Source organism: Vibrio sp. 1401 (assembly GCF_033340295.1).
On sequence record NZ_JAWOWF010000002.1, the window covers coordinates 57,672 to 173,014 of the forward strand.

At 44.4% G+C, this 115,343-nt stretch carries 95 protein-coding genes and 1 pseudogene (2 of these 96 cut by a window edge); 52 read left to right on the forward strand and 44 right to left on the reverse strand.

Annotated features, from left to right (window positions below):
* Positions 1-744, forward strand: the 3' portion of a protein-coding gene (locus R7Z77_RS01585) for a phosphoribosylglycinamide formyltransferase (protein ID WP_025766820.1). 36 nt of this gene lie to the left of the window's left edge; the window shows 744 of its 780 coding nt (coding positions 37-780); its start codon lies off the left edge, out of view; its stop codon occupies positions 742-744.
* Positions 745-865: 121 nt separating this feature from the next.
* Here R7Z77_RS01585 and ihfA read toward each other — a convergent pair whose 3' ends face one another.
* A complete protein-coding gene (gene ihfA / locus R7Z77_RS01590; RefSeq protein WP_005377899.1) occupies positions 866-1,162 on the reverse strand; it encodes an integration host factor subunit alpha in 297 nt (98 codons plus the stop codon).
* A 534-nt stretch (positions 1,163-1,696) separates the two neighbouring features.
* Here ihfA and R7Z77_RS01595 point away from each other — a divergent pair.
* Entirely contained in the window at positions 1,697-2,578 is an 882-nt protein-coding gene (locus R7Z77_RS01595) for an AEC family transporter (RefSeq protein ID WP_005377901.1), read from the forward strand.
* Between the two features lie 214 nt (positions 2,579-2,792).
* On the opposite strand, the gene pheT is transcribed toward R7Z77_RS01595, so the two are convergent.
* From pheT to R7Z77_RS01625, 6 genes are all read right to left on the reverse strand, one after another.
* Positions 2,793-5,198, reverse strand: coding sequence for a phenylalanine--tRNA ligase subunit beta (gene pheT, locus R7Z77_RS01600; protein ID WP_213967395.1), 2,406 nt, complete (start codon positions 5,196-5,198; stop codon positions 2,793-2,795).
* A gap of 18 nt (positions 5,199-5,216) precedes the next feature.
* Positions 5,217-6,200 (reverse strand): phenylalanine--tRNA ligase subunit alpha, encoded by a 984-nt coding sequence (pheS, locus tag R7Z77_RS01605; protein ID WP_065645301.1) that lies wholly within the window; start codon positions 6,198-6,200, stop codon positions 5,217-5,219.
* 191 nt (positions 6,201-6,391) lie between these two features.
* Positions 6,392-7,567, reverse strand: a complete 1,176-nt coding sequence (locus tag R7Z77_RS01610) for a hypothetical protein (protein ID WP_170897135.1) — start codon at positions 7,565-7,567, stop codon at positions 6,392-6,394.
* A 10-nt stretch (positions 7,568-7,577) separates the two neighbouring features.
* Entirely contained in the window at positions 7,578-8,369 is a 792-nt protein-coding gene (locus tag R7Z77_RS01615; protein WP_213967394.1) for an outer membrane lipoprotein-sorting protein, read from the reverse strand.
* A gap of 18 nt (positions 8,370-8,387) precedes the next feature.
* Positions 8,388-10,766: an efflux RND transporter permease subunit gene (locus R7Z77_RS01620; protein ID WP_213967393.1), complete on the reverse strand. Its 2,379-nt coding sequence runs from the start codon at positions 10,764-10,766 to the stop codon at positions 8,388-8,390.
* Positions 10,767-11,015: 249 nt separating this feature from the next.
* Complete coding sequence (locus tag R7Z77_RS01625) at positions 11,016-11,804, reverse strand: TetR/AcrR family transcriptional regulator (protein WP_005377913.1); 789 nt, start codon at positions 11,802-11,804, stop codon at positions 11,016-11,018.
* A 270-nt stretch (positions 11,805-12,074) separates the two neighbouring features.
* Here R7Z77_RS01625 and R7Z77_RS01630 point away from each other — a divergent pair, with 270 nt between their 5' ends.
* Positions 12,075-12,260 (forward strand): hypothetical protein, encoded by a 186-nt coding sequence (locus tag R7Z77_RS01630; protein WP_005377915.1) that lies wholly within the window; start codon positions 12,075-12,077, stop codon positions 12,258-12,260.
* Here R7Z77_RS01630 and R7Z77_RS01635 read toward each other — a convergent pair.
* The 6 genes from R7Z77_RS01635 to thrS all read right to left on the reverse strand — a co-directional run bounded on the left by R7Z77_RS01635 (position 12,253) and on the right by thrS (position 17,128).
* Positions 12,253-13,062, reverse strand: coding sequence for a helix-turn-helix domain-containing protein (locus tag R7Z77_RS01635; RefSeq protein ID WP_005385480.1), 810 nt, complete (start codon positions 13,060-13,062; stop codon positions 12,253-12,255). The genes R7Z77_RS01630 and R7Z77_RS01635 overlap by 8 nt on opposite strands.
* 366 nt (positions 13,063-13,428) lie before the next feature.
* On the reverse strand, positions 13,429-13,746 hold the full coding sequence (locus R7Z77_RS01640) for a heavy metal-binding domain-containing protein (protein WP_005377919.1): 318 nt from the start codon (positions 13,744-13,746) through the stop codon (positions 13,429-13,431).
* A gap of 189 nt (positions 13,747-13,935) precedes the next feature.
* Positions 13,936-14,289, reverse strand: coding sequence for a 50S ribosomal protein L20 (gene rplT / locus R7Z77_RS01645; RefSeq protein WP_004727974.1), 354 nt, complete (start codon positions 14,287-14,289; stop codon positions 13,936-13,938).
* Between the two features lie 40 nt (positions 14,290-14,329).
* Positions 14,330-14,524 (reverse strand): 50S ribosomal protein L35, encoded by a 195-nt coding sequence (gene rpmI / locus R7Z77_RS01650; RefSeq protein WP_005377932.1) that lies wholly within the window; start codon positions 14,522-14,524, stop codon positions 14,330-14,332.
* A 120-nt stretch (positions 14,525-14,644) separates the two neighbouring features.
* Entirely contained in the window at positions 14,645-15,196 is a 552-nt protein-coding gene (gene infC, locus R7Z77_RS01655; protein WP_080276913.1) for a translation initiation factor IF-3, read from the reverse strand.
* 3 nt (positions 15,197-15,199) lie between these two features.
* Positions 15,200-17,128 (reverse strand): threonine--tRNA ligase, encoded by a 1,929-nt coding sequence (gene thrS / locus R7Z77_RS01660; RefSeq protein ID WP_213967392.1) that lies wholly within the window; start codon positions 17,126-17,128, stop codon positions 15,200-15,202.
* Positions 17,129-17,530: 402 nt separating this feature from the next.
* Between thrS and R7Z77_RS01665 the strand changes: the two genes are divergently transcribed.
* On the forward strand, positions 17,531-18,508 hold the full coding sequence (locus R7Z77_RS01665) for a DUF3187 family protein (RefSeq protein WP_213967391.1): 978 nt from the start codon (positions 17,531-17,533) through the stop codon (positions 18,506-18,508).
* Positions 18,509-18,514: 6 nt separating this feature from the next.
* On the opposite strand, the gene R7Z77_RS01670 is transcribed toward R7Z77_RS01665, so the two are convergent.
* The gene (locus R7Z77_RS01670) at positions 18,515-19,258 is read right to left on the reverse strand and encodes a sporulation protein (RefSeq protein WP_213967390.1); all 744 of its coding nucleotides are present in this window, start codon (positions 19,256-19,258) and stop codon (positions 18,515-18,517) included.
* A gap of 248 nt (positions 19,259-19,506) precedes the next feature.
* Between R7Z77_RS01670 and hutC the strand changes: the two genes are divergently transcribed.
* From hutC to R7Z77_RS01700, 6 genes are all read left to right on the forward strand, one after another.
* Positions 19,507-20,214: a histidine utilization repressor gene (hutC, locus tag R7Z77_RS01675; RefSeq protein ID WP_213895498.1), complete on the forward strand. Its 708-nt coding sequence runs from the start codon at positions 19,507-19,509 to the stop codon at positions 20,212-20,214.
* Positions 20,215-20,343: 129 nt separating this feature from the next.
* Positions 20,344-21,594, forward strand: coding sequence for an imidazolonepropionase (gene hutI, locus R7Z77_RS01680; RefSeq protein ID WP_213967389.1), 1,251 nt, complete (start codon positions 20,344-20,346; stop codon positions 21,592-21,594).
* A 1-nt stretch (position 21,595) separates the two neighbouring features.
* Positions 21,596-22,606, forward strand: a complete 1,011-nt coding sequence (hutG, locus tag R7Z77_RS01685; RefSeq protein ID WP_213892201.1) for a formimidoylglutamase — start codon at positions 21,596-21,598, stop codon at positions 22,604-22,606.
* 73 nt (positions 22,607-22,679) lie between these two features.
* The gene (hutU, locus tag R7Z77_RS01690; protein ID WP_054578031.1) at positions 22,680-24,377 is read left to right on the forward strand and encodes a urocanate hydratase; all 1,698 of its coding nucleotides are present in this window, start codon (positions 22,680-22,682) and stop codon (positions 24,375-24,377) included.
* Between the two features lie 11 nt (positions 24,378-24,388).
* A complete protein-coding gene (gene hutH / locus R7Z77_RS01695; protein WP_213967388.1) occupies positions 24,389-25,924 on the forward strand; it encodes a histidine ammonia-lyase in 1,536 nt (511 codons plus the stop codon).
* A 335-nt stretch (positions 25,925-26,259) separates the two neighbouring features.
* Positions 26,260-26,985 carry a DUF3581 domain-containing protein gene (locus R7Z77_RS01700; RefSeq protein ID WP_017821813.1) on the forward strand — a complete coding sequence of 242 codons (726 nt, stop codon included), beginning with the start codon at positions 26,260-26,262 and terminating at the stop codon, positions 26,983-26,985.
* Between the two features lie 110 nt (positions 26,986-27,095).
* On the opposite strand, the gene R7Z77_RS01705 is transcribed toward R7Z77_RS01700, so the two are convergent.
* Positions 27,096-27,557, reverse strand: coding sequence for a methyltransferase family protein (locus tag R7Z77_RS01705; protein WP_213967387.1), 462 nt, complete (start codon positions 27,555-27,557; stop codon positions 27,096-27,098).
* Between the two features lie 73 nt (positions 27,558-27,630).
* Complete coding sequence (locus tag R7Z77_RS01710; RefSeq protein WP_158173813.1) at positions 27,631-30,666, reverse strand: FAD-binding and (Fe-S)-binding domain-containing protein; 3,036 nt, start codon at positions 30,664-30,666, stop codon at positions 27,631-27,633.
* 262 nt (positions 30,667-30,928) lie between these two features.
* On the opposite strand from R7Z77_RS01710, the gene R7Z77_RS01715 reads away from it, so the two are divergent.
* The 7 genes from R7Z77_RS01715 to R7Z77_RS01745 all read left to right on the forward strand — a co-directional run bounded on the left by R7Z77_RS01715 (position 30,929) and on the right by R7Z77_RS01745 (position 36,912).
* Complete coding sequence (locus R7Z77_RS01715) at positions 30,929-31,609, forward strand: DUF3334 family protein (RefSeq protein ID WP_005388843.1); 681 nt, start codon at positions 30,929-30,931, stop codon at positions 31,607-31,609.
* 208 nt (positions 31,610-31,817) lie between these two features.
* On the forward strand, positions 31,818-32,513 hold the full coding sequence (locus tag R7Z77_RS01720) for a DUF2786 domain-containing protein (protein ID WP_005377954.1): 696 nt from the start codon (positions 31,818-31,820) through the stop codon (positions 32,511-32,513).
* A 217-nt stretch (positions 32,514-32,730) separates the two neighbouring features.
* Positions 32,731-33,390, forward strand: a complete 660-nt coding sequence (locus R7Z77_RS01725) for an OmpA family protein (RefSeq protein ID WP_318136590.1) — start codon at positions 32,731-32,733, stop codon at positions 33,388-33,390.
* Between the two features lie 76 nt (positions 33,391-33,466).
* A complete protein-coding gene (locus R7Z77_RS01730) occupies positions 33,467-34,441 on the forward strand; it encodes a J domain-containing protein (protein WP_318136584.1) in 975 nt (324 codons plus the stop codon).
* Between the two features lie 177 nt (positions 34,442-34,618).
* Positions 34,619-34,801 (forward strand): hypothetical protein, encoded by a 183-nt coding sequence (locus R7Z77_RS01735; RefSeq protein ID WP_213892209.1) that lies wholly within the window; start codon positions 34,619-34,621, stop codon positions 34,799-34,801.
* A 411-nt stretch (positions 34,802-35,212) separates the two neighbouring features.
* A complete protein-coding gene (locus R7Z77_RS01740; RefSeq protein WP_213967386.1) occupies positions 35,213-35,605 on the forward strand; it encodes a SulA-like leucine-rich domain-containing protein in 393 nt (130 codons plus the stop codon).
* 203 nt (positions 35,606-35,808) lie between these two features.
* Entirely contained in the window at positions 35,809-36,912 is a 1,104-nt protein-coding gene (locus R7Z77_RS01745; protein ID WP_005377963.1) for a phosphoribosylaminoimidazolesuccinocarboxamide synthase, read from the forward strand.
* Between the two features lie 78 nt (positions 36,913-36,990).
* Here R7Z77_RS01745 and R7Z77_RS01750 read toward each other — a convergent pair whose 3' ends face one another.
* The 4 genes and pseudogenes from R7Z77_RS01750 to R7Z77_RS28870 form a co-directional block, all read right to left on the reverse strand.
* Positions 36,991-38,664 (reverse strand): alkaline phosphatase D family protein, encoded by a 1,674-nt coding sequence (locus tag R7Z77_RS01750; protein ID WP_213967385.1) that lies wholly within the window; start codon positions 38,662-38,664, stop codon positions 36,991-36,993.
* A gap of 329 nt (positions 38,665-38,993) precedes the next feature.
* Entirely contained in the window at positions 38,994-39,371 is a 378-nt protein-coding gene (locus R7Z77_RS01755) for a hypothetical protein (RefSeq protein ID WP_005388859.1), read from the reverse strand.
* Positions 39,372-40,750: 1,379 nt separating this feature from the next.
* Complete coding sequence (locus R7Z77_RS28865) at positions 40,751-40,894, reverse strand: hypothetical protein (RefSeq protein ID WP_369334252.1); 144 nt, start codon at positions 40,892-40,894, stop codon at positions 40,751-40,753.
* A gap of 190 nt (positions 40,895-41,084) precedes the next feature.
* Positions 41,085-42,047: pseudogene (locus tag R7Z77_RS28870) on the reverse strand (helicase-related protein); the annotation flags it as partial.
* Between the two features lie 180 nt (positions 42,048-42,227).
* On the opposite strand from R7Z77_RS28870, the gene R7Z77_RS01765 reads away from it, so the two are divergent.
* The 3 genes from R7Z77_RS01765 (at position 42,228) to R7Z77_RS01775 (ending at position 46,395) form a co-directional block, all read left to right on the forward strand.
* The gene (locus R7Z77_RS01765; RefSeq protein WP_005377977.1) at positions 42,228-43,916 is read left to right on the forward strand and encodes an NAD-dependent malic enzyme; all 1,689 of its coding nucleotides are present in this window, start codon (positions 42,228-42,230) and stop codon (positions 43,914-43,916) included.
* Between the two features lie 154 nt (positions 43,917-44,070).
* On the forward strand, positions 44,071-44,805 hold the full coding sequence (locus R7Z77_RS01770) for a vancomycin high temperature exclusion protein (protein WP_047100722.1): 735 nt from the start codon (positions 44,071-44,073) through the stop codon (positions 44,803-44,805).
* A 219-nt stretch (positions 44,806-45,024) separates the two neighbouring features.
* Positions 45,025-46,395, forward strand: a complete 1,371-nt coding sequence (locus tag R7Z77_RS01775; RefSeq protein WP_017634863.1) for an SLC13 family permease — start codon at positions 45,025-45,027, stop codon at positions 46,393-46,395.
* A gap of 142 nt (positions 46,396-46,537) precedes the next feature.
* Here R7Z77_RS01775 and R7Z77_RS01780 read toward each other — a convergent pair whose 3' ends face one another.
* The gene (locus R7Z77_RS01780; protein WP_206957337.1) at positions 46,538-47,875 is read right to left on the reverse strand and encodes a GGDEF domain-containing protein; all 1,338 of its coding nucleotides are present in this window, start codon (positions 47,873-47,875) and stop codon (positions 46,538-46,540) included.
* Between the two features lie 334 nt (positions 47,876-48,209).
* On the opposite strand from R7Z77_RS01780, the gene R7Z77_RS01785 reads away from it, so the two are divergent.
* The gene (locus R7Z77_RS01785; RefSeq protein WP_053303179.1) at positions 48,210-49,034 is read left to right on the forward strand and encodes a DUF2797 domain-containing protein; all 825 of its coding nucleotides are present in this window, start codon (positions 48,210-48,212) and stop codon (positions 49,032-49,034) included.
* Positions 49,035-49,124: 90 nt separating this feature from the next.
* Here the strand turns inward: R7Z77_RS01785 and R7Z77_RS01790 are convergent, their stop codons facing one another.
* Together R7Z77_RS01790 and R7Z77_RS01795 are read right to left on the reverse strand one after the other, a co-directional pair.
* On the reverse strand, positions 49,125-50,360 hold the full coding sequence (locus tag R7Z77_RS01790) for a cysteine desulfurase-like protein (RefSeq protein ID WP_064353827.1): 1,236 nt from the start codon (positions 50,358-50,360) through the stop codon (positions 49,125-49,127).
* Positions 50,344-51,000, reverse strand: a complete 657-nt coding sequence (locus tag R7Z77_RS01795) for a 2OG-Fe dioxygenase family protein (RefSeq protein WP_005377989.1) — start codon at positions 50,998-51,000, stop codon at positions 50,344-50,346. The genes R7Z77_RS01790 and R7Z77_RS01795 overlap by 17 nt, the downstream gene beginning before the upstream one ends.
* 359 nt (positions 51,001-51,359) lie before the next feature.
* Between R7Z77_RS01795 and trxB the strand changes: the two genes are divergently transcribed.
* From trxB to cydC, 3 genes are all read left to right on the forward strand, one after another.
* Positions 51,360-52,319, forward strand: coding sequence for a thioredoxin-disulfide reductase (gene trxB / locus R7Z77_RS01800; RefSeq protein ID WP_213967382.1), 960 nt, complete (start codon positions 51,360-51,362; stop codon positions 52,317-52,319).
* Positions 52,320-52,422: 103 nt separating this feature from the next.
* Positions 52,423-54,210, forward strand: a complete 1,788-nt coding sequence (gene cydD / locus R7Z77_RS01805) for a heme ABC transporter permease/ATP-binding protein CydD (protein WP_213868396.1) — start codon at positions 52,423-52,425, stop codon at positions 54,208-54,210.
* On the forward strand, positions 54,203-55,924 hold the full coding sequence (gene cydC, locus R7Z77_RS01810) for a heme ABC transporter ATP-binding protein/permease CydC (RefSeq protein ID WP_213967381.1): 1,722 nt from the start codon (positions 54,203-54,205) through the stop codon (positions 55,922-55,924). Before cydD ends, cydC begins: the two co-directional genes overlap by 8 nt.
* Before the next feature lie 97 nt (positions 55,925-56,021).
* Here the strand turns inward: cydC and R7Z77_RS01815 are convergent, their stop codons facing one another.
* The 3 genes from R7Z77_RS01815 to R7Z77_RS01825 form a co-directional block, all read right to left on the reverse strand.
* Positions 56,022-57,353, reverse strand: a complete 1,332-nt coding sequence (locus R7Z77_RS01815; protein WP_318136586.1) for a D-serine ammonia-lyase — start codon at positions 57,351-57,353, stop codon at positions 56,022-56,024.
* A gap of 83 nt (positions 57,354-57,436) precedes the next feature.
* Entirely contained in the window at positions 57,437-58,531 is a 1,095-nt protein-coding gene (gene serC, locus R7Z77_RS01820) for a 3-phosphoserine/phosphohydroxythreonine transaminase (protein ID WP_318136587.1), read from the reverse strand.
* A 137-nt stretch (positions 58,532-58,668) separates the two neighbouring features.
* Positions 58,669-59,937 (reverse strand): DUF945 family protein, encoded by a 1,269-nt coding sequence (locus R7Z77_RS01825; RefSeq protein WP_042521988.1) that lies wholly within the window; start codon positions 59,935-59,937, stop codon positions 58,669-58,671.
* Positions 59,938-60,123: 186 nt separating this feature from the next.
* Between R7Z77_RS01825 and R7Z77_RS01830 the strand changes: the two genes are divergently transcribed.
* From R7Z77_RS01830 to R7Z77_RS01840, 3 genes are all read left to right on the forward strand, one after another.
* Entirely contained in the window at positions 60,124-62,064 is a 1,941-nt protein-coding gene (locus tag R7Z77_RS01830; protein ID WP_213967379.1) for an ATP-binding protein, read from the forward strand.
* Positions 62,061-62,558 (forward strand): response regulator, encoded by a 498-nt coding sequence (locus tag R7Z77_RS01835; protein ID WP_005378005.1) that lies wholly within the window; start codon positions 62,061-62,063, stop codon positions 62,556-62,558. The genes R7Z77_RS01830 and R7Z77_RS01835 overlap by 4 nt, the downstream gene beginning before the upstream one ends.
* A 291-nt stretch (positions 62,559-62,849) precedes the next feature.
* Positions 62,850-63,398: a hypothetical protein gene (locus tag R7Z77_RS01840; protein ID WP_005378006.1), complete on the forward strand. Its 549-nt coding sequence runs from the start codon at positions 62,850-62,852 to the stop codon at positions 63,396-63,398.
* A 193-nt stretch (positions 63,399-63,591) separates the two neighbouring features.
* On the opposite strand, the gene R7Z77_RS01845 is transcribed toward R7Z77_RS01840, so the two are convergent.
* Positions 63,592-64,179, reverse strand: a complete 588-nt coding sequence (locus R7Z77_RS01845; RefSeq protein ID WP_005378007.1) for a TfoX/Sxy family DNA transformation protein — start codon at positions 64,177-64,179, stop codon at positions 63,592-63,594.
* A 369-nt stretch (positions 64,180-64,548) separates the two neighbouring features.
* Here R7Z77_RS01845 and R7Z77_RS01850 point away from each other — a divergent pair, with 369 nt between their 5' ends.
* The 5 genes from R7Z77_RS01850 (at position 64,549) to R7Z77_RS01870 (ending at position 70,266) form a co-directional block, all read left to right on the forward strand.
* Complete coding sequence (locus R7Z77_RS01850; protein WP_025766846.1) at positions 64,549-65,469, forward strand: HDOD domain-containing protein; 921 nt, start codon at positions 64,549-64,551, stop codon at positions 65,467-65,469.
* Positions 65,470-65,615: 146 nt separating this feature from the next.
* Complete coding sequence (locus tag R7Z77_RS01855) at positions 65,616-66,521, forward strand: lysine exporter LysO family protein (protein ID WP_005378011.1); 906 nt, start codon at positions 65,616-65,618, stop codon at positions 66,519-66,521.
* A 208-nt stretch (positions 66,522-66,729) separates the two neighbouring features.
* Positions 66,730-67,242 carry a hypothetical protein gene (locus R7Z77_RS01860; RefSeq protein ID WP_017634875.1) on the forward strand — a complete coding sequence of 171 codons (513 nt, stop codon included), beginning with the start codon at positions 66,730-66,732 and terminating at the stop codon, positions 67,240-67,242.
* A gap of 211 nt (positions 67,243-67,453) precedes the next feature.
* A complete protein-coding gene (gene panP / locus R7Z77_RS01865; protein ID WP_005378019.1) occupies positions 67,454-69,100 on the forward strand; it encodes a pyridoxal-dependent aspartate 1-decarboxylase PanP in 1,647 nt (548 codons plus the stop codon).
* 311 nt (positions 69,101-69,411) lie between these two features.
* The gene (locus R7Z77_RS01870; RefSeq protein WP_005378021.1) at positions 69,412-70,266 is read left to right on the forward strand and encodes a MurR/RpiR family transcriptional regulator; all 855 of its coding nucleotides are present in this window, start codon (positions 69,412-69,414) and stop codon (positions 70,264-70,266) included.
* A 76-nt stretch (positions 70,267-70,342) separates the two neighbouring features.
* On the opposite strand, the gene R7Z77_RS01875 is transcribed toward R7Z77_RS01870, so the two are convergent.
* A complete protein-coding gene (locus R7Z77_RS01875; RefSeq protein ID WP_154204676.1) occupies positions 70,343-71,587 on the reverse strand; it encodes an iron-containing alcohol dehydrogenase in 1,245 nt (414 codons plus the stop codon).
* 377 nt (positions 71,588-71,964) lie between these two features.
* Between R7Z77_RS01875 and R7Z77_RS01880 the strand changes: the two genes are divergently transcribed.
* The gene (locus R7Z77_RS01880; RefSeq protein ID WP_005378026.1) at positions 71,965-72,231 is read left to right on the forward strand and encodes a GrxA family glutaredoxin; all 267 of its coding nucleotides are present in this window, start codon (positions 71,965-71,967) and stop codon (positions 72,229-72,231) included.
* Positions 72,232-72,407: 176 nt separating this feature from the next.
* Entirely contained in the window at positions 72,408-74,090 is a 1,683-nt protein-coding gene (locus tag R7Z77_RS01885; RefSeq protein WP_005378028.1) for an aspartate:alanine antiporter, read from the forward strand.
* Positions 74,091-74,168: 78 nt separating this feature from the next.
* Here R7Z77_RS01885 and fabV read toward each other — a convergent pair whose 3' ends face one another.
* The 8 genes from fabV to R7Z77_RS01925 all read right to left on the reverse strand — a co-directional run bounded on the left by fabV (position 74,169) and on the right by R7Z77_RS01925 (position 86,528).
* Positions 74,169-75,371, reverse strand: coding sequence for an enoyl-ACP reductase FabV (gene fabV, locus R7Z77_RS01890; RefSeq protein ID WP_005388648.1), 1,203 nt, complete (start codon positions 75,369-75,371; stop codon positions 74,169-74,171).
* Between the two features lie 174 nt (positions 75,372-75,545).
* A complete protein-coding gene (locus R7Z77_RS01895; protein WP_017634878.1) occupies positions 75,546-77,828 on the reverse strand; it encodes an acyl-CoA dehydrogenase in 2,283 nt (760 codons plus the stop codon).
* Between the two features lie 71 nt (positions 77,829-77,899).
* Positions 77,900-78,535 (reverse strand): TetR/AcrR family transcriptional regulator, encoded by a 636-nt coding sequence (locus tag R7Z77_RS01900; protein WP_053306960.1) that lies wholly within the window; start codon positions 78,533-78,535, stop codon positions 77,900-77,902.
* A gap of 717 nt (positions 78,536-79,252) precedes the next feature.
* Entirely contained in the window at positions 79,253-80,404 is a 1,152-nt protein-coding gene (nhaA, locus tag R7Z77_RS01905) for a Na+/H+ antiporter NhaA (RefSeq protein WP_005378034.1), read from the reverse strand.
* A 330-nt stretch (positions 80,405-80,734) separates the two neighbouring features.
* Positions 80,735-81,859 (reverse strand): lipocalin-like domain-containing protein, encoded by a 1,125-nt coding sequence (locus tag R7Z77_RS01910; RefSeq protein WP_042521997.1) that lies wholly within the window; start codon positions 81,857-81,859, stop codon positions 80,735-80,737.
* Positions 81,859-84,312: an ABC transporter permease gene (locus R7Z77_RS01915; RefSeq protein ID WP_213967378.1), complete on the reverse strand. Its 2,454-nt coding sequence runs from the start codon at positions 84,310-84,312 to the stop codon at positions 81,859-81,861. Before R7Z77_RS01915 ends, R7Z77_RS01910 begins: the two co-directional genes overlap by 1 nt.
* Positions 84,293-84,964: an ABC transporter ATP-binding protein gene (locus R7Z77_RS01920; RefSeq protein ID WP_005378040.1), complete on the reverse strand. Its 672-nt coding sequence runs from the start codon at positions 84,962-84,964 to the stop codon at positions 84,293-84,295. The genes R7Z77_RS01915 and R7Z77_RS01920 overlap by 20 nt, the downstream gene beginning before the upstream one ends.
* Positions 84,965-85,151: 187 nt before the next feature.
* Positions 85,152-86,528, reverse strand: a complete 1,377-nt coding sequence (locus R7Z77_RS01925) for an MATE family efflux transporter (RefSeq protein WP_213870495.1) — start codon at positions 86,526-86,528, stop codon at positions 85,152-85,154.
* 94 nt (positions 86,529-86,622) lie between these two features.
* On the opposite strand from R7Z77_RS01925, the gene R7Z77_RS01930 reads away from it, so the two are divergent.
* Complete coding sequence (locus R7Z77_RS01930; RefSeq protein WP_213967377.1) at positions 86,623-88,074, forward strand: DUF2867 domain-containing protein; 1,452 nt, start codon at positions 86,623-86,625, stop codon at positions 88,072-88,074.
* A 30-nt stretch (positions 88,075-88,104) separates the two neighbouring features.
* Here R7Z77_RS01930 and R7Z77_RS01935 read toward each other — a convergent pair whose 3' ends face one another.
* The 3 genes from R7Z77_RS01935 to rsuA all read right to left on the reverse strand — a co-directional run bounded on the left by R7Z77_RS01935 (position 88,105) and on the right by rsuA (position 91,108).
* Positions 88,105-88,767: a DUF2913 family protein gene (locus R7Z77_RS01935; protein WP_005378053.1), complete on the reverse strand. Its 663-nt coding sequence runs from the start codon at positions 88,765-88,767 to the stop codon at positions 88,105-88,107.
* Positions 88,767-89,969, reverse strand: coding sequence for a Bcr/CflA family multidrug efflux MFS transporter (locus R7Z77_RS01940; RefSeq protein ID WP_213967376.1), 1,203 nt, complete (start codon positions 89,967-89,969; stop codon positions 88,767-88,769). The genes R7Z77_RS01935 and R7Z77_RS01940 overlap by 1 nt, the downstream gene beginning before the upstream one ends.
* Before the next feature lie 437 nt (positions 89,970-90,406).
* Positions 90,407-91,108: a 16S rRNA pseudouridine(516) synthase RsuA gene (gene rsuA / locus R7Z77_RS01945; protein WP_005388670.1), complete on the reverse strand. Its 702-nt coding sequence runs from the start codon at positions 91,106-91,108 to the stop codon at positions 90,407-90,409.
* A gap of 121 nt (positions 91,109-91,229) precedes the next feature.
* Here rsuA and R7Z77_RS01950 point away from each other — a divergent pair, with 121 nt between their 5' ends.
* The 5 genes from R7Z77_RS01950 to rplY all read left to right on the forward strand — a co-directional run bounded on the left by R7Z77_RS01950 (position 91,230) and on the right by rplY (position 96,139).
* Positions 91,230-92,981, forward strand: a complete 1,752-nt coding sequence (locus R7Z77_RS01950) for a DEAD/DEAH box helicase (protein WP_021707635.1) — start codon at positions 91,230-91,232, stop codon at positions 92,979-92,981.
* A 155-nt stretch (positions 92,982-93,136) separates the two neighbouring features.
* A complete protein-coding gene (locus R7Z77_RS01955; RefSeq protein WP_372036143.1) occupies positions 93,137-93,502 on the forward strand; it encodes a PepSY domain-containing protein in 366 nt (121 codons plus the stop codon).
* Positions 93,503-93,578: 76 nt separating this feature from the next.
* Positions 93,579-94,238 (forward strand): response regulator transcription factor, encoded by a 660-nt coding sequence (locus R7Z77_RS01960; protein WP_005378073.1) that lies wholly within the window; start codon positions 93,579-93,581, stop codon positions 94,236-94,238.
* Positions 94,228-95,577: an ATP-binding protein gene (locus R7Z77_RS01965; RefSeq protein ID WP_005378071.1), complete on the forward strand. Its 1,350-nt coding sequence runs from the start codon at positions 94,228-94,230 to the stop codon at positions 95,575-95,577. Before R7Z77_RS01960 ends, R7Z77_RS01965 begins: the two co-directional genes overlap by 11 nt.
* A gap of 283 nt (positions 95,578-95,860) precedes the next feature.
* Positions 95,861-96,139: a 50S ribosomal protein L25 gene (rplY, locus tag R7Z77_RS01970; RefSeq protein WP_005378066.1), complete on the forward strand. Its 279-nt coding sequence runs from the start codon at positions 95,861-95,863 to the stop codon at positions 96,137-96,139.
* 147 nt (positions 96,140-96,286) lie between these two features.
* Here the strand turns inward: rplY and R7Z77_RS01975 are convergent, their stop codons facing one another.
* A complete protein-coding gene (locus R7Z77_RS01975; RefSeq protein ID WP_213967375.1) occupies positions 96,287-96,802 on the reverse strand; it encodes a GNAT family N-acetyltransferase in 516 nt (171 codons plus the stop codon).
* A 751-nt stretch (positions 96,803-97,553) separates the two neighbouring features.
* On the opposite strand from R7Z77_RS01975, the gene ushA reads away from it, so the two are divergent.
* The gene (ushA, locus tag R7Z77_RS01980) at positions 97,554-99,242 is read left to right on the forward strand and encodes a bifunctional UDP-sugar hydrolase/5'-nucleotidase UshA (protein ID WP_005378064.1); all 1,689 of its coding nucleotides are present in this window, start codon (positions 97,554-97,556) and stop codon (positions 99,240-99,242) included.
* 415 nt (positions 99,243-99,657) lie between these two features.
* Entirely contained in the window at positions 99,658-99,879 is a 222-nt protein-coding gene (locus R7Z77_RS01985) for a hypothetical protein (RefSeq protein ID WP_005386686.1), read from the forward strand.
* A 129-nt stretch (positions 99,880-100,008) separates the two neighbouring features.
* Here the strand turns inward: R7Z77_RS01985 and R7Z77_RS01990 are convergent, their stop codons facing one another.
* Positions 100,009-100,257, reverse strand: a complete 249-nt coding sequence (locus tag R7Z77_RS01990; protein ID WP_005378062.1) for a DUF1289 domain-containing protein — start codon at positions 100,255-100,257, stop codon at positions 100,009-100,011.
* A gap of 184 nt (positions 100,258-100,441) precedes the next feature.
* On the opposite strand from R7Z77_RS01990, the gene R7Z77_RS01995 reads away from it, so the two are divergent.
* The 9 genes from R7Z77_RS01995 (at position 100,442) to R7Z77_RS02035 (ending at position 110,728) form a co-directional block, all read left to right on the forward strand.
* Entirely contained in the window at positions 100,442-100,888 is a 447-nt protein-coding gene (locus R7Z77_RS01995) for an META domain-containing protein (RefSeq protein ID WP_017634889.1), read from the forward strand.
* Positions 100,889-101,323: 435 nt separating this feature from the next.
* On the forward strand, positions 101,324-102,484 hold the full coding sequence (locus R7Z77_RS02000) for an ABC transporter substrate-binding protein (protein WP_005378079.1): 1,161 nt from the start codon (positions 101,324-101,326) through the stop codon (positions 102,482-102,484).
* 9 nt (positions 102,485-102,493) lie between these two features.
* Entirely contained in the window at positions 102,494-104,203 is a 1,710-nt protein-coding gene (locus R7Z77_RS02005; RefSeq protein WP_053307431.1) for an ABC transporter permease, read from the forward strand.
* Positions 104,169-104,816 carry an ATP-binding cassette domain-containing protein gene (locus R7Z77_RS02010; protein ID WP_064353817.1) on the forward strand — a complete coding sequence of 216 codons (648 nt, stop codon included), beginning with the start codon at positions 104,169-104,171 and terminating at the stop codon, positions 104,814-104,816. The genes R7Z77_RS02005 and R7Z77_RS02010 overlap by 35 nt, the downstream gene beginning before the upstream one ends.
* Positions 104,809-105,420, forward strand: a complete 612-nt coding sequence (locus R7Z77_RS02015; RefSeq protein ID WP_213967374.1) for a CDP-alcohol phosphatidyltransferase family protein — start codon at positions 104,809-104,811, stop codon at positions 105,418-105,420. Before R7Z77_RS02010 ends, R7Z77_RS02015 begins: the two co-directional genes overlap by 8 nt.
* A 123-nt stretch (positions 105,421-105,543) precedes the next feature.
* Positions 105,544-106,023 (forward strand): glycine zipper 2TM domain-containing protein, encoded by a 480-nt coding sequence (locus tag R7Z77_RS02020; protein ID WP_005386695.1) that lies wholly within the window; start codon positions 105,544-105,546, stop codon positions 106,021-106,023.
* A 202-nt stretch (positions 106,024-106,225) separates the two neighbouring features.
* Positions 106,226-107,755 carry a nitric oxide reductase transcriptional regulator NorR gene (norR, locus tag R7Z77_RS02025; protein ID WP_213967373.1) on the forward strand — a complete coding sequence of 510 codons (1,530 nt, stop codon included), beginning with the start codon at positions 106,226-106,228 and terminating at the stop codon, positions 107,753-107,755.
* A gap of 174 nt (positions 107,756-107,929) precedes the next feature.
* The gene (hcp, locus tag R7Z77_RS02030) at positions 107,930-109,591 is read left to right on the forward strand and encodes a hydroxylamine reductase (RefSeq protein ID WP_262599289.1); all 1,662 of its coding nucleotides are present in this window, start codon (positions 107,930-107,932) and stop codon (positions 109,589-109,591) included.
* Between the two features lie 81 nt (positions 109,592-109,672).
* Complete coding sequence (locus tag R7Z77_RS02035; protein WP_213967371.1) at positions 109,673-110,728, forward strand: hybrid-cluster NAD(P)-dependent oxidoreductase; 1,056 nt, start codon at positions 109,673-109,675, stop codon at positions 110,726-110,728.
* Positions 110,729-110,818: 90 nt separating this feature from the next.
* On the opposite strand, the gene R7Z77_RS02040 is transcribed toward R7Z77_RS02035, so the two are convergent.
* The 3 genes from R7Z77_RS02040 to R7Z77_RS02050 all read right to left on the reverse strand — a co-directional run bounded on the left by R7Z77_RS02040 (position 110,819) and on the right by R7Z77_RS02050 (position 113,928).
* Positions 110,819-111,751, reverse strand: coding sequence for a class I SAM-dependent methyltransferase (locus R7Z77_RS02040; protein WP_213967370.1), 933 nt, complete (start codon positions 111,749-111,751; stop codon positions 110,819-110,821).
* Positions 111,752-111,782: 31 nt separating this feature from the next.
* Entirely contained in the window at positions 111,783-112,475 is a 693-nt protein-coding gene (locus R7Z77_RS02045) for a TIGR01621 family pseudouridine synthase (protein WP_033905107.1), read from the reverse strand.
* 82 nt (positions 112,476-112,557) lie between these two features.
* Positions 112,558-113,928, reverse strand: coding sequence for a sodium-dependent transporter (locus R7Z77_RS02050; protein ID WP_042522154.1), 1,371 nt, complete (start codon positions 113,926-113,928; stop codon positions 112,558-112,560).
* Between the two features lie 430 nt (positions 113,929-114,358).
* On the opposite strand from R7Z77_RS02050, the gene cls reads away from it, so the two are divergent.
* Positions 114,359-115,343, forward strand: partial view of a cardiolipin synthase gene (cls, locus tag R7Z77_RS02055; RefSeq protein ID WP_005378105.1) — the 5' portion only. The gene runs 470 nt beyond the window's last position; the window shows 985 of its 1,455 coding nt (coding positions 1-985); its start codon is at positions 114,359-114,361; its stop codon lies off the right edge, out of view.

Sequence of the window (115,343 nt, forward strand, 5' to 3'; positions counted from 1 at the left end):
TTGGTACTTAGCCGTGCACCGGCATTTGCCGCACTTCCAATTACCCCTGCGCCTAGTGGCGAACAAAATCGTTCAACCAGCCAAAACGAAGTTTGTTCGAAACTTTTTAAACACAGCCTTAGCGGTTTATATGGCATTCAGTCAATCGACACCACACCAACTCAGCCATATTCTGACTTCGACATCCTTTACAGCAAAGCTCACCAAGCACAATTTGAACTTGAAACTATCTGTAAGAGTACCGCACTTCTTAATGACGCTCAGCCATACTTCGCAGGCGTGAAATCCAAACAACGAGCAGAAGAAAAGATAGCTTTAGAGTTAGATGGGAAAGTTGAACGTATTACTGACCTAGCACGTGCAACGATTGTAGCTGAAGACGTCGCGAGCTTAGTCTCCATTTATGAAACGTTAGAGCGTGAAACAACTATTGTGAAAGTAAAAAATCGATTCAAAAAACCTGGCCCTTCAGGATATAGAGACTTGAACTTGCTCGTTCGTTTACCAAAAACAAACCTAGTAGCCGAAGTTCAACTGCACTTGAAAGCAATCGCAGATGTAAAAAGCGGTCCCGAACACGACCTATACGAAAAAATCCAGAAACTAGAACGTCAAGCGATGTTGGAAAAACGTGAGCTAAGCGAAATAGAGCTTGCCTCTATTCGCAACATGCGTACACAGTCTAAGAACTTGTACCAACAAGCATGGCAACCATACTTAACAACGCATCTAGAAGCGGCGTAACCGATATCATTAAGCGTCTCTCATAAACAGAAAAACCACCGCATTGCGGTGGTTTTCATTTGTATGCACACGAATTTTACGCAAAAAAAGACCACGCCTTAGCGTGATCCATTTATTCGGCTTACTGTACTTTCTTCAGGTTTTCTACACGAGCTTTTAACTTCTGACCCGGGCGAAAAGTCACTACACGTCGAGCAGTAATTGGAATATCTTCACCAGTTTTCGGGTTACGACCAGGTCGTTCATTCTTGTCACGAAGATCAAAGTTACCAAAACCTGACAGTTTTACCTGTTCGCCACTTTCCAGTGCCTTACGAATCTCTTCAAAGAACACTTCCACCGTTTCCTTGGCGTCCCGCTTACTAAATCCTAATTTATCAAACAGGTTTTCTGCCAGTTCGGCTTTTGTGAGCGCCATAAAACTTTCCTCAAAGCTATGTTAAACAATGCTACGTTAGTGTAGCGCCAGAGCAGTTTTACCCTACCAATTCAACAACATATCGGGGTTACATCAGGAAGTGTATGACAAGCTTATGATTTTCGCCAACTTTTTTCTTGGCGAACAAAAGGAATAGCACTACGTAAATTATTGTTAAACGCCAGAAATTTGATATTTTTGTTTTTGTTTCATCTTTATCAGGAAAAACATCCAGATTATAAAACTAAAAGTAGTTTAAATATCAACATTAAACACTATTTAATAAAAATATCAGATATTGGTTATTTAACAGACACTTGACATAGAACTTGTCGTAAATTCAGTGATTTGTATGTAACTCGATACGTAACAATTAGATTAAAAGGTATGACCACCTGTACTTTGCAACTGTGCTTTGAAAGCTTGATTAAACCCACGCTTCTCGCTGTTTAACGATGACGCCATATATAAAGATTGATAATGTGGAAGTTCGTGTATTTCCTCATTAGCTTCTTACACTGCTTCTAGGCGACCATGATTAATCAAATCATAAATATTCTTTTCCCTGTTTTTGCTCTTGTCGGAGTTGGCTATTTGGTCGGTCGTTACATCAAGCCTGACTTTCGCCCAATAAACCGCATTAATATTGAGGTTTTTACGCCAGCACTGGTATTTTCGTCACTCGTTAGCATGCCGCTCGATTCAAATCAGGGGCCGCTTCTTTTGGCGGCAATTGTTGCGGTTTTAATTCCCGCACTACTCATGATCCCGGTATGTCGATGGACGTCACTCTCGTTTAAAACCTGGGCGCCACCACATATGTTTCGGAATAGCGGAAATCTAGCTATTCCTTTGTTTACCTATACGTTTGGAGAAATTGCGCTGTCGTCAGCAGTGCTTTTATTTGTCGTGTCAGCATGCTTGCATATCAGCTTAGGCGTAATGCTGCTTAGTCATGGCAACCCTTTTAAGCAAATAGTCAAGATGCCAATCTTTTTAGCAGCGTCGTTGGCTCTGTTTCTCAACGTGTCAAATGTGGGTGCATGGGCGCCTTTATACGAAGCCACTGCTCTACTTGGGCAAGCGGCCGTACCCGTGATGCTTTTATCTCTGGGGGCACAAATGTGTCATTTACGGTTGGACGGTTTAAAGATTGGTGTGTTGTGTACCGTGCAGTCACTGGCAACTGGTGCTGTCGCTTTTGCACTTATTTATTGGTTAATTCCCCTTCCAACGATGCAATTGCAAATGATGGTGCTCTTCACAATGCTGCCGCCAGCCGTCATGAATTACCTATTTGCGGAAAGACTGAATATAGAACCCATGAAGGTGGCGTCAATGGTACTATTTGGCAACTTTTTCAGCATTCTTACGCTGCCTCTTCTGCTTAGCTATACCCTCTCACTCGCTGCCTAACCGCCAATAAGCTATCGTTAGCGTGTATTAGCTGAAAAACAATACGTTCCTAATCTCGGGTAAGGGCCATCCCTAGTTTGGTCTAGTATTTTAAAATAATGAGGGGTGGTGCGAGCAGTAAGGAACTTGAACAACGATAAGGTAATCCTAAAAATAAAAAAACCCTGCCAAACTGGCAGGGTTTTCATTTCTTAAGAAGATACGTTACGCGAGATTAGTCACGTAGAGACGCACCAAACTTCTCAGAAACGTGAGCAACGATAGCGTCAACCGCACCAGCGATATCTGCATCTTCAAGCGTACGCTCAAGTGACTGTAGAGTCAGAGCGATTGCTAGGCTCTTCTTACCTTCTTCAACGCCTTTACCTACGTAAACGTCGAACAGTTTTGCATCTTTAAGGAACTCGCCACCTTGCTCTAGACAAGCGTTAACAATGTCACCAGATGCAACAGCTTCATCCACTACTACCGCGATATCACGACGGTTTGAAGGGAATTTAGAAAGTGCTACCGCTTCTGGGATCACTTTGCTGTTAATTGCAGACCATTCGATTTCGAATACGATAGTACGACCGTTTAGACCGAACTTACGCTCAAGCTCAGGGTGAACGGTACCGATCACGCCCACTTCTTTGCCGTCTACGATGATTGCCGCAGATTGACCTGGGTGAAGTGCTGGGTTAGCTTTTTTGCTTTCAGGTGACAGTGCAGCGAAAGAGTACGCTTTTTCGTTCGCAGATAGCTCTAGAATCGCTTCTAGATCGCCCTTAAGGTCGAAGAAATCAACAGTGTTGGTTTCGATATCCCAGTGCTCTTCACCACGAGTACCAGCAATAACACCTGCAAGCATAGGCTCTTGACGCATGCCGTTTTCTGCAGATTCACATGGGATGAAACGTAGGCCATATTCGAATAGACGAACGCGTGGCTGTTGACGCTTCTGGTTGTGAACAACCGTGTTCAACAGACCTTGGATAAGACCAAGACGCATTGCTGACATGTCTGCAGAAATTGGGTTTGGAAGTACGAGAGGCTCAACACCAGGTACAACTAGCTTTTGCTGCTCAGGCTCAACGAAGCTGTATGTGATTGCTTCGTGATAACCACGGTCAACAAGAAGATCACGAACGCGTTTCAGTGGAAGATCCGCTTCAACGTGGTTGTGCATCTTAAGTGCTGCTGCTGGGTTTTGGTTAGGAATGTTGTCGTAACCGTAGATACGGCCAACTTCTTCAATCAGGTCTTGCTCGATAGCGATATCGAAACGCCATGTTGGCGCTACTGCCACCCAACCTTCTTCAGAAGCTTCAACAGTCAAACCTAGGCGCTCTAGGATTTCTACTACGTCAGCATCAGCGATGTGGTGACCTAGTAGGTTGTCTAGTTTAGTACGACGTAGAGCAACTTTGTTTGGCTTAGGTAGGTCTGCTTCAGACTCTACTGCAACAACAGGTGCTACTTCACCACCACAGATCTCAACTAGAAGCTGAGTTGCACGCTCCATTGTGCTCACTTGTAGTGCGTAATCCACACCACGCTCGAAACGCATTGAAGAATCAGTGTGCAGACCGTAGCTACGAGCGCGACCACGGATGTGGTCAGGTGCAAAGAATGCACACTCTAGTAAAACGTCTTTAGTCTCAGTTGTTACACCTGACTCTTCACCACCAAAGATACCTGCGATTGCAAGTGCTTTGTTGTGGTCCGCTACTACTAGTGTATCTGCGTTTAGTTCTGCTTCGCTGCCGTCAAGAAGTGTTAGCTTCTCACCTTGCTCAGCCATACGAACTACGATGCCACCTTCGATCTTCGCTAGATCGAATGCGTGCATTGGTTGGCCTTGCTCTAGAAGAACGTAGTTAGTGATATCTACCACAGGGTCGATAGAGCGAATACCACAACGACGCAGTTTCTCTTGCATCCATAGTGGTGTTTCAGCTTGAACGTTTACGTTCTTAATAACACGACCTAGGTAACGAGGACACGCAGCAGGCGCTTTCACTTCGATAGACACTTTATCGTCGATTGAAGGGGCAACTGCTTCTACTAATGGCTCTGTCACGTCAGCACGGTTTAGTACGCCAACTTCACGAGCTAGACCACGAATGCTGAAACAGTCAGCGCGGTTTGCCGTTAGGTCTACGTCTACTGTTACGTCGTCTAGACCTAGGAATTCACGGAAATCAGTACCGATTACTGCGTCTTCTGCTAGTTCCATGATGCCGTCTGACTCAACGTCGATACCTAGTTCAGTGAACGAACAAAGCATGCCGTGGGATGGCTGGCCACGTAGTTTCGCTTTTTTGATTTTGAAATCACCTGGAAGAACAGCACCAACTGTTGCGACTGCTACTTTCAGACCTTGGCGACAGTTAGGTGCGCCACAAACAATGTCTAGAAGCTCTTCTTCACCCACGTCAACTTTAGTTACGCGCAGTTTGTCTGCATCTGGGTGTTGGCCACATTCAACAACGTGACCGACTTTAACGCCAGTAAAAGAACCAGCAACAGGAAGAACGTCGTCTACCTCTAGGCCGGCCATTGTAATTTGGTGAGTTAGCTCGTCAGTAGTAACCGCAGGGTTTACCCACTCACGAAGCCATGATTCGCTGAATTTCATGTTGATGAACCCTCTGGATTACTTGAACTGTTTTAGGAAACGAAGATCGTTCTCGAAGAACGCACGTAGATCGTTCACGCCGTAACGAAGCATTGTTAGACGCTCAACACCCATACCGAATGCGAAACCAGAGTATTTTTCAGGATCGATACCTACGCTACGTAGCACGTTCGGGTGAACCATACCGCAGCCTAGTACTTCTAACCATTTACCGTTTTTGCCTTTCACGTCTACTTCAGCTGAAGGCTCAGTGAATGGGAAGTAAGATGGACGGAAACGTACTTCTACTTCTTCTTCGAAGAAGTTACATAGGAAATCGTGCAGGATGCCTTTCAGCTGAGCAAAGTTTACGTTCTCATCAACCAGCATGCCTTCCACTTGGTGGAACATTGGCGTGTGCGTTTGGTCGTAGTCGTTACGGTATACACGGCCTGGTGCGATGAAACGGAATGGTGGTTTACCATTTTCCATCGTACGGATCTGTACGCCTGACGTGTGAGTACGAAGCATCAAATCTGGGTTGAAGAAGAAAGTATCGTGGTCAGTACGCGCTGGGTGATCAGCTGCGATGTTTAGCGCATCAAAGTTGTGGAATGCATCTTCGATTTCTGGACCAGACTCTGTGTTAAAGCCAAGTTCGCCAAAGAACTTCTCAATACGCTCAACAGTACGAGTAACTGGGTGTAGACCACCGTTCTCGATACGACGACCTGGTAGTGTCACGTCGATCGTTTCTGCTGCTAGCTTCGCTTCTAGCTCTGCACGTTGTAGTGCATCTTTACGAGCTGCGATAGCTTGCTGAACTACGCCTTTCGCTTTGTTGATCTCTTGACCAGCTTCACGGCGTTCTTCTGGTGGTAGTTTGCCTAGGCTTTGAAGTTGAGCAGTTAGCTCACCTTTTTTACCCAGATACTGAACACGCACTTCATCAAGTGCGACTAGCGATTCGGCAGCTTCAATTGCAGTGCTCGCGCTAGCAATGATCTCTTCTAGATGTTGCATCGTTTCCTCATCTACCTGTAGGTAGTGTCCATAAGGGAGTGATTGGTTTTTTGATAGCTGTACATAGTAGCCAAACCGGGCACCAATGCCAAATTGAATTACGAAAAGAAGAGGTTATTGAATAAAAAGAGCACAAAAACGTCAAAAATGTCATCTTTAGTTAATCTGCCGTTTAGTTGTGCCCTTTTGTTTTAGAAATAGTATTGAATAGATAGCTCGATAAAATCGTCATCTCTAGCGAAGTAGAGCAAATCATTTGGTGTTTCATTTTTAAACAACCAAGCATCAATTTGCCACTTAACGTGATTCGATATTCGGCTCGATGCTTCTAACTTAGCATTGTAAACATCATCGTTATCTAAATCCTTCGTAATTCCCGTCAATACTTCCGTTCCGTCCTCATCATTGAGCGCCCAACGAATACCTGCAAACACATCATTTTGACCGATAGTTTGTGCGTTGTTCCCACGACTGTCATGGAGGTACTCACCAATAACCCCCACATCCCAAACCGTGTCAAATGCACCGACGAAGGTATACTCAAAACCCGTCACAAGACCGACATGATTATCAGCACTATCTCGATAAATACTTTCCAGTTTCCATAACCAATCGCCAACAATTCCTTGCACATCCAGACCGACATGACTCATCAGAGCGTAGTAAGGCTTTAATTCTCCGTATTCAAAACGAAAGTAAGGATCCCGGTTTGTTCCATATAAATAGCTCAGGCCTACGTCCCAATCGCCAAGCATTTTCGAATATCGAAAAGCCACATCTACGTGCTTCTCTTCTCTGCTTGATTCATAGATAGCATCATCAGAGACAACGGGTTCGGTTCGCAAGCGGCCATCTGTACCCGCAAACGTTCGTTCCCTAAAGTAAGGTAACAACATTGCGTGGACGGTACCCCAGTCTTTGAAAGAGGTAAAATGTAACATCGGCTGACCGAGCTTATCTTCACCATCGACGGCTTCAATAGAGTCTGTTTGGTTTACTACATCAACTAAATGGGCTGATTCAGTCACTCCCCAAAAGACCTTACTAATCCCAACTCGAAGCTCATAATCATCCCAATAAGTCAGATAAAGTGCCTCTCGTATGTCACCATGACTTCGCTCATCGTCTAGACCATCCAGACGATAGAAAGGTGTGAAAGTAAAGTTTGCATCACCATTTTGCATCTCCCAGTAAAATTCTGGCTGCAAAACCAATGACGTTTGCGCTTTGCTCTGACCCTGAGAGCCCGTTTTAAAAAACTGACGATGCTCAATATTGACTTGTCCTGCGAGCTCGACGGCAGTCAGAGGCATCGAGTAAAAAAAGGCTGCTGCACTAAGCAACAACCCAACATTTAATCGCTTCATTTTTCCTCCACTACCTCACTCGCTTCAACACATTCTTATGAAAGTCATTGTCTTGTAATCCAGTGTTAAAACGCATTTCGCTAGTCGTTAGCTCAGTACTTTTTCCTGTTTGATGGTTTGTCATCGCCATAGTGTGCGCTCGCCAATATTGGTTGAGATATTGCTTGTAATCGGAAAAAGAAAGCGTTTTTAACAAAGAGCCTTTGCGGTCGTAAAACTCAACTTTAAGTGGACGATAATGCGCTTTATCTAACCACACCGTTTGCTTGGTATAACCTGAGTTCTTATCGGTCGGAATTTGCTCTACGACGAAAACATCTTGCCCGTTTATGCTGTCATCTTTTAGGTAGTTGAAACGGTATTTTTCAATCTCAAAGGAACTGAGATCCTCATACGCGAATTCACTGCCCATAAAAGGGCCTGATTTGTTACGCGAGGAAATACGTTTCACACGTTTCAGTGCAGGAAGGTAAAGCCATTGGTCATCGGCACCCACCGTATGAGAATGGTTAAGAAACGCCGTGCCTTTTACATCTCTCGGTTCATCAAATATCGTGAGCCCTTTGTCTCCATCGCCATCAACTTCGAGTGATTGTAAGCGCATTAAACGTGTGCTGCTTTCTCCTTGCGCGTTTCGCAGAATCATTTGCATCGTAGCAACAGAATCCCCCCACCCTTCATCACGGGCTTTGCGCTCTTGGGCAATTTCTAGTCCTTTGGCTTCATCCGCCAACACCGCATGACTCATAATAAGCGAGACAGAAAGTACTGATACTTTTAAGACATTTTTTACTAAATTCATGTTCGATCCTTTAATTCGTTATGACTGAGTAACAGTCTTGGTTTGAGAGTCAGTTGATTTAAGCTTATTTCGGCGCTCCACCTCGTCGTAAACGCCTTTGTCAAACAACATCAGTAGAGTCGGTAGGAAGATGAAATCCACAACAAGGGCAATAAAGATGACAATGGCACTCAGCTGTCCCATATCGGCATTTAAACGGAAGCTCGACATCGCCAGAACAGAGAAACCAGCAACAAGCACGACCGTCGTAATCCAGAGTGCGCGCCCCACGGTACGAAAGGCGTAGCGAACCGCTTGCTCCGCACTGTGGCCATCTTTACGAGCGTGTTGATATTTAGAAAGAAAGTGAACGGCGTCATCGACAACAACACCAAGCGTTAATGTCACAACGACAGACAATCCCAAGTTAATCTCGCCAGAAACCAGCGCCCAAATACCAAAACCAATAAGCGCAGGAGCAATATTCGGGACAAGACTAATTAAGCCAAGCTTGAACGAACGCAAGGCAAAGATCAGTAATGCAGAGATTAAGACAAGAGTAATGGGCAAGGTTGACAGCATGCTGGCCATATTCGTTTCACCAATATGCGCAAACATCAATGAAGGACTAGACGCAACAACATCATATTGAGGCGCGTTTTCGTTAAACCATTGGTAAATGCGATTTTCCAAATCAACAAGCTCGACGCTGCCCAAGTTCTCCACGGTGAGAACCATCTTGATCGACGACTTATCTACATTGATTTGGTTGTTCAAATCTAAACCATACGGTAGTGACATTTCATAAAGCAGCAGATATTGAGCCGCTAATTCTCTGTCTTGAGGGAGCGAGTAATAAGCCTGATCATCTCCATGCATGTTCTTGTTTAGGCGCTTATAAACATCGCTCAAGGTCGCAACATGGTCCGTTTCTGGCTGCAACCTTAGCCAGTCAGTAAATTTACCCACGGAATTGAGAAAATTAGGATCGGCAATGCCCTGCGATTCGTTGGTTTTTATCGCGATACTGATGTTCGCCATGCCACTGATTCGCTCTTCCATAAAATCAGCCGCTCGGCGAAATTCATTGCTATGGCCAAAGTACTCGACGGATTCATCATTGACTTTGTTCAGCGGAATCAAGCTCGCACTCGCGACAATAACAAGCACCGACAACGGCAATAAAGCATGTCGCTTTGACACCACGAAATCTCCTAAATGATCCATAAAGTGCTTTCTTTCATCAGAAATATCCGACTTCACCGTAACCGGAAGGATATTAAGCAAGGCGGGAAGTAACGTGATGGAAAGGAAACAAGCAACCATGACGCCAAGGGCTGATAGGTTGCCGAAATCTCTCAGGATTGGAGAATCCGACATATTCATCATTAAAAAGCCGATCGCGGTGGTAATGGAGGTAATCAAGATAGGCATGAAATTGAGCGCAATACTTCGCTCAATAGAGTGGGCTTTACTAAAGCCGTTTTGCATAGACTGACGCATTGTCGCGATGATGTGTACACAGTCTGCGACGGCAAGCGTCATCACCAAGGTAGGCACATTAACGGTCGCCGTGCTTAAGAACATACCAGCCCATCCTGACAAGCCCATTGTCACCATAACCGAGCCGATAATAACGATGAGCGTCGCGATGACGCTAAGCAATGAGCGCAACATGATGGTCAGAAACACCAATATCACTAGTAACATAGTTGGCACTAATGTTGCGCTATCATCTTGGGCTGCGGTCATAAACGCGTAGTTCATTGCAATAATACCAGCCTTGTGGAATTCCGTGTCTGGGTACACTTGCTGATAACGCTCAATCATTCCGTTTATGTAAGCAACCACCTCTTGTACTTCAGCAGTTTTATCTATTTCAGGGAGTTGGACCGTAATGTTTACGACCGTGACATCTCCTTTTTCAGAAATCAGTGAACTTTTCAAAACCGGCTCACTCAACGCAATACTTTTGACTTTCTCTATTCGTTGAGGTGTCAATTCATATTCGCTATACAGTAAATCTTCGACAAGAAGATCATCTTCAAACGCTTCGGTATGCTGGTAGTTAGCGAGGGAATCAACGCGGGTGGAGTATGGAACTTGCCACGCCTCGTCAGTGATCTGCTGAATAAGAGATAATGTGCTAGGAGTAAAAACAGTGCCGCTCTTTGGCGCTATAACCAAAGCAAGACTGTCAGATTTTGCAAAGGTGGTTTGAATTTCATCAAACGCAAGTAACTGCTCATTTGTTCCATCAAAGAAGATGTCGTAATCTCCTCTAAAGTAAAGATTTTTTCCTCCAATAGTTGCTATGACTATCAATAAAACGGTAGCAAGCATCACCAATACACTGTAATTCGTTGGTAGCTTACCCCACCCTGAACGGGCGTATTGTTGAACGTTGTGATGTGGCATCACACTCTCCTTTTGTGACGTTTCGTCAAATTTAAAAACTAAAAAAACAGCAAATGCTGTAAATAACCAGACAAACTCGACATGCAAACTTTAGATCGAATGAATTTGGCTATATAAGTTAGTTTTTAGTAACTTCCTATGCTTCTCGTGATCATTGGCTGAACGCCAACCTTCGAGATTTAATGACGATTCGTCACAATAGTGCGATAAAAAAGCCAACCATAACGTCAGATTGGCCTTTCCAGTTTATTAGCGATTCACTGACTCTAAATAAGCAAGCTCTTCACTAAATAACTCCTGCTCCACTCGACGCCAGGTTTTACGGTAGTCCCATTCTGTAGATAAAGGCGACCAACCTAAACCATCAAGTAACATATTCGCGTTGTGCAGTACTGAGAATGGGTCCTGAATTCGCTGAATACATCGACTGTTCGATGCATTTTGCGCCAAAGCGTTTGAACCGAATGCAATAGACCAGTTGGCGAATACAATAGCATCAGAACCAATTGCGGGAGAAAACTTAAGATCACCACATTCTACCGCATTGTTCACCAGCGCATCAGCACCATCTATTACTTGTTCTTCCAAGTTATTCAGTTCATTCACACGTTTAGGCGAAGCCTTCTCTAGAACCCAAGGCGTCTTTGCAACAATCGCACAGGTTGATAGTACTGGCTCCATACGAGCGTAAATACGATAACCTACATGCATCGCAATGATTTTTTCTCTGGTATTGCCATTAAATTTGGCGGTACGTTCGAAAAATATTGCTTCGCTTTTCAGCGAATGAATACAAAGCGCAAGAATCACATCTTCTTTGCTGCAAAAATGATTGTAGATCGTCCCTTTAGAATAAGGGCTTGACGCTGTAAGCTTGTCCATCGTTAAGTTGGCAAAGCCTTGCTCTTGAACTAGTGACTTAGCCAATTGAATAAGCTCTATCTCACGATCAGCAATCGCCTGTTGCTTTTTTGTTAGCCCTGAAGACACACGACATCCGTCTTGCTTGCTATATTTTTTACAGCGAAAGTTAAACATAATCCTTTGATCCGTATACCAACACACTCCCAATAATTGTAACACGATTCTTTAATACAGGAACGCAACTAAAGTTGACGAACCGTCATAAATGACACTTCGTCATAATAGATCAAAAAACAAACATTTCAAGCATGGATTTATAATTAGAAGATAAATAGCTACCAATTATGCATACCCAAGTAGCTACAGGATGCTTGGTTCAACGAGAATGGTTTCTTTGTAGAGGAAGCGAGAGAGGCTTTGGGAGGAACAACGAAGGAAATCAGCATGTTAAAAATAACGAAAGTAGATGCTGAACAGGTATTATTCGAAATAAGCCCAAAACACTTTAAGTCTGAATTGAGAGCAAACACCGCTGAATGCCCTACTTACAAAGTATTTGCTGTCTTAGGCTTTTTCTTTTGCAACGCCCTTTCAGAAACTCTCTTCAAAAAAGGCTCAAAATCTATATAGATAGGCTTGGCTTATCACCTGCAGCTGCGATGGCATAACGAATATCATCAATAAATCGCCCCTCTGTCTCAATAATGCCGTCAGAGAATGTGACTGGCTGATGTGGCCCAGCAAGTAGAACGATATTAGTAAAATCAGAGACATTAAAGTTCTCTGCTACAACATTTTTGGAATGAAAATCGATGACGGTCTTTGCGACTTGATCTTCCAGTAACAAAAGCTGTTCTTCGGTAATTTTCATACGCGCCAAAGCAACGCGAACACACTTATCGTGGGTAGTCGTCTGCTCTTTTATGATTTCGGTATATTTGTCGTTGAGCTTGGAGTTCTCTGCATAGCTATAATATAAAGGTCCGTGCAGCGTTATATTTTTATCTTCATCAACGTAAACGAGATCCAACAACTCTAATGCTTTTAAGTAATCGGACATGCTCTGCTCAGACAAGTCATACTTTTTCTTTAAAATAGAATAGCCGTCTTTACCTCGTAACATTCTCAATTCACGATAAAAGTCGTAAAGGTGAGGGAATTGAAAGAATACTTCATCCTGTGTGCGACTAAAGTAATCCTCGTCTTCACCTTGCAATTGATTTGCGAGCTTTTGTAGTTCATCTAACGTGCAATCAACCGCTCTACAATATTCCAGCAACTTATCTAAAGCGAGATTCGTGCTTGTAAGATGTCTCTTAAAGGTAGATAGTGGCATACCCATTTTCTCAGATAGCTCTCGATATGTTAGCCCTTTTGTTTTAATCGCTTGGCGTAATGCGGCTAGCAAGTATTCGGGAGTCAGATCTCTCATCTACAATTCCTTTTGGCAATGTTACAGCTGTATAGTATTTGTAACAATTTAGAACCGCTTGGCAAGGTATAAGTTCATATTTTTATAAGAAAAACATGAATTAATATACTGAAAAGAGAATTCACACAACAAATGAAAAATTCAATATGAATTCAATTTCATTATAGATATAAAATAATATGCAAAATAAAAGTGAAGCAATTACTCTAAATCATCGTGATTAATTTTAATAGTAACGTAAAGTTGAGAATATAAACCTATTCTCTCTACAAAAATCTAGAATAATTAACCTAAAAGGAACAGAACGGTAAATGCATAATAATTCACCGCTCTCTATTAGCATTTTTGCAATGCTATTCAAGTAGACTAGTCCGCTAGTTTCACTGCAGTACCAAATGCCAAAATTTCCGAAGAACCATCTACGATTGAGCTTGTGGTAAATCGAATCCCTACTATTGCATCGGCACCTTTAGATTCAGCGTCCGCCACCATGCGCTGTATAGCAATATCACGCGCGTCGGTCATCATTTCCGTGTAACCACGAATTTCGCCGCCAACAATGCTCTTGATACCCGCCATGAGGTCACGGCCAATATGTTTTGATTGAACAACATTACCAGTTACAACCCCTCTGATTTCAGAGATCTGCTTGCCAGGAATGCTTTCGGTCGTTGTGTAGATCATTTTTAATCCCTTATAAACGTAAAAATTTATACCCAAGCTACCTTATAACTAACATAAGATGCTAACCAATAAATTGAGAAGACTGATAAACAATACTCTAAATAGCCAAGCTAAAAGTCATTTGGGTATAAATTTTAGCAATAAAAAAGGAGAGCTAATGCTCTCCTTCTCTTAATCCTAAACTGCTAATTAAAGAGCAGCTTTCGCTTTTTCAACTAGAACTGCAAATGCAGCTTTGTCGAATACTGCGATGTCCGCAAGGATCTTACGGTCGATCTCGATAGATGCTTTCTTCAGACCGTTGATGAAACGGCTGTAAGATAGACCATTTTGACGAGATGCCGCATTGATACGTGCAATCCATAGTTGACGGAATTGACGTTTCTTAGCGCGACGGTCACGGTAAGCGTATTGACCAGCTTTAGTAACTGCTTGGAAAGCTACGCGGTAAACACGTGAACGCGCACCGTAGTAACCTTTAGCTTGTTTTAGAACTTTCTTATGACGTGCACGAGCTTGTACACCACGTTTTACGCGAGGCATTATGCTTCTCCTAAACTAAACGATTGATAACTAAAAAGAATTAAGCGTATGGCAACATACGGATTACTGCAGCCACTTCACATTTTGGAAGGATTGCATTCGGACGTAGTTGACGCTTGTTCTTAGTAGTACGCTTAGTCAGGATGTGACGTTTTGTAGCGTGCTTGTACTTAATACCACCAGCAGTTTTCTTAAAACGCTTAGCAGCACCTTTGTTGGTTTTCATCTTAGGCATGATGAATAACTCCGCATTGAGTAGGTTTAATAAACAACGTAATTAGGGCGAACAAAACCCAGCCATATGCCTTTATATAAAGGAAAGCGGCTAGGTTTTAATTACTTGATGAGCCGTTAATTACTTCTTTTTAGGGGCTAGCACCATGATCATCTGGCGACCTTCAATCTTCTTAGGGAAAGATTCAACTACAGCAATTTCTGCAGTATCTTCCTTAAGACGATTTAGAACGTCAACACCGATGTCTTGGTGTGCCATCTCTCGGCCACGGAAGCGAATTGTTACTTTCACTTTGTTGCCTTCTTCAAGGAAACGCGTCAGGTTGCGTAGTTTTACCTGATAGTCTCCAATATCAGTTCCAGGACGGAATTTTACTTCCTTGATCTGGACCTGCTTTTGCTTCTTCTTCTGCTCTTTAGCAGTTTTGCTCTTCTCGAAGAGGAACTTACCATAGTCCATCACACGACAAACAGGTGGCTCGGCGTTAGGACTGATCTCAACGAGATCCATACCAGCTTCTTCAGCAGCTGCAATGGCTTCTTGAATCGATACAACACCAACTGATTCACCGTCAGCGCCTGTTAGTCGAACTTCACGAATACCACGAATTTCACCGTTGATACGGTGCGGGTTTTGTTTTACCGGCTGTTGGCCACGTCTTCCGCCTTTAATAGCTTATTCCTCCAGATTGAGCTTACGGCTAGAGATCTCGTCTTGGATGTATGCAATAAAATCATCCACTTTAAATTTACCAAGATCTTTACCTTTACGAGTACGCACTGCAATTTCGCCAGCTTCCATTTCTTGGTCACCAACAACAAGCATATACGGTACACGCTTCAAAGTATGTTCGCGGATTTTAAAGCCAATCTTCTCATTTCTCAAGTCCGCTTTAGCTCTAATTCCACTTTTTTGTAGTTTTTGTACTATTTCTTGAACATAACCTGACTGTTTATCAGTAATGTTCATAAGAACTGCTTGTTCTGGCGCCAACCAAGTTGGGAAGAAACCAGCATATTCTTCGATAAGGATACCGATGAAGCGCTCTAGTGAACCTAGAATCGCACGGTGAATCATTACCGGTACAAGACGTTCATTGTTTTCACCTACATAAGTTGCACCTAAGCGACCTGGTAGGTTGAAGTCTAGCTGGACAGTACCACACTGCCACGCACGGTCTAGACAATCGTATAGTGTGAATTCAATCTTAGGACCGTAGAACGCACCCTCGCCTTCTTGAATTTCGTATGGGATATCCATCGATTCAAGAGACTGCTTCAATGCTTCTTCAGATTGATCCCAGATTTCATCTGAACCTACACGTTTCTCTGGACGAGTAGACAGTTTCACTACGATGTTGTCGAAACCAAATGTTTGGTACGTATCGTACACCATCTTGATACAGTTTGTTACTTCTTCTTGAATTTGGCTCTCAGTACAGAAAATGTGAGCGTCATCCTGAGTAAAGCCACGTACACGCATAATACCGTGTAGTGCACCAGATGGTTCGTTACGGTGACATGAGCCAAACTCAGCCATACGTAGCGGTAGGTCGCGGTACGATTTTAGACCTTGGTTGAAGATCTGTACGTGACCTGGACAGTTCATTGGCTTAATCGCGTATTCACGGTTCTCAGAAGAAGTTGTGAACATTGCATCAGCGTATTTGTCCCAGTGCCCAGAGCGTTCCCAAAGAACACGGTCCATCATAAGTGGACCTTTCACTTCTTGGTAACCGTACTCATCTAGCTTAGCGCGGATGAATACTTCTAGATCACGGAAGATAGACCAACCATTGTGATGCCAGAACACCATACCCGGTGCTTCTTGCTGCATGTGGAATAGGTCTAGTTGCTTACCAATCTTACGGTGATCACGCTTCGCCGCTTCTTCTAGGCGAGTTAGGTGCGCTTTCAGTGCTTTCTTGTCGTGGAAAGCCGTACCGTAGATACGTTGAAGCATTTTGTTGTCGCTGTTACCACGCCAGTAAGCACCTGCAACATTCAGCAAAGTGAAGTGTTGACAGAAGCTCATGTTAGGAACGTGAGGACCACGACACATGTCGATGTATTCTTCATGGTGGTAAAGGCCTGGACGATCATCACGAGATACGTTTTCGTTTAGGATTTCCACTTTGTATGGTTCGCCACGTGATTCAAACGTATCACGCGCTTCCTGCCAGCTTACTTTTTTCTTAACCACTTCGTACTTGGTTTTCGCTAGCTCTTTCATACGCTTTTCAATCTTTTCAAGATCTTCTTGCGTTAGAGATTCGTCTAAGTCGATATCGTAGTAGAAGCCATTGTCGATGGTTGGACCGATCGCCATTTTAGCTTGAGGGTAAAGCTGCTTAAGAGCGTGACCAAGAAGGTGAGCACAAGAGTGACGAACGATTTCTAGACCGTCTACTTCATCTTTAACTGTGATGATTTCAAGGCTTGCGTCTTCTTCAATTAGATCACACGCATCAACGCGGTTACCGTTTACACGACCAGCGATAGTTGCTTTTGCAAGACCAGGACCGATCGATTGCGCAACTTCCATAGTAGAAACTGGGTTGTCAAATTGACGCTGACTGCCGTCAGGAAGAGTAATAATAGGCATGCTATGTCCTTTACAGTGGTGTTGCACACCAAGCAACACATGTTATTCAAATTAGAAGCTATTTGTTGAAAATAGTTGAGAGTCAATAAAGGCCTCTCGGTAACACGAATACCGGACCGTTATCGAAAATGGGATTGTACCTAGCTCACAATTAGAATGCAAAGCGCGATTTTGTTTTGTCATAAGAACTTAACCGCAGACCCGTCACGACAATCTGATCATGCTTTTTAAGAGACCGCATAACTTGTAAACGGAATTGCCCCCCAATGAACTTACACAACAAATTACAATATCGCCTATTACGTTTGAACCGATACAAAGCTTAACACGCTTGGCGAGAGCTCAACGTGCGATTTAGGTATATAGTTGTTTTATAGAGTAGTTTGTATGTAGGTATTCATCATGGTCTATTTCAAATCGCGCTTTATGGTGCTTCTAAGCACCTCGATATGTTCTTTGCAAGCCTTCGCATCAAATGACTTATATGGCCCGCTGCGTTCTTACGCACAATCCCCAATGCAAGTGGTTAGTCACACCAACATACTGCGTTCAGGACATAGTCTGCCCTATGGTTTTGTCGAAGCCTATGGTTCGGGAACCGTGGCAAGTGTTTGGGCTCATACTGATGAATACGCACTGGATTATTACCACAATCAAATCGAATTAGGCAGCAAATGGCAAGTCAGCAACCGTTGGCAGTGGGAGCTCAACTATCGATGGGTCTTTGCCGCTGACAACCATTTAGATGGACTGACGAAAAGCTTCCATAAACTTTTCGGTATCGGACAAAATGGGCGGGATAAAGTAGACAGAGATCGTTTTTACATTTCAATGCCGCAATATAATGTGCTTGAAGATGATTTCGAAGGACAAACACTAGCCAATAACCTATCTACTTACTTACAGTATCAAGTGTTCCAAAATGAACATCACGGCCTATCGATTGGCGGCAGTTTGTATTTTAACGATGTGGCTCACGGTACTTTTCAAGGTAGCAGTTTCGAGCAAGGCTTCCAATTAAACTACAGCTACTTAAGTGATGCTCATGCATTTTATTCGATGATTGGCATGACTTTTCGCTCGGATGACCGTGCCTTGCTCGATCTGCCCTATCGACATAATACGATTGCCATTGCGGGTGGGTACCGTTATGCCTTAGAAGATAACCATCACCTGATGTTGGAATATCATTGGTATCAAGGCTCAACAGAAGGGCCCACAGAGTTTGCTGATGCCTCTAATGAACTGGTATTAGGCTATCGATATCTAATGGAAAATTCAGCGCTTGAGTTTTTAGCCGTAGAGAACGCAAGAAATATGGATAACAGTACCGATATCGCTTTCACAATAGGATATCGGTACATATTTTCATCAAGTTGATGAGAGCTATAGATTTAGCGTTGGTGCAACTGCGGCAGCGACTTGAGCATCGGTTGCATTGATCGGCAACGTAAACGAGCGATATTGGTCACCAGCCAAGCTGAGCGAACGGTCAATCTCTGCCAAACAATGCATGGCCTGCCCTTCCAGAATAAAAGAGAGCTCAATTTCTTTTGATGAGATAAAGCCGCTGTTACGGAACTCTAGCTCTTGATAAATACCAGAGCGAGAGGCAAACGAGCCACCGCGCAAAAAGCCTTTTTCAACATCGGCTTTAACCATAGTGAAGCCAGCTTGCTCGATCGCTTGAATAACCCGAGATGCTACTGGTAGTGGTTTCACTTCAATATAGTCACGGTCACGCGGGTCAATCGCAAAATCAATATCTAACGTCGTCTCGACCCAAACATGACATTGATTCTTAAGTGCGCTAACCGCAGTAATTGGCGTTTCATCATGCAGTTTTAGCTCAAACGGAACCTGCTTTTCTTCATTAGGTTGAATCACAAAAGGGTCAACTGCTTTCAATTGATCAATAGTGAAGGTTTGGTAACTTACGCTATCATCCACTTCGACTTTCATTTCCGTGTTCAATTTAATCGTAATAGCATCAATTTGTTGTTCGACGTCTCCGCCTTTGATATGAACATGCCCTTTCAGCGTCGCTCCTTGAAACACGCTCATTTCGTCCAAAATGGTATCTACTTTTGCAGAGCCGATCCCCAGTGATGCTTTCAATTTTTTAAACATACTTTTCCTTTTTTAGCGATTTTTCTTCTAATAATCGTTTGTTTACACAATTGTTTTCTGCTGTGCAAGCAATAGACCACAAGAAAATGTTTGAATTCAATCATCAATACAAATAATACTCAGCAGCAAGAACCATTCAGATCTTCAATAGGATTGCTCGGTCACTAAGCGGTACATTCGTCGAGAAATGTTTGCAATTTGTACCTAAATTAAGCAGTATTTGTATAGTCAAATAAAGGGAAATCATTATGTCTGCACCACTCTACATTCAAATTAAACAATTTATCCTGGAAAAAATTGATGCTGGAGAGTGGGTAGTTGGTCATCGCATCGCCACCGAGATTGAGCTTACCGAGCAATTTGGTGTCAGTAGAATGACAGTGAACAAAGCAATTCGGGATTTAGTAAATGAGGGCCGATTACAACGTCGCCCACGCTTAGGCACGTTCGTGTGTGATCCTGGTGAAAAGTCAGAATCTCCCCTGCTAGACATTCGAAACATTGCCGAAGAAGTCAGCGATAGAGGGCGAAAGTATGGCAGTAAAGTGCTCAAACAGATTGCTATAAAAGCAGATGACAACATTGCGACAAAACTCGGCGTTATGCTAGGCACGACAGTGTTTTACAGTGAAATTATTCACTATGAAGACCAAACGCCGATTCAATTGGAGCTCCGCTGGGTGAATAGCCAATATGCCCCGAGTTATTTAAATCAAGACTTCACACAAATCACTCCAAATCAATACCTGTCAGATAATTGCCCACTCAGCGCGATAGAACATACTGTAGAGGCAATTGTGCCTGAAAGCCGTATTAAGCAAGACTTAAAAATGCAAGCCAATGAACCTTGCCTTCTCTTGAATCGCAGAACGTGGAGCCAAGATAAGTTAGTCAGTACCGCCCTACTTTATCACCCTGGTAACAAATATAAGCTGAGCTCAAAAGTGCTCATTTAAGGACAAGATTTGTCCTCTAGATCTACGTTTTGATCACATTTTAGCAACATCAATCTTGTCAGTGTTCTTATTTTGCTCTATTTATTTGTATATACATTTAATGATACAAATAAACACAGGGACACAAACATGGATTTGCTGATTGAAAACGTACGTCTAGTTACCATGCAATCGGGAGAATGCGGATACCTTCCAACGCCTCCAGCGCGCATTGGTATTCAATCTGGAAAAATCGTTGCGATCAGTACTTGTGCCATTGGTGAAGACGCACCGCAAACCGAGTCTCTGCTGTCTGCCCAACATTACGCTCAGAGTATCGACCTTCAAGGCAAGTTAGTTCTGCCAGGTTTGATCGACTGCCACACTCATCTTATTTACGCGGGCAATCGTGCCAACGAATTTGAAATGCGCTTAAACGGCGTGCCATATCAAGAAATTTCCAAACAAGGCGGTGGGATACTTTCAACGGTGCATGCGACGCGTTCAGCAACCGAAGCGCAATTAGTTGAGTTAGCGTTGCCACGTTTAGACGGGCTACTCGCGAGCGGCGTCACTTCTGTCGAAGTGAAATCAGGCTACGGATTGACACTGAATGATGAAGTAAAAATGCTCCGTGCAGCCAAAAGGCTTGAACAAGAGCGCAAAGTTAAAATCACGACTACACTTCTCGCCGCTCACACCATTCCGCCAGAGTTCCAAGGTCGTGCAGATGATTATATTGAGCACATTTGTCAGGACATAATCCCTGTTGTCGCAAAGGAAGAATTAGCTACGAGTGTCGATGTTTTTTGTGAATCGATTGGTTTCAATCTTGAACAAACAGAAAAAGTGTTTGTAGCTGCAAAACGCCACGGCTTAAAGGTTAAAGGGCATACTGAGCAACTTTCTAATCTCGGTGGTACAGCCCTCACTGCGCAATACAACGGTCTGTCAGCGGATCACATCGAGTTTTTAGATGAGCAAGGTGTTAAAGCACTTGCTCGATCAAACACCGTCTCCACTCTATTGCCTGGCGCTTTTTATTTTCTAAGAGAGACTCAGTTACCACCGATTGAGTTATTGAGAGAGCATAACGTGCCGATGGCAATTGCTACGGACGTCAACCCAGGTACATCACCATTTTCTGATCTCACACTCATGCTGAATATGGCGTGCACACTATTTCGCCTTACACCGCAAGAAGCACTGCGTGGTGTAACGCAACATGCAGCCAAAGCTCTGGGTTATCAAAACTCACGTGGCGAAATCAAAGTAGGGTTTGATGCGGACTTCTCTATCTGGGATATCGAAAGCCCTGCGGATTTAAGCTATCAAGTCGGAGCAAAACGTCTGGTAGGTCGTATAGTAAATGGTGAATACATTTCACACGGAGGCCAATAATATGTCTCAATTCGACCTACACTCTCCCCTATTTCATTGGCAAGGCCGTCATGATGCCGAGGACGGCAAGCTTGGTCAGCGAATTCATCACGTTGTTCAACGCCAAAAAGCAGATGAGTTGAGTGCCGTTGCGCATGGCGTCTCATTACTCGGTTTTGCTACCGACGCTGGCGTTGCGAGAAACAAAGGACGCATTGGCGCGAAAAAAGCGCCAGACTTAATCCGACGAGCACTCGCTAATTTAGCATGGCACCAAGACGCCCCACTATATGACTTAGGTACTGTGGTGTGTGAAGACGACTTACTGGAGGAGAGCCAAGCTCTATGTGCAGCAACCATTTCAAGCGCACTGCCCCATACGCCAGTCATCGTGCTGGGTGGTGGGCATGAGATTGCGTGGGCCTCGTTTTCCGGCTTAGCGGAATATTTTAAAGCGCACCATCCAGAGAAGAAGCCTAAAATCGGCATTATCAATTTCGATGCGCATTTCGATTTGCGCGCATTCGAGAGTAACCTCGTCGACATAAGACCGAGCTCTGGTACACCCTTCAACCAAATTCATCATTTTTGTCAACGTAACGATTGGGACTTTCATTACGCTTGTATTGGTGTAAGCCGCAGTAGCAACACTAAAGCGCTATTTGAAAAAGCAGATGCGTTAAATGTTTGGTATGTAGAGGACAATCAGCTCTGCTACTTAAACCACAGTTATCACTTAACTCAGCTTCAGCATTTTATTGACGACTGTGACTACCTCTATTTGACCATTGATCTGGATGTATTTCCTGCCGCAACCGCACCTGGAGTCAGCGCACCAGCAGCTCGGGGAGTGAGTTACGACACTATTGCACCCTTTTTAGATCGAATTCTTCATTACAAAAATAAGTTAATGCTGGCTGATATCGCCGAATACAACCCAAATTATGACGTCGATAGTCAAACAGCACGATTAGCTGCCCGTTTGTGTTGGGATATCGCCAACGCAATGGCGGAAAAACAGCACAAACCATAATGCATCCCAGATGCCACTGATTATTACGACCAAGCAAGTACTTGGTCATCACGAGAAACTAAAGGAGTCTGAAATGACACAGCGCCAGGGACAAGATCCACGACTTGATACAAGCAGAACAATTCGTGCACCTCACGGAGATAAACTGCGCGCAAAATCTTGGCTAACCGAAGCCCCTCTTCGTATGCTGATGAACAACCTTGATCCTGATGTTGCAGAACATCCACATTCACTGGTTGTATATGGCGGCATTGGCCGAGCAGCGCGAAACTGGGAATGTTACGACAAGATTGTTGAAGTACTTGAAAGACTCGAAGATGACCAAACGCTTTTAGTTCAATCAGGCAAGCCTGTTGGTGTTTTCCCTACTCATAAAAATGCTCCACGCGTGCTTATCGCAAACTCAAACCTTGTTCCGCATTGGGCAAACTGGGAACACTTCAACGAGCTCGATAAACAAGGCTTGATGATGTACGGCCAAATGACCGCTGGCAGCTGGATATACATTGGCTCGCAAGGTATCGTACAAGGCACATACGAAACGTTCGTATCTGTTGCAAAAAAACACTTTGACGGTGAAGCAAAGGGCCGTTGGATTCTAACAGGTGGTCTCGGTGGCATGGGTGGTGCTCAACCTCTCGCTGGTACAATGGCGGGCTTCTCCATGATTGCAGTAGAGTGTGATGAGTCACGTATCGATTACCGCCTACGTACAGGCTATGTCGATAAGAAAGCGACTTCTTTAGATGAAGCGCTAGCTATCATTAAAGAGTCAGACACACCAGTATCGGTTGGTCTACTAGGTAATGCAGCAGACGTTTTCTCTGAGCTGGTAGAACGTAATATCACGCCTGATGTCGTAACAGACCAAACGTCTGCACACGACCCGCTCAATGGCTATTTACCACAAGGCTGGAGCATGTCTCACGCAGCGGAAATGCGTTTGCAAGATGAAGCAATGGTCGTAAAAGCAGCGAAAAAATCCATGGCTGTGCAAGTTCAAGCGATGTTAGAGCTGCAAAATCGCGGCGCCGCAACACTCGACTACGGTAACAACATCCGCCAGATGGCCTTGGAAGAAGGCGTAGAAAACGCATTTGATTTCCCTGGCTTCGTTCCAGCCTACATTCGTCCTCTATTCTGTGAAGGTATCGGTCCTTTCCGTTGGGCTGCTCTCTCTGGCGATCCTGAGGACATTTATAAAACCGACCAAAAAGTAAAAGAGCTAATTCCAGATAATCCGCACTTACATAACTGGCTAGATATGGCTCGCGAACGCATCCAGTTCCAAGGTTTACCTGCGCGTATTTGCTGGGTTGGTCTTAAAGATCGTGAGCGTCTTGGTCAAGCATTCAACGAAATGGTGAAAAATGGCGAACTTAAAGCGCCCGTTGTCATTGGTCGAGATCACTTAGATTCTGGCTCTGTAGCAAGCCCGAACCGTGAAACCGAAGGTATGATGGACGGTTCTGACGCCGTATCAGACTGGCCATTATTAAACGCGCTACTCAACACGGCGGGCGGCGCAACTTGGGTTTCACTGCACCACGGTGGTGGCGTAGGTATGGGCTTCTCGCAACACTCAGGTATGGTTATCTGCTGTGACGGCAGTGAAGATGCCTCACAACGTATTGCCCGCGTGCTGCATAACGACCCAGCAACAGGCGTGATGCGTCATGCTGATGCGGGATACGATATCGCTAAACAATGTGCAGCAGAGCAAGGGCTAGATTTGCCAATGCTCAACGAAGAACTGAAGAAGCTCAAGTAAGGATGAAAGAGATGTTAAATTTAACGCTAAAGCCGGGTCATATTAGCTTAAACGAACTACGCCAAGTGAGCCGTTCACCAGTCAACCTTACTTTGGATCCTGAAGCCATTCCGGCCATTGAAGAAAGCACACAGGTCGTAGACCGAGTCATCGCGGAAGATCGAACGGTTTACGGAATTAACACTGGTTTTGGGCTATTGGCTAACACACGAATAGCACCAGAAGATTTAGAAACACTTCAACGCAGTATCGTTCTTTCTCATGCGGCAGGTATCGGTGAGTTTATGTCAGATGAAACGGTTCGTCTGATGATGGTATTAAAAATCAATAGTCTGTCTCGTGGCTTTTCTGGGATTCGCCTAAAAGTCATTAATATGCTGACCGACCTAGTCAACGCACAAGTTTACCCTTGCGTACCTAAAAAGGGCTCTGTTGGCGCATCAGGTGACTTAGCTCCTCTAGCCCATATGAGCACAGTATTACTGGGAGAAGGACAAGCTCGCCACAACGGTAATATCATTTCCGGGCAAGAAGCATTAAAAATCGCAGGTCTAGAGCCTATCACTCTGGCGCCAAAAGAAGGCTTAGCGCTACTAAATGGGACTCAGGCATCCACAGCGTTCGCATTGGAAGGCCTGTTTATCGCGGAAGACCTTTTCGCGTCAGCAACCGTTTGTGGTGCAATGTCTGTTGAAGCCGCTCTCGGCAGCCGACGTCCATTCGATCCGCGCATTCACCGTGTACGTGGTCATCGCAGCCAAATGGACGCAGCACTCGCATACCGTCATTTGTTGGACACATCGAGTGAAATAGGTGATTCGCACACTAACTGTGAAAAAGTACAAGACCCGTATTCTTTGCGCTGTCAGCCTCAAGTGATGGGTGCGTGTTTACAGCAAATCCGCAATGCGGCGGAAGTATTGCAAGTAGAAGCGAACTCCGTATCAGATAATCCGTTGGTGTTTGCTGAAGATGGTGACATCATCTCTGGCGGTAACTTCCACGCGGAGCCTGTTGCAATGGCAGCCGACAACCTAGCACTTGCGATTGCCGAGATCGGCAGCTTGTCTGAACGTCGTATGGCATTACTTATCGATAGCGCGCTATCAAAACTGCCACCGTTCTTAGTCGACAATGGTGGTGTGAACTCTGGTTTCATGATTGCTCAGGTTACCTCTGCTGCGTTAGCAAGTGAAAACAAAACGCTCGCTCACCCAGCGTCAGTAGACAGCTTGCCAACATCAGCAAACCAAGAAGATCACGTTTCAATGGCAACCTTCGCGGCTCGCAGATTGAAAGAAATGGGAGAAAACACTCGCGGCATTCTGGCGGTCGAATACCTCTCAGCAGCACAAGGCCTAGACTTTAGAGCACCAAACAAGTCTTCTGAGCGTATCGAGATTGCCAAACAAATGCTGCGTGACAGAGTATCGTTCTACGATAAAGATCGCTACTTTGCTCCAGACATTGAACAGGCAAACACTCTGCTTAAGCTGGCTATCCACAATACACTCATGCCAGAGAGCTTGTTACCAAGTGTTCGATAATTAAGCATAACTGGCATTTCACCGAATAACCAGATGATGACTTGAAGGCTCTACGTTCTGCGTGGAGCCTTTTTACATACGATTAAACATGTTGATGGCACTATTTATGAACGCCAGTCTACTTTGATGGCTATACTTTAAAAGATAGGCGAGCGAAAAGGTCGTTGTTTATTGTTTTCACAAATAAAAGCGTTGCTAAAGTATGCGTTTTTAACGGTTTATCCGCCGAAATAGTGTCTTATTGTTAGGATACGGTGAAGTTTTCACTGGATGGACCATTGCTACGCAGATATTCGCATATAATCCCACACAGTTTTGGTTACTACGTAAAAATTATGTTTCTAACACCTTATTTTTCAAACACTAATCACCAGTTTCAGTTCACTCGCGAACAAGCAAGCCACTTTGCAAAACGTGTCGCAGGTGACTACAACCCAATTCATGATGAAGACAACAAACGCTTTTGTGTCCCTGGAGATTTACTTTTCGCTGTGCTTCTTAGTAAAGAAGGCGTTAGCCAAAAGATGCGTTTTAACTTCTCTGGCATGGTAAACGATGGTGTAGCACTTCATATTGAAAATAAGTGTGACAAAGAAAGCGCTGTTGTTGACGAGGCAGGTAAAGAATACTTACACATGTCCCGTGAAGGTGAAACTAACCACGATCCGGCATTTATTGAGCATGTAGTGACAAATTACGTGCAATTTTCTGGTATGAACTTCCCTCACATCATGGTTCCTCTTATGGAAGAGAAGCAAATGATGATTAACTGCCAGCGTCCATTAGTTATTTATGAAAGCATGGAAGTCGAATTTTCACGCTTAGACCTTACGCATCCAGAGGTGGATTTCACTGGCGCAACATTCGACGTAGAAGGAAAACGAGGTGTAGTCACCTTAAACTTTGCGTTTAAAGAAGACGGTGAAGTCGTTGGTAAAGGTATTAAGCGCATGGTTGCCAGTGGCTTGAAGCCATATGACCAAGAAGCGGTTGATGACCTTGTACGCCGCTTTAATGAACGTAAGGATGCATTCCTAGCAAAGTTCGTTAAGGCAGCCTAGTCGACTGCCCTATCAGAAGCGCACAAAAAACGTGTTTACTAAAAGAAAGCCCAACGTCGACCGTTGGGCTTTCTTTTTATGTCTCATCCAAACAAAACTAAACGCAATGCTTAGAGCCAACGACGAACATGATTTTTATAATCCACATACTCCTCACCAAACAATCGCTCTAGAACGCGTTCCTCAGGCTTGATTTGAAACCGATTCATATAACTGACAAATATCACGCCACAAAGCACCACACTCAAGTGCGGCCACCACAAACCAGTTGCTATGATTAGAAGCAATAATGCCGTGTACATAGGGTTGCGTGAAAAGGCAAACACACCAGTTCTTACAACAGAAGATGCCGCTTCAGGTTTTACTGGGTTCACTGTGGTTTTTACTTTGCGAAATTCATACACGCCAGCAATGCCCATGTAGCCAGACAACAAAGTTAATACACCTACTACAAATTCAACAAAGGGTACTCGAATGTTCATGCTCGGCGTCAAAACTTTAAGTCCGTACATCAAAAGTATGACTAGCAAAAACACCACAACAGGTGGGACTTTGAGTTCAAGTTTTCTCAAGATTCATATCCTTTGAAAGGGTCTAAATACGGTTTCTAAAAAGCCCAGTAAAACTGGGCTTGATTTAGTCCGATTACAACAAAGTTAACAGCGCCTGAACGGGATGCTTGGGCTTCGTTCCTTCAAAGCGTTTAACTTGGCTGCGGCAAGAATAGCCTGTAATCAAACATCTCTCGTTATCCAACTTATCTAAGATTGGCTTCCAGCTTAAATTGTAAATATCTTTCGACATCGACAACTTATCAACCTCATGACCAAACGTACCCGCCATACCACAACAACCAACAGGTACCGTATTCAAAACTGCACCAAAGTGAGCAAAAATAGCGCCCCACTCTTTTTCCGCATTTGGCATTTTGGTTTTCTCAGTACAGTGAGCAAACAGATACCAAGGTTCTTGCGCCTTATGCTCTCCGCTTTCAAACGCTTCTAGTCTTGGGTAAAGCCATTCGTGGGCTGTTAGTACATCGAAATTACCTCGCTTACTGCCAAGCACTTCAGCGTATTCATCTCGATAACACAGCACCAAAGCAGGATCGACGCCAACTAATGGAATATCCAGATCCGCTACCATCGCCAAGAACTTCGCTGTGTCGGCTGCTGTGCCCTTAAACTGACGTAAAAACCCTTTAATGTGTTGTGCTTTACCATTCGGCTTAAACGGCAGAAGTACCGGATGCATACCCAGCTTTTTCAATAACTTAACGAAGTCTTCAACGACATCAGCGTCGTAGTAGCTAGTGAATGGGTCTTGAACAATTAAAACATGCTTGCTCTTTTCAGACGAAGACAAACCACTGAGCGCTTGCAGATCATAAGGCGTTGTCAGCGACTCTACTCGTTGTTTCAAGGTGGGTACTGATAACAACGGCGCATCGACATACCCGACCGTAGATGCCGTTAAACTTTTCACCCACGACTGCTTCAAAACACCATTTACGACACCTGGCGCTTTTGCCATCATCGGCAGCATAGTCTCAATGTTCGCAACCAGATAGTCTTTTGCAGGACGTTGATAACGAGAGTGATAGATGTTTAAAAAGCGTGAGCGAAAGCTCGGAACATCGACTTTAATCGGACACTGGCTCGCACATGCTTTACACGCCAAACAACCATTCATCGCTTCATACACTTCGTGGGAGAAATCGTATTCGTGACGACGATTGATAGAATGACGTACGCGGTCAATCATGGTTTTGATTGATGTTTTGTTTTCTAGTGTTTGCTTTTCTAAGTCAAGAATATCAATGCCTTGCTCAGTAAGCTGACGCAACCACTCACGAACCAAACCTGCACGACCTTTTGGTGAATGACGACGATCGGCTGTTACTTTCATCGATGGACACATTGGCGAGCTAGTATCGTAGTTAAAACACAAACCGTTACCGTTACATTCCATCGCTTGTTTAAAGCTGTCACGTACTTGAACGTCAATCTGACGGTCATAGTAACCACGTTTGGTATCGGTAACTTTGACAAGCTCTGCATCACTATCAAGCGGCGTACAGATTTTGCCCGGGTTCATTTTGTTGTGTGGATCGAATGCCGCCTTCACACGTCTCAGCTCAGTAAACAACTCATCACCGAAAAACTCAGGGCCATATTCTGAACGGAAACCTTTGCCGTGTTCACCCCACATCAAACCGCCGTATTTCGCCACCAGCTTAACCACTTCATCAGAAACTTCGTGCATCAATGCTTCTTGGTGCGGGTCACACAAATCCAACGCAGGACGTACGTGAAGCACCCCGGCATCGACGTGACCAAACATGCCGTAATTCAGAGACTTGCTGTCTAACAGCTCTCGAAACTCTACAATGAAGTCCGCCAGATTTTCTGGTGGCACACAGGTATCTTCAGCAAATGCGACCGGTTTAGCGCGGCCTTTTGCTGCGCCTAACAAACCCACCGCTTTTTTACGCATGTTGTAAATACGCCCGATACTCGCTACATCGTTACAGACTTGGTAACCGATGATGCCCGCTTCTTCTGTTTCCAGCATGGTATCGAGCTTGGCGGTCAGCGATGCAACCTGCGCTGCAACTTCTTCTTCGTCCTGACCTGCATATTCCACCATATTGATGCCAAGCATCTCTTTATTTGGAACATCGGTAAGCAAATCACTCACGGTGTGCCAGACGATATCTTGCTTCGCGAGATTAAGCACTTTCGAGTCAACGGTTTCTACAGACAGCGCTTTCGCTTCGACCATCAACGGTGCATTACGCAGTGCAGAATCAAAGCTGTTGTATTTAACGTTAACCAAAGTACGCGCTTTCGGAATTGGCGTCAGGTTAAGCTTCGCTTCGGTAATGAATGCCAATGAACCTTCAGCGCCGCACAGTACTCGTGTGATATCGAAACGGTCACCTTCTTCATTCAAGGCATTTTTTAAATCGTAGCCCGTTAAAAAGCGGTTAAGAGGAGGAAACTTATCTACGATCTGCTGGCGTTTTTCACGACATACGGATTCCGTTACACGTAGCGCCTTGGCAGCAAACTCGTCTTCTTTTGGGTAGCCGTTGGACAGGTCTGATTCTAGAACTGAGCCATCAGCAAACACCGCTTGTAGCGACAAAACATGATCGGATGTTTTTCCGTATTTCAGAGAACCTTGACCAGAAGCATCGGTGTTGACCATGCCGCCAATCGTTGCACGGTTACTGGTAGATAAGTCTGGAGAGAAGAAGTAGCCATAAGGGCGAACTGCGTCATTTAACTGGTCTTTCACTACACCAGTTTGTACACGAACCCAGCCTTCTTTCTCATTAATCTCAAGCACTTTGTTCATGTGGCGAGACATATCCACCACAATACCTTTGGTTAGCGACTGACCATTGGTCCCCGTGCCGCCACCACGAGGTGAAAAGGTAATTCGTTCGTACTTTTCTTTATTGCTCAGTTTCCCGAGGAGAGAAACATCTTCTGTCGTTTTGGGATGAACGACAGACTGAGGAAGTTGCTGGTAAACACTGTTGTCAGTGGCAACCGCTAGTCGACTTGAATATTGGCTTTCGATATCACCAGTGAATCCGGCGTGCTCAAGCTCTTTCAGAAAACTAAGAACAAGAGGATCGACATCAGTTTGCGAGTGTAATCTTGGTAACATTTGCTTCCTGCCCCTACGACGCTGATCCGATCAGCTGCGGGTTGTGTAATTATTTGCTCACTTCTCATACAAATTGGCGCTAAGCGAAAAAAACACCACAAAAGAGTTAGTGAAGTAATATTCTTTGAATTTCGTCACTTTACAACATTTAAAAAGACGAGCAAATCAGAATCTCGATACAATAATTAAACTTATGCTTTATTTTTTCACGCTTGATGCCTTACATTGGGGAACGAATCGCGTTTCTAGATGAGTTTTCAGAATGAAAAAAAATAAAATTGTGACCACTGAAGATATCCTTCTCAAACTTTGCCAGTCTGTTTCTGGCGTACTTACTTCGGCGACATCTTCTCAAGTAAATTATTCAGCAATGGTGCAAAAAATCCACAAGACTAGCCTCAAACCAGATTTTGGCTGTTTTGTTCTGTTTGATGGCGGATTTACCGGGCTAGTTGTGATTAATTTTACGGCAAAAGCCGCACTGGAGATCTACACCAACTACATGCGTAATATGGGCATGCCAGAAGAAGAACTGGCAATATCTCATACTTCTGACGAGGTAGGCGATGTTCTGGGTGAACTCATGAATCAACTGGTCGGAGACTTCACTAATAAAATTCGTAAAGACCTGCAAACGAACATCACACAAAACCAACCAAAAATGCTGGCGCTGAATAAGCAAGTTATCTTACAAGTTGATACCAACCTTGACCGCCCTCAAGCGCGCAGAGTGACGTTCTCCACCGAAAACAACAATATTTTCTATCTCGAGCTAGCAATGGATAAAACTGAGTTCATCCAACTGGAAGAGTTTGAAGTTGCTGAAGACGAAAACCCAGACGACATTTTAGAGGCAACACGTAAACAGTTGGCTGAGAAAGAATCTAAATCGTCGGGATCAAACGATGATGCCGATGACTTGCTCAACCAGCTCGGGTTGTAATTCTAACGAATCTTAATGAAGAATGGCTTCTTAGACACAAGTACGACTTCATACTGATTACGACGAACTAAAACGCCAGCCTCGCTTAATGCGAGGCTTCTTTTTATGTGCAGAAATTATCTTCAGTCCCACCTTGTATTTCGTTTTTATGTCAAAAAAGGTAATATGTCTGACTTCATAAATTTTCTGCTTTCGTTACTGGTTGTCGATGGATAAACAAAAAGCTCTGAAAAAAATCGCCAAGTGCTTAGAACTGGGCAATTCCGCTAATGTTAATGAGGCTGCCAATGCTATCAAAATGGCACATCGCCTCATGCTTAAATATGGTCTCGATAAAGACGATATTGAGTTCATCAGAATGGGAAAAACACAATCTTCTCATCTGCTACCAGCGAACATCAGTTCTACCATATTGCGAGTGATTCGCGGCATTAACACAAAATTCGGTGTCGAAGCAGTATTGTTGAATCACAAAGGGCTCAAACGTGTCGAATTTATCGGTGAAGCAGATCGCGCTATTTTTGCTGCATTTGCTTTCGATATTGTTTATCGCGAGATGAACGAAAGTACCGGACAATTCCGAAACAGCTTTGCTGGCACCGGCACCTCTTCTCAGGAAGTGACTCGCCGTGTGAACTCATTTGTATCTGGCTGGGTGGAAGGCGCGATTGAAAAATTGCCAATTATTTCTCCAGATGAAGAGTCGGCCAATAAAATTAATGACTATATTGATAAAGAATTCCAAAACATTGACCGCGAAACGTTCAAGAAGCAATTGAAAGAAGCGATGAAAAACCTAACTGAAGACTACGAAGTGGGCTTAAAGAAAGGTAGAAAGGTTTCAGTTAACCGTGGAGTGGGCGGCGAACAAGCACGCAAAATGTTGGGCGATTCATCGAAATAGCCAGAATAGTAAAGGATTCACATAAGCACCCATGACTTCGATGTCTATAGGGCTTACTTTGAGAGCTTTGGCAGTATTGATAGGAATTTTCTTACAGAAACTCTTATCAATCTTACTTTCTCATAACAAATATTAATGCTTGTTTATTCATAATTCGCATCCCATTATGAGGCATGGTTTCGCCTCAGTTTTATACGGAGATTTTCCCTTGAAAAAGATGCCTATTGCACTAGCTCTAGTGCTAGCTCTTACTGGCTGTCAAGCCACTCAACGCCAAAATGCAACAACGGGTGAATACGAAACTAACTCCACCACGCAAGGCGCGCTTATTGGTGCGATCGCTGGCGCAGCAATCGGCCTAGCAACGGGTGATGATGCTAAAGAACGTCGTCAGCATGCACTCATTGGTGCAGCCGCAGGCGGAGCGACTGGCGCTGGCGTTGGTTACTACTTTGACCAACAAGAAGCGGAATTACGTCGCGCTTTGCTAAACTCTGGCGTACAAGTTCAGCGTGTTGGTGAAAATCAGCTTTTACTGCGTATGGAAAACGGTATCGGCTTCTCTTCAAGCTCTTACCAGCTTGATGCTAGTATCCATAATACTCTACGCGGTGTTGCTCGCATCCTAGTTGAGTACCCAGATACCAGTCTCGTTATTGACGGTTACACGGATAGCACAGGTAGTGAGTCATACAACCAAACGTTGTCAGAGCGCCGTGCAGAGTCCGTACGTCAATTCCTAGTATCTCAAAACGTTGCATCTGGTCGTGCAATTGCACGCGGCTACGGCGAACGTAACCCAATTTGCTCAAACCAAACTTCTGAAGGTCGTGCGTGCAACCGTCGTGTTGAAATCCAGATCTTGCCACTGAAGTAATTTGGTTGCACCATAACGGTAATAATAAAAAATTACCGGAGCAGGCCTAACCATTATCGTTAGGCCTGACATATTGATGTCTGTCAAAACGTCTGCCCTACTCTGCTTATTTAGCCTCAGCTTTTCTGGTTACTCGCTTGCCTCTCAAGCTCCAAATGACCCCATCGAACAATACGAGTACGCACAACAATTATTGGCATCAAACGAAGCTGAAGCCTCACCAGAAACGCGCTACTGGCTAGAGCAATCCGCCAACCAAGGTTACCTCCCTGCACAAAAACAGCTCGCGAACGACTTTGCTAAAGGGATCAATGGTGAAAAAAATGAAACACAAGCGTTATATTGGCTAACCTCTATCGCACTCAATGACCCAACCGATCGTGGCTTTCTTCTCGCCGATTTTATTCAGCGCAATCCAGATAAGGTCACAACTTCTCAATTGACTGAAGCCTTGTATCAAATGGCTTCTCAGCATAATCCAGCAGCAGAAGAAGCTTATAATCAACTATTAGAGCAGCGCTTCAACCAACTGCGAGCTAAACAAGTCTCGCAAATAAAGTCGCTCGATAAAAAGGCTGAGCAAGCACAGGAAGAGAAAAGCACAGTTGCAAACCCCAAAGTAGAACACTCGCAGTTTTTATGGCTGATCTGGCTAGCGGCGATACTCATCATCAGCGGCTTAAGTTTTCTCGTAATCAAGAAACTTAAGCAGAATAGAAAAGCGCTTGAAGCCAAAGAGGAAAGCCAAAATCAACGAATGGCGAAAAAAATAAAAGAGCTAGAGTTTACGAACAAGCAACTGAAACGCCAGCTAGAGAAAGTATTCAAAGAATTTAAGAAATCCAAAACCCAGGCAGAGAACCATAAGCTAAGCGTCGCGTGTGCTATGTTTGGCTACACACCACAACACATCCCTGATTTACAAGCAATCAAGCTACGCTATAGACAGCTATCAAAGCTTTATCATCCTGACACAAGAGGCAGTGAAGAAGAAATGAAGCGACTCAATCATGCCTTTAAGCTCGTCTCACAAAATGTTACAAAACAGTAAAAATAGGTCAGGATACTTTGGCTAGCATGCTTTTAGACCTATATAATCAAGCGCCGCAATCGATCTCCCTCTCAAACAAATTAACAGACATTTAACTTAAGTCGCGCTTTTATGCCATAATGCCCGGCGCAAAATAACACCTAACGACTCAAATTAATCTAGGTGGGGAGAAAATCAATGTTCACTGAAGAAGGCACCTGTGATTGGTGTAAAAAACCTAGCCTTGTAACTCGTCACGATTATTTAGATGGCAAGCACCACTACTCATGTAAAGCTTGCTACGATATGGCGAAAATCGACGTGCGCCTATTTAACCTAGGCGAATTACAAATGCGCGAACGCTTGCAACGAGCGAGCTAAGCAAGACGGAATCAACGGAACTGATTTTCAAAGGCGCCTTTTAAGGCGCTTTTTTGATCGGCCAAGCCCTATTTCCAATCTCTATCTCGTATTCCCTCCTATCTTACATAGCACGTCGCATCGGTTATCAGCCCTCTCCCACTGTATACAAACCATTGTCCGTGAAAAACACCTGTATATACAGTAGTAAACCCCTGTATGTCTCTCATCCAACTTTCTACTCACCTCACATTTTTAAATTGATGTTAGACATATCAGAAATGAAAAATAAACAAATAAATTCAATTACTTAAAATAAAATCCTTTTATTTCCTTCTCAAAAAACCGCAAATAACTTTTGAGAAACTTGTTGATCAGGTCGCCAAAACAAACTACTGTATAGGCATACAGCATGTATAAAGGAACAGTAAGATGCAGTTACAAAGTCAATCTCATACATACTCTCGCTACAACGTATTAGCACAAGCAACTAAGCCCATGGCCGTTTCGGATCAGCTTCTATTTAAGCTGGCTGTTTTATCGCAGCAGAAACAATGGATTTTGTTTACAGCAGACTGCCCTCGTCCAGACTTTGAACAACTCACTGCTTCTAATATTTGCTGTAAAAACATCATTCAGATGAAGCCGTCTCAACAGCTTTCTGAAGTGGAAATCGTGATTAAAGCTATTCAGTCTGGTAACGCTAGCGCTGTCGTCGCATCGAACAAGATTGCCCTAATGAATCAATCAATGCTTCGCGATATTGCTCAACGTTATCAGTGTGAAGTCTTTTTCGTCGAAGGCAGAGTTAATAAGTACCACTAACAAGATCGACGTTATCCATCCTGCATCTCGCCTCCTTTTTAAGGGGGCTTTTTTTGTATTAAAGAAAACAGGCAAACGTTTGCTTTTTCTCTGGCGAGTTAAAATAGTTCTGGTATGATGCCCACATTCGATTTATTCAGCGCCCACATTTTGCTGAATATCTTCTCTTTCTGACGTTTGATTAAGATGATAGGAATGTCGCAATGAGCCTTGCTAATCAAGTACTTGCCGTCAATGACGACCTGCCAATTCGCACCCATAAACCCGTTCATAGTGGAAAAGTTCGTTCAGTTTACTGGTTAACTGAAGAAGACAGCGCCCGACTGATCAAAGAAAAAGGATACAATGTCGCTCCAGATGCGCCTTTGGCTATCATGGTAATTAGCGACCGAATCTCTGCATTCGATTGTATTTGGCATGCTGAAGGTGGTCTTAATGGTGTCCCGGGTAAAGGGGCTGCGCTTAATGCGATTTCTAATCACTGGTTCAAACTGTTCAAAGAAAATGGCTTAGCAGATAGCCATATTCTAGACATTCCTCACCCTTTTGTTTGGATTGTACAAAAAGCCAAACCGGTAAAAATCGAAGCCATCTGCCGCAAATACATCACGGGTTCGATGTGGCGCGCTTACGCAAATGGCGAGCGCGAGTTTTGTGGAATCCAACTTCCTGAAGGGTTAGGAAAAGACAAAGCACTGCCAGAGTTGCTAATGACCCCATCCACAAAAGGCATTCTAAAAGGCATTCCCGGTGTGCCAGAAGCGGATGACGTAAATATTACTCGTCAAAACATCGTAGACAACTACGAAGCATTTAACTTCTCAAGCGCTGACGATATCGCACTCTACGAAAAATTGCTGAAAGAAGGCTTTAACGTTATAAGCCAAGCGTTAGAAGAAATCGACCAAATCTTTGTCGATACCAAATTCGAATTTGGTTATGTTCATGATGCTGCTGGCAATGAAAAGCTGATTTACATGGATGAAGTGGGTACACCAGACTCGTCTCGTATATGGGATGCTAAAGAGTACCAAGCAGGTCACATCGTAGAGAACTCAAAAGAAGGTTTCCGCCAGTTCCTACTTAACCACTTCCCTGACCCAGATATCTTGCTAAATAAAGAACGTATGCCAGAGCGTGAAGCACTCGCTCGTGATAATGCTTTACCCGTCGAATCTTTGATGGCGATTTCGAGCACCTACATTGGTATTGCCGAGAAGATTACAGGCAAGCCGATTCATTTGAGTGAGAATCCGAAAGCGGAAATCATCGAAGTTCTGAGCAAAGAATACGGATTGATTGACTAGCACTGTCGCTAGATTGCTAAATGCTTTCCAATAAAAAGTCCGCACTAGCTTGCGGACTTTTTTCGTATTAGGCTCAGTTTAGCCGATATTTAACGTAGTGCCATCTGTTGTAGAGGCTGACTTGGTCGTCACCTGATATGTTTTGTCTTTAATCGTTGATACGAAATACCAGGTCGCCTCTGCCTTGTCGGGCGTAAAAGTAACGCGCATAAAGCCACGCTGTTTGATGTCTGCCCACTGTAATTCTGACACTAAGTGCGGCAGCGTGTATTCCATTTGAGTGATCGCAACAGGGTCTAACGCGAGGTAGGCTTCTAACCCAGGGGAACTCACAGAGCTAGTCGCAAACTCTACCCCGATAGGATGCTTAGATACGTCTTTAAGCTCACTTGCCCATGCATTGTGCGTATCTCCTGCCAAACAGACAAAGTTACCACTGCTGGCTTTGGCCAGTTGATAAACGTTCTCTCGCTCAACGTAGTAACCATCCCATGCATCTAGGTTATATGGCAAAGCAATGGTATCTAAACTTGGGTCAGAGAGATAACCCGTAATCGCAGAGTTTACCGCTAATAACGCCTCTGTTTTTTGTTCTTCAGTGGCAGTAAACAATTGAAACATCGCGGTCATAACCGAACTTGGCAACTCCATACGAGACATTAACACTTGTTGCCCTAGCACATTCCAAGTTGCGTCGTGCGTACTGAACGCATCCATCAGCCAAGCGAGTTGGTCACCGCCTAACAGCTCTCGGTCTTGACTGCGCGACTGGGCAACTAAACCGCCAATAGCTTCCATCGTTGGTGAGCTGAACGAGAAATAATCCAACGGTTTATCACGCCCCACAAGTCGCGTGTCGAGCATCATCAAATTGACTAAACTTCCAAACGAAAACTGACGGTAAATCAGCATGTTTGAGAAAGTGTTTTCACGAACGGGCAACCATTCTGTCCACGCGGCAGCCGCAGCTGCACGACGATCATTAAAGCGGCCTTCCTCTTCTTGATGGTTTTCCGCACCATTTTTCCAACTATCATTTGCAAGCTCATGGTCATCCCAGACTGCAATCATTGGTAGGCTCGCATGTAACGCTTGCAGATCAGCATCTTGGCGATATTGCGCATACCGTTTTCGGTAATCATCTAAGGTAATGCATTCAGTGCCTTTGCTTGGCTCTCGCCCTAGTGCCTCAGCATCTTCACTAGCGTAGCCACCAGCCCCATACTCATAAATGTAATCACCGAGATGAAGTACCACATCAAACGGTTCTTGCTCATGTTGATTTAAGATCTCTCGATACACATGGAAATAACCAGCAGGATAGTTTGCGCAAGAAACAACGGCCATGGATGCCTTTTCTACACCACCCTCTGGTAATGTTTGAGTTTGCCCGACTTCGCTAGTGACATCTCCAACCATGAATCGATAGTAGTAGCGAGAATTTGCGTTGAGGTTTTGAACATCAACTTTTACCGTGAAATCTCGGCTCGTGTCTGTGGCAAAAGTGCCACTTTGCACGATATCAGTAAAATTTTCGTTAGATGAAACTTGCCAGCTTACATCTGCGTAGCTCGCTGAGGTTGTAACACGAGTCCAAATGATTACTTGTGTTTGAGTAGGATCTCCACTCGCCACTCCGTGCTCAAAGGTAACCGCAACAGATTCACTAGCATCGCTACCACAGCCCACCAGCCCGGTAACAATCGCCGTTGAAGAGGCAGCTTTCATAAAGTCTCGACGAGACAAAGACATATTGACTTCCTTTCTTATTGTGTTTGTTTTTATGCCCAAATGACGTGGTGACTCAATCATCCTTGTGTGCCAATAAGGGACGTTAATTCGAACTTACAGTACCAACCACTTAGTCGGTAATTTGTCCTAAAAGCACAAAGTTAGAAGCTAGTTATGACAATTGCATTTCCAAACGTTACATTTTTGTTAATTTAAGTGCAAATACTCTATATTCATCACACTTCCAAGACCTGTGACAAAAACCTCAAAATAAAAAAGCGACCTACTTTGAGGTCGCTTTTCATTGCACTATTGTTAAGTGGTACATCGATGAAGTGGAAATGCTCAGCCTAAAACTTGATGTTAAGGACATCTTGTTCTGACGTATCCACCTTCAACTGACTGCGAGATTCTATGTACTCGATTTGCTGAACATCGAGCGAATATGGCATAACGACTCGCAATTCATTGATCCCTTCATGTTTAGCTAGCTGGGTTAAGCGGACCAAATTGGATTCATCACTTTTACGAGAAGACATCGATTTTAATGCGGCATCCCACAACCGATCTTCAGGCTTGCGCAATTCCGCAATGTTCTGTTTCCACATCAAACCGAAAATAGGCGCGATGGTGGCAAATGCCTCTAAAAAGGTCCATTTTTTACTACCTGTCGCTCCTAAAAAGCTAGTGTAGTCGAATTCAATGCACGTCTTTCCTTGTTGATCCATTCTATGCCCCCGACACTCGAAAATGAGATATACCAAATATCGTTCAACTGTTTTGATATAGCAATGGGATATAAAACATTCGTCTTTTATGCCCTAATTTACATACAAAAGGAAATATTAAAACCAGCTTTGTAACAACTGATGTACAGCTTCGCTATATATAAGCATTCAATTGATTAATATTTCAATTAAGAAACTAAAAACAACACGCAAGTAACGCTATCAATATGAAATTATTATAGATTCACCAAGAAAATATCAATTCTTGTCACAACGTCATCCGCCGATCTACTTTACATCAATCACTCGACTGGCCTTTTTATACTGTATCTTCCAACCCGCCCAACGTGGCAGCTCCCAACGCTTCGGGTCTCCCTTACGGTTTCCCTCTCGATAAACGACCTGTACCAGCTTGCGAGACGCGTAATACTCGACATCTAGTTGGAGTTCTGGCAGCGAAAGTTCTAAAGGGTACTGCTCCGTGAAATCGTCGTATTCCCATTCTGGAACACCGTTAAATGTTAAGTCTTCTGGTTCAAACAACGCCATATCATCGATGTTTTCAACGCCTAATGTTTCCAACTGATCCTTTAACCAGCTAGAAAATGTCAAGGAGCCCAAGTCGTTAACCTCTTCTCCTTCGACATTAAGGCCCAATGCGTTGTAGAGTTTCCAGTGTTGGATTTGCTGTTTTCTTTGAGAAGCAAAACCTGGTAACAGTGTCTCGTCTTCTATCATTTCGACAATAGACTGAACAGCAACATCACCTTTTAACGCTTGATGTTCAGTACAGATTGTTCGCCCGGCGTAGACCAAGTGCATTGTTGCTCTTGGCGTCTCTTCTTCATAATTCGTCTCACCTTGTTGCCACTCCCCTAGCTCAAGTTCGCGTAATAACGTCAGCGGGATAGGCATCATAACCGATGCGAGGTTTAGTGTTTGCTTAACACCTCGTCCTGGCACGCTATGGCTATCTAGCACGATGGCCGCTTCTTCTTTATCAGGAAAGCGGCTGTTACGCCCAACCAGCATCTCGACTACGCCATTTCCTAGAGCATCCCTTCGACGAGATCGTCGGACAAACACAAGCTCAGGGTGCAATGAGGCGATGGAGAAAAAGAGCGCTTCACGTTTATATCGAGAGGCAACGTCAAGTTCCGGCAATTCAAACACTTCTCGCATTTGTTTCGCTAAACCTTGTGCCTCTTCGAGCGCGCTAGCATCAATGATAATGCCTGAGAGTTGCTCCCCCCGAACCAAACGGATCAGTAAAGAGGCATCACATCCGTATGGCTCATCTTGAGATAGAAGCTCAGCGACTTCACCACTTTGTCGCTGATAGAGCTGCGCAGGCACAGATAAGGCGGCAGCCAAATCAATCATTGCTTCCTTCTCTGGCTTCGCTTGAATTCTGGTAACGAGATCGGCAAACAGTGCATCAATAGGTAGTGGATATACTTTTCTCCCGTGCTGCGTGACATTGCCATCCTCATCAATCGCTTGCATAGATAACAATGTCGAATGAGATGCCTCTAGCGACTTTGGGGGAATTGAGTCGAGAAAATCGAGTGTTGAGAGACGGTACCCACAACAAGCCGCTGCCAGCATGGGCTCGACGAGCTCTTCTCTGTGTAATTCTGGAGGTGTCACCAACTCTAAAGGCGCGTGCTCACCATATAGACGAATACAAGCCCCTTCGGTAACGCGACCTGCTCGCCCCATTCGCTGCGCGGCACTGGCCTTAGAAATGTTGGTTAATGTCAGTGCTGTACGTCCATTTCGTTGTACAGTTCTGCGCTCTAAACCACTATCGATTACCACACGGATATTAGGAATGGTCAGAGAGGTTTCCGCGACGTTGGTTGCCAATACGACTTTCCGTTGCTTTTGTACCGTCAGCGCACGATGTCGTTCTTCATCACTGACCGAGGCATGAAGTTTAACCACCATGACATCACTGCTGCTTTGTAGCATCTGCGCGCATTGGGCGATCTCTTTACGTCCTGGGAGAAAAACAAGAATATCGCCATCTTCATCTTCCAGAGCTTCTTTTACCGCTCCGACAACCTCCTGTTCACATCCCTTTTTGTTCGGTAAATAGCGGCTGTCTGTAGAACGATGTGTCACCGTGACTGGAAAGCAACGTCCCTCCGAACGCAGACGCTTAGCATTCAGGTAACGAGCAAGCTTTTCGCCTTCTAAGGTAGCAGAAGTGACGATCAATCGATGTTGATTTTCTTGCTTCAAAATGGCGGTTAATAGATCAATATCCCAGCGTCGCTCGTGAAATTCGTCCACTATCACGACATCAAAGTCTGCTAGCTTGTTTTCCGAAAACCAACGCAGTGCAACCCCCGGAGTCACAAATACAACTTCGGTTTTTTCATCAAAGTAGGCATGAAGCTTGATCGCGTAACCGACTTTGCGAGCTATTGGCTCTCCAGATTGCTCCGCAAGAAATTCAGCCAGCGAGGTACAAGCAATTCGACGTGGTTCAATAACCAGAACGCGTCCGTGTTTTGCCGCCCACATGGGCAAGCGGGTAGATTTACCCGACCCGGTTTCGGCTTCCACCACAAGATGGTTAAGCCTTACATGATGGTCAAACTCAGCTTGCAGGCTGTCGATAGGTAGTTGAAACATAGAAATTGGATTTGATTTGATGATGCAAAACATTATACCCAAGTAAAAAAATCCTGCTTTAGGTATCTCTAAACAACCAATATTGCCGATATTTTAGTCGGTATCTGAATTTTTTTGCGACATTACATTGATGTGCATCAACGCATGTTTACAACTAAATAGTGAACCCGTTAAAATTTGGTGCGCATCCTTCAACCCTACATAAGGCACCCAATGAACAACGATAAACGCCCACTATATATTCCATATGCGGGTCCGGCTCTTTTAGCAACCCCTCTTTTGAACAAAGGCAGTGCATTCTCTGCTGAAGAACGTAGTTCATTCAACTTAGAAGGTCTGCTTCCAGAGTCGACCGAAACTATCCAAGAGCAGGTGGAACGTGCCTACCAGCAATACAAAAGTTTCGAAAGCGATATGGATAAACACATTTATCTGCGTAATATCCAAGACACCAACGAAACATTGTATTACCGCCTAGTGCAAAATCACATTTCTGAGATGATGCCTATCATCTACACGCCGACTGTTGGCGCAGCATGTGAAAACTTCTCTAACATTTACCGTCGTGGTCGCGGTCTGTTCATTTCATACCCGAACCGTGACCGTATTGACGACTTGCTGAACAACGCAGCAAACCACAACGTTAAAGTGATTGTTGTGACAGATGGAGAACGTATCCTTGGCTTGGGTGACCAAGGTATCGGCGGCATGGGTATTCCTATCGGTAAACTGTCACTATATACCGCGTGTGGTGGTATCAGCCCTGCTTACACGCTACCAATCGTGCTTGATGTGGGTACCAATAACCCGCAACGCTTAGCTGATCCGATGTACATGGGTTGGCGTCATCCTCGTATTACGGGTGCAGAATACGATGCATTTGTAGAAGAGTTTATCCAAGCGGTACAGCGCCGTTGGCCTGATGCTTTGATCCAGTTCGAAGACTTTGCTCAGAAAAATGCGATGCCTCTTCTAGAGCGTTACAAAGACCGCGTGTGTTGCTTCAATGATGATATTCAGGGTACTGCAGCTGTTACTGTTGGCTCTCTACTTGCCGCCTGTAAAGCAGCAGGAACTCAGCTTTCTAAACAACGTATTACCTTCCTAGGCGCAGGGTCTGCTGGTTGTGGTATCGCAGAAGCGATCATCGCACAAATGGTATCGGAAGGAATTTCTGACGAGCAAGCTCGCTCACAAGTTTACATGGTTGACCGTTGGGGTCTGTTACAAGAAGGCATGCCTAACCTTCTTGATTTCCAACAACGCTTGGTGCAAAAGCATACCAATACGAAAGAGTGGGAAAATGAAGGAAATGGCTTCTCACTACTCGATGTTATGCGTAACGCCAAGCCAACGGTACTAATTGGTGTTTCTGGTGCGCCTGGCCTATTTAGCCAAGAAGTCATCGAAGAAATGCATAAACACTGTAAGCGTCCGATTGTCTTCCCATTGTCGAACCCAACAAGCCGCGTGGAAGCGACACCGAACGACATCATTCGTTGGACAAATGGTGAAGCACTGGTTGCAACAGGTAGCCCATTTGAGCCAGTGGTTCATGAAGGTCGCACTTACCCTATTGCACAATGTAACAACAGCTACATCTTCCCAGGCATTGGCCTTGGTGTACTTGCTGTCAATGCAAAACGTGTCACTGACGAGATGCTAATGGAATCAAGCCGCGCGCTAGCAACATGTTCTCCTCTAGCAATCAACGGTCGTGGGGCACTACTTCCACCACTGGAAGAGATCCACTTAGTATCGAAAAAAATCGCATTTGCCGTTGGTAAAAAGGCAATTGAACAAGGTGTCGCATTAGAAATTACTGATGAAGCATTGAACGTGGCGATTGAACAGTCGTTCTGGCAACCTGTTTACCGCCGCTACAAACGCACTGCGTTCTAAGCTTGAGACAATTCGTTTAATAATTAGCCCCTACCATGTAGGGGCTTTTATTTTTTTATCATCCTAACCAGATTTTGGCATAAATGGGCTTCTCTCTTTTTGTTTCTATCAGATATGATGAGAACTACATTTTTAGTTAAGGATATAAAACGTTTTGTTGTTTTCTCGCATAAGATCAAAGTGGAAGCTGAAATTTTCCTGGAAGCGATTTGCTTTGATTTTGTCGATCTCTGCACTTAGTCTGCTTGTTTCTGTTATTGCCATCGACCGATGGGTGGTTTTACAAGCCAAAGAGAGCATTTTCACTGAATACGAGCAAATCCCTCAACATGAGGTTGCCGTAGTTCTTGGTACCAGTAAATACATCGGAAAGATCCTCAACACTTACTACACTCATCGCATTAATGCGGCGATTGAGCTTTACAACCAAGGCAAAGTAAAACAGTTTTTATTGAGTGGTGATAACGCCCACCGTTCATACAACGAACCGTGGACAATGAAACGCGACTTACTTAAAGCAGGCGTGCCTGAAGAAGTGATTCACCTTGATTATGCTGGCTTTCGTACCTTAGATTCGATTGTACGAGCGAAAAAAATTTTTGCTTCGGAGCGATTTCTGATTGTGACTCAGCGCTTTCACTGTGAACGCGCACTGTTCATCGCTAATGCTTACAGCATTGATGCGCAGTGTCTCGCGGTAGCAGGGCCGACGGCCAACAAGCAAAAAACATCGATGCGTGTTCGAGAACTGCTAGCCCGTGTGAAAGCGTTTTTAGACCTGTATATTATCAATACGCAGCCTAAGTTTCTTGGCCCTCAAGAACCTATCGTCGCAGTAAAAGAGCCAAATAAAGCAGCTAACGAGCCTCTTCAAGTCCCCGTCGAATAGAGGAATAACGTGGCTCACAAGCCTAGTAACATTTCTATAAAACAAATGGGTAGTTTTCTACCCATTTCCAATTCTCAACATCACACTTTCTAATTTGCTCTACGATTCAGGCAAAACTCTTTTTCGCATTCAAAGTAACATTTCATCAATAAATAACTACAAGTCAGTTACTTTGCCATAAAAAAACCGACAAAAGGCAATGCAAAAGGAGCACTACCCATGACCGCACTCGCTGTGACATTGAAGAATTGGTTCTTCACTCGCAACAGCATGATTTTGAACGCGAATATCCTATTGTTCATTATCTTGTTTAATACCTTACCCTTTGAGCCACAAGTAGTAACCGGCCTGAGCATCTTAGTTTTTGTTGCTATTTTGTGGCTAACCGAAGCGATTCACGTCAGCATTACTGCGCTGCTCATACCACTACTTGCGGTATTTTTGGGTGTGTTCAACACTCAAGCCGCACTGAATAACTTTTCCAACTCCATCATTTTTCTATTTTTGGGTGGTTTTGCACTAGCTGCGGCTCTACATAAACAAAAGTTAGATCAAGCTATTGCAGATAAAGTACTATTGCTGGCAAGAGGAAAAATGTCTGTCGCTGTATTCATGCTATTTGGTGTGAGTGCTGGCCTGTCAATGTGGATTTCAAACACCGCCACCGCCGCGATGATGTTACCGCTTGTGCTGGGTGTGATGACAAAGCTAGACGCTAAGAAAAACCACAACACCTTTTTGTTTGTTCTACTCGGTATCGCTTACAGTGCTTCAATTGGTGGTATTGCAACACTGGTTGGTAGCCCACCAAACGCAATTGCAGCAGCTGAAGTTGGCCTTAGCTTCACTGAATGGATGAAGTTTGGTGTACCTATTTCCCTAGTATTAATGCCAATCGCTATCCTCGTATTGTACACGATGACTAAGCCTGACCTTAGCCACAAGTTTGACCTTGACCATCAACCAGTCGAATGGACAAACGGCAAAATGATTACGTTGGCGATTTTCTTACTGACCGTGACGTTGTGGATATTCAGTAAGCCTATTAACGCTATGCTGGGTGGCTTCGCGAAGTTCGATACTCTTGTAGCTATTGGCGCCATCCTTCTACTTGGTGCTTCTCGCGCCGTCGAGTGGAAAGATATTGAGAAAACAACCGACTGGGGTGTGTTAATCCTATTTGGTGGTGGTATCTGTCTGAGTAACGTCCTAAAAGCAACCGGAACAAGCGTATTTTTAGCTCATAGCTTGTCAGGCTTCCTTGAGCAAGCCGGTATTCTCTTAACGATTCTTGCAGTGGTTGCTTTTGTTGTCTTCTTAACTGAGTTTGCGAGTAACACCGCCAGTGCTGCGCTACTTGTCCCTGTATTTGCGACCATTGCAGAAGCCTTAGGCATGTCTCCGGTTATTCTCTCTGCACTGATTGCCGTCGCTGCATCTTGTGCATTTATGTTACCTGTTGCAACACCTCCAAACGCGATTGTGTTCGGTACGGGTCATATCAAGCAAAAAGAAATGATGCGAATTGGTTTCGTATTAAACATTGCCTGTATTGCTGCACTAACGCTTTTCGCTTGGTTGTTCTGGTAAAAATAGCAAGTTCGATTAGCACTACACTGCTGCTCACGGTAATCGTATCGATAACCCAAACTTCCCCCCTAAGTGGTGTTCAGCAGTTTCCCTCTTGGTGGCCAGTTGGCCACCTTTTTTCTTTCCTTTTAGTGAACGGCTATCAGGCTTGCTTCTTTTCGCAAGCAAGTAAACCATAATGAGCTTCCACTCGGTTGCGACCATTGCGCTTCGCCTGATACAACACTTCGTCAGCTCTCGCCATGGTTTCTGAGACGCGTTCATTCTGCATTTGGGCAACGCCAATACTGCAAGTTAATGATTCACCGTGCACCCACAAATGATCCTCCACATTTTTGCGAATCATTTCTGCCTTCTCTAACGCTTGTTCAATATTGGTATCAGGGCAAAATACGACAAACTCTTCGCCGCCCCAACGAACGAGTCGATCGTCTGAGTAAATAGAAGTCGCTACCACCATGACAAATTCGCGCAATATGTCATCCCCCATTTGGTGCCCAAACTTGTCGTTCACCTTTTTAAACTTATCCAAGTCCAAATAGAGAATACTGAAGGTGTTATGCCCCCAGCGAACCTGACGAGATTGTTGTTCCAGCCAGTGTTGCACAGCATATCGGTTCATCGCGCCCGTCAAAGCATCTCGATGCGCTAACTCTGCAAACTCATAGTTTTGAGCTCGCAAAGTATTATTCACCTTTTCCAAATGACGGTGACGCTTTTGCGCTTTTTCATAAGCCACTCTATTTTTTCGTAACTCATGCAGAGAAAAAGCCAGTCCAAGCGCCATCCAAGAGATTAATAATGCATACAACAATGTTTCTTGCGCAAGGTAAGCGCCTTCAAACTCAATTTTATCAATCACAATTCTATGTTTACCAAGTGCCGCACCAGACCCAGTTGCAATATCAATACGTGTGATGTTTGAAAATTCAGGTGCGGAGTGTTCAATCGCGACTCCGTTATCTACTAACCACCAGGTCATCACCTGAAGATTTTTAATCGGAATTTCGACAATATCGCTCGAACCCGATGGAGAAAACTGCATGCCATTATATTTAATGGTGTACTCGTCGTCCGGCTTGGAATACTCAGAATTATAATTGCGAAGATACAAACGTAGGTCGTGGCTAGGGTTAGCCCCTATTCCTGCCTCTTCATATCGCACCTTCAATCGAATCGTATGGTAGTTGGAAAGGTCAATACCCTGTGTTGGCGTTGCTGAATCGGTATAAACCGAGATTCCGCAATAAGGCCAAGCATACGAGCTCTGCTTTAGTTCACAGCTAAGAACTAGGCTTTGCCGATCGTATGTGATATCTGCCTCACTCACACCTCCTTCACTGGCATCTTTAGTTGCATAGATATTGAAATGCTCAGGTGTAATGGTCAGCTTTCGCGTATCGCCAAGCACACTATAAAGGGCAACCAAACTGATAGTGCAAATAGAAAGAGCAAAGATAAAGTTATGGATCCACTTCATGGGCAAGTGACCTGCTGAGATTATACAATACGTGGGGTTCAATAATTTCAAAAAATGAAATCAAGGTAATTTATCAAGAAATAAAATCGCTTTTTCATTCAATTCTTAGTTTCGACACATAGTAACGGATTTTGAACCGTTATCACGTTTTAAAATTTCTAAAAAGTGCAGCCCAACTTCTATTTGCGAAGCATTTCACAGCCATAATTTTTAGAAAATAAAACACGATGCATAATAATTTAGTGAAAGACATTTACTTTAAAGCTCCTGTCAACCCTGCATCTCTTCTCCACTTCAGTATATACTGTGCAAAAACACAATAATGAGTAATGTCATGTCATTAATTGCAACTGGCACGCTAAACAAAATGCGTGCTTCTCTGGACGGTGCCGTCAATTACCGTCTTCCTGTCGGTGAGGAAGAAATCGACTTAACTCCGTTTCTGGGTAAAACGCTCACACTGACTCACACTGGCAATATTTTTTGTTGCTCATGTGGAAAGAAAACGAAAAAGAGTTATTCGCAAGGCCACTGTTTTGTATGCATGAAAAAGCTAGCAAGCTGCGACATGTGTATCATGAAGCCAGAGACCTGCCACTACGATCAAGGGACTTGTCGCGAACCACAATGGGGTGAAGAGAATTGCATGGTGGATCACTTTGTCTACCTGTCCAACACATCCAGCTTAAAAGTTGGTATTACTCGTCATACTCAAATCCCGACTCGTTGGATTGACCAAGGCGCGACTCAGGGCTTGCCAATTTTTAAAGTAAAAACTCGCCATATCTCCGGTTTAATTGAAGTTGAACTGGCGAAACATATCGCAGACAAGACCAATTGGCGCACACTGCTTAAAGGTGACGGTGAACCTATGGCATTGCAGGACCGTTTTGCTGAGCTATTGCCTTTAGTCGAAGAGAAAATTGCCGAGATAAAACAGCAATTCGGCGAAGATGCCATTGAAGTATTAAACGAAAGCATTACCGACCTTAGCTACCCGGTACAACAGCACCCAACGAAGATCACTTCGCATAACTTCGATAAAAACCCGGTTGTTACTGGCACTTTGCAAGGCATCAAAGGTCAATACCTCATCTTTGATACTGGCGTTATTAATGTAAGAAAATTCACTTCCTATGAAGTTGAAGTTAGTGCGTAATCGCTTGCAGAACGCGTTGATTCAAATAAAAACGAAAAAAGCTCGAGTTTGACTCGAGCTTTTGTTTTTCTATTAGGAAGAAATCGTTAGTTATGCGTCAAGGATGCTTTCTAGCACATCGAATAACATATCGACTTCTTCTATTGTGTTGTAATGCATACAACCAATTCGCACTACACCACCCGATTCTTCTAAACCAAGTTGACGAACTAAGCCCAACGCATAAAAGTGACCATTCCATACACAAATGTTATGTTCACCCAGTGTTTTCGCGATGAACTCTGGAGAATATCGGCCAAACGTTAGCGCAAAAGTTGGCGTGCGGAGTTGGCTATCTTCCTTTGCGATACCGAATAGATTGACACCATCTAATGCATTCAAACGCTGTAAGAAACGCTCACTCAAGCGCTGCTCATGTTGTTCATACAGTTGGTAACTTTGCTCCAACCGTTGGCGAAGAGGTAAACCGACTTCACCAAATTGAGCCAGATACTCAACCGCAGAAACGACACCAGCAAGACCTTCAAAACTTTGCGTTCCTGTTTCAAATCGACCTGGACCTATATTAGTGGCAGGCTCGACTTTGTAAGGGCGAATACTGTGGAGCCACTGATCGGCTATGTAAGCAATACCAACGTGCGGTCCGAAAAACTTGTAAGCTGAGCAAGCTAAAAAGTCACAACCTAACGCTTGAACATCAACCAAATGATGAGGCGCATAATGGACGGCATCCACATAAACTTGTGCCCCGACATTGTGCGCCATGCTGACTACTTGCTGTACATCCACAATAGAGCCCGTCGTGTTCGATGCATGAGTCACAGCGACAAGGCGCGTTTTATCAGAAAGAAGGCGGCTTAAATGCTCCATATCCAGCGTACAATCTTCTTCGTTGATACGAACTTGATGAACCGTAACGCCTTTATCTTCTGCCGCTTGCTGCCAGCTGGATACATTTGAATAGTGATCCAAAGCGGAAACAATGATCTCATCTCCTGCTTGCCAATCTCGACTAATCGCGCGACTAAGCTGAAAGGTTAGTGAGGTCATATTGGCACCGAAGACAATATTGCCAGATGAAGGGGCATTAAGTAGCGCCTGAGCCGACTCACGCGCATTTTGCATTACGTCAACGGTCACTTGGCTAGAAAAATAATGCCCGCCTAAGTTAGCGTTGAAACAACCTAAATACCCTACCATGCTGTCTAGTACTGATTGAGGCACTTGTGAGCCACCTGGACCATCAAAAAACGTCACGGGCTTGTCGTTGTGGTATTGAGCCAACGCCGGAAATTGCTCTCTGATCTGATTAAGATTGAAGTTCATTACGCTTATCCGTAGCCGTGAGTACAAATACATCCATATGGCCCGCTTCGTCATCAATAACAGAGCGGATTGGGCACGCGTTATGCCACAGCTTGCTATCAGCCAAGATTGCGACCTCTCCGGTTTCTAGCACTTTACGGAAAAATGGGGCTTGGTTATGGCTGCTGTACAGCATGATGTCGCCACCGATGATGTTATGGCGTCCCACACCAACCATTGCAATGTGATCAAAACCGTCTTGGTGCACACCTTCAGGTGCTACTTGGGTTTCTTCTTCCAGTGCCCTGATACGGATTTGGTGAATTTCTATTTCTTGACCGTTTGGCAGATGATTCGCATTGACAAACAATTCACACATTTCTCGAAAGCCATCGCTGGTAAGAATATCCTTCTCAATTGGCTCGAATTGTCTTACAACATCACCTTGAAATCGGTTGATATCAGAGGATTGAACAAAGCTATTTTTATTTAAGTCGATGACTTTGCCGTTATCAAAACCAACCACAGAATAACGTCGTAGTCGATACTGACCATCTGCATGTTCGGTACGAGGCAGTTCTTCAAACGATGGGGAAAGCTGCTCAATTGCTGCCATGCTGAGCTGTGTTAAATGTAGAGTATTCTCACGTGAATGTAACATCATTTGCTCCTTTAATGAGGCACATTAATTAACATTTAATTTACACACTAGGTTACGCAAATATTCTGCAATTACCAGCTTTTAACGTTGATAGCTTCAACAAAACGACGAAAACGACATAACAAACCAAATCAAACCACAAAAACAGAACCATGTTTCAGTTTTACGCTTTGACAATATTTGAAACTAGACTTCTCTACTACGAATAGAATTTTATGCTAGAAGTCAACGTTCTCTATCAATATTTAGTGGGTTCTAATCTATAACCAATTATTCGATCACAATCGTTGTTTATGCTTTTAAAGCACTAAGAATTTCCATACAATCGAGGGAAATGTTACGCCCTTTTTGGAGCCATAATGAGCGACGTAAAACACTGTAAATTATTAATTCTTGGTTCTGGTCCTGCAGGATACACAGCTGCCGTCTACGCAGCGCGTGCAAACTTAAACCCTGTGCTTGTGACGGGAATGCAACAAGGTGGTCAGCTAACCACCACAACTGAAGTTGAAAACTGGCCAGGCGATGCTGAGGGACTGACAGGACCAGCATTGATGGATCGCATGAAAGAACACGCCGAGCGTTTTGAAACTGAAATCGTATTTGATCACATCAATGAAGTAGATCTATCACAACGCCCATTTCGTTTAAAAGGCGACCCAGGTGAGTACACTTGTGATGCCTTAATCATATCTACCGGCGCATCAGCAAAATACCTTGGCCTTGAGTCTGAAGAAGCATTTAAAGGTCGCGGCGTTTCTGCTTGTGCAACCTGTGACGGTTTCTTCTACCGTAATCAGAAAGTTGCAGTTGTGGGCGGTGGTAACACGGCTGTTGAAGAAGCGCTATACCTATCTAACATTGCGTCAGAAGTTCACCTGATCCACCGCCGCGATTCATTCCGCGCAGAGAAGATCCTTGTGAAACGTCTGATGGATAAAGTTGAAAGCGGTAATATCGTTCTTCATACCGATCGCACTCTCGATGAAGTACTGGGTGACGATATGGGCGTAACGGGCGTCCGCATTAAAGACGTGAACAGCGGTGCGACAGAAGATATCGATGTAATGGGTGCATTCATCGCAATTGGCCACCAGCCAAACACACAAATCTTTGAAGGCCAAGTAGACATGAAAGATGGCTACATCATCGTTCAATCAGGTCTTGAAGGCAACGCAACACAAACTAGTATCGAAGGTGTATTTGCAGCTGGCGACGTAATGGACCACAACTACCGTCAAGCGATCACCTCTGCAGGTACAGGTTGTATGGCTGCATTAGATGCTGAACGTTTCTTAGACTCACTTGGTGACAAATAACTTTTCACATTTGTGTCATATCCTTAAAGCCCAGCGGTATTCCCGCTGGGTTTTCTTTTGTATACTACCGCCTCATTAAAACAATTATCATTAAGCCTTCACGATGGATAAGAAAAAGCAAAGCAGCTTGAATAAGTGGCTGAAGCAACAAAGTAAGTTAGCCAAGCGCTGGCTTATGATTGCGATAGGCCTAGGCGTACTTTCAAGCGTGTTTTTATTGGCTCAAGCAGCCCTGCTCGCCTCCATTCTGCACCAGTTAATCATTGACCAAGTCGACAAAGCCGACCTCATTTGGCATTTTGTTGGGCTCGGTGGCACGGTTATCGGTCGAGCTGCTTGTACCTGGGGTCGAGAGCTTGCCGGTTACCGTTGCGGGGAGCAAATTCGAGTTTATATTCGCCAACTCATTTTAGATAAAGTTCATAAACTTGGGCCAGCTTACATCAAAGGCAAACCTGCTGGCAGTTGGGCAACGCTCATCTTAGAGCAGGTAGAAGATATGCAAGATTTCTTCTCACGCTACTTGCCTCAAATGTCATTATCGGTACTAGTGCCTTTCATCATTTTGGTTGTCGTATTCCCAGTAAACTGGGCAGCAGGCTTGATCTTCCTGGTCACTGCACCACTAGTGCCTATTTTCATGGCACTGGTTGGGATGAAAGCCGCAGAAGCAAACCGTAAAAACTTTAAAGCGATGCAGCGTTTGTCGGGTCACTTTTATGACCGCTTGCAAGCAATGACGACCATTCGCTTATTCGATAGAACAAAATCTGAAACTGAAACTCTTAAGGGTGCTTCAGAAGTCTTTCGTACTCGTACCATGGACGTTCTGAAAATCGCGTTTCTGTCTTCTGCGGTGTTAGAGTTTTTCACTTCTATTTCTATCGCAATTACCGCTGTCTACTTTGGCTTTAGTTATATCGGGGAGCTGGACTTCGGCTACTACGGCACGGGTGTTACGCTCTTTGCTGGTTTGTTCATTCTGATTCTTGCGCCAGAGTTTTATCAGCCATTACGTGATTTGGGCACGTTCTATCATGCGAAACAGCAAGCGGTTGGCGCAGCAGAAAGCATTGTCGAATTTCTGGATTTGGAAGTCGATCAAATCAAAGATGGTACCCAAGCGTTAGATAAAAACAGCCCTATCCATATTGAAGCGGACCAGTTAACCATTTTTAGTCCGGAAGGTAAGCAGCTCGCAGGTCCCCTATCCTTCTCTCTTGAAGCCAACAAAAGTACGGCTTTAGTTGGACCAAGTGGCGCAGGTAAAACAAGCTTGGTAAACACCATCCTCGGTTTCATGCCTTATCAAGGTAGCTTGAAGATTAATGGTTGTGAATTGTCGCAACTGGATCTAGCCACATGGCGAGAGGCAGTAAGCTGGATTGGTCAAAACCCGATGCTATTACACGGTAGCATTCGAGATAACATCACACTAGGTAAGCACAATATTCAGGATGCAGACGTACATTGTGTGTTGAATGACTCTCACGCTGCTGAATTTGTTGAAATGCATGGGTTGGATTATCCGATATCTGATCGTTCTGGTGGTTTATCTGTCGGCCAAGCGCAGCGTTTAGCACTGGCTCGCGCCATGCTACAAAATGGTCGTTTTTGGTTATTAGATGAACCAACCGCAAGCTTAGATGCTCGCAGTGAAAAACTCGTTATGGAAGGCATTAACAAGTATGCGCATGCCACAACGAATTTGATGATTACTCACCAACTTGCGCCTTTACAAAACGTATCGCAAATTCTTGTTATGCAGGACGGCCAGATTGTTCAACGTGGTGATTACGCCACACTGTCGACAGAATATGGCTTATTTAAAGACATGTTGGAAGCGAACCTCGCACAACGTGAAACAGACAAGGGGAACTTAGATGCGTGATTTACTCCCTTATCTAAAACTCTATAAGAAACACTGGTTTGGTCTTTCGCTAGGTATGCTACTGGCATTTCTGACCTTAGCGGCGTCTATTGGCTTATTAACGCTATCAGGTTGGTTTATTTCAGCCGCAGCGGTGGCAGGCTTGACGGTTGCTCGTGAGACCTTCAACTACATGTTACCAGGTGCCGGGGTACGCGGCGCTGCAATGGCTCGAACCGCAGGTCGATGGGGAGAACGTGTAGTTAGCCACAATGCAACGTTCAAGCTACTTACCGATCTACGTATCTTCTTCTTTAAGAAACTTGCACCACTGATTCCGGGTCGTGTTTCTACGATGCGTGATGCCGATCTGCTCAACCGCCTAGTAGCGGACGTAGATGCGATGGATCACGTTTACCTTCGACTTATCAGCCCTGTCGTGATTGGTGTTTTTGGCATATTGAGTTTAACGGCTGTCCTGGCGTTCTTTGATTGGCATCTCGCCCTACTGCTTGGCTCGATTCTTACCGTCATGTTGTTTGTATGGCCAGTACTGTTCTATAAACTGGGTAAAAACAATGGCGAGAATCTCACTCATCATAAAGCGCAATTGCGAGTGGCGACACTGGACTGGCTTCAAGGCTACAGCGAACTGAGTATCTTTGGAGCAGAAGAACGTTATCGTAATCTCATTCTAGAGAAGCAGAAGCAGTTGCTGTCTAACCAATTTGTGAACGCGAACTTAACGGGCATGGCTTCAGGCCTGCTTATGCTGGTGAACGGCATTACACTGGTTGTGATGCTTTGGTTTGCTGCAGACGGCGTAGGTGGTCGTGCTCCTGATCCTTGGATTGCGCTGTTTGCGTTTGCAACCATGGCGAGCTTTGAGATTCTGATGCCTATCGCAGGCGCATTCCAGTATCTCGGTCAAACGTTGACCTCTGCTCGTCGTTTAAATGAAGTAATTTTGGCTGAACCTGACGTTGTCTTCCCTGAGCAGTCGAAACATAAAGACACAACGTTAGACATTGAATTCGACAACATAGATTTTACTTACCCTGACGGTCAGCAAAAGGTGCTGAAAGACTTGTCACTCTCACTACCGTTGGGCACTAAAACTGCAATTGTAGGTCAAACAGGTTCAGGTAAATCAACACTGATTCAGCTTCTTTGCCGCTACTGGGATGTTAACCAAGGTGAAGTTCGAATCGGTGGTACAAAACTGCAAGATTGGAGCGAGTCGGACCTGCGATCAGCAATGACTGTGGTCAGTCAACGCGTAGATGTACTAAACGGGACACTACGTGACAACTTACTCATGGCCGCTCCGGATGCAAGTGATGAGCAACTGTCTACTATTTTACAAAAAGTCGAGCTTGGCGGACTTCTTGAAGAGCCGGGGTTAGACGCTTGGTTAGGCGACGGCGGTCGTCAGTTATCTGGCGGTGAGAAACGTCGAATCGGTATTGCTCGAGCATTGCTACGTGATGCCCCAATCCTACTCTTAGATGAACCGACTGAAGGCCTCGATAAGCGTACGGAACAAAAAGTGATGGCGCTTTTCAATAAACACTTTGCTAATAAGACAGTAGTATTCATTACACACCGACTGATAGAGCTAGAAAGTATGGATAGCATCTGTTTGATGGAACAAGGTGAGATCATCGAGCAAGGCGACCATCCAACGCTACTCGCTCAAAAAGGTCGTTACTACCAGCTATTACAATCTCTATAATTCGATTTTCAGTGACGAGAAGGGCTCATCAAATGATGAGCCCTTTTGTTATTCCTGTATTATTAGTTACCTAATTAAGCACGTATACAGTGCTGATTTACCGACCAGATTTTTTGAGATAAGCCGCCATTTCATCTTCCGGAACCATGCCCCCACCTGTTGCCCAAACAAGATGTGTTGCGTTTTTGAGTTTTTCTTCGTCAAATTTCATTCGAGACTGGTAAGCATGGTTATTCGAGACGTGCACTGCACCAATCATACCGGCTAATGCAGAAGGCTCTAGATTAATACCTTCCAGTTCACTTAACTCACCCAAGTGGTGATACATATGAGCGTCATCAATGGTGTAAAAACCATCAAGTAGCCTTTCCATCGCTCTTCCGACAAATCCCGAGGCACGCCCGACTGCCAAACCATCAGCGGCGGTGATGTTATCGATACCCAAATCTTGTACCGAAATATCGTCATGCAAGCCTGTATGTACGCCCAACAGCATGCACGGTGAGTGCGTTGGCTCTGCGAAAATACAGTGGACATGCTCGCCAAATGCTACCTTCAAGCCAAATGCCACCCCACCAGGTCCACCGCCAACACCACAAGGAAGATAAACAAACAATGGATGATGCTCATCAACCACGATTCCCAAGTCATCAAATTGCTGCTTAAGACGCTCACCCGCAACAGAGTAACCTAGAAACAGCGTCCGTGAGTTTTCATCATCGATAAAGAAACAGTTGGGATCTTTTTCTGCCTCTTTACGACCTTGCTCGACAGCAATACCATAATCTTCTTGGTGCTCTACGACATTAACACCATGCGACCGGAGCTTATTTTTCTTCCATTCCCGCGCATCCGCAGACATGTGGACTGAAACTGAAAAACCCAGCTTCGCACTCATGATGCCGATGGACATACCAAGATTGCCGGTTGAGCCAACCGCAATACTGTACTGCTTAAAAAACTGCCGAAACTCATTGCTGAACAATTTTCTGTAATCATCGTTTTCACAGAGCAAGCCGGCTTCAAACGCCAACTTTTCTGCATGAGTGAGCACTTCATAAATACCACCTCTCGCTTTGATCGAACCAGAAATTGGCAAATGACTGTCTTTTTTGAGCATTAAATGGCCCAATATTGGTGTGTCGTATTGCTGCTCCAAACGCACTTTCATCTTGGGAACATCCACCACAGAAGACTCAATGATGCCATGCGAAGCTTCCGTTTCGGGAAACGCTTTCATCAAATAAGGCGCAAATCGTGCAAGCCGTTCACTCGCAGCTTGAATATCTTTTTCATCTAGCCCCACATAAGGCAAACCTTCTGCTAAAGAGGTTATGTTTGGGTTAAACCAGCAGACCTCCTTAAGATCAATAAGTGGCGCCAAGAGTGGGAGCTGCTTGATCAGCGCTTCAATATTCGCCTTGGTCATTTTACCTTCCTGGAGTGATGTGAGTTGAGATAAACAAAAGCGCCGCAATAGCGACGCTTTGGAGAACAACTATCAGTTTGAGTTTACGCGTAGTTTTTCTCAAACTCTTGCATAAAATCGACTAACGCTTGAACGCCTTCTAACGGCATGGCGTTATAAATGGATGCTCGCATACCACCAACGGCTCGGTGACCTTTTAGCGCTTTCAACCCTTTAGAGCCTGCTAGCTCAAGGAAGGTTGCATCCAGTTCAGGCTTAGCAAGTTGAAATGGCACGTTCATCAAAGAACGGTTTGCTGAGTGCACGCCATTACGGTAGAAATCAGACTGATCGATGTAATCATACAGTAGCGCGGCTTTAGCGCGGTTCACTTGCTCAATCGCTTTTACTCCACCCTGTGCCTTCAGCCATTTGAAAACAAGACCAGACAGGTACCATGCAAAGGTTGGTGGCGTGTTGAACATTGATTCTTTTTCTGCCAAAACAGTGTAATCCAAGATACTTGGTAGTACCTGCTTCGCCATACCTAATAAATCATCGCGCACGATAGCAATAGCAATGCCGGAAGGACCAATATTTTTCTGAGCGCCCGCGTAAATCACACCGTATTTAGACACATCGATTTCACGAGAAAGAATTGTCGAAGACATGTCAGCAACAATCGGTTTGTCGGTGATAGGAAGATCGTTAATCTCAATACCATCAATGGTCTCATTTGGACAGAAGTGAACGTAAGCCGCTTCTGGAGCAATTTTCCATTCACTTGCAGGTAGAACCGCGACTTTCCCGTTGATTTCTGTTTTTGCATCAAACACGTCTGGTTCGCAGTATTTTTTCGCTTCAGCTACCGCGCTTCCAGCCCAATAACCACCATCGATGTAAGTTGCCGTATCGGCATCACCAAGTAAGTTTAGAGGAACAGCAGCAAACTGAGCACGAGCACCACCTTGGCAGAACAGCACTTTATAGTTGTCCGGAATATTCAGAAGATCACGTAAATCCTGCTCGGCTTCTTCTGCAACTTTGATGAACTCTTTGCTTCGGTGGCTGATTTCCATGACCGAAGTGCCAAGACCTTGCCAATCGATTAGTTCCTTTTGTGCTTGCTGCATAACTGCTTTAGGCAGACCTGCTGGCCCTGCACTGAAGTTAAATACGTTGTCCGTATTTTGTTCCATGATGCTCATTGCTCCTGCTATGTAAATATTAAGAAATTAATATCACGTTTTCGCAGTGATAAAAACAAGAAAAGAGGTCTTACGACCTCTTTTTAAAGACTAAGCGTTGAATTGGAACAAATTCGCAACAACACGAATTACTGTTGTTGCATCAAAGCAGGCATAAGTAGAGCCACCAATGGGAACTCATGCCCATTTTCGAACTTCAATTTGCCTTCACCAATTTCTGCTTTTAATTGATAACCGCCCTCTACTTTTTCGATCAACTCCATAATAAGGAGCTCATCAATCCCTTCTTGAATAAATGGGTAATGCGTTACTAATTCATCAGAGAAGTAAGTGCTAAGTTCACCAGTAGTGGCCGTCACCAACTTCATTGGATCTTGAGTAATATGCTTAGTACCTTCAGGGATGGATAGTTGCCACTCGTTGTGGAACTTGCCGTCACCGAACGCGAGTGAAAGCTCGTTCACGGATAAATCAAAACCTTTGCTAAACAGCGTATCGACATGCGGCAATAAATTCGCAATTTCCTGCTCATCTAACATAGGAGAGCTTTGATAGATAGACATAATTTGATCAAAAGACTGGCTATCCACATCTGCAATTGAGAAATCCAACTTAAAGTTATCGACATCCGTCCCATCAGTTAAACGTAGTTTCTTAGCATCTAGGTTTAATTGACTGTTCAGCTTATCACCAGACTCACTCATCGTAGTGTTACCACGGTAGCTCGCATTTTCAATCAAAAAGACAGGCGTCAAGTTCGCATCAACCACATCCAGCTTCTCTAGAGAGAAAGACTGCTCGCCTAACCAGTAGCCTTTTGCTTGCTTTCCTTTACCTTGCCCTGTCAATGCATTCAGATGAAGCTCTTCACCGTTTTCAAAATCCACTTGAACAGAAGGAACGGAAACTTGGTAATTGAGATCACCCAATACCGTCACATCACCTGTTACTTTTGCAGGGCTTGTAGAAACAGAAACACCTTGCGCTTCGTTACGATAATGCCAACTGTCTAGGTCGAGGATAAATGCTGTATTGCCATTTAGTTGAGTCTGGCTATGCATCGTGAGAGGCAAAAAGTCATTGTCCACCAATTTTGAATCTGCTGTTAGGCTTGTTAGACCGTGGCTAACATCACTGGTTACGTCAAACGTCGTTGGCATACCATCACGCTCTAACTGCGTTTTAAGCTCAGGATCAACAACTGAATAACGAGTCAGCACGACTGAAGACAAATAGCCACGCTGATACTCGACCACTTCGCCTTTAATCATTTCATCATTCATATTGGTAATACCATCTTCAATGATGGACTGACCAATTTGTCCGACAGCCAATGGCCAACACAGTGCTAATGAGATAGCACCACCAATGGCGCCGATTTTTTTAAGATTTTGCATAACGTCACTTATTAGATATTTTCGGTCAGTCTACCCCAAACCACCTGCGGAGAAAACATTGAGACAAATCAGACTATTGATGCTTATTCTAGTCCATTAATCAGGAATCATACTTGGCTCCCACTCATCATGTCCTTTTATTGTTAAAGTTTGCGTGGCGAAGTTTTAACCGGAGCTAAAACATCTGTGAATCGTTATGCTGTGTTGTGTCTCGACAACAACCCAATCAGTGCTGAACAGTTTCGATTGGAGCTGTCTGCCTTCTCAAGTAAGTTTGATATTTTTTCTGTCGAATCGATAGAAGAGGCTCAAAGCGCTTTAGAGTATCTAGAAGAAAGAGAACAGACTGTTGCTTTAGTTATAGCGAGCCATCACGCTCATTTTAACGGCGTGGATTTTCTTATTGGTTTAGACCGGATGCCACATACCGAGCAAGCAAGAAAAATTCTTATTAGCTGCTCGTCTGATATAGAGGCAATTCTCACTGCCGTTAATAAGGGCAGGCTCGACCACTGCCTCACTAAACCTTTGCCAGATCACGTCTTATTTAACACAGTGCAAAAAGAGCTGACCCAATTTATCTTGCGAAATGGCAAAGAAGACCTGCTAAGTTACAGTCAGATATTGGATCATCACAGCTTGTTGCGAGCGCACATCAATAACCAGATGAGCCATTATCAAGCCGGATTCTTACACGACTACCACTCGATGTCTGATACCGAGTTAGCCGAGCAAGTGATCTCCGCTCTCCAGCAATTTTTCAAAGATAATGACGAAACAAGAGCGTGCCGTACATACTCACCTGAACACTTATTAACCGTGGAAGGCGAGCCAAATTGCTTTTTGTGGTTTATCACCGAAGGTGAAGTGGCTCTGTACAAGCGCGATGAGCAAGGCATGCAGCGAGAGGTTGTACGCCATAACAAAGGGAATATTGTCGGAGGCATGTCGTTTGTTACTGGGGAATGTTCTTTCTCGACAGCTCTAACACTAACCAAAACAGAAGTTATCAAACTCGATCGCAACGTATTCAATAAAGTGATGCAAAGCGACTCAAACTTACTGCCTCTTTTTACAAACTTGCTTTTACGCCACTTCAACCGCCGATTGCAAAGAAGCATCAACACCAAACTGCAACTTCAAAAAACGCTCGAATCTTTAGAATCAGCCCACCAGCAGCTCATTGAAAGAGAAAAAATGGCGATGCTTGGCCAATTGGTTGCGGGAGTGGCACACGAACTAAACAATCCAGTAGCCGCGATATTGAGGGGCGTAGAGAATTTAACGCATACGCTAGAACGATTACTTAACGATGCGCCCAGTTCCGATATACAAAGCAAAGGCATTGAATTACTGAGCAAAGCGCAAACCTCAAAACCCGCTTCAACCGCCGAGCTCAGATCACGCGTAAAAGCGCTTAGCCATACTCTTCCAGACCGAGCATTGGCAAAAAAAGTGGTGAGCCTTGGATTAGAGTCCGATCAAGAGCTACTTACCCAACTAACGAGAAAGCAGAAAGCGTCTTATCATGCTCTCAATACACTAGAGCAATACCACAAAGCAGGTTCTACACTTCGCTCAATTAATGTCTGTGCAGCACGAATTGCTGATATGGTAAAAAGCCTGAAAGGATATGCTCGGTCAGATGATGAGACCCTGCACTATGCCGATATTCATGAGGGCATTGAAGACACCTTGGTGATTTTCGAGAACAAATTAAAAATGCACCAAGTTTCAACCGACTATGCAAACTTGCCTTCCATCCTTTGTCAACCGATCGCACTCCAACAGGTGTGGACGAACTTGGTCTCTAACGCCATTGACGCATTTCCAGAGAAAGGTGTGTTAAACATACAAACACGCCTTATAGAAAAAGAGCACACACATTATGCCGTTATCTCATTTGAAGATAATGGATGTGGCATTCCTGAATCGCAAAGAGACGCCATTTTCGAGCTGAACTTCACCACAAAAAAAGAAGGTAATTTTGGCTTAGGCATCGGGCTGTCCATCTGCCAGCAAATCGTAACAGCACACAGAGGGTGGATTGACGTCGAATCAGAGATCGGCCAGTTCACACGAATGACCGTCTGGTTACCAGTCATCGAAGAAGGAGATGAAACATGACCAAGTATCTAATTTTATGTGTCGATGACGAACGAGAAGTCTTGGATAGCGTGCTCCAAGATCTTGCTCCCTTCGAGGAGAACTTTGTCGTCGAAGGAGCGGAATCGGTGACTGAAGCTCGGCAAGTGATTGAGGAGATGGCGGAAGAAGAAGTTCAGCTTGCGCTCATTTTATGTGACCACATTATGCCGGAACAAACTGGGATCAGCTTCTTAATCGAACTCAGTCAAAATGGTGACACAAAAGCAGCGCGCAAAGTTTTACTCACAGGACAAGCTGGTTTGGAAGACACCGTAGAAGCCGTAAATAACGCGAGTCTCGATTATTACATTGCCAAACCTTGGAAAGGTGAAGCATTGAGAAAAGCAATCGTGTCTCAGCTTACCGCGTTTGTGATTGAGAATGATGATAACCTGCTATCCTGGACTCAAATCCTTGATTCTGAGGCAATCCTCAACGCCATGGCAGAAAGAAGAGCAAGCTTTGGCGAGTAATAAAGTGTTTGGTTCTAACTTGAACTCAACGATGCTCATTGCACCACCTAACCTCGCATAGTCGAATGAGGTTAGAAAAACATCGTTACTTGTCCGAGTGAAATTCTCGGACACTACGTATATGGCGTAGTTTTTGCTTAAACCAAGGAACTATTAAGTTAATTGACAAAACATCGACACATTTTTGTTGGTCGTGGACCTTCCTTTTTATTATGATGTCGGACAAATCAGATTACGGTTCAAGTGGTTGCTTGAATCCATGGAAATAATGAACAAGGTTTATCGTTAGTTATGCGTAAAACACTATTAGCCGCTGCCTTACTAGTGGCATCAAGCCATGCCCTAGCTGCAAACGATCGCAATGCGCCAGCAACTATGAGCAACTTTAGCTACGACTATTTCGAAGCACGTATTGGCGCAAGTCCTGTGACATTTGGTGCTGGATTCAGCAAATCAATTCACCCGAACGCGCATGTTATTGCTCGTATTGACTCTGAGTTTGAAAGTGATTTTGACTCAGCTGCAGGCTTTGGCTTCCATTCTCCGCTAAACAACTGGGCAGATCTTACTGGTGAAATGCTAATGCGCGTTGTGCAACCTTCGAATGAGAGCAGCACAGATGTTGGTATGGAGCTTAACTTAGGTGTTCGCCAATGGTTGGGCCCTCAATTAGAAGTAGGCGGCAAAGTCGGCTACGTTTCTATCGATAACGATGACGATTGGACTGGCTCTGCCTACGCTCGATTCCACTCAACAGAGCTTTTCTCTTTGGGTGCTGAAGCACGTATCAACGATTTTTACGGTGATCAGGTAATGTTCACTACGCGTTTTAAGTTTTAAGATTTGTGCTATAAGAAAAGGGCAAATTAAAAAAACAAAAACCGAGGTCTCTGCCTCGGTTTTTTTGTCTAATTTAATGACTAACTCAATGAAGTGGTAAAAAACTTCAACGTCCTTTTTCCGCTTTTCACACTTGCCTTTACGACCCGCTAACTCCATCGAAACGAGTCAATCATTGTGCGATCAGCTTCGCTTAGTCACACAGTGCCAATAACTGTTTTTTACGCGGCTCTTGGATCAGTTTCCAATGTACGCCATCAGTTGCACCAGCAAATTTCCACAGTAGCTTTACATCAACATCATTACCGTAAGCCGTTTTAACTTTGTTGAAGACTTTTACAGGTCCAAGTTCTAAAAAGGTTTCTACGTCATCAACACCGGCTTTCTTGACCATACGTTCAAGGGTTAGTTGCATGTTGGGTAAGTCTCTTAAGCGTCTACTGGCAGAGGACTTTTGATATTTCCGTTCCTTAATTGAGTATTCAATTGATTTCTGTACCAGTTCATCAAGCCCTACATATCCGGATTCGAATAAATCGGTTACATCATAATAATTTACGGTTGCCGTCGTCTGTTTTTTGACGTGCTTATACTTCTCACAGCTCAGTTGAGTAAACACTTCATCTAGCCCATTACCACCACGTAAGTAGCAGCAATCATTGCTGACAAGCGCAAACATAGCATCATCGGTGAATAAACCAATACCACCGAACATAGAACGTTTTTGGTACTCACTGAAGGTGCGTACATATTTAAAAAAAGCTTGGTCTGTCATGTCCATTGACCTCTTTAATCTGAATAAATTACCCCGATTAGCGATGTCACCAGATAAACAGCAGCTTATAGCGAATTATAAATGTCGATTTGTTGGCGATATTTTTGTGAGTTGTGCTCACCAACTTGCTTAATCATACTTAACGTTGAAAAATAAGTTAGGACATAGGTCACATATAAAAAAGTATAAATTCTGCATACGTGATTAGTTTCATACTTATTGTTTGTGTGGTGATATTTTTTTGACGCATAGCATGCCTAAAACGCGCCATCATTATGATCTCGCTGGCAATTACGGGCACATAATACGCATTTAATTGATAAAGAATACGCTGTAAGGGTACACTGTACGAAAGATCTCAAGTACAGCGTCACAATGGAACATTTATCATTTTTTTGGCTGCCAAATAATAAAGATAAGCTTATAAACGCACTGGAATCCGAGTTTGCTCAGCTGGTAGAACAGTCCATCTCCACGGGTAAGATTTCGTTACCTCCTATTCCTGATGTCGTGCTTAAAATTCAGCAGTTATGTGTCGAAGAACACACCACGATTGCCGATGTTGCTAACTGTTTATTGGAAGATCCCGGATTAGCAGCGGTCGTTTTACGAGTCGCTAACTCGGTGATTTTCAATCGCAGAAATATCACCTGCAACGACTTAACTACAGCGGTATCTCGTCTCGGAATACTTCGTGTACGTGATATTGTTACCGCACAAGCGATTGAGCAACTTAAACACTCAGTTAATCTCACTAAAGAATGCAATGCCATCTTGGTGAAGAGTGCGGCGATATCTCGTGAGCTCGGTGCCGTCATGGTGATGTTGGTTCAATCGTTTCGTAGCCACGAGCCAGGCACTTATGGTCATCTAGAGCAAGAAAAGGCGTTATTGGTCGGTCTATTAGCCGATATAGGGTTATTTTGCCTAATTAATGAGTACCACTTGTACTTAGATAGGGGCAATTACTTAGACCCAGATATTGCATTGCAGATCTTCCAAACACGTTGTTCTGCCACAAGTAAACTGGTACTTGAGCGTTGGGGGTTTGACAACGACTTCAGAGAAGTATCCTCAAACGAAAAATACGAATTAACGCGACCAGAAGTGAGTTATCTCGACATCGCTAGAATTGCGCATCATTTATTGATGTTCCGCAATCACGATGAACGCATTGACGAACATGAAGTTGAATTCAACTTAACTGGTGCAGAAGTCTTGTATGAACTTAGTAACATGAGTGATACTGACTTCAATGATCAAATCCGTGCTGTACTCAATGCTAGCGGTTTGTAATTTATCGTTTTCTGATAATACCTTATCCGTGATAAAACGATTCGCTCAAGGCTGAGCTGTATGTGGTGAAATGTCTCTAATTTCAACCGATAGATAATTTGATTTATGCGTGTTGATGTTATCTCAAAAAGGAATCATTGAGCTTTATGTTTTCAGGGATGCTATTTATTTTCGCTCCGCTTGTGGTGGGGTATCTAATTCCTATATCTCGATCTTCGTTATTGGAGAAGATCAATCAGTCAACGTCCTACCTTATTTACGTCATTTTGTCGTTGATGGGTCTTAGTTTGGCGGCGCTCGATAATTTAAGCAGCAACTTACAAAGTATTCTCCTCTATGCGAGTACGTTTTTTTTGTGTCTAAGTGCCTGCAACCTGTTGGCTCTGCCTATTATTGATAAAATTATTCCACTCCAGACCAATCAGAATCAAAAGAAGCTACCGTTATCTTCGATGGCTTTAGAGTCAGTTAAGCTTATCGTGGTCGTTGGCGGAGGGTTAGTGGTTGGCCTGCTGTTACCCATTGATTTGAGTTGGGTAGATACAGCAAGCGAATGGATACTCTTTCTACTTCTATTTTTTATTGGTATTCAGCTGCGTAATAGTGGACTTACTCTGCGTCAAATCCTATTAAATAAACAAGGAATGGCCATTGCGGCTGTTGTCATCGCAACATGTATGCTTGGTGGCGTTCTTGCAGCGGTGCTTTTGGATCTTCCTCTTTATCAAGCACTCGCAATGGCTTCAGGTTTTGGCTGGTATTCACTCGCAGGTATTTTAATGGGTGACGCTTTTGGTCCGGTATTTGGTGGCGCGTCGTTCTTGATTGAATTGATGAGAGAGCTAGTCGCACTGGTTGCCATTCCTCTCTTTATTCGTAGCTATCCGTGCACCGCAATTGGTTATGCCGGTGCAACAGCAATGGACTTCACCCTACCCGTTATTCAAACCACCGGTGGTGTGCGTTGTGTTCCTGTTGCTATCGTTAGCGGCTTTATTTTGAGTTTATTGGTACCAGTTATGATGCTTTTCTTTGTATCACTTGCTAGCTAGATCTCAGGTTTTCGCTTTAACATCCATTACAATACGGCAAAAATTTAAATACCCAGTTAACGTCAAAGTGGTCAATATTTTTTGGCAAGACCCCTCTTTCTTTTCGTCATTCAGCCCAACGATTTGTCACGACCAAATAGAAAGAAGGGAGAAACATCAACTGATGTGCATTGCGTTAATAAAGGGATAACAACCAGAAGGAAGAAGAATGAAACGCTTTGTCGTTGCAGCGCTCCTCGCTACAAGCTCAACTTTTACGCTTGCCGCAGATCAACAATGTCTTGCTAGCAAATACGATGGCTACGTCGATGCCTCACTACAGTGGTATCAAGATCTTGTTGATTTGACGGTTACCCAATATCCAGATCTGAAAGAAGTTAGTCAATGGTTCTTGGATGGACGTAAACATCACTTTGAATTAAACCGCGAAGCGGTTCACTACTTTCTAGAGAACGACCCTAGCCGCGTTGCGACGGAACAGCCAATCGAAGCATGGTTAAAACTAGAGCAACATGACGTTAAGCAGTTAGCGACCCGAAGCGATAAGTTAGGTGAAGTTGCAAAACAGACATTTAGCGACCGTCAATCAACTAACCACCCAAAAAACTACGAGCTTCGTTCAGCATTCGCTGATCTGCTTAGTCACCCCCAACAAATTGATACCGCACTTAATAAGTACAATCAGTCAATAGAAAAGATTGAAAAGCAGAAATGTGACTAAGATTGCTCGCATTAGTCGTTGATTAGCATTCGAAAACACTAGAATGTTTTAACGTACTCAATCTAGAATTTTTTAATGTGAATATCGTAACCTTCACCTAAAATTTTCATTTCTACAACTTGGGTTTCAACAATTAAAACGGGACTTTGCGCCCGTTTTAGTTTAGATTGTGCCGCTCGCATTACCAAAATAACTACAAAGATTCTTTGCTATGGTTAAGGAACAAAAAACCGCTGATGTTAGCTTTGAGAGCTTGCTAAAGATCTTCACTGTCCCAGAAGGTCCGGACTCAACGTTAACTAAAATTGACGAGAGCCTCTCGCGAAATCTAAATCAATTTCTTCGTGAACACATCGTGGCAGAAGAAAAGCCTTTACGCGAAATCGAAAAAGACTTTTCTTCTGCTCAGATTCCTGAGCAGCCAGAGTTCGTGTCAGATCATACAGAGCACTTACTCGACACTTTGGTGTCGCACTCAGTTCACACATCTTCACCAAGCTTCATTGGTCATATGACATCGGCACTGCCTTATTTCTTGATGCCACTGTCAAAGATCATGATCGCCTTAAACCAAAACCTGGTAAAAATAGAGACTTCCAAAGCCTTTACACCACTTGAGCGTCAAGTTTTGGGTATGCTGCATCGCTTGATATATGGTCAGAATGATACGTTTTACAATCAGTGGATGCACAGTGCAAACCACTCATTAGGCGCATTTTGTTCCGGCGGCACCATTGCCAATATCACTGCGCTTTGGGTAGCACGTAACAAAGCGTTAAGGGCCAATGGCTCATTTAAAGGCGTGGAAAAGGAAGGCCTTTTTAAAGCCATGAAGCACTATGGCTATGATGGCTTAGCGGTGCTAGTGTCTGAGCGTGGTCACTACTCCCTTAAGAAAGCAGCCGATGTATTAGGGCTAGGCCAAGAGGGCTTGGTTGCGGTTAAAACCGATGCCAACAACCGTATTATTGTCAACGACCTGAAAGCGAAAATTGTTGAGCTCGAAAAACAAAACATCAAGCCTATTGCTGTTATTGGTGTGGCTGGCACAACAGAGACAGGTAATGTTGATCCATTGCCTGAAATCGCTGAAGTCTGCCAAGCTCACGGCTGTCACTTCCATGTGGATGCCGCATGGGGTGGCGCAACACTTATGTCTAACCATCACCGTCATCTTCTTAAAGGTGTGGAAATGGCAGACTCAGTAACTATTGATGCACACAAGCAGCTCTACATCCCGATGGGCGCCGGTATGGTTCTGTTCAAAGACCCTGACGCAATGAAATCCATAGAGCATCACGCTCAATATATATTGCGCAAAGGTTCAAAAGACCTAGGCAGCCATACACTAGAAGGCTCACGTTCGGGCATGGCGATGTTGGTCTACGCCGCAATGCACATCATAAGTCGCCCAGGTTATGAGCTTCTGATTGACCAAAGCATTGAAAAAGCTCGCTACTTTGCGGATTTAATCAAACAGCAAGATGATTTCGAGTTAGTTTCTGAACCAGAGCTTTGTCTGCTCACATACCGTTATTTACCGCCATTCATCCGTGAAGCATTAGCACAAGCAGAAGGCTCACAAAAAGAACAACTGAATGAGCTGATCAATGAGTTAACACAGTTTATTCAAAAGCGTCAGCGCGAAACGGGCAAATCGTTCGTTTCACGTACAAGACTGAACCCAGACCAATGGCAACGCATGAATACGATAGTGTTTCGAGTGGTTTTGGCAAATCCACTGACCACAAAAGAAATTTTGAGCTCAGTGCTTGATGAACAACGCGAAATCGCCAAGCAAGCACCAAATTTGATGAAAAGAATTCAACAGCTGGTTGTTGATATTCAATCGTCTTAACAGCCAGATCGAGTTACATCAATTTGAAATTTTTTTTCGTTTTGATGTAACTCAAACATCATTATCGTGCGACTAGCGCAACAAAACTTCGTTTACACATCCAATTCTGTAGTTTTTACAACATTTTGTTTGAGGCCTGTCAAATTCTCACTAAATAGTACCCGTTATTGGTTTAGACTGATTGAAGATCAGGTTTATACTGATTCTATGGCGCTGGTTGTTTTCGTTAACGCCCCACTCTACTCCGGAATCTTCGTGTTTCCTTTCGTTAGCAGAGCCAGCGAGTTGTTCTCTATACCCTCGTGAACACTATGAATACATTAGAAAAAATTCAAAAAAACCTGGAGAATTTCAGTAAGTCAGAGCGCAAAGTTGCGGAAGTAATTATGGCGTCTCCACAAACTGCAATTCATTCAAGCATTGCAACGCTGGCTAAAATGGCCGACGTTAGTGAGCCCACTGTAAACCGCTTCTGTCGTCGTCTGGACACCAAGGGCTTTCCAGATTTTAAGCTTCACTTGGCACAGAGCCTAGCCAACGGCACCCCTTACGTTAACCGTAATGTGGAAGAAGACGATGGCCCAGACGCGTACACCCATAAGATTTTCGAATCGACGATGGCGTGTTTAGATGTCGCTAAAAATAGCCTAGATCCAATGCAAGTGAACCGTGCGGTCGATTTGCTAACGCAAGCGAAGCGCATTTCATTCTTTGGCCTTGGTGCATCATCTTCTGTTGCCCGAGACGCGCAAAACAAGTTTATTCGCTTTAATATTCCAATTACTTGTTTTGAAGATATTGTTATGCAGCGCATGAGTTGTATCAACTGCAGTGATAATGATGTTGTGGTTCTTATTTCTCATACCGGTCGAACAAAGAGTCAGGTAGAAATAGCGAACCTTGCTCGTGAAAATGGCGCAACGGTTATTGCGATTACAGCGAAGGATTCTCCTCTAGAAAAGGCAAGCTCGCTGGCCATCACGCTCGATATTCCAGAAGATACCGACGTTTACATGCCAATGGCAAGCCGAGTTGTACAAATGACAGTGATTGATGTGCTAGCAACTGGCTTCACTCTTCGCCGTGGTACAGGTTTCCGTGAGAACCTAAAACGCGTAAAAGATGCGTTGAAAGACAGTCGCTATGACAAATTAAGCCAGTACTAAGCACTAAAGCTTAGTCAATACTTTATCTAGGGGAGCTCAAGGCTCCCCTTTTGTTTTAATGCAGCTAAGAAAGCAATCACCCTAAGTCGTTGACACTCGATAAGTCCGTTCTTAATTCCAGTACTTCAACAGAACTGACATGTTGTGCACTCTCAGCTGCGCACTCTCCGCTACAATCACAGACTTGCTGCAATATGTGTATCAAACGTTCCTGATTCAGGGGTAAAGGATTCCCTTTGATTGCCATTGATTTAAGCGCATCATTCGCCACTTGCTCAAAAGAGGTTTGGCATACTCCAAATTGAGCCAGTAGCGGTAACGCTAACTTATCTAGCACCATATTTACCCAAAGAATTCCATCGTGTTCGTTCGCGTTTACTCGCTCAGTGACTAATTGGGCCAACTTGCGATAACGACTTATCACATCATTCCTACCCGCGAGTTTAGCGGCGTTAATGTTCTCCTGCATCACGTGTGGAGCTAGGCGAGCCGTAATAACGCTATGGGGGGCGTCTAACTTGCCTCCTAACGCCGATGCTAACCCATGAGCGGCACCTAATTTGGCATTAGTAATCGCCATACCGCCAAGCAATGCAGCGAACGATAAATCAGAGCGCGCCTTATGATTATCTTGCTTACAAGCGGCAATCACTGAACGGCTTAAGCGGCGTAGCCCCTCTTCGCAGACCATATCAGTAAGAGGGTTTGGCTCACCACACACATATGCTTCCATTAAATGAGTGAACGCATCCATTGCGCCACGTCCAGATGTGTATTGGTTGGTCCCGTAAGTAAGTGTCGGGTCTACAATGGCAACGTCTGCGAGCATATCAGGGCTTCTAAGACTCACTTTCACTTTATCTTGTCCAGATTTCAGCACAGCATTTCTGGTCACTTCTGAACCGGTGCTTGCTGTCGTAGGAATCGCAATAAAATGAAGAGGCTTTGCTTTTAAAGGGACGCTTCTTCCTACCACTTCTACGTAATCGTAAACATTGCCTTGATTGGGAATAATGGCAGCTAAGGCTTTGCCCATATCGATGACGCTGCCACCACCTATCGCAACCACCATATCAGGTTGGAATTTTCTACCGAGCACTGCGGTCTCTTCTACCATCGTGATGTATGGTTCACCAACGATAGCTACGTGCTGGTAACGCATATTTTGAGCTTTAAGATATTGGATAATGGGGGCGGCTCGTTGGGTATCCTGCCCAGTGACCAGCAAAACACTGTAGCCAAATTGGTTAATAACGGACAATGAAGATTGAAGTGCACCTTCACCAAATATAATCCTTGTTGCAGTCATAAACTGAAACATACACACCCTCCCAAAAGAATATACCCAAATAACCTCTCGCCCTCTGATTTAACACTTATGTTAGAGTTGAAGTTATTTGCGTATAGCCAAAATAGATTGCTATTTTTTTAAACAAAAAAAATTGACCAATTCCACCTTGCCATCATTAACCCTTTAGAATGTATGTTTTTTATGCGTCACTTCACATACTTCAGAGCCGTAAAATAAGCACGCGCGTTTAGTTTTTATTCGATAGATTTCACCTATAGAACCAAGAGGTAATTGCCGCTTTATTTCCGTATCTGGATCGGGCATAGTTACTCCAACAAAAGAAAGCGCACTCAGCCGCTATGTTTTGTACGCTTTCAAAAAAGAATAGATTTAGGAGAAATAAGATTATGTTCGTTGTTATCTTTGGTCGCCCTGCATGTCCTTTCTGTGTTCGTGCAAAAGAGCACGCAGAAACGCTAAAAGCAAAACGTGATGACTTCAACTACCGTTACGTTGATATTCACGCTGAGGGTATTTCTAAAGCAGATCTTGAGAAAACAGTTGGTAAACCAGTTGAAACCGTTCCTCAGATCTTTATCGACCAAGAGCACATCGGTGGCTGCGACGAATTCGAAGCATACGCGAAAGAGCACCTAGGTCTATTTGACGAGTAATAAAGACTGTTTTCAAAAAAAGCCGCTTCATGCGGCTTTTTTATTATTTTTCAGCTGGTTATTACGTTAAGTCAACTAATGGTAAAACCTAAAAAAATTCACTTATCTTTTTGCTATATTTAGTTACAATTCACAGTTCTTAATCTTTTTTGGCACACACTCTACCGAGCCACACAGTGAACATAGACGTCGTATACCTTCTTGAGCAAAACCCTATCCTTCTAATCTTCGTCGTATTAGCCATTGGCCTTGCCATCGGAAAAATTCGATTTGGCAAATTACAATTAGGCAACTCTATTGGCGTTCTTATTACCTCTTTGGTAATGGGCCACCTTGGTTTCTCATTTAATGCAGAAGCTTTAACCATTGGCTTTATGCTGTTTATCTACTGCGTTGGCATTGAAGCTGGACCAAACTTTTTTGGTATATTCTTCAGAGATGGTAAGCATTATTTTATTTTAAGCATGACTGTTCTCGTGTCTGCGGTCAGCTTAACGTATGGCTTGAGTCACTATTTCGGCCTCGATTTTGGCTTATCCGCCGGTATGATGGCAGGCGCATTGACCGCAACGCCAGTACTGGTTGGTGCACAAGATGCTCTTAACTCTGGCCTTGCGACTATACCGCGGAATATGGAATTTTCTCTGGTATTAGAAAATCTATCCGTAGGCTACGCGATGGCTTATCTGGTCGGCTTAATTAGCATGATCATGTTTGCTAAATTGTTGCCAAAACTGCAAAAACAAAACCTTTCTGATTCCGCGCAGCAAATCGCACAAGAGCGTGGCCTTGGAAATTCAAGCCAGAGAAAAGTGTATTTACCCATTATTCGAGCTTACCGAGTGGGCCCAGAGCTAATTGACTGGACTGATGGTAAAAACTTACGAGAACTGGGTATTTATCGTCAAACTGGCTGTTACATTGAACGAATCCGCCGAAATGGTATTCTCGCCCACCCAGATGGTGATGCTATCTTGCAAGAGGGAGATGAAATTGCACTGGTTGGCTTCCCTGACAGCCATGCTCGCTTAGACCCTAGCTTCCGTAATGGTAAAGAAGTATTCGACCGTAACTTGCTTGATTTACGCATCGTTGAAGAAGAAATCGTCGTAAAAAGTGACGCAATCGCTGGTAAGCGTTTATCGGATTTGAATTTGTCTGAGTTTGGCTGTTTCTTAAACCGCGTAGTTCGCGCTCAGATTGAAATGCCTATGGACTTAGACATTGTGCTCGCTAAAGGGGACGTCCTTCAAGTGAGCGGCGAGAAAAGCCGAGTACATGGACTGGCGGAAAAAATCGGTTTCATCTCGATCCACAGTCAAATGGCCGATTTGCTCGCTTTTTGTAGCTTCTTTATTTTGGGTATTCTGTTTGGCCTCATCACAATGACGTTCGGTCAGGTGTCTTTCAGTTTGGGTAATGCGGTGGGTCTTCTGTTGTCCGGTATTACGCTTGGTTTCTTACGAGCAAATCACCCTACTTTCGGTTATGTCCCACAAGGGGCGCTGAATATGGTCAAAGATCTAGGGTTAATGTTCTTTATGGTCGGAATTGGTCTAAGTGCAGGTGGAAAGATGTTCGAGCACCTAACGCAAGTAGGACCAAAAGTCATTGGTTTGGCATTTATTGTCAGTGTTGTGCCTGTAGTTCTGGCTTACTTAGTTGGCGCACACGTACTCAAGATGAACCGTGCCCTGCTCTTCGGTGCCATTATTGGCGCCCGTACTTGCGCTCCGGCTATGGATGTCGTTAACGACTACGCTAAGTCCACCATCCCAGCCCTTGGTTATGCGGGTACCTATGCGATTGCGAATATTTTAATGACGCTAGCTGGTACGATTCTGATAATACTAAGTTAATACTCACTTTGACTATGAAATACAAAAAGGCGCTCAATGAGCGCCTTTTGTTTATTGGTTATCTAGTCTGTGATTCGATTAGATTTGAATGAAGTCTGCTTCAACTGCTGGATTCACATCCGCTTCGTAATCTACGCCTTCAACGCCGAAACCAAATAGTTTCAAGAACTCTTCTTTGTACTCAACGTAGTCAGTCAGCTCTTTTAGGTTCTCAGTCGTAATTTGAGGCCATAGCTCACGACAGTGCTGCTGAATGTCGTCACGAAGTTCCCAGTCATCCAGACGTAGGCGGTTCATCTCATCAACTTCTGCCGCGCTACCGTCTTCTTTGTATAGACGTTGGCTGAACATACGGTAGATTTGTTCCATACAACCTTCGTGTACACCTTCTTCGCGCATTTTCTTGAATACCATTGCGATGTACAGTGGCATAACAGGAATTGCAGAACTCGCCTGAGTTACAACAGATTTAAGTACCGCAACATTGGCACTACCACCTGTTGCTGCTAACTTGTCGTTTAGCGCTTTCGCTGCACGGTCTAGGTCCATTTTTGCTTTACCTAGTGCACCATCCCAATAAATTGGCCAAGTTAGCTCAGTACCAATGTAGCTATACGCGACGGTCTTACAACCTTCAGCAAGAACACCAGCATCAGACAACGCATTGATCCAAAGTTCCCAATCTTCACCGCCCATTACAGTGACAGTGTCTTTGATTTCTTCTTCTGTTGCAGGCTCAACGCTAGCTTCGATGATCACATCTTTGTTGGTATCAACAGCCGTTGATGTGTAAGTTTCACCGATAGGTTTAAGAGATGAACGAACTAATTCACCAGTTTCTGGCATTTTACGTACTGGAGATGCCAGTGAGTAAACCACCATATCGATTTGACCTAAGTCTTCTTTGATGAGCTCGATAGTTTTCTGTTTCGCTTCATTTGAGAAAGCGTCGCCGTTTAAGCTTTTTGCGTACAGACCTTCTTCACGCGCTAGCTTTTCAAAAGCAGCGGCATTGTAAAAACCTGCTGTACCTGGTTTCTTCTCAGTACCTTCTTTTTCGAAGAAAACACCGATAGTTGATGCACCGCCACCAAATGCCGCAGCGATACGAGAAGATAGACCGTAGCCACTTGATGCACCAACAACAAGAACACGCTTAGGTGCGTTTTTGATTGGACCTTGCGCTTTGGTGTACGCAATTTGTTCTTTTACGTTAGCTTCACAACCAACAGGGTGCGTTGTAGTACAGATAAATCCACGAATTCTAGGTTTGATGATCATATTCAACTTCCTTTAAAAAACCTTGTTAGGATAAAAGTTTCGTTGGGATTTCGCATCTAATTTCTGTAAAAATGCTCTTAAAAGGCAAGTGGTTGGAGCACTATCCCACCATCCACTCCCCAAGAATACAAAAAAGCACCTCATTGAGGTGCTTTTCTTAACATTAGTTGTCTATTATGCCGCCGGATTCAACTGCGACTTTTTTGGGCTATGAGTTCGCACTTCAGAAAAGTCATGACTAAAGTGGTCAACTTGAATCGCCTTGTAGCGCAATTTATCTGCAGCCATGATTTGATCAATTTCTTGCTCAGTTAACACGCCTGCTTCAAATGCTTGCTGCAAACGGTCATGCAGCAGACCTTTACGAGCCACTTTACCATCCTTCGCAGCCTTCATAAGTTTACGCTCCAAAGGTTTAATGTCGTACATTGCAAGGAATGCATTCTCCATTAAGCCTACGCTGTCATCCTCTGATTTTCCGATGTAGCACAGATGCGTGAGGCGATCACGTTGCGCGCCTGGTGTCATCATCGCTTCAGCCAAATTCACACACAGCTCATCACTTGGCTTATTGAAATGATTACCAAGCGGGAACAATAGCCCCTTAAGCACACCGCCAACGTATTTCACAGGGAAGTTGGTGTAAGCCTCATTTAATGACTTAGAAGCGTTATACAAACAGTGTTGAACAGCGTAATGAACGAAGTCTAGATCGCCTTGTTGACGGCCTTCATCTTCATACTTTTTCAAGGCAGCAGATGCCATGTATAGATAGCTTAATCCATCACCCAAACGTGCTGAGATCATTTCTTTACGCTTCAAGTCTCCACCTAAGGTTAACATCGCAAAGTCTGCACTTACTGCAAGTGCACGACTAAGACGAGTAATGTCTTTGTAGTATTGCTGCGTTGGGCCACTCATGTGCGCGTTAACAAATCGAGAACCAGTTAGTGCTGCACCAAATGCACCGAATGTATTACCGAGCGCGTGCTTGATGTGTTTAAAGAGTAAGTTGTCAAATTCTTTCGCACCTTGTTCAGAATCTGGATTCGCCGCGGCTTCCATTTCTTTTAGAACATATGGGTGGCATCGAGTCGCACCTTGACCAAAAATCATCAGGTTACGAGTCAGAATATTCGCGCCTTCAACAGTGATAGCAACCGGGATACCAAGGTAATGTTTAGCAAGATAGTTCATTGGACCATCTTGAATCGCACGACCCGCATGGATATCAAACGAATCATTTAGAATGGTACGCGCGATTTCCGTCATGTGGTACTTGGCAATCGCGGTTACAATCCCAGGTTTTTCTTTCATATCGAGAGAAGTCGTCGTTAGCGTACGCGTCGCTTCTAGTAGGTAAGTAAGACCACCAATGCGCCCCATTGCTTCTGCAACACCTTCAAACTTACCGATCGACATTCCAAACTGTTTACGCACGTAAGCATAAGCACCTGTTGTACGTGTAGTAAGGTGACCAATCGCTGTGCCAAGCGCTGGGAGAGAGATACCGCGACCAGCAGAAAGACACTCAACCAGCATACGCCAACCTTTACCTGCATAATCAGCGCCACCGATCAACCAGTCCATAGGGATGAAGACATCTTCACCACGAGTAGGACCATTCATAAACGCAGACCCCAGAGGATCATGGCGTTCGCCTATCTCGACACCTTCATGGTCAGCGGGAATCAACGCACATGTAATGCCAACCTCTTTCTTGTCACCAAGTAGCCCTTCAGGATCTTGCAGTTTAAATGCTAACCCGAGCACTGTCGCAACTGGCGCAAGCGTGATGTAGCGTTTATTCCAACTAACTCGCACGCCAAGCACTTCTTTGCCTTCATGGGTGCCGTAACAAACCACGCCTTGATCAGGTATGCCACCCGCATCAGAACCCGCTTCAGGGCCAGTTAGGGCGAAACAAGGGATGTCTGTACCATCAGCTAAACGAGGCAACCAGTAATCTTTTTGCTCTTGCGTACCATAGTGCGATAGCAGCTCACCAGGGCCAAGAGAGTTCGGTACCATTACCGATACCGCGGTACTGATACTTCGAGTCGCAATACGAGAAACAATGGTTGAGTTCGCCAAAGCGGAAAATTCACGACCACCATATGCTTTCGAGATGATCAAAGAGAAAAATCGCTCTTTACGTAGGTACTCCCATACTTCAGGCGGTAAATCCCTGTCTTCTTTGACAATCTTCTGGTCATCAAGCATTTCTAGCAGGGTTTCAAGCTCATTATCCATAAATGACTGCTCTTCTGCCGTCAGTGTAGGCGTTGGATAATGATGCAATGTTGTGAAGTTTGGCTTGCCTGAGAATAGTTCGGCATCCCACCATACACTACCCGCTTCCATCGCCTCTTTCTCGGTGCTAGACAGAGGTGGCAATACTTTTTTGAACACTTTAAAAGCCGGGTCACTAATCCATTTTCTTCGTAGAGAGCTCATAGTTCAGATCCTTTTGTTCACGTAACCGCTCGGGGTATAATCTTATTATTGGTTTAACTTTCTTATTTGTCTTATGCCAACTGCTTTGCTGACATTCCTGCTGACAAATATGGAATCAGTAAATCGACGACAGATTTCACATCGACTTCCTTTTCAAACTTACTTTCTGCCAGCTCCGAAAGAGCTTGGCTTGAAGCCATCGTAAATACACAGGTTCCTAACGTGAAGTGCAGTCGCCAAAACAAATGTTCTTCACATAGTTCCGGGTTCGCCTTCATTATCGAGAAAGTGAAAAGGTTCAGTACCTCTTCGTATCTGGTGGTAATGAACCAGCGTAGATGACCTTGAACGTCTGTATAACCGCGGCCAATTAACAACATAAATAGCGCAGTACCATTTGGGCGTACATCATTTAATGTACGTAAAGGTAATCGCAATGACTCAAAGACATCGTCCATGTTGTAGCTATCGCGCGTGTTTAACTCAATTAATGAAGTCTTAATGCTCGGCATTAGTGCTTCTAAATACCTATCTAAAACCGCTCTAACCAGCGTTTTTTTATCGCCAAAGTGATAGTTTACCGATGCTAAGTTAACGTTAGCTTTACCTGTTATCGTTCTTAGCGAAGTATCATTAAAGCCATGTTCAGCAAAGAGTCCTTCTGCGACATCGAGTATTTTTTCTTTTGTTGATGTTCTCGGGGCCATTTTAATCACTCGTATTAAACAACTGTTTGAAAATATACTCCCGAAACTTAAGATTAACAAATGATTAACATCACACTTTAACCAATTGGTCTGACCAGACAGTAAAAGGTGTGATCTAATCTTTTGAAATTCAATCGAATACTCCGGTGAAGCTTATCAGAAGAAAACGATCAAATTTCTCAGTCCAGCGCAATTGAAACGCTAACAATAGCCTTGGCGGCTCGGAGTGAGCGACGAGAGTATGAAATACATCTTCGGTTCTCGGGGAGATAAAATGAGAAACACAGAAGTTAGTAACTTCGCCAAGTTGGTAATCCATCTCGACTTTTCTATTACTTTCGGGTGTGTAAGAAGCTAGAAAGCATTAAGTAGAAATTTTTTGAAAAAAAATGGAACTGTTTGGAAAAGGCTCGGTCTGAATATACGTAACAGTTAGGGCATTTGAAGTTTCACTGGCCGTCAAACTTGTTTCCATCTAATTGTTACGTTGCTGCTTTTTTCTTATTAACTCCTATGTTTGTATCCGCCCAGTCAAATTTTCGGCTGGGCTTTTTTTCGCCTGTAGATTTACCAAGCGCCTCTTTCGATGATTTGCCCCAACTCCATAAGCTAGACCTTAGTTGGTCACAAAAGTAACCACCCTGAAGTGGTTGATGTGCCGATCTGCAGACATAAAAAAGCCTCCCGAATGGGAGGCTTTACTAAACAGTGTGTATCTTACGCTTGCGCTTTCTTAGGCAAAGAAAAGTGCAGTAACGCGTAGCCAAGTAACGCGGCTGTCGTCGAGCCCATTAAGATGCCTAGTCGAGCATAGGTATCAAACTCAGGGCTTACATTTCCAAACGCTAAAGAGGAAATGAATATAGACATTGTAAAACCGATACCACACAACACAGAGACCGCAAAGATATGCTTGAAGTTAATGCCTTCCGGTAGCTTAGCTACACCCATTTTCACAGCAGCCCAACTAAAGGTGAAGATACCTAGAGGCTTACCAACCAGTAGCCCCAAAGCAATACCTAATGGCAGCATTGAAGTTAGGCCTGACATCGATACGCCTTCTAGCGAAATCCCCGCATTTGCAAATGCGAATAGAGGTAAGATACCAAATGCCACGTATGGATGAAGTGCGTGCTCCATGTGCTTAAGTGGGGAATGTTCGCCCTGTTTACCCTTAAGAGGAATAGCAAAGCCGATCACTACGCCTGCAAGTGTTGCGTGAACACCAGATTTAAGTACCGCAAACCATAAGATCGCGCCGACTATCATGTATGGTGTCAGTTTCGTTACTTCCTTCGCATTCAACATGAACAGGACACCAGTCATGATGAAGCCAACAAGCAGCGCCATGCTAGAAAGATCACCTGTGTAAAACAGTGCAATAATAACAACCACGCCTAAATCGTCGATAATAGCGAGAGCTAACAAAAACACTTTAAGGCTTACTGGTACGCGCTTACCTAGTAGCGCCATGATACCTAGAGCAAATGCAATATCCGTCGCAGCTGGAATGGCCCAGCCAGAAACCGCCTCTGGGTCGTTAGCATTAAACGCAACGTAAATAAGAGCAGGGGCTAACATACCACCAACCGCCGCAATAGCAGGGAAAATTGCGGTTTCTTTTGATTTTAGCGCTCCTTCAAGTAGCTCTCGCTTCACTTCAAGGCCAATAAGTAAGAAGAAAACAGCCATTAGGCCGTCATTAATCCAGTGAGAAACTGACATACCGAATACATAAGTATGCAGTACAGATTGATAAGTTTCGCCCAGCGGTGAGTTAGCAATGGTCATCGCAATTGCCGCTGCAATTACGAGAAGAATACCACCTGCTGATTCCATTTTGAAAAAGTCACGAATGACATCGTTCATGGTTTCGTCCTTATATTTATTATCTTAATAAACGATTAACAAAGAGTGATAAGAGTGTATAGCTGTCGAAAACTTTAGAATAATCGCTTCTTCAGAGTATAAACTTCGGTTTTTTCGATGTTAAGTTTACTATACATCGTATTTTCCAACATGACACTCAATTTTGATCGGAGATCGTATTTGTTTTTGTCGCACCAAATATTTATCAAGATGATGAGAAAATCAGCATAACACGGCTTGTACCATCATGATAACCCCGTACTTTTGAGAAAAAGCTAGGAAGCTTCGCGCACTAAAAAACCACCCGTAGGGGGTGGTTTTCTTCACAACTCAATAGCCTGTCAGCTGCATAAAGCCCCAAGCCTCATTGGAGCCGGAGGCTAAAGTAGGCCCTTCCCAGTAAGGTATTACAAAGGGTAGCCACATATCTGACTTGATAATGCGGGTAGTCAAATTAATTTGATGCTTCGGAATATTGATAATCCACTGCAAAGGTAACCTTCTTCCATTGGATAAACTGGTCACTTGCATTGGTTTAATACTGATATCATCGTCTGAGAGGTTGATGACTTTACCTGAGCGTGTCGACAACGTGCCAAATACGTGCGGTGTTTGCCCATGGTGACGATAACGGCTAACAGTTAATGCTCGACCATCATCTAAATTGAAAACAAACCAATCCCAGCCTTGTTGCCCCTCACCAATTAAGCCGCTGCCCCATTCTTTTTGCGCCCAAGCAGAACCCGTCACTGAGAATCGCTTACCATTTAAGCTTAAGCTACCTTTTACTTTTAAAAATGGAGCACTGAAGCTAAAAGAAGCAACAGATTGCAACGCATGTTTAACTTGGAAACCTTTGTCTCCATTCACGACAAAGGGGCCGCTTGTCATGGTATTGAGCTCAAGTCCAAACGTATCAGTATTCACATTCAAGTTGCCCGGGAAAGGCGTCGCACCGAGTGATCGCCAAGTCCAATTATCAATCCATAACCTGAAAGGGCGATTGATCATACCAGCTTGGCCTATCCCACCTCTAGCTACCCGTTGCTCTTTCCATACATGCGAGCCATGACTGACGACAACATGTGAAATGTACAATTGAGGGTTCTGCCAACCGCTGGTTTCTCGCTCGTCCGTCGCAACCCTAAAATAGCTCCATTGAACATTGTAGATCTTGCCTTGCTCATCTTTTAGTTTCGCAAAGTAGTGCCACCATTCATGCTGATACTCGGGATGAAAGCGAAAGTCTGAGGGTAAAGAGACATGCTCATTAGGTAGTACAGGCTCGAAAATCGTTTGATTTTCACGCGTTAAGATAGAATCAAGTTCGCTTTCTCGTGTTGCTGTAGCCTCTAACCAAAAAGTTGAGTAAAAAGCAGCCCCAGTCAGAAAAGCGAACGTAACAACAATGAGCGTTGAAACCAACAAGCGTTTTTTAGAGCCCATTTTTTTCATTACAACGCGTCCCTTAATGACTTCATCGGTGTACTTTTGATCATTCTAATAACTGGCAATGCGCCAGCAACCATGATGGCAAGCATCGTCCAAGCAATGGTTTGAGCATACTCCCATGGAATCGTTTGAAGCTCTAGAGACCAGCCAAATGATTGCTTAATGATAATATCAACGATCAAATGTGCGAGCGCCAAGCCGAGCGGCACTGCAATAATCGCAGAAATGGCTCCGAAGACGAATAGCTGCAAACCACCTAATACGACAAGTTCTTTTCCGGACACACCCATGCACCTTAATAAGGAAAAATGCCGCTGCCGTGAAAGTTCTCCTGCCAACGTCGCAAAGAATAAACCAAACACGGCAATAATCAGCGTGATATTGCCCAAGGTTCCTGCTATCGCAAAGGTATGATCAAACACTCTCATTGCTTGGCTATAAATATTACCGTTATCAAACACACGATCTTGCGGGAGACGGAATACATTCTCTAAGCGATTTTTCAGCCCTTCTCCATTGACGTTATCTTTTAATACTACGCCAAGACCAACATTACCCGTACCTGCAAATGCATACAGCCAATTCCGGTGCGACATCATCACCTGGTTATATGGGTTTCCATAATCGTAGTAAACGCCTACGACTTGCCAATCACCACCAAGCGGTTCTTGCAAGTTAATGAAATCGCCAGGGCGGATATCCAGCTTCAAGGCCATCGACTCACTGACCATTAAGCTCTTGGTAGCGTGCAGTTGATACCAGTAATTTGGGACACCTAACTTGACGGTAAGTGAGTCTAACTCACCTTCAGAAGAGCCCGTACTTACAACTTGTAGAGCACCGTGCTCGGTCGGCATATCTTTTTCCCAGCGCCACCAAACCGAGTTCACCTCTGGCTGATTCTGGAGCCATGCGCTCATCCTAGCGGCTGAATTGTTGGTCGGATAGATGTACACATCAGCGGCTAATCGCTGATTTAGCCACTTATCGGTTGTATCTCGAAAGCTTCCGACCATTGTTTCTACACCAATGTTTGCCGCCAGCGCTAACATAAACGCCATCGTAGCCACACCGCGATAGCTCATGCTGGCTGCTGCATCAGCAAAAAACCAACGGACACGAACCCATCGCATGGTATAAGAAAAACTTTGGAACATATGCCACATAATAAATGGCATAAACAACGCCACACTAACCAACATCAGAGCAATAATAGCAAAGCCGGTTTCTTGTGTTTTCGGCGCCTGATATACCGCTATTGCAGCGACACAAAACGCACATGCCGCAAGCGCCTGCCAAGAGAACTCTCTTCCAGCAAATCGCATTAGCGACAGTCGAGAAGAAAGGCGGATTGGTTGTGACTTCAACAAACGGATTAATGGCCACAGACACGATATCAACGCACCCATCGCTGCCATGATTAGACTGTATAAGCTAGATTGCCATGACCATCCTATGGTTAAGCCTACGTTGGCATCATACAAATCACTCAGGCTCGAAGACACTGCTGGGATAAGTTCATTTGCTAAGATCAAGCCAAAAAAGTTACCACACGCCCACGCAATAAAGACGAGCAAAGACAACTCTAGTAATAAAGCTTGCGCTAACTGTGTTCCGTTAACACCAGTCTGTCTCAAAATACCTACCAAACGTTGTCGCTGGATGAAAGACAGAGACATCGCTTGATAAAAAATAAACAACCCGACCAAAAACGACAGCATTCCCATCGCAGTGAGATTCATATGGAATGCGTTAGTTAGCGACTCAAGCTCTGTACGCGTATTCCTAACGAGCGTCATTCCGTTTGGCAGCATGTTTTTCAGTGCTATTAGCTTTTCCTCTGGCATTTCACCACAAGAAATCGCAGACAAACCTGAGCTCCGCTTGAGCATACGCAACAACGATATATCAGTAACCAGCCGAGTACCCGAAAGCATCTTGTCCTTATCTACTTGAATAGGCCCAAGACGGCTTCCGTCATTCATCTCAATGAAGTCCCCATCCTGCCAACTCATGTAAGCGGCCAAATCTTGACTAACAAGAATAGGATAAGGAGGCTTCATTAGTGATAAAACAGGCATCTCACCTAGCGATTTTCCTTGTTGTAGTGGGATCATCGCGACAGGATCTATCCCCACCAACATCAGGCTCATATCGGTCTTGGCATCTAGATGAAGCACATCAAACGGTGCACATTGGTTAAACCCAGCTCGACGTAACTGAATATAGAAACCTTGAGGAATTTTATTGGCAGAGTGCTTCGTTCGGATTCGGTATGGCAAAGGATTAGAGAAAAGTTTTTCCCCAGTTGCATAACTTTGTTTTGCATGCTGGTTGATAGAAGTAACACCAACAAGGAGGGACACGCCTAAAGTTAATCCCAGCCAGACAAGAATAATTTGTAGAGGGTAACGACGGTAATGACCGAGTAGTGCCTTAACTACGGGCCATAACATGTAGCTGCCCTCCTTGAAGTCGAATCTTTCCTTCCATATGGGCGGCCACTTTTTCACTGTGCGTCACTAACAGCAAAGTACACTCCAATTGGCGAGCGAGACTCGTTAATAAGCGCATTACTGCTTCTGCGTTTCGCTCGTCTAGGCTACCAGTTGGCTCATCAGCAAGCAGGATTTTGGGTTCCATATAAAGGGCGCGAGCAATCGCCGCACGTTGTTGCTGACCACCAGACGCCTCTTCCGGATAACGTCCTAGCAATGGCATTAAGTCCAAAGCAGAAAGAATTTGACGCCACAACTCTTTATCTTCCGGCAGACCTTTTAACTGACGACAAAAACGAATATTGTCGGCAATATTAAGTGTAGGAAGCAGATTGAATTGTTGGAAGATATTACCAATATTGTTGCGGCGATAAAGGGTTCTTAAATGCTCCGGTGCTTCATGCATAGCAAAATTTGGAAACTGCACTTCACCAGAGTCAGCAGTATCTAATCCGGCGATTAAATTCAGCAGAGTACTTTTACCCGAACCACTTTCTCCCATCAGAGCAACTTGGTCGCCTTGCTGCAATGTTAATTCTGCCCCTTGTAATACAGGGTGAAACTCTCCCCCGTCTACATAGCCTTTACATAGGTCTGACAGTTTTAACATTGATTATGCCGCTCGGATGGTGTTTAAAAATTGGGATCAGAATCTACACTAAAATCCTGTTAGTAGAAAGTATTTTGAATGCTTGATCACACTATGGAAGTACAAATGCAACTCGATTCACTTTCTGTTGCTAATTTTGTTGACGTTTTGAGCAGATTTTTGCAGCCAAAATAAACTCTGTTCCTCCTTACTGGCCAATCAGGTTTTTCATCCATTTTCGGCTAACCATTCTTGGCAAGCAAATCGCCCACTTCACAACTTCTTCCGTCAAAAAGAGTAAGTAAACCCATTGTGGGTCCCAATTGAGATAAATCGCTGCAAATGCTGCGAGTGGAATCCCGATCACCCACTGCGCCAAGATGTCTTGATACAAACAAAACTTAACATCACCGCCCGCGCGTAATACACCAACAATCGCCATCATCGGCACCGAGCGTAACACGACACCCAACGCTAGAATCACCATAAACTGTTCAGCTAGCTCGCGAGTGTCTGTTGTCAGTGCACTAAACGCATTAAGGATCCATTGATTTGACACTATCAACAAGATGGCGACCACAAATGCGATAAGCACATTCAAAATGACCGTAGCCCATGCTTGATAATAAACGGGTTCAAAATTACGAGCGCCGAGCTGGTTCCCGACTAGAACTGCAGCCGCATTCGATAAGCCAATCATCATCGCCAATGCGATCGACTCAACAGGTGTCATTACGGAAAGTGCCGCCAAACCTTGTACGCCTGCTTGCCCCATGATGGCGTGATAAGCAAACAGCCCACCAGCCCACGCCAAGAAGTTAAATGTGGTTGGCAAAGAGAGGCTCAAGAAACGCGTAATTTTATCTAAGACCAATCCTGCGCGTATATCATCCCAACCAAATGCGATTATGTGTTTTTTCAACCATAGATAACCAAACAAGCAACCTACTTCGATCGCGCCACTGATTACCGTTGCGATCGCTGCTCCCGTAATACCCAGAGCAGGAAAGCCTAATTGACCAAAAATTAAAACCCAGTTAAGAAAAACATTAGATAAAATGCCTATACCACTAAAAAAAGTGCTTAGGCCTGGTTGGTGCATCGCCCTTAGGCCCACCGACATACTGGCCACACATGCAACAGCAAACATGCTAACCGACGAAATAATGAGATAGCTGGCCCCTAATTCAATCACTTCTTGTGAATCGGTAGTCAAGCTCATGATGAGTTGTGGAAAAACAACAAACAAAGCAACAGCAATCGCAGCAAACATCATTGCGATCATCCATGTTAAAGCGGTACTGCGACGCACCCCAACTTTATCGCCAGCCCCCCAATATTGAGCGGTTAACAACGCACCGCCCGTTGTCACCCCAACTAACATGATGGTGGTGACGAAAGTCGCGCGCGCAGCAACTCCAACTGCGGCAATTTCAGCTTCACCAAGTTGACCAAGCATAAGAACATCGACGAGGCTTCGGCTTGAAAACATCATGCTTTGCAGTGTAATTGGTAACGCGATTGCAAATAAACGACGTAAGAATGCTTTATCTGCGTGTATTGAGAGTTGAGAAAGAAAAGTCACAAGCGCTCCAACGACAACTTATTGATAGAATGGGGAAAGTGTCTCATGATTATACTCTGTGGTGTTTATTCCACCAACGATAAAAGGACAGATAATGAAAAAGGTGTTGGTGCTAGGCGCCTCGGGTTACATTGGCTCTCAACTTCTTCCGTTACTTTTAGATAAAGGTTACGCCGTCACAGCAGCGGCGCGACATATTGATTATTTAGAGTCAAGAACTCAGCCTCACCCTAATTTAACGTTAAGGTATCTCGACTTGGCTGACGCAGAGACCACGAAGGCTGTAGTGAACGATTTTGATTTAGTATTTTTTCTCGTGCACGGGATGGCTCAAGGTGATGACTTTGTTGAGTACGAACTAAACCTTGCTTTGAACTTCAAATTTGCGTTGGAACAAAGCTCCGTCGAGCATGTTATCTATTTGAGCGCCATTCAACCTCAAACCGGAAACTCTCGCCATTTAGCCGCTCGTAAAGCCACGGGAAAAATAATTCGACAGTCTGGTATTCCAGTAACTGAATTGCGTGCTGGCGTTATCATCGGCCCCGGCTCTGCCGCTTTCGAAATCATGCGTGACTTTGTCTACAACTTACCTATTTTGACCGCGCCTAAATGGGTCGACTCAAAAGCGAACCCTATTGCCTTGCCCAATCTCAACCACTATTTGTTGAAGTTAGCAGAAGCCCCCTCTCCAGAAGAAAGTCAAATTTATGAAGTTGGTGGGCCAGATACACTTAGCTACCGCGAACAGTTCAAAGTCATTTGCCGAATCACGAACAAGCCGTATCGGCTGTGGTCGACCCCGCTACTTACTCCGAAAATGGCATCGTACTGGCTAGGTTTAGTTACCTCAGTGCCAACTAGTATCGGTAAAGCATTACTTGCGGGCTTAGAGCACGACTACATTGCAGACTCCAAAGCGATTGAAGAACGATTTCCTCAAACGCTGATCAGCTACGAGCAAGCGGTAACTGATACCATTCAAGATGAAGGCACATTTGTACGCAGTAATGTCTGGGGGTTTGAACCCGCAGCGCTTCGTCGATGGCAACCAGGATATGGCTATTACCCAAAACAAGCTGGAGCGAGCATTAAAACTCATGCCTCCGCTGCGGCATTATGGAAAGTGGCGCAAAAGATCGGGAGTCGCGAAAAAGGCTATTACTTTGCCAACATCTTGTGGCGTACACGTGAATGGCTCGATATCTTTTTTGGTGGCGGAAAACCGATTCGCGTTTCTCCTCCTGGACCAGAGCTTAAAGTCGGTGATTTTATTGACTCTTGGAAAGTGATTCGCTGCGATAACAATCAGTTTCTTTCACTGTTTTTTGGTATGAAAGGCCCAGGCCTTGGGCGTTTAGAAATTACCATCAAAGATCTCGGTGACGAACGAGAGCTGGATATTACCGCCTGGTGGCACCCGCAAGGGTTTCTTGGGCTGCTTTATTGGTTTGCAATGATGCCAGCCCATCTCTTCATATTTAAAGGCATGGTCAAAGCCATCGCGAAAGAAGCAAACCGTTTAGAAAACAAAAAGCCCCAATAACAGGGGCTTCTAAACACTCAAAATGTCACTTTAGTCAGCTTTGAACGAGAGTGGAATTTCGGCTAACTGGTTGCCTTCGTTTGCTGGAAAAATAAGGTACTCGCCATGGTATTTCACCATCGATTTGTAGTCTGTTACCTTATGAACCATAAAGCCCGCTTGCGCTGCTTTCTCAACAAACTCAGCATGATTGCCACGCACAAACCAACTCATTGGCTTTACGAGCAACTCGCCATCAAAACAGCTTTCGCATTGGTCTGCACATAACGCTAAAGAGTTTTGACCTTCAGTGAAGATTTGTACTTTGCCGCACCCAATCAGTTGCTCAGACGTTGAGACTTCCCAGCCTGCTTGCTCCATCAAATCAAGAAAAGACTCAATATCTGAATCTTTGAACACTTTGGAGTCTTCACCTTCAGGGAAGAATTGCGCATAAAAAGCGGAAATACGTTTAAAGATAAACAACAAACCAGCATCGTTCCCCTTTGAGCGACCGGCTTTTTGCCAACGCGTTAAGTCATCGCCCACCGTACGTCCGAAACGTTGTGATTTTAGCGCCTTTGTTACCCAACGCACTAAATAATGGTTATTCGCAACAGGGGCATTGGCTAACTTACCTGAGCGATGCTCTTGATCTAACTCTTCAAGTGCTGAGTTAACCAAGTTTTGAATTTCTTTGGTGTAATTCGACATTACGCCTTTCTTCCTAAAGTCCAATAAAGCAGTGCTGAAAGCACAGAACAAGCAAACATCACGATGATCATCGGCCAAGCAACATTTCCGGGCAGTGATGCCACCAGCGCACCAACCAATGAACCGATACCGAATCTTAATGTCCCCGCTAGAGACGACGCCGTACCCGCCATTGATGGGTAACCACTTAAAAGCAGCGCCATCGCGTTACTACCTATCGTCGACAATGTACCGATAAACAGCACAACAAAAGGCACAATGCCCCATAATCCGAAGTCCATTAACCAACTTACGAATAAACCAATCCCCGCCAAAAGTTGCACGAACAACCCAAAACGAAGCATGGCATGGGAACCAACTTTCTTCACCAAGCGACCATTAATACTGGTCATGATGATCATCGCCACAATGTTCAAACCAAATAGGTAACCAAAGTGGTCTGGTCGAACACCATATAAATCAATATAAACAAACGAACCCGCCGTCAAAAATGCAAACATTCCGGAAAATGAAAACGCACCTGAGAGCATCAAACCGATCGCTTCAGGATTGGAGCATAATCTGGCGTAGTTTCTCAGCGTCGTGCGGAAACGAAGAGGCTGACGATTTTCAGGCTGTAACGTTTCAGGGATTTTCCAAAGTACGAGAAAAATCACAACTACAGCGAAAATAGCTAGTACCCAAAAAATGGAACGCCAACCAAACCAAATCGCGAGATGGCCACCGATCATCGGTGCCACCAACGGCGCAATAGTAATGACCAGAGTAACGAAGGACATTGCGCGTGCAAAGTCTTCACGGTCAAACATGTCACGCACGACGGCTTGGATAATGACCGCCGCTGCCGCGCCAGCAAAACCTTGTGCCGTACGTACATAGGTCAGCGCATCAATGCCATTTGTTGTCGCACTCACAACGGCAGCCAAGCCGAAGAAAAGTACGCCTAAAATCAACACAGGTCTACGGCCAAAACTATCGGCGAGCGGCCCGTGAATTAACTGGCCGATCGCAAAACCCGCGGTATAAGCCGTCAACGTAATCTGAACCGCGCCAGGCGCGACCCCCAAATCTTTCGCAATTGTCGGCATCGCAGGCAAATACATATCGATCGCCAAAGGCGTCAAAGCACCAATCGCTCCTAGTACCAGAAACAATAGAAAACTGATTTGGGATTGCGGAGCACTTTGAGCTTTTTCTGTCATTCTTTTACCTCTTGTTGGAGCCCTACCGTCAATACTTGCAGAACAAAGTGAAAATAACGGACAGTTCTCATATCGCTGAATGTAGAAGCCAAAAACCTGTTCTATCCAACGTTCGAGAATCATAAGGGCAAATATGTACCAAGGTGTGACCTTGACGAACTCGACATAGAAAAGCATGTGAAAGCGAAATGTGTTTATGGGAAACAAACACAATGCAGTAAAAATGATGGCGTTGACACCATCATTCCATTCACCGTAGCCGAAGGCTTTGCAATAAGAGTATGCATGCCTCAGCTAAATGCAAAGGCGTATCACTGAGATGAGTAAGCACACCGGAATTGTCTAGGCACTAATTTTGGTAGGAAAATTTATTTTGAGCCAATTCCTACCAAAAGACTAGTTCCTATTAGGAACTAAAGAATTTCCCATGCCGACAATTAATTCCAAATAGAATCAATTTCTTCTTGCGTGAGGTAGCGATAATCACCTGGTTCTAGTGCCTCATCAAGTTCGATAGAACCAATACGCTCACGATGTAAGTACTCAACTTTATTTCCTAACGCCGCGAACATACGTTTCACTTGGTGATACTTACCTTCCACGATAGTTAACAATACTTCATTCTCGGCCTCGTTCACGATTTCCAAACGAGCAGGCAATGTTGCTTCTGATTCATTGCGCAAAATGATGCCTTGTTCGAGCTTTTCCGCATAATCAGGCTGAATAGCATCGACGAGCCAAACACGGTACGTTTTCTCACACTTATGCTTAGGTGAGGTAATACGGTGAGACCACTTACCATCATCCGTAATCAACACTAAACCAGTTGTGTCGACATCTAATCGGCCCGCAAAGTGAAGGTTTTCAATTTTAGGCTCATCAAGCAATGCGAATGCAGTTTGGTTGTAGCCATCTTCATGTGAACAAACAAAGTCAGCAGGCTTATACAACATAATGTAACGAGGACCAGGAGCACCAATAACACGGTCTTCCCACATCACTTCCGCACCTTTAGGTACTTTAAATGCACCACTTTTTTGAACCTCACCGTCAACGGTGATGTCTCCACTTTTGATGATCTTTGTTGCCTGTTTGCGTGTTGCACCCAGAGCGTCACACAAATATTTATCTAAACGCATGAATACCTCATTGAATTATACCCAAGTGATCTCTAAATCTTGGTTTAAAGGTCACTTGGGTATAAAAGTCAGGTATTATAGCGTTCCTCGTTCGAATAGTTGAGCAATTTCACATATTTTCATGTACACACTTCGTCCTTATCAAGCCGACTCGGTTAAAGCCGTTATTCATTACTTTCGTAAACACTCGACACCAGCAGTGATCGTGCTGCCAACCGGTGCAGGAAAAAGCTTGGTGATCGCAGAACTTGCTCGCCTTGCGAAAGGACGAGTGTTAGTCCTCGCCCACGTAAAAGAACTGGTCGAGCAAAACCACGCAAAGTATGAAGGTTATGGTTTAAAAGGTTCCATCTTCTCAGCAGGATTGGGACGAAAAGAAACTGACCAGCAAGTCGTGTTTGCTTCGGTTCAATCGGTCGTACGTAACTTAGATTCGTTCAAAAACCAGTTTTCTCTGCTCGTTATTGATGAGTGCCATCGTGTGCCAGATGACAAAAACAGCAGCTACCAAAAAGTTATTACTCACTTACGAGAACTGAACCCTGGCATTAAGGTGCTAGGACTAACTGCAACGCCCTATCGTTTAGGAATGGGCTGGATTTATCAGTATCACACCCGAGGTCAAGTGCGAACCGAAGAGCCTCGATTCTTCCGCGATTGTATTTTCGAACTGCCGATCCGTTACTTGCTCGACGAAAACTTCCTCACTCCAGCCCGCATGATGGATGCGCCCGTTTTGTCTTACGACTTCTCTCAGCTGAAGCCCGCTAACACCGGACGCTACAAAGAAGCAGAAATGGACATGGTGATCGATAAAGCCAAACGTGCGACTCCACAAATTGTTGAGCAAATCATGCAATATGCGAAAGAGCGTCAAGGTGTCATGATCTTCGCTGCAACTGTTCGACACGCACAGGAGATACACAGTTTATTGCCAGAAGGCGAAACTGAAATCGTCATTGGTGATACACCTACGCCGGAGCGCGATGCGATCATCCAAGCGTTCAAGAATCGTCAAATAAAATACTTAGTCAATGTTTCGGTACTGACAACCGGGTTTGATGCGCCGCATGTCGATTTAATCGCGATTTTGCGACCAACAGAGTCAGTCAGTCTGTACCAACAGATAGTAGGACGAGGATTACGCTTATCAGACGGAAAATCAGAATGTTTAGTGCTTGATTACGCAGGCAACAGCTACGATTTATACCAACCTGAAGTCGGTGATCCCAAACCAGACTCTGACAGTGAAATTATCACGATTCCTTGCCCGGCTTGCGGATTCAATAACAACTTCTGGGGCAAGTTGGATAGTAACGGTTTCTTGGTTGAACATTTTGGCAGACGTTGCCAAGGTTACTTTGAAGATGAAGACACAGGCGAACGTGAACACTGTGGCTACCGTTTTCGTGCCAAATACTGCGGTGAATGTGGTGCGGACAACGATATCGCTGCACGAATTTGTCATGAGTGTGACGCGACGCTCGTTGACCCAGATAAAAAGCTAAAAGAAGCCCTTAATCTCAAAGATGCATTAATCTTTGAATGCACAGAAATGGACCTATCTGTATTTAAGTCCAGTGATGGTAAATCTCAGCTAAAGGTGACGTATTCTGGTGAACCATACCAAGGCGAAGGCAATGCGTTAGTTCATGAGTTTTGGTCATTGAGTACCAAAAAACAAAAACAAACGTTTAAAGATCAGTTCGTACGCCCCCACTTAGCAGACAAGCATCGCCCTTTTGAAGAGGCTTCACCGACACGCGTTGTCGCTAATCAACATCGTTTCCGTTTGCCTCAGTTTGTTATTGCTAGAAAATCTGGTCGCTTTTGGAAGCTGCGAGATAAAATTTTTGAAGATGAGTTGAAATAACATCCACAACACATGGCAAAACTTAATTAGCTGATTCACTCTCTGTTCATCTATATCCGATATACTGCGGCTAACGCTCCAGAAAAGGTTTGACTATGTATAAAGCAACGACTTCTCTACATTCTGCGTTACTTTTCGGCCTTATTGCGACATTCATGTGTGCACCAAGTTTTGCCAAGCATGACAACGAGTACACATCACAAAATGGCCACGCCATCGTGCAAGATGTCGAAAAGCCAGGAACACGCATCGAATTCGATGAAGATCAAGATGAGGTCTATCGCGCGGTTCAACAAGGATATATACGACCATTTTCGGAACTTTACGCCGCAGTAGAAAACGACTTATACGGCCGCATCATCAAGGTCGAGCTTGAAGAAGATGATGATGCTTGGGTGTATGAATTGAAAATTCTGTACAACAATAGCGTCCTGAAAGTTGAGTACGACGCCGCCACGCTGGAAATGCTTGAGATCAAAGGTCGCAGCTTTAACAAAGCGTTAAAGCCGCAAAACAACTAAACTTGTCTAATGCGTAATCCAGACACGATGCGTAACTTACTTCGATAAAAATCCAAACATAATAAGAATCATCAATATGAAAATACTTGTTGTTGAAGATGATCCTCGTTTAGGCGAGCAAATCATCGAAACATTAGAAAGTACCGGCTGGGTACCAGAATTGTCCCAAGATGGCATAGACGCTCTGTATCGCGCGACTTCGGAAGAATGGGACGCCATTGTTCTTGACCTCGGCTTGCCAAAACTGGACGGTCTTACCGTCCTAAAAGGCATCAGAGATGAAAACATTAATACTCCTGTCGTGATTTTAAGCGCTCGCGACACCCTAACGCAGCGAGTTGAAGGCTTAAACGCAGGTGCAGACGATTACCTAACTAAACCATTTGAAATGGTTGAGCTTATCGCTCGTATTCGTGCACAGCTGCGAAGAGCCTCTGGTAATGCCTCTCCTGTGATGCAAATTGGCGACTTGAGCTTGGATACACGCACTTCTAAAGTCATGTGGCAAGGTCAAGCGGTAAGCTTGACGGCGCTAGAGTATAAAGTGGTCGCTTACTTTATGCATAACCCGGAAAAAGTGATTTCTCGAACCGAACTCGTCGAGCACATTTACAAACAAGACTTTGATCGTGACTCCAACACAATCGAAGTTTTTATCGGCCGAATTCGCAAAAAAATCGCACCAAAGATCATCAAAACTGTCCGAGGGTTGGGATACCAATTAAATGCCGAATAGAAACAGGCTACCGTTGAACGCAATAAAACGACTGAGTATCAAAAGTCGCCTCGTTTTAGCGGCGATCGTTTGGTTAACGGCAATGATCCTCGCCGCTGGTGTGACGATACCGACGCAGGTCTACAACTATATGGTTGATGACACTCGCTCACAGCTCAGCATTTTTATGGATGAAGTCGCCGCACAGTTAGAAGTCGATAACACCGGGCATCTTTCACTCGCAGCTCAGCTATCAGACCCTCGATTTAACCGACCTTACAGTGGTTTGTATTGGAGTGCCTCTACAGAGGCAAGCCTCGAACGTTCTCGTTCGTTGTGGGACAAAAAAATCGAATACAAAGGTTTGGATAAAGATGCGTATGGAGCAAGAGGCGAAAAACTAATTACGCTAGAAAAAGCACTGTATCTTCCTGATTACGATGGTCCTATTCACATTATTATTGGTATTGACGAAGAGCCCATTAAAAATACCCTTCAAACGTTAATCGGCCAACTTTGGCTTATTTTGGGTTTATTATTCGCGGGCGTACTTACCGTCATTTTACTGCAAATTGCTTGGTCATTGAGTCCGCTTACAAAGCTACAAAAAGAATTAGCCGAGCTGAAGTCTGGTAATAAAAAGAGTCTAGAAGAAACCTACCCAAAAGAGATTTCTCCTCTAATCTTCGACCTCAACGCTCTGCTGTTCCATTACCAAGAATTACTAGAGAGAGCTCGCAATCATGCAGGTAACCTATCTCATGCACTTAAAACGCCACTTTCTGTTCTAAAAAATGAAGTTCAGACGTTAGAACCTGAGGCACAATCCCGTCTCAGAGCTCCAATCAATCAAATACAAGACCATATCGATTACCATTTGGGTCGTGCCCGTATGGCCGGATCGATGAACATATTATCAGTGAAGTCGAACCCAGCAGATCGTGTGGATGCTATCTCAATGGCGTTTGATAAAGTGTATGCGAGCCGAAGCATTACCTTAATTAATGAACTTGATTCAGAGCTGAATGTAGCAGTAGAGCAGACCGATCTCGATGAAATGCTAGGTAACTTGCTAGAAAATGGCTATAAGTGGGCCAACAGCATGATTCGTGTGCACTCCTCTCAGGATAAGGAAAATATACACATCATTATTGAAGATGATGGGCCAGGCATCCCTAAAGAGAAACTGAGTCAAGTAATCAAGAGAGGAGTTAGATTGGATGAAACAACCCCTGGCTCAGGTCTTGGTCTAAACATAGTCAGTGAAATGGCACACAGTTACCGAGGTCAATTAACATTGGATACAAGCGCTTTAGGTGGATTAAAAGCATCTTTAGTCTTACATCTCAGCCGAACATAAAGCATATAACACATAAACTTTGTTTTTCGGACCATGATCAGTAAACCGATGAAATGAAGTCGATGTGAACAAAATCCAAGCAAAGCGTTAAAAGGGATAGCCTTCCACCCCGCTAAATCATACCTTTTTGTTGATTTGGATACGATTTGGGTTGCCCATTTATAATTGGAATGATAGTATCCGCGCTCGCTTGAACAGTTCCTGTTTCAAGCTTTACCACGAACAACAAGGTCGCATTGTTGATTGTGAACATTTGATTTTTACTAATTTGAGAGTAAATACTATGAAATTCGAAGCAGTAGTACGTACTGAACTAGGTAAAGGTGCGAGCCGCCGCCTACGTCACGCTGGCAAATTCCCTGCAGTTGTATACGGCGGTGAAGAAGCAGCAGTAGCTATCGTTCTTAACCACGACGACATCGTAAACCAAATGGACAAGCCTGAATTCTACGAAGGTATCGTTCTAGTTATCGATGGCAAAGAAGTTAAAGTTAAGCCACAAGACGTTCAACGTCACGCGTTCAAGCCAAAAGTTGAACACATGGACTTCATCCGCATCTAATTCCCTACCAAGGAATTAATCGGATTAAATCCAAACCTTTTGCATAAAAGATAATCGGACTTACCAACCGAGACATCTAAAAAATTTCAAAACCCCGGAGTCTTACCACCTCCGGGGTTTTACTATATTTAGCATATAGCATTTGATTTATGAGCGGGCAATATACTTCACTAAAGTGAGATCGGTCAGCGTCATACTCTCAATCACTTCCGACTCTTCCTCTCCAGTACGCACAAAACCACACTTCTTGTAAAAGTTAAGCCCCTGTTGATTAGTATCCAGTGCTTTCAAACTGATCTGCATAACTGACGTAGAGAGCAAACGTGTCTCTAACTCATCTAACAGTGCACGTCCTGCTCCTTGCCCATAATGTAGCGGCGTAACGTAGCAACATGTCACTAATGCCGTTTTATCTTCGCTGGTGTGGTTAGGTAACTCGTAACTTAAAAAGCCAACAATTTCTCCTTGCCTCTCAACTACGATCAATTGGGCCAGTTGCTCCGTCATCACTCGTGCCCACATCCTTTCTCGACGCTCAATCGTAAACTGCTCTATGTAGCTCTTTGGCATTAATCCTTTATACGCCACCAGCCAAGAATCAACGTGTATCTTGGCGATTTGGGCTGCTTCCTTTTTGAGTGCGTCCCTTACTGTGTATCTCATAAGCATCCTTTATTAGCGTTCACCACTTACAAATTCTTTTAACCCTACCCTTTAAACCAAAGCTCAAAGATAACGGCTACAGTCGCAACGCTTTACATTAATCTATTTCATTTTCATTAATTAAATGATAGTTCACATCATAATATTCGAAGAAGAACGATCCATTATTTACTTTTCATTTTGACTCATTAGGTTGAATCTATTTGTTTAAACACTCGAGTGTCAAATGCGGAATAAGCACGATAAGGTATCGGATGAGGATAAATAAACGATGCCTAAAGCATAAGGTTTCTAAACGATCGCAATTATAGTAAAGAGATAAATACAATTTTTGATAGAGTTTGGCAGAATAAAGCCATGATCAAATGAGTTTAAGCTCTGTGCTGTTCATTATGCATACAAACCGAGCCCCTCATCATTAGAGCGAAAATTTATAACGATTTGTGTCATACCTATTAGGAAAAACATAAACTTGGCAAAATAATCACCAAAATCAGCGTAATACTTCGCAAAAATGCGCATTGATTCACACAAACAACACACATTCAATTAACTACCTCACAAAAAATAGAGCTAGCGATACAAAATAAATACTAAATACCAATTCTGTTTATTTATAGACGTAGTTTGCAGGCTTATTAATTCATTTCTCCGATAGAAGTATAAATAAGAGATAGATCACTAAAGTTTCACATTAATTCCGTATATTTCACGCCGTAACAATAACAAAATCACAAAGAAAGGATCCCTTATGAAGTTTTCCAAATCTCTTTTGGTAGTGGCAGTGGGCGCTGCGCTAGCAGGATGCGGCTCAGACAGCGACAATTCTCCAGTAACCTGCGAGACTGCAGATTCTTGTACTAAGTTCACCGTTCTCCACACTAACGATAACCATGGTCGCTTTTGGCATAACAGCGACGGCGAATACGGCATGGCTGCGCGTCACACTTTAATCGAATCTATCCGCGCAGAAGTCGAAGCAAAAGGCGGTGAAACCATTCTGCTATCTGGCGGTGATATTAATACCGGTGTACCAGAATCAGACATGCAAGATGCGGTTCCAGACTTCGTAGGGATGAACCTACTTGGTTACGATGCAATGGCTGTCGGTAACCACGAATTTGATAACTCACTAGATATTCTCGATATGCAAGCCGAGCTAGCTGACTTCCCTATGCTGGCTGCGAATATCTATAAAAAAGATACAAACGAGCGTTACTTCGACCCTTACAAAGTATTTACTATCAACGGCCTTAAGATCGCTGTTATTGGTCTAACAACGCAAGACACTGCGAAGCTAGTCAATCCAGACAACGTATCAAACATCCACTTCGAAGACCCTCAAGTAGAAATCAAAAAGGTACTGAAGGAAATCGAAGAGAACGAAAAGGTAGACCTAGTATTTGCAACGACGCACATGGGTCACTACGAAGATGGCAAAAACGGTAGTGAAGCACCAGGTGACGTTAAACTCGCTCGCTCTCTTGAAGAAGGACAGCTAAACGCTATCATCGGTGGTCACTCGCAAAACCCTGTATGTATGGAACCAGGTACCAATGAGTATGCTGATTTCAAACCTGGGGATGATTGTGCCCCAGACCAACAAAAAGGCACTTGGATTATGCAAGCGCATGAGTGGGGTAAATATGTGGGTCGTGCAGACTTCGAATACTACGACGGCAAGCTTCACTTAGCGAACTACGCACTGATTCCTGTAAACCTTCTAGACGAAAACGATGAAGTTATCGGTGAACGAATTCAACAAGATGCAACAGTAAAAGCGTTACTACTGCCATACCAACAACAAGGTCAAGAGTTATTAGATGAGAAGATTTCTAATACGACGGGTAAGTTAGAAGGTGATCGTAACGTAGTTCGCTCTCAACAAACTAACCTAGGTCACCTACTCGGCGAGGCATACCGTACTTACAAAACGGTAAATGCTGACTTTGGTGTGATGAACTCTGGCGGCGTGCGTGATTCAATCCAAGATGGTGATATCACTTACCGTGACGTACTAACGGTTCAGCCATTCGGTAACTTCGTGACTAAAGCAACTATGACAGGTAAAGAAGTTAAAGAATACCTAGACGTGGTTGCGACGAAATCTGCAGGGTCTGGTGCTTACGCTCAACTAGATAACATCACTTTAGATGTAAATTGTGATGCTGGCTCAGTAACCATTACCGATATTAACAATAAAGGCTTCGATCTAGACGCAACGTACACATTCTCTGTAATCAGCTTCAGTGCTGCTGGTGGCGATAACTATCCAATCATCGATGTTCAATCTACACAGCTAACCGATGCATACGTTTTGCGCGAGTTCTTCGTAAACAACCCACAAATCTCTGCGGATAACTACAACAAGAACTTAGAGAACATCAAGTACTTCAGTAATGGCCAACCAGTAAAAGGTTGTCCTGCAACTGGTAGCTAATACTCAACACCTTACCCCTGGCGCTAAGAGCTTTTACAAGCAATTTCGTCAGGGCTTTCCTTAAAACCGAAGCTTTGTGCTTCGGTTTTTTATTTTCGATAAATTACTGAAAACTCTCCACCTTCACAATATGTTCAAAAATTGTTCATTTGTGTTATTGACGCCCCTGTGTTGGGCTTCTATGTTTGATAAGGTCTTTTAAATATGCAGGTTCATCGGCTAAATTTCGCGAAACATTTTCAATCGCACAGTCAATGATTCTGAGAAAGATGTGAATGGCGTTACAAACACTGCTCTCAAACAATTTGTCTTTGGACTTCAAACGATGGTGATGTGCCTCCACGCGCACACTAATGAGCAGCGATCTGGACGTCAATGTGTTCAAACTGCTGCCATCGAGTTCTGGAGGTCAAAAATGAAACGAGCCAGCAATAGCTACAGACTCCAAATGATCAAAGAAGTAGTTACCCGTAGAGAGCGTGAAGCTTGTACGGATCCTATGGCGAGATATATTCATCAACTGATGGATGAACGCCCAACAAGTAAATTAGATGTTGAATTCAATCATCGATTTTCAGGAAATCACTTCGACGAACAAGCGGGAGGCTGGGTTAGCGACCGTTGGTCGATGAAATAACGCCAATTACCGCTCTATAGGGAAAATGGATAGGAGATTCCCGGTTCTTAAAGGACACCTTGTCGGACCGGGAATATGTAAAAGCCTAATCAGAACCGAAAGCGTAAACCCATTGATTGAACAAGAGTTCTAGAATAAGTCTTGTTGAGGCGATGACTCATCTTGAAGCTGTTCTGGCTTCGTCTTCCCCGCCAACATCTTTCTTCTGTACCTTTGACGACACAACTTAATAACGTGCAACTGCTGAGCGGGGGTTAAGTTAAGCCAATTAAACCTTTCCTCTCTCTTTCTCATACACCCCTTGCAATACCCTTTTTCATCAGAGGTACATACTCCAACACAAGGGCTTGGGACAGTAAAAAACTCCAGTTGCTCCATACTAAAACCGCTCTTTCCATATTAGGGCGTATTGGCCTAGTTTAAATAATGAGAAGATTAGTCAGCAACAAAACTTGCTATATACTTCGTTATGTCAAAAACATACGAAACCATAACCTTATGCTGACAAAAACAGTGTTTTATTACTTATACTTACCGCGTTTATAAAAACGGAGTCTATAAAATGAAGCTTAGCCTAAAAACGTTAGTTACAGCAATCTCTCTCCCTGTTCTTATGACTGCTTGTGCTAGCAACGGTGATAATGTGAAAGAAATAACGGCTCAAGATTTGCAGCACCACAACTGGGAACTTGTTCAAGTTGATGGCAAAAATATCGTTCTAGACGAACACCAAAAAGCGGCTCGCCTAGAAATCGGTGAAAATCTAACCGCAAACGGCAACGCAGGTTGTAACAACTTCTTCGGTCAAGCCGAGCTGAAAAACAACCAACTACGCATCGAAAAAATGGGCATGACCATGAAGATGTGTATGGAAGATCAAATGAAGATCGAAAACGCAATGACACAAACACTATCTAACTGGAGCGATATCACGCTAACTACAGATGGTCTTGTTCTGAAAAGTGCCGATCACGAATTGACGTTTACACTACGTGACTGGGTAAACTAATCCCAACTAAGTAAACCAGATAGTATCTTAAAGCAGCCAAACGGCTGCTTTTTTTATATCGATGAATCGTTAGTCATGCATGCCAAAGTCATTTAAATGGCTAACTTTCTTTCTCTTTTCGCCCTCAATTCCATGCTTTAAACATCAATTTTGCTCTGTAAAACAACCTATTCATATCTCTGGGGACAATAATTTTCAATTACTTGAAAGAATATCCTCAAACAAACGGTCCGCTCCTAAAATGACACCAAATTTGTCCTTTCTTCGTTTTGCTTCACATTGAGAGTAATTCTTTGAATCAATGAGTGATTCCGTTTGGGATTGGCATTGATAATAGAGAGAGATGAATTACTATCCTTGTAACAGAGCGGAACGACTTGCGAAAACGTCAATAGAAACGAAAGCAAGCACCAAAAGACATAACACGGAATAGATATGAAAAAGCTACTCAGCAGCATTGGCATTTTAGCCACGACTTTTGCGACACCTTCTTTTGCCGATTCATCAGTGAATAGCGAATGGCAAAAAATCGAACAACAAGCCGACGGGCAATCCGTCTACTTTCATGCTTGGGGCGGGAGCCAAGAAATTAATCGCTACATACAGTGGGCGAGTAGAGAGCTAAAATCACGTTATAACGTGACGCTAAACCACGTTAAAGTAACTGATATTTCTGAGACCACTACTCGACTTATCGCAGAAAAAGCGGCAGGCAAAAACAGCGGTGGTAGTGTTGATATGGTTTGGATCAATGGCGAAAACTTCAAATCAATGAAGGATAACCAATTGCTATTTGGTCCTTTTGTCGAAGGTTTGCCAAGCTGGCAATATGTGGATAAATCTCTACCAATTGATGTGGACTTCTCCGAGCCAACAGAAGGTCTAGAAGCACCTTGGGGAGTAGGACAATTAGTGTTTATCCATGACGAGCAAACCCTCCATAACCCTCCAAAATCATTCTCAGAAATGCTGAGCTATGCAAAAGCGTTCCCGAATCGCCTGACTTACCCTCGACCACCAGAGTTTCATGGCACAAGCTTTATCAAAGCATTACTCATTGAACTGTCTAACAACGCCCCTGAGCTGCAACAACCAGTTACCGATGACACGTTTGAACAAGTCACTCAACCGCTGTGGTCTTATCTAGATGAGTTCCATAAAGTCGCTTGGCGCGGTGGTAAGCAGTTTCCAGGCGGTACAGCAGAAACCCTTCAGCTACTAGATGATGGTCAGACTGACCTGGCGATTACCTTTAACCCGAACGCGGTTTTCTCTGCGCAGTCGAGCGGTAATCTTGCAGAGAGCACCAAAGCGTACGCAATGGACGCAGGAGCACTCTCAAATATCCACTTTTTAGCGATTCCTTGGAACGCAAATGCCAGTGCTGGTGCACAAGTTGCGATAAACTTTTTATTGAGCCCTGAAGCACAGTCTCGCAAAGGTAACCTAAACATCTGGGGCGACCCTTCGGTACTAAGCAACCAATACCTAACTGGTTCAGCCAAAAACACTCAACAATTCAAATCTATCGCTGAGCCACATCCAAGTTGGCAAGCGGCGTTAGAAAAAGAATGGTTGAAACGCTACGGGAATTAGTAAGAATCCATGTTAAGAGCGCTGTATTTAGTCATTATCGCAGTTTGTATTTTGCCTACCATTCCGGGACTACTTGGAGTGGTGGTCTCTGCGCTCGGTTATGTACCTCCTATCGGTCTACACCACTTTTCTTTTGATGGCTTCAATGCCGTCTTTGATTGGGAAGGTGTTTGGACATCCATCGGGCTTACTTTCTACTCCGCCATTTTCAGTAGCTACTTGGCTTGCTTCATCACGTTTGCCATTCTACAGGCGTCTTGGGGCAGCAAGTTTTGGCGAAAAATTGAAGTTAGCCTTTCCCCACTTCTCGCTATGCCGCACGTCGCGTTTGCAATTGGCTTTGCGTTCTTGTTTGCCCCAACTGGTATGGGCGTTCGTGTTCTCAACCAACTGTTTGGTTACGACCCGAATGCACAAACGGTGAATGACTTAGCATTGCTGATTAAAGACCCACATGCACTCGGTTTGGTCATCATGCTTGCGATTAAAGAAGTGCCGTTTTTATTGTTGATGAGTATTCCGATCCTTCAGCAATTGAAAGTCGATAAGGTTGAAAAAGTCAGTCACTCGATGGGCTACAGTTCCGCGCAAACGTGGTGGAAATGCGTATTTCCGCAATGGTTAGCAAAACTTCGTTTCCCAATGCTGGCGGTATTGGCTTACAGTTTGTCCGTTGTCGATGTCGCCCTGATTATTGGCCCTACCAACCCACCGACGTTCGCGGTTTTGGTATGGCAATGGTTTAACGATCCAGATTTATCGCTCCTACCAAGAGCTGCCGCTGGCGCAGTAATACTGTTTGCGATCGCTAGCGTTTTGATTGGATTTGCACGCTTAATGGAATGGTGTATTACCAAAGGCTTCAAACGCTGGCAGTACTCTGGTCGAAACGGGTTTCGTTTACCCGGTAAAACCCTATTTTCACTGATTGCTCTACTTGCACTTCTAATGATTCCACTCATGGTGCTGTGGAGCTTTGCCCAACGTTGGCGCTTTCCAGATTTGCTCCCAAGCCGTTACAGCCTGCGTTTTTGGGAATACGAATGGCACAGTATTCTAGGGACTCTAGAACAAAGTATGTCAATCGCCCTAATCAGCGCGACTGTCGCGCTAGTTCTTGCTTTAATAGCACATGAGTATCGTCTCCGTTATCGCTGGCAGGTGCCCGGTTACATCATCGCCATCCCGATGCTGATTCCTCAGCTATCCGTGCTATTCGGTATGCAAGTGGTAACACTGTACTTAAACAGTAACGCGTATTTCTTTTGGGTATGCTGGGCGCATGTATTCTTTGCGTTCCCATTTATTTACCTCTCGCTAGACGGTCCGTGGCGCAGCTTCGACAATGGGTTAACTCGTGTCGCTCTCAGCTTGGGTAAATCACCGATGCAAGCTTGGTTAAAAGTGAAACTACCAATCCTCCTGCCTGCGATTGCATTCGCATGGGCTATCGGTATTAGCGTAAGTCTGGCGCAATACCTGCCGACATTGGTGCTAGGGGCTGGGCGCATTAGCACCATCACAACCGAAGCCGTTGCGCTATCCAGTGGTTTTGACCGACGTGTCACCGCGATTTACGCCATTTGGCAAGCACTCTTGCCGTTCTTGTTCTTCTCTTTTGCGATACTACTAAGCCGCTTACACATGAAGTATCGCCGCTTGTCTATAAAAGGTTTACTACTGAATGAGTCTTTGTCTCGAAAACCTCGCCATCCGTAAAGCCAATGGCGACACGCTTTTTTCAGCGTTCAACATGACTGTAGAGAAAGGTGAAATTGTTACTCTGATGGGACCAAGTGGTTGTGGTAAATCCACTTTGTTGGATGCCATTGCCGGGCACCTATCCGCCGAGTTCAACTACTCTGGATCCATTACGCTTGATAACGAAAAGTTGGATGCCCTCCCTGCCCATAAGCGTCAGGTCGGTATTCTATTCCAAGACGATTTGCTCTTCCCTCATTTAACGGTGTGGGAGAACCTTGCCTTCGCGCTACCAAACTCAATCAAAGGTGAAGAGCGTAAAGCTCACGCTATGCAAGCACTGAAGAACATTTCATTGACCAAACTAGCAGAGTCCTTTCCTGACCAAATTTCGGGAGGGCAACGTGCCCGTATCTCATTGACTCGTATGCTGCTAGCAAAGCCGAAAGTTGCGCTACTTGATGAGCCCTATAGCAAGCTGGATAAAGACCTGCGCGTGCAATTTCGCAATTGGGTGGTCGAACAATTGCAGCAAGCGAACATCCCTACTTTGATGGTAACGCACGATGAAGACGATATTCCTGATGGCAGCCGCTGCCTAAACTGGCCGTGGGAGACAAATCATGCTTGATAGCCTGAGTATAAAGCTCATCCGCAAACCGCTGGCACTCAGTGCGACATATCTCGATAAATGTGGTATCACTGCAAATCAGACGACAGTGTTTGGTTTTGTACTTGGCTGTTTTGCCCTGCCTGCTTTGATCGCCGAACAGTACTTGTTGGCGTTGCTGTTTATTTTGCTGAACAGAATCTGTGATGGGTTAGACGGTGCACTGGCAAGGATTCAAGGCATTACCGATGCGGGTGGCTTTCTTGATATCAGCTTAGATTTTTTGTTCTATTCGTTGATTCCTTTTGGCTTTGTGCTTGCCAACCCAGAGCACAATGCCGTTGCAGGCGCATTTTTGACTTTTTCCTTCATCGGCACTGGTAGTAGCTTTTTGGCTTTTGCCATCATGGCAGGAAAACAAGGCATCGATAATCCGGTATATAAAAACAAATCGCTTTACTACATGAGCGGCTTAACCGAAGGTACAGAAACCATTGGCTGCTTGGTTTTATTTTGTTTGCTACCGCAACACTTTGCCGTCATCGCGTATATCTTTGGCGCGGCATGCTGGTTTACTACTTTTACACGTATTTATTCAGGGTTTCATACGCTTAACGATCATTAATACTGCTTAGACAATCGCGTTTCCTTAAGGGACAAGCCGCTAAGCCACTGTTTTATAAAGCACCAAAACGCAGGTTAAATTGGGGTATATACTCTTTGAATGAAGAAACCATTCGGAGGCTATATGAAAAAACAGATTAATTTAGGCATGTTGCTCACCATTACTTGTGCGCTCGTGCTTGGCGGCTGTAGCTCACCTAACCCGTACGGAGATGCATACGGCTCATCCGACACTCGCAAAGTTCAGCAGGTTTACTACGGCACAGTAGAAAAAGTAGAACCCGTAACCATTGATGCCTCTACCCAATCCAATGCCATTGGCACCATCGCTGGTGCTGCCGTGGGCGGGATCTTAGGCTCAAAAGTTGGGGGCGGTTCTGGCTCGGATATCGCTGCCATTGGTGGTGGTCTATTGGGTGGCTATGCAGGCAGCAAAGCGGCTGAAGCAACCGCGAAAAGAAATGGCGTGAATCTGACCATTCGTTTAGAGGACGGAAAGATTATCTCTATTGTTCAAGAAGCAAATCCAAACATGATTTTCCAACCAGGCCAAGCGGTCCAAATCAATGTTTCTGGTAATGACGCTAGAGTCGTTCCTCGTTAATTCGGACGAACCAAACCTTTGGCCTGCTTTAATTCAAACACCTAACCCGCGCAAGCTTACATCACTGGCTTGTTAACTTGCGCGTTTCTTTTCGTATCAAACTTGATCGTCGTCAATGGAACATCAATCTCCCACACCTTTCGATGTTCAAATGACATCAAGTTGCTAGCATGAGCCCATTCCAGATAACTTTGGGTTTGTTATGACTCCGACTGTTGACCACGTACTCCTTAATATCGCGCTAAACCTCAGCTCAAATCGCTCTCACGAGCAGCAATATCAAAATCTCATTGATGGGGTCGCGCAAGTATTCCCATGTGATGCGAGCTGCCTGTTTATCTTCGATGAGGATAGGTTTCTAACTCCTGTCGCGGTAAAAGGCTTATCCAGCTCGGTCTTAGGTCGTCGCTATTTCCCCAAGGCGCACCCTCGCTTAGATGCCATTATTCATAGCCGTGAACCGGTGCGTTTCGATGCCGATTGTTCACTGCCGGATCCTTTCGACGGCACACTATTAACTGAAGACCAATGCATTGATGTTCACGATTGCATGGGCTTTAGCTTGTATGTCGAAGGCCAACTTGTTGGCGCACTAACGATGGATGCCCTAACGGTGGGCGCGTTTGATGGCATCGATCCTGTCGCTATCGAAACCTTTGCGGCTTTGACCGCTGCGACATTGCGTAACATTGCTCAGTTAAAAGCGCTCAAAGCGCAAAACCAGAAGCAAAAAAGCGTCACTCAAACCCTTATCCAGCAAGCCCGTTCTCAACATGGCGAAATGGTGGGTTTGAGTCCACAGATCAACCAGTTACGAAACAACATTGCGACTGTTGCTCAATCAGATTACGCAGTACTTATCACAGGAGAGACCGGTACTGGTAAAGAACTGGTCGCGCACTCGGTGCACGCGCAATCTCATCGTAGCGATAAGCCGATGATTTACGTCAACTGCGCGGCTTTACCAGAAGGTCTGGCTGAGAGTGAACTGTTTGGCCATGTCAAAGGCGCATTCACTGGAGCCAATAGCCACCGTGCCGGTAAGTTTGAACTGGCAGACGGCGGAACGATTTTCCTTGATGAAGTGGGCGAACTGCCTTTGATTTTGCAAGCAAAATTGCTGCGCGTAATTCAGCAAGGCGAGCTGCAACGTGTGGGTAGCGATCAGCATTTGATGGTCAATGTGCGCATCATCGCCGCGACCAATCGACAATTAGAAAAAGAGGTCGAAGCTGGCACGTTTCGAGCAGACCTTTTCCACCGTTTAAACGTATTCCCAATCCAAGTTCCCCCACTTCGTGCCCGTGACGGTGATATTCCCGTTTTAGCCGGATATCTGTTAGAAAAGGTACGCCAACAATTTAATGCGCCCAATCTGCACGTTCACCCTAAAGTGTTGACTCAACTGGAGTCTTTACCTTGGTACGGAAACGTACGCGAGCTCGAACACACTTTAACTCGCGCGGCTTTACACGCTATTCAACAAGGTGCAGGCACGATCATGCTTAACCATTTTGACACCTCACTGGCTCTCGATGATGTAAAAAACACATCACATTATCTGCCTAAAGAAAGCCAGCCAATGCGAGAGCTAATAGAAAGTTATCAGCGTGATTTAATTGAACATGCTTTGAGCCAAACCGGTGGCGTTTGGGCAAAAGCAGCGGAGTTTTTACAAATGGATCGCGGGAACTTATATCGGATGGGTAAAAAGCTCGGGATCAATAAATAACCAACCACAAGAAGCCGATGTAATTAAGACATCAGCTGCGTTGTCTTAATTACATCAACCACTCTCCTAAATCTGATAAAATTCAACACAAATCAACAAGATAATAATTGGCACGCATTCTGCTCTCTAGTGGTCAACATCACGACTATTAAAACAATCAACGGAGAACCCAATATGTTCTGTATTCAATGTGAACAGACAATTCAAACCCCTGCTGTTAAAGGTTGTTCTTTTGCACAAGGCATGTGTGGCAAAACTTCTGAAGTATCAGACCTACAAGACGTGTTGGTTTACACACTGCAAGGGGTTTCTTTTTGGGCATCAAAAGCACTTGAATTCAACATCATTAACGATGAAATCAACCAATGGGCACCAAAGGCATTTTTCTCTACATTGACGAACGTAAACTTCGACCCTGAACGCATCCTAGAGTTAACTTCTCAAGCTGCAACGTACAAAGCATTGCTAAAAGAGCAAGTGATGTCTGCAGCAACGCTTGCCGATACCGAAGTCGCTGACATTCCTGCGGTTGCCCACTTTGAGCTACCAAATAGCGCAGAAGCAATCTTAGCTTTTGCTCCTCAAGTCGCGGTTAACCGTGGTAAGGACCAAGTACATGAAGATGTGATTGGCCTACGCCTACTTTGCCTATACGGCCTTAAGGGTGCAGCCGCGTACATGGAGCACGCACGTGTTCTTGAGCAAACCAACAACGATATCTATGCCGAATACCATGAAATCATGGCGTGGTTGGGCACAGACCCTGAAGATCTCGGCGAACTACTTGATTGCTCAATGCGCATCGGCCTGATGAACTACAAAGTGATGGAAATGCTCGACCAAGGTGAAACAATGACCTTCGGCCATCCAGAACCAACCACGGTGAACGTCAAGCCAGTAAAAGGCAAATGTATTCTTGTTTCTGGCCATGATTTGTATGACCTAGAAAAAATCCTGCAACAGACTGAAGGCAAAGGCATTAACGTTTATACCAACGGTGAAATGCTGCCTGCACACGGCTACCCTGAGCTGAAGAAATATCCTCATCTTGTCGGCAACTACGGCAGCGCATGGCAAAACCAACAGAAAGAATTCGCAAACTTCCCTGGCGCAATCGTAATGACGTCAAACTGCTTGTTGAATCCAAATGTGGGTCAATACGCAGACCGTTTATTCACTCGTAGTATTGTTGGCTGGCCTGGTGTGGCTCACATCGAAGGCGATGATTTTAGCCAAGTGATTGAATGTGCTCTAGCGCAAGATGGTTTCCAACACGATGAAATCGAACACCACATCACGGTTGGTTTTGGTCGCAATGCACTGATGAACGCCGCCCCTGCGGTTATCGACCAAGTGAAGCAAGGCAACATCAAACACTTCTTCCTAGTCGGCGGTTGTGATGGTGATAAAGCGGAACGCAGCTACTACACCGATTTTACGGCTGAAGCGCCAGAAGACACGCTAATCCTGACCTTGGCGTGTGGTAAGTTCCGCTTCAACAAGAATACGTTCGGAGATATCAACGGCATCCCTCGCCTATTGGATGTGGGCCAATGTAACGATGCTTACTCTGCAATCCAGCTTGCACTTGCACTGGCGAAAGAGTTTGACTGTGACATCAATGAACTGCCACTCACGCTTGTGCTTTCTTGGTTCGAGCAAAAAGCGATCGTTATCTTGCTAACGCTATTTGCATTGGGCGTGAAAGGCATTTACACAGGCCCTACTGCACCGGCATTCCTAACGCCAAACCTAATCGCCATCATCCAAGAGAAGTTCGATATGCGCAGTATTGGCAATGTTCAGGATGATCTAAAAGCCATCCTAGCAGCTTAATAAACTTGCTTGTTACGCGCCTCCTTACGCGGAGGCGCTATCTATTTCGAACCAAAAATAGCCACAACCAAAGAGATTGTTATGTTTTTTGAATGGCAAGGTAACCAACCCGTCACACTCCGTTGCATCGATAAATACTTCGAAACACACGACACCGTCAGCATCAAATTGGCTGAACTAACCGAGTCACTTCTGTTTCAGTTTAAACCTGGCCAGTTTATTAACTTAGGCGTGGAAATTGATGGAAAAATGGAGTTTCGCGCCTATTCAATCAGCTCGATCAATGAAGACGATCACCTTCAACTCACCATCAAACGAGTATCTGGCGGTAAAGTATCGAACTACATCGTTGACTCGCTGCTGCTCGGTGATACCGTTCAAGCATTACCACCAGCAGGCGAATTTAACTGCATCGACCATCCACCCATGTTACGTGATGGCGAAACAAAAGCCTTGCTTATCAGTGCAGGTTGCGGCGTCACGCCCGTATTTTCGATGGCAAAGCACTGGCTGAGTAATCAAGATGAAAACGACAACGATGTGGACATCGCATTTCTTCATATTGCACGCAGCCCAGAAGAGACGATTTACTACGATCAGCTAGAAACGTTAGACGCTGTGTATCCCAACTTCAATTTAAAGTTGTTGCTGAAAAACCGCGAAGGAACATCGCATCCACAAGGTCGTTTGAATGCCGACTGGCTTAAAGAGCTTGTTCCTGATTTCAAACAGCGCACCGTTTACCTGTGTGGTCCAAGCCAGTTTATGCAAGATGTTCACGGCTATTTGAATGACCTTGGTTTTGACATGACGAACTTCTACCAAGAGAGTTTTACGCCAGCGACTGGCGCAGAATCATCGGTCTCCGATGAGACGGTTAACGTTTCTGTTCCTGATTTTGCTCAAAGCATCGATGCGCAAAAAGGTCAGGTACTGGCCGATGTGCTCGAAGGCGCAGGTTTACCATTAATCGTCGCTTGTCGAAGCGGGATTTGTGGCTCGTGTAAATGCAAGGTTCGTAAAGGCAACGTCTCTTCCACCAGCCTAGAAACATTGACGCCAGAAGAAATTGAACAAGGCTATGTGCTCGCCTGCTCATCAACCATCGAAGCGGATCTTGAAGTGCAGATTGGTTAGTTTTCCAAATACAAAAAAGCGCCGCGATACGTCTGTCTAGTTGTTTCGCGGCGCTTTTTTTGATGTTACTTCTGTTGCAACAAAAGTCTTTTAGCTAAACAACAACACTTTCAATGCTGCTTCGCTGTCTACGTCCATAAACTCTGGTGGGTTATCCAGACGCTCGCGGAACGTCAGTTGTGGCGCTTCTTCTTGCATACTTTCAATCAAGAAATCACTGGTCACTGATGGTGAGTTCACACACGCCATCACTTGACCGCCCTCTGCCAACAAATCAGGCAATCGACGCAGAATCTTTTTGTAGTCTTTGGTCAGTGCAAAACTGCCTTTCTGGAATGAAGGTGGGTCAATGATAATCAAGTCATACTGACCAGATTTTTTAATCTTACCCCACGATTTAAAGATATCATGCCCCATAAAACTTACCTGGTTGATGTTATGACCATTTAGCTTGTGGTTCTCACGGCCTTTAGACAACGACGCTTTCGCCATGTCGACGTTAATCACTTTATCTGCACCACCCGCAATGGCAGCGACAGAAAAGCCACACGTGTAAGCAAACAAGTTGAGCACGTTTTTATGCTTCGCATTTTCCCGTACCCAATCACGACCGTAGCGCATGTCCAAAAACAGACCGAAGTTTTGGTTGCGGCCAATATCCAATTGGTATTTCAAACCGCTTTCTTCAACGACAGGGCGAGCATCTAATTCACCGACAAGCACTTCTGAAGGCGCACCATCGGCATAACGGTGCTGAATAACCATAGTACGACCTTGCTTGTCTGCCCACAGTGGTGATTGTACCAACGCATTGAGGCCGCTTTTCAGCTCAGCGAGAAACACGTCGTCGACTTCTTTAAACAAGTTGATGATCAACTGACCTTGTAACCAGTCACAGGTGATTTGCTCTAGGCCCTCAAAACGACGACCACGACCATGAAACAGTCGACGAATTTCATTCGGAGCTTGCGCTAGCTCGGTTTCTAGATGCTGAAAAAACAGCGGAAGTTGTGATGCTTGCATCGAGTTCTCTTATTAGTTTTCTTTGTGACGGTTATTTGATCGTAGGCCAGTTCAGTTCCCAGGGGGAAAGCCAAGTATCCAAACCCTGAGAGACGATTTCACTGTGCCATTTGTTACCAAGCACTTTGTATTCTCGTGGATCGCAAACAAAGCGATATTGCTCATCTCGGTATTGGAAGCAAAGTGAAAATGCATGCAGATAACCGCGATCAGCCTCATTGCCTGCATTGTAAATCGGGTCGCCAACAATACCTGAGCCAACCGATTTTAATGCCACGCGGATTTGATGCGTTTTACCAGTGTGCGGCTTACATAAAAATAAACGCTCTCCGGGCTCTGCCGCAAGAGAGAAAAACTGGGTAACGGCTGGGTTATTTTTGCTGTTGACCAGCTTCCATGATGAACGGCGCGAACGCTCCATATCACCAACGACCAAACCTTGTTTCTTTTTCGGCTTTTTAGAGCCAATCGCCAGATAGAACTTTTCCACTTGGCGGTCAGCAAAAGCTTGCGATAACGCACTGCCCGCTTTGGCGTTGCGTCCGAGGAGCAGAATACCCGATGTCATTTTATCCAAGCGATGGATAAGATAGAGATGCTCATCACCACTCTGCTTAGCCACTTCTTGCAGCAGCATTGTGTCGCCATCGTCTTTATGAACAGAGACGTTAGGATGCTTATTGATGATCAGAAAATCGGGATGGGTATGTAGAATATCGAACATAAAAAACTGGCTCCACGTTTGGAGCCAGCAGTATACATAAGTTATCGGACAAAGCTATCGAGGCTTGCCCCCAAGGTATTTGCTAAAGCTTCTTCGAGAAAATGCCAGCAAGACCAATGATTGCGATACCCAGCAGCATGATTTCACCTTTGCCACTATCAAAGCCAGACTTAATCCCCATGAAGGCAACAATAGCAATCGCAACAGGAATCAGGTATTTAACTAGGTTGTACCACAATCCAAATAGCGGGAAGGATACTTCGCCGTCATTAGTGATCTCTTTTTCTAGCTCAGCACGGCTTAGGCGCCATCCTGCAAAGATACAAACCAACATACCACCAACCGCTAAGAAGATTTTGTCCGTTAGCAAGTCGAAAATATCAAAGGCACCGGTACCGAACAGCGTTGGCCCCATTCCACCTAAAGATAGTGACGCAAAAATACATAATGCCGCCATAACTGCACTTGCAGACAGAACAGCGTTAGAGCGCTTCATGCCTTTCTCGTCGATTAGGTAAGACACGACAACTTCCAATAATGATACTGAAGAAGTTAATGCCGCCACCGTCAAACCGATGAAAAATAGCAACGCGAATAGCAACCCAATCACTCCGCCCATTTCAGCAAACAGCTGAGGAACGACAACAAATACAAGACCAGGGCCTGCCGCAGGCTCCATGCCAAAGGCAAACATAGCTGGGAACATAGCAACACCAGCAAGAATCGCGACACCTGTATCCATAGCTGTAACCATACCGGTTGTTTGAACTAGGTTCTCTTTCTTCTTCAGGTAAGAACCGTACGTCATCATACAACCCATACCTAAGCTAAGTGAGAAGAACGCCTGTCCTAGTGCAGCAAGAACCACGTTGCTGTCGACTTTAGAAAAGTCCGGCATGAATAAGAACTCAAGGCCAGCCATTGCACCTGGCAGCATCAAGCCTTTAACAGAAACAACGATTAGGATTAAGAACAGAAGCGGCATCAGAACCTTACCGGCTTTCTCAATACCACCCGAAATCCCTTTCATCACAATCATGACGTTAAGGAACAGGTAAACACCCATCCACATTAAAGGTTGAATCGGATCTGAGATGAAACCGCCAAAACTGTCGCCAATTGCTTCTGGCGCGCTGAGTAGACCACCACCCACTTTAAAGATGTAGGCCAATGCCCAACCACCAACCACAGGGTAGAAGCCCATGATCAAAAGACCACTGAAGACTCCCATAACGCCAGTGAACGTCCAGCGTCGGTCAGTTGTCTTGAATGCACCTACGGCAGAAAGACCTGTCTTACGACCAATAGCGAACTCTGTCAGCATCACGCTAAAGCCGATAAAAATTACAAAGATAAGATAGATAGCAACGAATGCACCGCCGCCACTCTCACCTGCTGTGTAAGGGAATTTCCATATATTGCCTAAACCGACAGCGGAACCCGCTGCTGCCATTACGAAGCCTAGTTTAGACCCCCACGTATCACGTGGTGCTGCTGTATTAGTTGTAGCCACGCTTTTTCTCCAAAATTAGTTTGTTGTGTATGCATAGAGATAGGCGTCTAAAAAGTTTATGTAAAAATTATTGTACACTTATAAAATAAGCGTTCGACGCACTATGTCTAGAAAGTAAAGCAGCTCCCCTTTAAAATTGGAACCCCAAAAAAGTACATTTATCGCACAAGTGTCGAGTTACGCAGGTTAAATGCTGCTTTTTTGTTCAAAAGTTAAAGAATGACCTTATTTTTCACATTAAAATAACAGAATCAGCTGTTATGAAATTCGTTCCTCATATAAGGTCAATCCCATGTCTAAATGGGAAATCTATTCCCCCAACCCACTTTTATGCTTAATATCCTAGAAGGGCATATTACTCTGAGCGTATATGGACAAGTTTTATCACTTTCTTACTTTAGCTGGCATCGGGCTATATTGGTTACTGGTCGCAGGTGTGACCATTCGTGTCGTTTTAAAGCGCCGTGCAGTGAGCGTGTCTTTAGCTTGGCTAATGATCATTTATATCCTTCCCGTTCTGGGTGTCGCATGTTATTTCCTCTTCGGTGAACTGAACTTAGGCAGAAAGCGAGCCGAACGTGCGAAAGAGATGTTTACACCATTCGAGAAGTGGTTCAGTCAGCTTAACGACTGTAACGCGCACAACCCAGAAACGATGGGGAGGCACATCTACCGAATTGATGAACTTTGTAACAACCGCCTTGGTCTTCCCGCATTGAGCGGTAATACATTGTCGCTGCAACAGTCACCTAATGAGATTTTGCATTCCATTATTGAAGACATCGAAAACGCGCAGAGCAGTATTCGAATGGTATTCTACATTTGGCATCCGGGTGGTTTGGCTGATTCTGTCGCTTCTGCGCTTATTCAAGCGGCTAAACGCGGCGTAGATGTCAAACTATTGCTCGATTCAGCAGGTAGCCCGCGTTTTTTCAGAAGTCCTTGGTATCGAATGATGCAGGATGCTGGAATTGAAGTTATTCAAGCGCTAGAAGTGAAGATGTGGCGTATTTTCTTACGTCGTCTTGATCTTCGCCAACATCGCAAGATCATCGTAATTGATGATGAAATTGCTTATACCGGTTCAATGAACCTGGTTGACCCGGCTTACTTCAAGCAAAACAGTGGCGTCGGGCATTGGGTGGACATCATGGTTCGCATTACGGGACCAACGGTAAACGTATTGAGTGCCATCCACTGTTGGGATTGGGAAGTCGAAACTGGCGAACGTCATTTACCAAGACTACCTGAATGCAAGATCGATGAGAGTGAATTCCAACACCCTATTCAGGTTGTGCCTTCTGGCCCAGGTATGCCGGAATATCTGATCTATCAAGTATTAACATTGGCAATAA

Excerpts from the sequence above, each read along its gene's own strand:
- ihfA (WP_005377899.1), bottom strand. The coding sequence starts at position 1,162 with ATGGCGCTCACAAAAGCCGAACTGGCAGAAAACCTGTTTGATAAATTA.
- R7Z77_RS01595 (WP_005377901.1), top strand. The coding sequence starts at position 1,697 with ATGATTAATCAAATCATAAATATTCTTTTCCCTGTTTTTGCTCTTGTC.
- pheT (WP_213967395.1), bottom strand. The coding sequence starts at position 5,198 with ATGAAATTCAGCGAATCATGGCTTCGTGAGTGGGTAAACCCTGCGGTT.
- pheS (WP_065645301.1), bottom strand. The coding sequence starts at position 6,200 with ATGCAACATCTAGAAGAGATCATTGCTAGCGCGAGCACTGCAATTGAA.
- R7Z77_RS01610 (WP_170897135.1), bottom strand. The coding sequence starts at position 7,567 with ATGAAGCGATTAAATGTTGGGTTGTTGCTTAGTGCAGCAGCCTTTTTT.
- R7Z77_RS01615 (WP_213967394.1), bottom strand. The coding sequence starts at position 8,369 with ATGAATTTAGTAAAAAATGTCTTAAAAGTATCAGTACTTTCTGTCTCG.
- R7Z77_RS01620 (WP_213967393.1), bottom strand. The coding sequence starts at position 10,766 with ATGCCACATCACAACGTTCAACAATACGCCCGTTCAGGGTGGGGTAAG.
- R7Z77_RS01625 (WP_005377913.1), bottom strand. The coding sequence starts at position 11,804 with ATGTTTAACTTTCGCTGTAAAAAATATAGCAAGCAAGACGGATGTCGT.
- R7Z77_RS01630 (WP_005377915.1), top strand. The coding sequence starts at position 12,075 with ATGTTAAAAATAACGAAAGTAGATGCTGAACAGGTATTATTCGAAATA.
- R7Z77_RS01635 (WP_005385480.1), bottom strand. The coding sequence starts at position 13,062 with ATGAGAGATCTGACTCCCGAATACTTGCTAGCCGCATTACGCCAAGCG.
- R7Z77_RS01640 (WP_005377919.1), bottom strand. The coding sequence starts at position 13,746 with ATGATCTACACAACGACCGAAAGCATTCCTGGCAAGCAGATCTCTGAA.
- rplT (WP_004727974.1), bottom strand. The coding sequence starts at position 14,289 with ATGCCTCGCGTAAAACGTGGTGTACAAGCTCGTGCACGTCATAAGAAA.
- rpmI (WP_005377932.1), bottom strand. The coding sequence starts at position 14,524 with ATGCCTAAGATGAAAACCAACAAAGGTGCTGCTAAGCGTTTTAAGAAA.
- thrS (WP_213967392.1), bottom strand. The coding sequence starts at position 17,128 with ATGCCTATTATTACTCTTCCTGACGGCAGTCAGCGTCAATTTGACAAC.
- R7Z77_RS01665 (WP_213967391.1), top strand. The coding sequence starts at position 17,531 with ATGGTCTATTTCAAATCGCGCTTTATGGTGCTTCTAAGCACCTCGATA.
- R7Z77_RS01670 (WP_213967390.1), bottom strand. The coding sequence starts at position 19,258 with ATGTTTAAAAAATTGAAAGCATCACTGGGGATCGGCTCTGCAAAAGTA.
- hutC (WP_213895498.1), top strand. The coding sequence starts at position 19,507 with ATGTCTGCACCACTCTACATTCAAATTAAACAATTTATCCTGGAAAAA.
- hutI (WP_213967389.1), top strand. The coding sequence starts at position 20,344 with ATGGATTTGCTGATTGAAAACGTACGTCTAGTTACCATGCAATCGGGA.
- hutG (WP_213892201.1), top strand. The coding sequence starts at position 21,596 with ATGTCTCAATTCGACCTACACTCTCCCCTATTTCATTGGCAAGGCCGT.
- hutU (WP_054578031.1), top strand. The coding sequence starts at position 22,680 with ATGACACAGCGCCAGGGACAAGATCCACGACTTGATACAAGCAGAACA.
- hutH (WP_213967388.1), top strand. The coding sequence starts at position 24,389 with ATGTTAAATTTAACGCTAAAGCCGGGTCATATTAGCTTAAACGAACTA.
- R7Z77_RS01700 (WP_017821813.1), top strand. The coding sequence starts at position 26,260 with ATGTTTCTAACACCTTATTTTTCAAACACTAATCACCAGTTTCAGTTC.
- R7Z77_RS01710 (WP_158173813.1), bottom strand. The coding sequence starts at position 30,666 with ATGTTACCAAGATTACACTCGCAAACTGATGTCGATCCTCTTGTTCTT.
- R7Z77_RS01715 (WP_005388843.1), top strand. The coding sequence starts at position 30,929 with ATGAAAAAAAATAAAATTGTGACCACTGAAGATATCCTTCTCAAACTT.
- R7Z77_RS01720 (WP_005377954.1), top strand. The coding sequence starts at position 31,818 with ATGGATAAACAAAAAGCTCTGAAAAAAATCGCCAAGTGCTTAGAACTG.
- R7Z77_RS01725 (WP_318136590.1), top strand. The coding sequence starts at position 32,731 with ATGCCTATTGCACTAGCTCTAGTGCTAGCTCTTACTGGCTGTCAAGCC.
- R7Z77_RS01730 (WP_318136584.1), top strand. The coding sequence starts at position 33,467 with ATGTCTGTCAAAACGTCTGCCCTACTCTGCTTATTTAGCCTCAGCTTT.
- R7Z77_RS01735 (WP_213892209.1), top strand. The coding sequence starts at position 34,619 with ATGTTCACTGAAGAAGGCACCTGTGATTGGTGTAAAAAACCTAGCCTT.
- R7Z77_RS01740 (WP_213967386.1), top strand. The coding sequence starts at position 35,213 with ATGCAGTTACAAAGTCAATCTCATACATACTCTCGCTACAACGTATTA.
- R7Z77_RS01745 (WP_005377963.1), top strand. The coding sequence starts at position 35,809 with ATGAGCCTTGCTAATCAAGTACTTGCCGTCAATGACGACCTGCCAATT.
- R7Z77_RS01750 (WP_213967385.1), bottom strand. The coding sequence starts at position 38,664 with ATGTCTTTGTCTCGTCGAGACTTTATGAAAGCTGCCTCTTCAACGGCG.
- R7Z77_RS01755 (WP_005388859.1), bottom strand. The coding sequence starts at position 39,371 with ATGGATCAACAAGGAAAGACGTGCATTGAATTCGACTACACTAGCTTT.
- R7Z77_RS01765 (WP_005377977.1), top strand. The coding sequence starts at position 42,228 with ATGAACAACGATAAACGCCCACTATATATTCCATATGCGGGTCCGGCT.
- R7Z77_RS01775 (WP_017634863.1), top strand. The coding sequence starts at position 45,025 with ATGACCGCACTCGCTGTGACATTGAAGAATTGGTTCTTCACTCGCAAC.
- R7Z77_RS01780 (WP_206957337.1), bottom strand. The coding sequence starts at position 47,875 with ATGAAGTGGATCCATAACTTTATCTTTGCTCTTTCTATTTGCACTATC.
- R7Z77_RS01785 (WP_053303179.1), top strand. The coding sequence starts at position 48,210 with ATGTCATTAATTGCAACTGGCACGCTAAACAAAATGCGTGCTTCTCTG.
- R7Z77_RS01790 (WP_064353827.1), bottom strand. The coding sequence starts at position 50,360 with ATGAACTTCAATCTTAATCAGATCAGAGAGCAATTTCCGGCGTTGGCT.
- R7Z77_RS01795 (WP_005377989.1), bottom strand. The coding sequence starts at position 51,000 with ATGTTACATTCACGTGAGAATACTCTACATTTAACACAGCTCAGCATG.
- trxB (WP_213967382.1), top strand. The coding sequence starts at position 51,360 with ATGAGCGACGTAAAACACTGTAAATTATTAATTCTTGGTTCTGGTCCT.
- cydD (WP_213868396.1), top strand. The coding sequence starts at position 52,423 with ATGGATAAGAAAAAGCAAAGCAGCTTGAATAAGTGGCTGAAGCAACAA.
- cydC (WP_213967381.1), top strand. The coding sequence starts at position 54,203 with ATGCGTGATTTACTCCCTTATCTAAAACTCTATAAGAAACACTGGTTT.
- R7Z77_RS01815 (WP_318136586.1), bottom strand. The coding sequence starts at position 57,353 with ATGACCAAGGCGAATATTGAAGCGCTGATCAAGCAGCTCCCACTCTTG.
- serC (WP_318136587.1), bottom strand. The coding sequence starts at position 58,531 with ATGGAACAAAATACGGACAACGTATTTAACTTCAGTGCAGGGCCAGCA.
- R7Z77_RS01825 (WP_042521988.1), bottom strand. The coding sequence starts at position 59,937 with ATGCAAAATCTTAAAAAAATCGGCGCCATTGGTGGTGCTATCTCATTA.
- R7Z77_RS01835 (WP_005378005.1), top strand. The coding sequence starts at position 62,061 with ATGACCAAGTATCTAATTTTATGTGTCGATGACGAACGAGAAGTCTTG.
- R7Z77_RS01840 (WP_005378006.1), top strand. The coding sequence starts at position 62,850 with ATGCGTAAAACACTATTAGCCGCTGCCTTACTAGTGGCATCAAGCCAT.
- R7Z77_RS01845 (WP_005378007.1), bottom strand. The coding sequence starts at position 64,179 with ATGGACATGACAGACCAAGCTTTTTTTAAATATGTACGCACCTTCAGT.
- R7Z77_RS01850 (WP_025766846.1), top strand. The coding sequence starts at position 64,549 with ATGGAACATTTATCATTTTTTTGGCTGCCAAATAATAAAGATAAGCTT.
- R7Z77_RS01855 (WP_005378011.1), top strand. The coding sequence starts at position 65,616 with ATGTTTTCAGGGATGCTATTTATTTTCGCTCCGCTTGTGGTGGGGTAT.
- R7Z77_RS01860 (WP_017634875.1), top strand. The coding sequence starts at position 66,730 with ATGAAACGCTTTGTCGTTGCAGCGCTCCTCGCTACAAGCTCAACTTTT.
- panP (WP_005378019.1), top strand. The coding sequence starts at position 67,454 with ATGGTTAAGGAACAAAAAACCGCTGATGTTAGCTTTGAGAGCTTGCTA.
- R7Z77_RS01870 (WP_005378021.1), top strand. The coding sequence starts at position 69,412 with ATGAATACATTAGAAAAAATTCAAAAAAACCTGGAGAATTTCAGTAAG.
- R7Z77_RS01875 (WP_154204676.1), bottom strand. The coding sequence starts at position 71,587 with ATGTTTCAGTTTATGACTGCAACAAGGATTATATTTGGTGAAGGTGCA.
- R7Z77_RS01880 (WP_005378026.1), top strand. The coding sequence starts at position 71,965 with ATGTTCGTTGTTATCTTTGGTCGCCCTGCATGTCCTTTCTGTGTTCGT.
- fabV (WP_005388648.1), bottom strand. The coding sequence starts at position 75,371 with ATGATCATCAAACCTAGAATTCGTGGATTTATCTGTACTACAACGCAC.
- R7Z77_RS01895 (WP_017634878.1), bottom strand. The coding sequence starts at position 77,828 with ATGAGCTCTCTACGAAGAAAATGGATTAGTGACCCGGCTTTTAAAGTG.
- R7Z77_RS01900 (WP_053306960.1), bottom strand. The coding sequence starts at position 78,535 with ATGGCCCCGAGAACATCAACAAAAGAAAAAATACTCGATGTCGCAGAA.
- nhaA (WP_005378034.1), bottom strand. The coding sequence starts at position 80,404 with ATGAACGATGTCATTCGTGACTTTTTCAAAATGGAATCAGCAGGTGGT.
- R7Z77_RS01910 (WP_042521997.1), bottom strand. The coding sequence starts at position 81,859 with ATGAAAAAAATGGGCTCTAAAAAACGCTTGTTGGTTTCAACGCTCATT.
- R7Z77_RS01915 (WP_213967378.1), bottom strand. The coding sequence starts at position 84,312 with ATGTTATGGCCCGTAGTTAAGGCACTACTCGGTCATTACCGTCGTTAC.
- R7Z77_RS01920 (WP_005378040.1), bottom strand. The coding sequence starts at position 84,964 with ATGTTAAAACTGTCAGACCTATGTAAAGGCTATGTAGACGGGGGAGAG.
- R7Z77_RS01930 (WP_213967377.1), top strand. The coding sequence starts at position 86,623 with ATGAAAAAGGTGTTGGTGCTAGGCGCCTCGGGTTACATTGGCTCTCAA.
- R7Z77_RS01935 (WP_005378053.1), bottom strand. The coding sequence starts at position 88,767 with ATGTCGAATTACACCAAAGAAATTCAAAACTTGGTTAACTCAGCACTT.
- R7Z77_RS01940 (WP_213967376.1), bottom strand. The coding sequence starts at position 89,969 with ATGACAGAAAAAGCTCAAAGTGCTCCGCAATCCCAAATCAGTTTTCTA.
- rsuA (WP_005388670.1), bottom strand. The coding sequence starts at position 91,108 with ATGCGTTTAGATAAATATTTGTGTGACGCTCTGGGTGCAACACGCAAA.
- R7Z77_RS01950 (WP_021707635.1), top strand. The coding sequence starts at position 91,230 with ATGTACACACTTCGTCCTTATCAAGCCGACTCGGTTAAAGCCGTTATT.
- R7Z77_RS01955 (WP_372036143.1), top strand. The coding sequence starts at position 93,137 with ATGTGTGCACCAAGTTTTGCCAAGCATGACAACGAGTACACATCACAA.
- R7Z77_RS01960 (WP_005378073.1), top strand. The coding sequence starts at position 93,579 with ATGAAAATACTTGTTGTTGAAGATGATCCTCGTTTAGGCGAGCAAATC.
- R7Z77_RS01965 (WP_005378071.1), top strand. The coding sequence starts at position 94,228 with ATGCCGAATAGAAACAGGCTACCGTTGAACGCAATAAAACGACTGAGT.
- rplY (WP_005378066.1), top strand. The coding sequence starts at position 95,861 with ATGAAATTCGAAGCAGTAGTACGTACTGAACTAGGTAAAGGTGCGAGC.
- R7Z77_RS01975 (WP_213967375.1), bottom strand. The coding sequence starts at position 96,802 with ATGAGATACACAGTAAGGGACGCACTCAAAAAGGAAGCAGCCCAAATC.
- ushA (WP_005378064.1), top strand. The coding sequence starts at position 97,554 with ATGAAGTTTTCCAAATCTCTTTTGGTAGTGGCAGTGGGCGCTGCGCTA.
- R7Z77_RS01985 (WP_005386686.1), top strand. The coding sequence starts at position 99,658 with ATGAAACGAGCCAGCAATAGCTACAGACTCCAAATGATCAAAGAAGTA.
- R7Z77_RS01990 (WP_005378062.1), bottom strand. The coding sequence starts at position 100,257 with ATGGAGCAACTGGAGTTTTTTACTGTCCCAAGCCCTTGTGTTGGAGTA.
- R7Z77_RS01995 (WP_017634889.1), top strand. The coding sequence starts at position 100,442 with ATGAAGCTTAGCCTAAAAACGTTAGTTACAGCAATCTCTCTCCCTGTT.
- R7Z77_RS02000 (WP_005378079.1), top strand. The coding sequence starts at position 101,324 with ATGAAAAAGCTACTCAGCAGCATTGGCATTTTAGCCACGACTTTTGCG.
- R7Z77_RS02005 (WP_053307431.1), top strand. The coding sequence starts at position 102,494 with ATGTTAAGAGCGCTGTATTTAGTCATTATCGCAGTTTGTATTTTGCCT.
- R7Z77_RS02010 (WP_064353817.1), top strand. The coding sequence starts at position 104,169 with ATGAGTCTTTGTCTCGAAAACCTCGCCATCCGTAAAGCCAATGGCGAC.
- R7Z77_RS02015 (WP_213967374.1), top strand. The coding sequence starts at position 104,809 with ATGCTTGATAGCCTGAGTATAAAGCTCATCCGCAAACCGCTGGCACTC.
- R7Z77_RS02020 (WP_005386695.1), top strand. The coding sequence starts at position 105,544 with ATGAAAAAACAGATTAATTTAGGCATGTTGCTCACCATTACTTGTGCG.
- norR (WP_213967373.1), top strand. The coding sequence starts at position 106,226 with ATGACTCCGACTGTTGACCACGTACTCCTTAATATCGCGCTAAACCTC.
- hcp (WP_262599289.1), top strand. The coding sequence starts at position 107,930 with ATGTTCTGTATTCAATGTGAACAGACAATTCAAACCCCTGCTGTTAAA.
- R7Z77_RS02035 (WP_213967371.1), top strand. The coding sequence starts at position 109,673 with ATGTTTTTTGAATGGCAAGGTAACCAACCCGTCACACTCCGTTGCATC.
- R7Z77_RS02040 (WP_213967370.1), bottom strand. The coding sequence starts at position 111,751 with ATGCAAGCATCACAACTTCCGCTGTTTTTTCAGCATCTAGAAACCGAG.
- R7Z77_RS02045 (WP_033905107.1), bottom strand. The coding sequence starts at position 112,475 with ATGTTCGATATTCTACATACCCATCCCGATTTTCTGATCATCAATAAG.
- R7Z77_RS02050 (WP_042522154.1), bottom strand. The coding sequence starts at position 113,928 with ATGGCAGCAGCGGGTTCCGCTGTCGGTTTAGGCAATATATGGAAATTC.